The sequence below is a fragment of the Pseudactinotalea terrae genome, from assembly GCF_009733845.1.
Lineage (GTDB): Bacteria > Actinomycetota > Actinomycetes > Actinomycetales > Beutenbergiaceae > Pseudactinotalea > Pseudactinotalea terrae.
The window spans coordinates 567,189-682,531 of the sequence record NZ_WNXZ01000002.1 but is presented as its reverse complement, the minus strand read 5'-3'; the positions used below and the strand labels follow the sequence as shown (position 1 = coordinate 682,531).

The window sequence follows — 115,343 nt, the reverse complement described above, 5'->3', positions numbered from 1 at the left end:
GCTCGTTGCCCTCGGCGTCGCGGAACAGCTCGTCGAGGAACGCCCGGTCCTGGGTGAGGGCCACGTAGTCACGCACCAGCCGCGTCATCGCGTAGTGGTTGACCGAGTACCAGTAGCCCACGGGCTTCCCGGTGAGCCACTCGGTGCCGAAGTGCGAGTCGATGTCGAGGCTCACCCAGTGCGCGATCTGCTTGCGCATCTGCGCAGGATCCATCAGCGCGTGGGTCTGCGAGGACAGTGAGTAGTCCCAGATGAACGTGGTGGTCGCCCAGTACCGCGGCATCAGCGTGTCGTAGGTGCGCCCCAGCACCGATGCGGGGTTCTCGCGCATGAACCACAGCGTGCCCATCGCACCCCAGTGATAGAGCGTGCGAAGGTCGTCGTTGCTGGTCTCGATCTGCGGCACCGCACCGGACAGGTCGCCGCCCTGCGGGTCGAAGAGCCCGGCCAGCCGGCGGTCCCACGCAGCCTCCGACGCCGCCACAGCGGCGTCCACGTCAGCAGCGATGCGCTCGACGGCGCTGCTGGCCTCCTCGGTGGTGCTGGCGATCGCGTGCGTGTAGCCCAGCTCGACCGAGCCCCCGGCGGCCACGTCGACCTCGACCTCGACCACCCGAGGGCCGCCGTCGAGCACGGTCGCCCCGGCGGGCGGTACGAGCCGCTGCACGCTCGCGGCGGGCTCGTCGCCCTCTCGGAGCTGGATCCCGAACGAGGACCGGCTGACCTCGGAGTCTGCGATCGGGGTGCCGGTGACCGTGAGTCCGTCGCGGACCAGCTCGTTCGGAGCCTGCGGCAGCTCGGCGCTGGCCCAGCGCGCCCGGCGCGTCACGGTCGAGGCCAGCCACAGCCCGAAGCGCAGCGTGCGGGCCTCGCCGGTGTTGGTCACGACGACCTTGACGGCGACCGCGGGCTCCCCCGGCGGGCAGACCGTGGTGGTGGCGATGCGCCACCCGTCGATCTCGGTGCTGCGCTCGACCCGGTCCGGGCGCCAGACCACCTCGACGGGCCGGCCGTAAGAACGCGCGAGCCGGCCGCCGAGGTAGAGCTGGCCGGTGATCGTGTCGCCCTGGGCGACCGGTGGCACGTTGAGGCTGCGGATCGCGACGACATCGTGGTCGACCTGCGCGGTCGCCCAGTGGTTCGTCAGCCCGGGCGGGTTGATCATGTCGTCGAACCGGTCGACGATCCGCGCCGAGGTGAAGTCTGCGCAGGTCGGGACGGAAGTCATTCTTCTCCTCGTAGGTGGTGGTCGAGCCAGTCGGCCAACCGGGCGTCGTCGTGAGCGCCGCCGGCCTCGTGGCCGTTGTGGGGCCACACCGCCACCTCGGGCGGCGTGGTCATCGCATTGATGGCGGCGTAGATGCCCGAGGGCGGGCAGATCAGGTCTCCGAGCCCCACCGAGACCATCGTCGGGCAGGTGATCCAGCTGGTCAGGTGCGCGACGTCGACATGGTCGAGCACAGCAAGAGTCTGCTCACCGCGGTCTCGGTAGGTCGCGAGATACATGGCGAGCTCGCCGTACGGGCCCTCGGTCGTGATCGCGACCGCGCGGGAGATGGCGCACAGGAACGGCGCCCGCGCGAACGCCGCGGCCACACGGGGGTGGAGCGCGGCGGCGGCGAGCGACATCGCTCCGCCCTGGCTGTGCCCGACGACGGCGATCGGCTGGGCCGCGCCACCCGGCAGGTGCTCGACGGCGTCGACCGCGCGTACCGCATCGGTGAGCAGGCGGCGGTAGTAGAGGTTCGCGGGGGACTCGACGCCACGGGTCAGCATGCCCGGCGCCGATGGCCCGGCGCCGTGCGGGTCTGGTGTGGCTCCGGTGTTCCAGATCGAGCCCTGCCCACGGGTATCGACGACGAGGTAGGCGTAGCCGTGCGTGGCCCACAGGACCCGCTCGTGCGGCAGCCCACGGCCGCCGCCGTACCCGAGGAACTCGATGACCACGCCCTGCGGGTCCGGCGGCAGCAGCCACCAGCCCCGGACCGGGTCGCCGTCGAACCCGGGGAAGGCGACGTCATGAACGGTCAGCGTCCGCATCGGGTGATCGAGCCGTTCGGCGGTGACCGCGCCGCCGGCGGCGCGCGAGCTCGCGAGGGTCTCGTCCCAGAACTCGCGCAGACCGGCCGGTGCCTGGCGTGGGTGCCGGTAGGTGCGGAGCTGCTCGAGGGGGAGGTCGATCAGCATCGGCGCTCTACTTCTCCCAGTGCGTGTAGGCCTCCTCGAGCGCGGGCGGGATGCCGGCGATCGCGGGGTCGGCGTAGGAGGTGTTCGGAAGCATCGGGTACCAGCCGGGCCTGCCCGGATCGCGGTCGTAGGGATAGCCGCCGAGGCGCTGGAAGCGTTCGGCCGCCTCGCCGACGGCGTCTCGGTCGAGCGTGACGCCCAGGCCCGGTCCCTCGGGCACGGTCATCCGACCGTCGGCGTAGGGCACGAGCCCGCCCTCCACGACGTCGTGGCGCAGGTGGTGATAGTGCGCGTCGGCCGCGTAGACCAGATTCGGCACGACGGCACCGAGATGCCTCATCGTGGCCAGCTGGATGCCGAGCTCACCCGAGGAGTGCACGGCGACGCCGAGCGAGAACGCCTCGCAGATCCCCGCCGCCCGCACGCAGGGGCGGATGCCGCCCCAGAAGGTCGTGTCGAGGAGGATCACGTCGACGGCGGGGTCCCGCACGTTGGCCGCGAGCTGCTCGGGGTTGACCACCACGGTGTTCGTGGCGAGCGGGATCGAGGTGTTCTCCCGGACCTGGCGCATCCCGGTCAGCGAGTACACCGGGTCCTCGAGGTAGTCGTTGTTGAGGTCGGCGATGTTCTCCGCGAACCAGATCGACTCCCCCACGCTGAGCACGCCGTTCGGGTCGTAGCGGACCTTGTCGTCGGGCAGTGCCTGCGCGAGCGCGCGGAAGCACTCGAGCTCGTACGCCGGCGGGAACACGCCACCCTTCAGCTTGTGGACCCGGAAGCCGTGCTCGGCCTTGAGCCGAAGGGCCTCCTCGACCAGCTGGTCAGGCGTGCGGATCTCGCCGCTGCCGTCCGGCCCGGGGTACCGGAAGAACAGGTAGCTGGCGAACTCGACCTCGTCGCGGACCCGGCCGCCGAGCAGATCCGTGACGCTCAGCCCCGAGTGCTGGCCGACCAGGTCGAGGCACGCGAACTCCACCGCGGCGAGCAGCTGGGTGCGGTTGTTGTAGAGGCTGGCTGTCGGGTTCGCGATCATCCAGCGCAGCGCCTCGACGCGCGCAGGATCGTGACCCGCCAGGTAGGGCAGCAAGGCGCGCACACCGGCCTCGGCGCTCTCGCCACCGCCACCCAGCTCACCGAGACCGACGAGGCCGTTGTCGGCCTCGATCTCCACGATCGTCCGCACGAACCTGCCCCAGTGCGCACCGTTGGAGTGCCGCAGCGGCGCCTCCAGCGGCACCGTCACCGTCGTCGCCCTGATGTCGACGATCGTCATTCCCGAACCCACTGCTACTCCTTCTCATCCGGCAGCACGACAGCGTTGCCGGAGGTCAGTCCGCCGTCGACCTTGATGTCCGCACCGGTGACGAACGAGGCACGCGCCGAGAGCAGGAACTCGACGACCTCGGCCACCTCCGAGGGCTGCGCGACGCGGCCGAGCGGGTGCGACCTGCCCCACTCGGCGACCGTGGCGTCGACGTTCTCGGCGCCTGCGAACTCGGCCGCAGCCCAGCGCAGCATCGGGGTGTCGACCGAGCCCGGGCAGACGGCGTTGACGCGGATGTTCTCGTGCGCGTGGTCCACGGACATCGCGCGCACCATCGAGTTGAGTGCGCCCTTCGTGGCCGCGTAGGCAGCGACACCGTGCTGCGCCATGTAGGCCTGCACGGAGGAGACCACCACGATCGAGCCGCCGCCGTTCGCACGCATCATCGGCACCGCGTGGTGCGCCGCGAGGAAGACACCGCGGACATTGATGGCGAAGGTGCGGTCGAACGTCTCGAGGGCGTCAGCCGCGTCGACGGTCCCGTAGCTCTGGATCCCGGCGGCACAGACCAGACCGCCCAGCACTCCGCCGTCGCCAGCCACCTGCGCGAAGGCAGTAGCCACCGACTCGGGGTCGCCCAGGTCGGCGACGAGCGGGATCGCGTCGGGAAGGTCCGCGACCAGCGTCGTCAGTGCATCGGCGTCCCGGTCGAGCGCGTACACGCGCGCCCCGGTCGCGGCCACCCGGCGTGCCGAAGCCTCACCGATACCCGCAGCAGCGCCCGTGACCAGCACGGGCCCCAGCTTCGTGGACATGCCCTCTCACCACTCTCTCGATCTCAACCGGGAACCGCTCAGAACTGGCCGAGCGACAGCCCGCGCGTGAAGGCGCGCTGGGTCGCGAGGAACAGCACGACCGTCGGTAGCGACACCAGCAGCCCACCCGCCAGCACGGTGGACATCGCTGATCCGCCGTACGTGCTCTGCAGCGCCGACAGCGCTGCGATCACGGGGCGCACCGTTTCCGACTGCGACAGCGTGAGCCCCAGCAGCAGGTCGTTCCAGATGAAGGTCGCCTGCAGGATGAAGATCGCCACCAGCGCCGGCGCGGACATCGGCAGGTAGATCCGCCAGAAGATCCGCCACGCCGAGGCACCGTCCATCACGGCCGCTTCGAACACCTGGTGGGCGATCCCGCTGAAGAAGTTGCGCATCACGAACGCCGAGAACGGCACGGCGATCACCGTGTAGACGAGGATCATGCCGACGCGGGAGTTGTACAGACCGGTCTGCGCGTAGCCGATGAACAGTGGCATGAGGATCATCTGCAGCGGGAAGATCGTGCTGGCGAAGATCAGCACGAACCAGAAGAAGCCGTTTCGTAGCCGCAGGGCAACGATGGAGAAGCCGGCACCCGCACCGATGATGACGGCGAGCGCCGGTCCGGTGATCGCGTAAAGCGCCGTCGAGAGAGTCCCCAGCGAGAGGCGGCCACGCCCCCAGGCGTCGGCCATGTTGCTGACCATCCCGCCGAGGTCGCCGAACTGCCAGATCGAGTACTCGCCGAAGACCTCGGGGCGCTTGGAGGCGTTCGCCAGGAGCAGGTACACCGGCACGAGCCAGACCAGGCCCATCAGGCCCAGCAGCAGCTGGCGCAGCAGCACGCTCACGCTGAAGGCGCGCCGGCGTGCCGGCGGCCGGGTCGTCGAGATCGTGGTCATCACACGCTCCGTTCCGGTGCGAGCTGGCGGCGCAGGTACAGCACCGAGGCGAGCACGGTCACCACTGTCAGGAACACCGCGACCGCAGCTCCGAGGCCGTAGTCGTTGGTGATGAAGGTTTCCTTGTACATCGTCAGGGCGAGGGTCTCGGAGACGCCGCCGGGACCGCCCTTGGTCATGCCCCAGACGATGTCGAACGTCTTCAACGACCCGACGATGCTCAGCCCGACCACCACCGTGGTGAGCGGTGTCAACATCGGCCAGGTCATGGTGCGGAACATCGTGAAGCCGGACGCGCCGTCGACCTTCGCGGCCTCGATCGGCTCCTTCGGGATCGACTGCAGCCCGATGCCGAACAGCAGTGCGTTGACGCCCGCGCCCTGCCAGCTGGAGGCGACGATCATCACGAACGTGTTCAGCGGCGCATCCAGAAGCCACCGCGGCGCATCGGCACCGAAGAGCTCCACGATCTGGCTGAGCGCGCCGTCGGTCTGCAGCACGAACGACCAGATGACACCGACCGCCACGCCGGAGAGCGCGTAGGGGATGAGGAACGGCAGCCGGAACAACGTCGCACCGGGAAGGTTGTGGCTCAGCACCGCGATGAACAACCCGAGCCCCACGGGAAGCACGATCGTCCCGGCCACCCAGTACAGCGTGTTGAGGAGCGAGTTGAGCAGCCCGGGGTCGGAGAACATCCGGACGTAGTTGTCCAGCCCCACCCACTGCGGGTCGCCGAGGCCGTTGTACTTCGTGAACGAGATGTACGTCGTGTACAGGAACGGGAGATACAGCACGACGCCGGCGAGCAGCACCGCAGGTGCCACGAATCCGATCGACGGCAGCGCGAACGTGTTGCGCCGCTTGCTCGTGGGCAGCATCTCAGCGCGCCGGGCGGCCGGTGCGGTCATGGCTCTCCTTGCGGGAGTCGTGATGGAGGGTGGATGGGGTGGGTGGGCCGGGTGCACGTTCGACCCACCCACCCCGGTCTAGGGGCCGGTCGCACCCCTGCCCGGGGGCGCGACCGGGGTGGTCCTACTGCTCGGCCCAGTAGGCGTCAGCAGCTGCCTGGATGGCCTCGAGGTGTGCCATCGGGTCGCCGTTGTTCGTGACGAACGCGCCGAACTCCTCCGAGGCCACCGTGTAGATCGGGACCGGCGTGGCCTCCAGCCAGCGCTTCTGGATCTGGAAGTCGGGACCGGTCACCTGGCTGACGACCGCGGACAGGGCCGGGTCCGGGGACTCGACGTTGGGGTTGAACGAGACGTCCCCGAAGGCGTCGGTCCACGCGTTCTGCGCGTCGACACCCATCCACCAGGCGCTGTAGTCCAGCGCGGCCTGCTCGTTGGCGCTCCCGGCACCGACGCACAACGGTCCGGTCTCGACGATCGCCTGCTGCGAGTCCAGGTCGGGGTTCACGTTGGGGATCGCGAAGATCCCGTAGTCCTCGTCCGGGACCATGCCGAGCGCGTTGAGCTGGCCGGTGAAGAAGGTGCCGAAGTTCGCCATCGCGACCTCACCGGTCTGCAGCAGGGTCTGCGGGTCGGTGGTGACACCCGGGTCGATGAAGTACCCGTCGGTCTGCATCTGGTGCCAGACCTCCATCGCCTCGACGATCGCCGGGTCGGTGTAGGAGACGCTGCCGTCCTGCAGCCCGACGTAGGCCTCGGGGTCGGAACCTGCGACGACGGTCTGGAACCACACGAACTCGAAGATGAAGTTCATCTGGTGGAACGGCACCACGCCGTTGTCCACGAGGGTCTGGGCGTTGCCCATGAGCTCGTCCCAGGTGGTGGGGACCTCAAGTCCGTTGTCGGCGTAGACCTGCTTGTTGTAGTACATGACCCAGTAGACGACGTTCAACGGCACGCAGTACTGCTTGCCGTCGTAGGTGTAGTTCTCGATCAGACCCTCGGGCACGTCACCGTTCTCGGCGGCGGCCTCCCACAGGTCGGTGGTCTCGGCCACCAGGCCCGCTTCGACAAGCTCGCCCAGCTGGCCACCCGTGTGCCAGGTGAACAGGTCCGGCTTGTCGTTGGTGCGGAACGCCTGCTTGATGAACGCGTCGTAGGCGGCGGCGTCGGAGTAGCCGGTGAAGCTGAGCGTCGACTGGTCGGCTGCCTCCGAGGCGGCGTTCATCTCGTCGAACTGCGGCTCCCAGGCCGCCTTGTCGGTGAAGAAGCCGAGCTCGGTGGGCTCGACATCGCCACCGCCGTTGCCGCCGCCATCGCCGTCGCCGCTGTTGCCGCCGCCTCCGCAGGCGCCGAGCAGCAGCGCCGCCGACGCCACGGTGGCCATGAGTGCGGCCTTGGTCTTGTGTTGCTTCATTCCTCGCACCTCTTCGTGTGGTGAGTGATGGTCCGCCGGATGTCCGCCGGACCTGGGTCGTGATGTGGTCAGGGGGTCTCGCCGCGCGAGCGGATGACGTCGATGACGCTGTCCAGGTGCTCGGCCACGGCGGCATGTGCACCGGCGGAGTCACCGGCCACGATCAGGGCACGGATGTGCGTGTGCTCCTCGAAGTCCTCGGCGGCGTCACCGTGCAGGGCGAGGATCGCGCGCTGGTCCTCGGCGTGCACCAGCACGACCGAGTCCAGCACCTCGGCGAGGATCGCGTTGCCGGTCGTGGCAGCGATCGCGCGGTGGATGTCCAGGTTGGTCCGCCAGAGCTGACCGTCCTGGGCAGCGACCTGCCCGCGAGCGACCTCCAGCACGTCGTCGAGCCACGCGAGGCCCCGCTCGTCGCGGACCTCGGCGGCGAGCCTCGCCATCTCGGGCTCGAGCGCCCGACGTGCCCGGAGCAGCTCGACGAGCTGCTCCAGGTCGGAGCGCGGCAGCACCGGGTTGACGAGCACGCGACGCCCGGCGTTCGGCCCCACGTACACCCCGGATCCGTGCCGAAGCTCGACGATTCCGATGCCTTCCAGGCGTCGCAGCGCCTCCCGCATCGTCGGCACAGCGACGTTGAACCGCAGCGCGAGCTGCTTGACGCCGTCCAGCTGGTCGCCCACGACGAGTCCGCGCTCGGCGACGATGCTCATCACACCGTCGGCAAGCTGGCTCGAGAGGGTCGAGCGCGCCGGCACCGTCGTCATGCAAGTGATCTAATCACTTGCTCACTGGATCACTCAACTCCTGCTGGCAACCGTTGCCGATTCGTGACCTCCCGGCCCCCGACTACCTCGAAGGCTCGACGTCGACCTCGATCTCCACGAAGCGCGGTCGGTAGATCGAGGCATCCTCGTACAGCTCGCTCGAGTCGAAGCTGTTGACGTTGTAGGTGACCAGGATCGTGTCGCGCGTACGCAGCTCGGGGTGCTCGTGCGCGTTGTAGGCCCAGATGTTCGGGTTGCCGTAGCTGCCGAGCGCGCCGACCTCGGGCATCTCGTACACCAGGCCGGCGGGCTGGAACGGCCCGGTCGGCGAGCAGGATGTGTAGGCCACGATGTTGCGGCTGAACAGCTCGTTGGTGTCCTGCGTGATCAGCAGGTAGCCGTCGCGGAACTCGGTGACGCTGTACTCGTTCGCGACACCGGCCATGACAGCCACGGTGTCGGTCTCGGAGTCCGACCAGCCGCTGCCGGTCCAGTACTCCCAGTCGCCGGTGAGGTCGGTGCCCCGCACGCGCGCGATGTGCATCGACTTCACGAGGCCCTCGTCGTCCACGCCGTAGATGTAGGTGTACTGGCCCCAGCCGTGGCCCTGCGGCTCGGCGATGTAGCTCCCCCACTGCACACCGGACTCCGACGGCAACGGCGTCAAGCTCTCGAGCTCGAGCGTGCGGCCGTCGAAGGTGGCGAGGTGGTTGCTCTCCCAGCCGAAGTCGAACGCACCGCCACCCCCGTACCAGAACCGCAGCGCGACGAGCTGGATGTCGCCCTTCTTGGTCGCGAGGCCGTCACCCACCCAGTACCAGCCCGACGGCTCGTCGGTGGGCGGGGCGATCAACGAGGTGCCCTCGGGACCGGTGACCGTGCTGAGCCGGTCCCGGTTGTCCTGCACCACGAAGCTGTTGTTGAGGAACGGCGAGTCCAGGGGGCGCGAGCCGTCATCGGCCACCTCGCCGAGGAAGGTGTCGGAGAAGACCCAGGCGATCTTGCCACCGCGCATCGGGATCGAGTAGGTCGAGTCGCCACCGGTCCACTCCCCCGCGGTGTTGGCGTAGGTCGTGAACATCTCGGTGAGCTCGGGCTCAGGAGCGCCGTCGAACGTCAGGGTCGACTCGACCAGCCGACAGCTGTCCTCGTTCCCGCCTCCTTGTCCGTGTCCGTGGCCACCGCCGGCTGCCGCCGGGCTCGCGGCTACCAGGCCGAGACCGGCCACGAGCGCAGTCACACCGATCCCGGTTCGAAGACGTCGGGCACGCACCATCAGTACAGCTCCTTCGCTGGAGGGTGTGCACCCGCGGACGAGCATGCCCGCTCACCCGCCTCGCGGTCAACCCCGAGCACGTCCCGGGTCCGGGGCGTCACCTCGGCTAGCGTGTCGGCATGGAGTCCACCCCCGCGGCGCAGCGCCGGTACGACGACGACCTGCGCCTCGCTCATGTGGTGGCGGACCAGGTGGACGCCCAGACGATGGCGCGGTTCAAGGCTCAGGACCTCACGATCGAGACCAAGCCCGACACCACGCCCGTCACCGACGCCGACCGCACGGCCGAGGAGATCGTCCGCAGCCAGCTCTCCCGCACCCGCCCGCGCGACGCGGTGCTGGGCGAGGAGTTCGGCGTCACCGGGCACGGTGCGAGGCAGTGGGTGATCGACCCGATCGACGGCACGAAGAACTTCGTGCGCGGGGTGCCCGTGTGGGCCACCCTCATCGCCCTGGTCGACGGCGACGACCCGGTCGTCGGGGTGGTGAGCGCCCCGGCGCTCGGCCGCCGCTGGTGGGCGGGCCGCGGCTCAGGCGCCTGGACCGGGCGCTCGCTCTCCACCGCGACCCGGATCGCCGTCTCGGGCGTCACCTCCCTCGACGACGCCTCGCTGTCCTACTCGAGCCTGTCCTCGTGGACCGCCGCCGGCATCGGCGAGGAGTTCCGCGACCTCGAGTCCCGGTGCTGGCGCAGCCGCGCCTACGGCGACTTCTGGTCCTACATGCTGGTGGCGGAGGGCGCGGTCGACATCGCCTGCGAGCCCGAGCTCGAGCTGTACGACATGGCTGCGCTGGTGCCGATCGTCGTGGAGGCGGGCGGGCGGTTCTCCTCGCTCACGGGTGAGGACGGCCCGTACGGCGGCAACGCCGTGGCGACCAACGGCCATCTCCACGACGACGTCATCGCCGCGCTGGCCGCCCGCGCCCGCTGATCAGGAGCCCTGCAGCAGCGCCCCCAGCTCGTCCCGCTCGCTCACGTCGAACCACAGCAGGTCGAGCTCGCCTGCCTTCTCGATCGCCTCCTCGTCGCCTCCGACGGCGGCGCTCACCAGCGCAGCAGCCTCGCCGTCGGCCGGGTCGTCGACATGAAAGCTCACGACGGCGGACCACGGCACCTGGGGTGCACTCACCTGTGTGATGTCCTCGCCCGGGATGGCCTCTGCGGCACCGACGTCGGCGGCGATCACGAGCCGTACCGGCACGTCGGCCCCGGTCAGGAGCGCGAGCGAGGCGTCCGCGGCCGCCAGGAACGCGGGCACCTCGAGGTCCTCCTCGGACTCGGTCGGGTTCGAGCTCCGCAGCGCCGGCGTCACCGCGTGCGCCGGGCGCGCTGCGAGGAGCTCGGCCGACAGGTCCGCCGCGGTCGCAGGGAGGTAGATCCGCATGGCCCGAGCCTAGTGACCGCCGCGTGGCGGCTGGCACGAAGTCCACGCGCGGGCGCTGCGTCGCCATCTGCGGGCGGGCGGCATGGATCAGCGGCGCCGCCGGCGGCGCGGCCGCGTGGGCGCCGCGACTCCGGTGAGCCGCTCGGCGAGCGCAGCGTGGGCCTCACGAGCAGCTGACTTCGGGGCGATCTCGGTGAGGGTGGCGCCGGCGAGGCATGCCTTGTCGAGCGCCGGCCTGTCGTCGGGGATGATCAGCACGTCGTCGACGCCCGCGAACCGGTTGAGCGCCTCCCGCACCGAGTCCCCAGGTCGCGGACCGGCCGCCTCCGAGCGCACCCGGGTGACCACGACGTGTCGCCGCGCGGGCACCTCCGAGCGGCCGTCGAGGTCGAGCAGCGTCTGCACCAGCCGCTGGATCCCGATCGGCTCGGCCGCCCCCACCACGACCAACGCGTCGGCCTCAGCCATCGCCGAGGCCGTGACGGCGTTGCGGCGCGCACCGAGCACGGCGTCGAAGCCGCCCACGCGATCGTCGTCGGGCACCCAGACGCCCGCCTCGACGACCACCCAGTCGGCCAGTCGGCGCGCCGGGGCCCACACCGCGTCGATCCCCGCTCCCGAGACCTCGCGCCAGCGCGAGGACCGTGGCAGTCCTGGCAGCACGAGAAGGTTCTCGTTCACCTGCGCGCACAGGCGCAGCAGCGACGTGGGCTCGAGCGTTCCCTGGTCGGCAGCCCGCACGGCCGCGGCGATGCCCGCGGACTCCTCGAGCAGCCCGAGCGAGGGCGCGATCGCGGCGCCCCAGAGGTCCGCGTCGATGAGCAGCGCCCGCTGGCCGGCGGCCGCGATCTCGGCCGCCAGGTTGATCGCCACCGTGGTGCGACCGGGCGCACCTGCAGGACCCCAGACCACGACCAGCCCCCCGGGCGGCCGCTCCGGCTCCGTCGGCTCGGCTTCTGCAGCGATCTCCGCGATGGAGGTGGGGACAGCGGCAGCTGCGGCACCCACGGCGGCCACGATCGCAGCGACCCCCTCGTCGGCGGCGACGGCAGCGGCACCCATAGAGCCGTAGCGCTGGAGGTCGTCGCTCTCGCAGACCACGACCGTGCTGGTGCCCGCCTGCGCGAGCCGCGCGACCAGCGAACGATCCGGCTCGAACCCGGCATCGACGACGGCCACCGATCCCAGCCCGGCGAGCGCGGCGGCCACCAGCTCAGCCATGTCCGCGCACCGTCGCACGACCACCAGGTCACGGGCAGCGTCCACGCCTGCGACGGTCGCCTGCTCCAGATCGCCGGTCAGCGCGACGAGCACACCGTGACTCACGTTCAGCCGACTCCGCCGCCGAGCACCGGCACCACGGTGATCTGCCCCTCGGCGGTGAGCGCCGCGAGCACGACGGGCAGGTCGTCGGAGCTCACGAGCACCTGTACCTGCACAGTGTCCGACCCGGCGAACACCGAGGTGTCGGCGTGGACCTCGCGAACCTCCACGTCGTCCACGAGCAGCTCGGGCGGCAGCAGCGTTGCCTGCGTCGACGCACCAGGATCGGGCATCGCGACCCACAGCTCGACGAGACTGCCCGCGGTCACGATGTCCTGCATCGCGGCGGGCATAGCGATCTGCACAGGCCGCAGCTCGAGCGCGTCGGCCGAGCCCACCGAGGCGAGCGGCACGAGCTCCCCGGCGCTCACGGTGCGCGTGACCACCGCGCCGGAGAGGTCGGCGCCGGGCACGAGGTAGAGGTCCTCGACGCCGTCGAGCCGCACCTGGACCACCTGCAGGTCGTCGACATCGATCGCGTCGCCCGGTGTCAGCACGGCGTCCGTCTGGTACACCTCGACCGTGGCGTCAGCGCTCGAGACGGCCCAGGACCCGAGCGCCACCGATGCCACCACCAGCAGGATCCCGACGCCGAGGCGTGGGTCGCGCCAGCTGGGTCTGCGCATCCTGCTCGCGCCGGTATCCGTCACCGCTGTCCCCTTCAGACTGTGATCGTGCGGTCATTATGGGCCACAGCGCACGGCGGTGCACCCCGTCGTCCACAGGCGTTCACGACGCGAGGCGTCATCCACACGTCCGCGACGCGTCGGTGACGGCGACTGGCGCGAAGGTGCAAGACTTCGGCCATGGAGCCACGCTTCTTGTCGCTCGCCGATGTCTGCGAGGTGCTGCAGGTGCCGATGCCGACGGTCCGCGCACTCGTGCGCAGCGGTGAGCTGCGGGCGATCCAGGTCGGCGGCAAGGGCACCTGGCGTGTCGAGCGCAGCGCCCTCGAGGCGTACATCGAGCACAGGTACGCCGTCGAGGAGCAGCGCCTGCGCGACGAGTCCCACAGCTGAGGAGTCCTGCGTCAGCGGGATGACACGCTCAGCAGGGCGGGCCACGGGATCGTCAGGATCCCCGTGGCTGCTGCGACGTCGACGTGGTCGGCGCCCACGCGGACCAGCAGCCCGGCGTAGTCACCGCCCCGGGTGCTGACGACCACGTCCTGACCCTCGCCGGCGAGGCCGCGCAGCACGTGCCCGAGCCCGAGGCCGCGCTCGATCGGTCCTGGTGCGGGCGCCGCACCGCCCAGCGGCCACGCGAGCGCGATCGCGCTCACGGGCACCAGATGACGCCGCTCGCCCTCGGCGAGCAGCACCCACTCGTGGGCGACATCGCTGACCATCCCGACACGGTCGGAGCCGTCGGCCAACCGCACCGACAGCGGGGCGCCTCGGCGCGCCCGCAGCCGGTCGGCGAAGCGCGTGCCGGCCGCCTCGGCCTCCGCGAGGTCTCGGATCTCCGCGTCGTCATCGGCGCGCAGCTCGGCCTCCCACTGCGCCTGCAGGTCAGCAAAGAGTGAGTCCCACCGCACGCGCTCACGGTAGGGCACGCGACATGTGGCAGCCACGCGCAGGCACCCAAGATCTAGACACGAACGAGCATGAGTGATAGGAACTGACATGAACTGACACGCTCTACATGATGAAGGAGCCCAGATGCGACGCAGGTTCGCCGGCGCAGCGGCACTCGCGCTCGCCAGCGCCATCGGCCTGACACTGCTGCTCGACTCGCTGCAGCGAGCTGCTGGCTCAGCGATTCGCACCCCCGACGCAGCCGTGGCACTGGGCGTGCTGGCGATCGGCGCGCTGCTCCTGGCCTGGTACCTCGCGACAGCGGTCGTCGCACTGGGCTGCCTCGCTGCGCGCGCCGCCGGGCACGCCTGGAGCCACGGCGAGCGTCGGCTCAGCGTGCTTGGTGCCCCGCTGGCTCGCCGCCTGCTGCTCACGGGCAGCAGCGCGGCCGTGGTCGCCGCCGCTGCGCTCTCGCCAGCCGTCGCCGCACCCGAGCCCGCTCCGGCTGACCTCGGCCCCGCCGTCACGCTCGCCGACGATCTGGGCTGGGGCGCCGACGACGACACGGAGGGTGCTGCCGAGGCGCCCAGCGGGTCCCCCGACGAGCAACCTGTGCCCCCGGGACCGGCAGAGCCGGCGTCGTCCTCAACCACGACGACGAGCCACACCGTGACCACTGGCGACTCGCTGTGGCGCATCGCCGAGCAGCACCTGCCCGAGGGCGCCACGGACGCCGACATCGCGCTCTCGTGGCCGCGCTGGTACGAGCAGAACCTCGACGTCGTCGGGGACGACCCCGATCTCATCCACCCCGGTCAGGTGCTCACCGCACCGGACCCCTACCGTCAGGAGGAAGCGTGAGTCTGCTCGCCGCCGAATCGATCACCGACGCCGTCCCCGCCTCGCCCGAGCTGCGGCCGGCGCACCTGCACGAGCTACGTCCCTGGGACCGGATCGCGTTCCGGGCGCCCGGGCCGGACCGAGACGACCGCGTGCCCGATGCACCGCCGCTGGTGTGGCCGCGTCCGCTCGTCCAGGACCTGCCCGAGCCGGGATCCTGGTGCGGCACGCTGGTGCGGACCTGCGTCGAGGTCCTGCTCGGCACCCGGCCACCGGCGCAGCTGGCCCGATGGCTCACCGCCGAGCTGTACGAGATGCTCAGCCACCGTGCGGCCGCCGGGGCCGCGCTGCCGACCACGGCACACCGCGTCCGGCTGCTCCGCGTGCACACCTGCGCGATCGATGACACCCACCACGAGGCGTCGGTGGTGCTCCACGACGGTCGCCGAGTCCGGGCCGCTGCCATCCGCATCGAGGTGCACCGCGGTCGTTGGCGCGCGACCGCGCTCGAGATCGGCTGACCGCCGACCTCAGCCGCTCGTCGATCAGCGCTTGCCCTTCTTGGCCTGCTTCGCGGCGCGACGACGAGCCTCACGGTTCGCGCCTGCCCCACCACTCGAGCCGGCGGTCGCACCACCCGCAGGCTTGGCGGCGCCCCGGGCGGATCCGGTGACCTTCGTGCCGCCGTCACCGTCACCGGACGGCGCCGAGTATGTCAGCTGGCCCGGACGCTGCGGCGTCCCACCCAGACCCAGCGGGTCGGACGCCGGTGCGGCCGGCGGGATCGACTTCGCACCGGCGCGGCGGCCCTGGGGCTGCTTCGGGGCGACCCGCTTGGTCGGTGCGGCCTCGACAGGTGCGACCCCGACCGGCGCGTCCTCGACAGGTGCGTCCTCGACGTCGGCAGGCGCGTCCTCGGTGCCGTCAGCGCCGGGCACCTTGACCTCGAGGTTGAAGAGGAACCCGACGACCTCTTCCTTGATCGCCTCGTCCATCGCCTGGAAGAGCTGGAAGCCCTCACGCTGGTACTCGACCAGGGGGTCGCGCTGGGCCATGGCACGGAGCCCGATGCCCTCCTTGAGATAGTCCATCTCGTAGAGGTGCTCGCGCCACTTCCGGTCGACGACCGAGAGCACCACACGCCGCTCGAGCTGGCGCATGATCTCGGAGCCGAGCTCGGCCTCGCGGTTCTCGTAGGCGATCTTGGCGTCAGAGACGAGCTCGTCGACCAGCTGCTCCCTGCTCAACCGGGTCAGCCCGCCGACATCCTCGATGACCTCCTCGAGCGTGAGCGACACGGGGTAGATCTGCTTGAGGTCGGTCCAGAGCTGCTCGAGGTCCCACTCCTCCGGGACACCCGCGACCGTCGCCTCTTCCACGACGTTCCTGATGACGTCCTCGCGGAAGGAGGCGATCTGGTCGGCGAGGTCCTCGCCGTCGAGGACACGCCTGCGCTCGGCGTAGACGACCTCGCGCTGACGCGACAGCACGTCGTCGTACTTGAGGACGTTCTTGCGGATCTCGAAGTTGCGACCCTCGACCTGGCTCTGCGCGCTGGCGATGCCTCGCGAGACCATCTTGGACTCCAGCGGCAGGTCGTCGGGGTAGCCCGGCGCGTTCATGAACCGCTCGGCGAGCCCGGCGTTGAACAGCCGCATCAGGTCGTCCTCGAGGGAGAGGTAGAACCGCGACTCCCCCGGGTCACCCTGACGACCGGATCGACCACGCAGCTGGTTGTCGATGCGTCGCGACTCGTGCCGCTCGGTGCCCAGCACGTACAGGCCACCCAGCTCGGTCACCTCGTCGTGCTCGGCGGCCACCGACTTCTTGGCCTCCTCGAGGGCCGCGGGCCAGGCAGCCTCGTACTCCTCGGGGTTCTCGACGGCGTCGAGGCCCATCTGCGTCATCGCCTCGATCGCGATGTGCTCGGCGTTGCCGCCGAGCATGATGTCGGTGCCGCGGCCGGCCATGTTGGTGGCGACGGTGACGGCGCCCTTGCGACCGGCCATCGCCACGATCGCGGCCTCGCGCGCGTGCTGCTTGGCGTTCAGCACCTCGTGCGGGACACCCTGCTTCTTCAGCAGCTTGCTGAGCAGCTCGGACTTCTCCACGCTCGTGGTGCCCACCAGCACGGGCTGGCCGTCGGCGTGCCGCTCGACGATGTCGGCGACGACCGCGTCGAACTTCGCGGACTCGTTCTTGTAGACGAAGTCGGGCTGGTCCCGGCGCACCATCGGGCGGTTCGTCGGGATCGGCACGACGCCGACCTCGTAGGTGTTCGCGAACTCGGCGGCCTCGGTGGACGCGGTGCCGGTCATGCCCGCGAGCTTGTCGTACAGGCGGAAGTAGTTCTGCAGCGTGATCGTGGCGAACGTCTGGTTCTCCGCCTTGATCGCCACGCCCTCCTTCGCCTCGATCGCCTGGTGCATGCCCTCGTTGTACCGGCGCCCGGGCAGCACGCGGCCCGTGTGCTGGTCGACGATGAGAACCTCGCCGTTGTTGACGATGTAGTCCTTGTCGCGGGCGAACAGCTCCTTCGCCTTGATCGAGTTGTTGAGGAACCCGATCAGCGGCGTGTTCAGCGACTCGTACAGGTTCTCGATCCCGAGATGGTCCTCGACCTTCGCGATCCCCGGCTCGAGCACGCCGACGGTGCGCTTCTTCTCGTCGACCTCGTAGTCCTCGTCGCGCCGCAGCCGCTTCGCGACCCGAGCGAACTCCGCGTACCACTTGTTGATGTCGCCGGACGCAGGCCCGGAGATGATCAGCGGGGTGCGCGCCTCGTCGATGAGGATCGAGTCGACCTCGTCGACGATCGCCATGTTGTGGCCGCGTTGCACCAGCTCCTCGGCGCTCCACGCCATGTTGTCGCGCAGGAAGTCGAAGCCGAACTCGTTGTTCGTGCCGTAGGTGACGTCAGCTGCGTACTGCTCGCGCCGCACGTCGGGCTTCTGGCCGGAGACGACCGTGCCCGTGGTGAGGCCGAGGAACCGGAACACCCGGCCCATCAGGTCGCTCTGGTACGAGGCCAGGTAGTCGTTGACCGTGACGACGTGGACGCCCTTGCCCGAGAGCGCGTTCAGATACGCCGGCAGCAGCGCGGTCTGGGTCTTGCCCTCACCGGTCTTCATCTCGGCGATGTTCCCGAGGTGCAGCGCCGCGCCGCCCATGATCTGGACGTCGAAGTGCCGCTGGCCCAGGGTCCGCTTGGTCGCCTCACGCACGACGGCGAACGCCTCCGGGAGCAGGGAGTCGAGCGTGGCGCCCTCGGCGATGCGCTTCTTGAACGAGTCGGTCTCGGCGCGCAGCTCGGCGTCGGAGAGGTCGACCATGACGTCTTCGAGGGCGTTGACCTGCTGCGTGAGCCCGGTCAGGCGCTTGAGCACACGGCCCTCGCCCATGCGAAGGATGCGATCGAGAACGGACACTGAGTCTCCTGGTGCTGCTGGGCGAGATGCGACTGACTGCCGACCATCGTACGTGCGGGCCCACCCCGTGCGCTGCGCTGCCTCACAGAGCGCGAGCGAGCGCACCCACGAGAGAACCACGAGCGCCGTCGGCGATCTCGATCCTCGACAGACCCAGCCACCGGGCGCACTCACCCAGCTCCTGGGCCATCTCCGAGGCGATCGTCGACGCAGCGGGGCCTTCCTCCTCCATGAACGCGGTACGCACCACGAGGGTTCCGCGGGACCGGTCCGCCTTGAGATCGGTGCGGCCCGCGAACTCCTCGCCGAGCAGGAACGGCAGCACGTAGTAGCCGTCGGTGCGCTGCTCCGCGGGCGTGTAGATGCCGATGCGGTAGTGGATCCCGAACAGCTCGAGCAGCCGGCGGCGCTCGAACACCAGCGGGTCGAACGGTGCCAGCAGCGCGCGCGCCTGCGTGCGGCGCGGGAGCGCAGCCTCGGCGTGCAGGAACAGCGGACGCTTCCAGCCGGTCACCTCGACAGGTTCCAGCACCCCGCTCTCGACGAGCCGCGCCACCGCTGCCGCTGTCTCGGCTGTGCTCATCCGGAAGTAGTCGGCGAAGCAGCGCACCGTCCCGATCCCGTGCGCCCGCGCCGCGAGCTCCACCAGCCTGGTCTGCGCCTCCCGCTCGTCGAGCTCTGGGGCGTCCGCGAGCGCGGGAGGCAGCACCCGGGACGTGAGGTCGTAGGCGCGCTCGAACTGCGACGTGCGGTGCGCCACGGACAGGTCACCGGTGAAGAAGCAGGCCTCCAGCACCTGCTTGGCCACCGACCAGTTCCAGCCCCAGTGGTCCTTCGGGCCGCGCTCGTGCCCCAGCAGCTCGTGCATCTGGGAGGCCGTGATCGGGCCTTGCTCGGCGACGACGTCGAGCACGTGGGCGTAGACCTCCGGGTGCTTCTGGCGAACGCGAGCGGGGAAGCCGCGTTCGCCGGCGCGGCGCATCCGGAAGCGCAGCAGCTGGAACGTCTCGGGCGGCACGTAGGCCGCCACGTGCGCCCACGACTCCACCAGGCGCCGCGGCCTGGCCGGGGTGCCGCGCGAGGCGCGGTCCATCAGCTGCGGGTCGTACGGACCGAGCCGCGCGAACGCGGGCAGCAGATGGGCGCGTGCGATCACGTTGACCGAGTCGATCTGGAACAGCCCCACCCGATCGATCGTGCGTTGCAGGTGCGCCATCGTGACCGGGCCGCTGGGGCGTGCCTGTCTCCCGGTGCGCGCGAGCCCCTGCGCATGGATCGCCACCCGGCGCGCCTGGGCGAGGCTGAGCGTGCGCATCGTCGAATTTCTGCTCGTCACCACCGCCCCACTATGGCCCCGACCACCGACATCCGTGCCGCCGAGCGCCTCGGCCTGTCGTCGAGCTCGTCCGGAGCACCCGGCGAGCTCGACGACGGGGACGAGCCTTCGTCGACGCTCAGGCGGACTCGACCGCCATGGCCGGGTGGGTCGTCGCGTTGAGCCGGATGACGCCGTAGGTCCACCCCTTGCGGCGGTACACGACCGCGGGCTGGTGGGACTCCGCCTCGACGAAGAGGAAGAACGGGTGCCCCACGAGCTCCATCTCGGCCACCGCGTCATCGACCGTCATCGGCGTGGTGTCGTGAACCTTCTGCCTGATCACCACCGGCGAGTCGCCGAGCTGCCGCTCGACGGCGACGCCCGGCTCGAGCGGGCCGCTCGGCGCCTCGTCCTCCACCTCGGTGGACATCATGTCCTCCGGCATCGGTGGCGGGACGTGCTCGCCGTGCTCGCCGCGCCCGTGGTGCCGAGACTTGCGCCGGTCCTGGTGCCTGCGGAGCCGTTCCAGCAGCTTGGCCGTAGCCATGTCGAGCGCGGCGTACCTGTCGGAGGCACTGGCCTCCGCGCGCACGATCGGTCCCTTGGCGCGAAGCGTGAGCTCCACGCGCTCGGCGACCTCCGCCATGCGTGGGTTCGCCTCGTGCGTGACCTCCACGTCGACGCGCTGGGCGTAGGGCTGCAGCTGCCCTACCTTGGCGAGCTTGGCTTCCACATGCCTGCGAAAGCGCTCCGGTACCTCGGTGTGTCGGCTGACGACCACGATCTCCATGGTGATCCAGATCCTCCGTGATGCCTCGTGCCGGGGTCGGTTCCGACTCCCAGCAGGTCGTTCACCGCACGGCCCACCCGCGCGGCTCTCGTGGTGGTGGCATCACCCCCCACTCCCCCGCCTGTCCGGCTCGGGGTGCTGTGGGGACCATGTCTTGACGCTAGTCCACGCACCTGGGAGTTCGCTGGGTTTCTTTGCTCAGGGCTGACAATTCGATGACCCGGCACCCGGTGGCGCGGTGACCGCGAGCACCACGGCTCCGACCACCGAACCGCCGGCCACCCGCAGCGCCTCCGCGCAGGCCGCGAGCGTGGCTCCGGTGGTGACCACGTCGTCGATGACCATGCACACCGCCCCGCGTGGCAACCGCCCCCGGCACCGCACCGCACCCGCGCGGTCCCGGCTCCGCGCGGCGGCGCCCAGGAGGTGGTCGCCGCCGCTGCGGCGGCGCAGCGGGTCGACGACGGCGACGGGCGCCCCCGTGACTCGCGCGACCCCCTTGCCGAACGCATCGGCGAGCTCACCGACCACGAACCGACCCGCGCGGCGGCGAGCGGCACCCGAGGGTGCCGGCACCACGAGAACGGGACCGGTCGCCGTCGGGCGCTCGATCTCGGTCATCACCGAGGCCGCACGCTCCATCGCCTCCGTGAGCGGCCGCGCGAGGTCAGGTCGGCCGCCGGACTTCCAGGCGAGCACCGCGTGCCGCACCGGTCCGGCATAGACGCCGAGCGCCCAGGTGGGCAGCGGGGCGCGCTGCGGCTGCGCGGGCAACAGGTCCTGGGTGCCGAGGTGCAGCGTGAGCTCCTCGCAGCGTCGCGGCTCGCCGAGCAGTGCGGCGCAGCGGCGGCAGAGCGCATGATCAGGGCGCCCGCAGCCGGCGCACTGCTGCGGCAGCACGAGCCGACCGACGGCGCGAAGGACGGAGGGAAGGCGCGCGGACCGATGCATCACCTGGCCCAGCATCGCGATCAGTGCCGGCGCGGGCTGGCGCCGGCACAGGGTGCTGTGGACGACGCCGCATCGGCGTGCGCCTGTGGATCAACCGGCGAACGTCGGTGAGGCCGCCGGGCCGTCGATCTTGCGCCAGCCGTTGCCGCTGCGACCGTAGAGGTCACCGGCATCGGTCACGAGGAACAGCTCACGCCGGCCGTCACCGGCCGCGATCGACACCGCCCCCTGGACAGAGGGCAACGGGGCCGTCCGGCCGCCGACGCCGACCAGCAGCACCGTGAGGTCGCTGTCGCCGTCGACGCCGAGCACGCCCAGCTCCACGTCGTCCACCCACACCAGATCGCGCAGGCTCGTCAACGACGCCCCGATCGGCTGCCCCTGCGAGATGGCCACCGGCCGCCCGTCACCATCGCGCTCGATCGCCGAGACGTAGACCACGACCGAGGTGCTGCTCTGCACCGCGTAGGCGAGCCGTGCGCCTTCCCTGCTCACCCTGAGCGCCACGACGTCGACGCCGACGAGGTCGGCGGCGGCCACCGTCTCGATCGCTCCGCTCTGCGGGTCGATCACCGTGAGCTCGCCCGGGTTCGTCCCGGCGCCGGTCGGGCCGGTCCACACCCAGCCGTGCACGTCGTAGGAGGGTGCGAGCAGCCGGCCACCGGGCGCGAAGAGCGCCGTCGGCTCGGCTCCGCCCTCGTTGAGGGCGACGATCGAGGTCGACTCGACCAGTCCGACGATCGGGCCGGACTCGTACGGTAGCGCGAGCGGTCCCAGGCCCGCAGGCACGCCGTGGTCACCGCTGAGGTCGCTGATGCTGTTGCCGCTGAGCAGCCCGAGGCCCTCGGGGATGAGCAGGACCGGCCCGCGTGCGGGCACCGGCGTGATCGTGATCGGCGCGAGCGACTCCTCGATCTCGAGGATGTTCCCCTCGACGCTGATCTGCACCCGGTTCACCTGACCGAGCTGCCGGAGCGTCTCCGCCAGCTGTCGCTGGGCGTACGCGCGGTCGACCGCGCCCGCGGACAGGAACTCGGGGCTGAGCGCCACGGTCGCGACCCGGTCCGCGATCTCGATGCCCTCGATCGCGAGCTGGGTGCCGCCGGGGAACGCCGTGACGACAGCGGGTGAGCTGAGCCAGTCCGCAGGGCCGCCGAGGAGCGACCTGACCGAGCCGAGCACGGTCTGCGAACGCGGCAGCCAGCGCAGGTCCGGCACGAGGCGAGGTTCCTCGTTGCCGCTGAGGAAGTAGATCGGCACCTCGCGGTACTGGGTCCCGAACGTCACCTCGCTCATCAGCACGCCCTGCTCGAGCTGGCTGATGCGCCACTGGTCACCGGCGATCTGGATCACCTGGAACTGGAGCTCCTGCACGGTGCCGGGAAGAGCCTCGGTGTACGTGCCGTCCGGCGCCACCGTCGCGACCACGGCTGCCGTGACGGTCACGGTCCTGCCGACGGCGCCGGGGACCTGGTCGTCGAGCACCACCTCGAGCGGCTCGGCGTCGGAGTACACGGTGACACCACCGAGGGCGTTCCACTGCGCCGCACCCGCCGTCGTCATGAACTCGTGGGCTCGGCCGAAGTCGTCGCCCAGCCCGAAGCTGGCCGCGAGCAGGAAGCCCTCGACGATGTCGTCCGGTTCCGCGTCCTCGGCGGGGCCGGGAGCCACCAGCTCGAGGCCGCCGTCCACCGGCGGACCGTCGTGCCCCTGCTGGATCCCGCTCTCGGTGGGCAGCGAGAGGCACCCGCTGAGCGCAACCATGACGATCGCCGCCAGGGCAAGCAGTCGGCGTCTCATTCGCTGACCTCCACCATGAAGTCGTCGGGCAGCGCGTGCGGGCCTGCCGGGTCACGCTCCTCCACCGGGTCGGACTGCTCGCGCGGCGGCACGAGCGGCAGCGGGTGCTCGCGCACCTCGAGACCGGCACGCAGCGGCAGCGTGAGCCGGAAGGCCGCACCCTCGCCGGGCGAGCCCCACGCCTCAAGGGTGCCGCCGTGCAGATGCGCGTCCTCGAGCGAGATCGCCAGGCCCAGCCCGGTCCCGCCGAGCGTCCGGGTCCGGGCGGGGTCGGCGCGCCAGAACCGGTCGAACACCCGCGCGGCCGCGGCCGGCGTCATGCCGATGCCGTGATCGCGCACCACCACGGACACGGCGCGCGCGTTCGCAGCCATCGTCACCTCGATCGGCTTGCCCTCGCCGTGCTCGACGGCGTTGACCAGCAGGTTGCGCAGCACCCGCTCGACCCGGCGGGTGTCCATGTCGACTCGCACCGGGACCTCCGGCAACGTGCGCGCGACCGGCGACCCGCGCTGCTCGGCGAGCGGCTCGACGATGTCGATGACCCGCTCCACGGCGACCACCATGTTGGTCTCCTCGACCTCGAGAGTGGCGGCACCGGCGTCGAACCGGGAGATCTCGAGCAGGTCCGCGAGCAAGGACTCGAAGCGGTCGAGCTGGGTGGCGAGCAGCTCGGCGGACCGCGCCTCGATCGGCCCGAAGTCATCCCGTGAGGCGTTGAGCACCTCGCTCGCCATCCGGATCGTCGTCAGCGGCGTGCGGAGCTCGTGCGAGACGTCGGAGACGAACCGCTGCTGCATCTGCGAGAGGTGCGCGAGCCTCTCGATCTGGTCCTGGATGCTCTGCGCCATCTCGTTGAACGATCGGGCGAGCACCGCCAGCTCGTCGACGCCCCGCACGGTCATACGTTCGTCGAGCAGGCCGTCCGCGAGCCTGCCCGCCGTGTTGGCGGCCTGCTGCACCGGGGTGAGGACCTGCTTGGTCAGGTACCAGGTCATCACGAGCAGCAGCAGCACCAGTGCGAGCGCCCCGACCAGCAGCACCCGTTGCAGCAGGTCGAGGGTGGCCTGCTCCTCACTCAGGCTGTACACGAAGTACAGCTCGCTCGCCCCGACGAGCGGCAGCGTGACCATGGTGCCGGCGGCGATGCCTGGAACCTCGCCGTCCCCGGTCTTGATGGCGACGGCCTGCCACATCTGCCTGTCCCCACCACGGACCGCTTCGCGCAGCTCGGCGGTGATCAGCGCGCGCTGGTTGTTGTCCGAGGCCAGCTCAGGAAACTGCGTGCCCTGCCCCGGCGGGCGCAGCAGCAGCACCGACGCAGCGCCCGCGGTGGTCGCGAGCGAGTTGAGGACGTCGTACCCCAGCACCACGACGTCCTGGGAGCGTGCGGCGTTCGAGTTGTCGAACGCGCTCTGCGCCTGCTCGGCGCGCACGGCGGCGTCGGTGAGCACCTCGTCGACACGGGCGTCGTAGAGGGAGTCCCGCACCTGCCCCGACAGCGCCGCACCCAGGGTCAGCAGGGCGACGAGCCCCACCGCCACGGTGGTCACCGAGACCCGCACGCGCAGCGAGCGCTGCCACGCGCGCGCCAGCACCCGTAACCGGACGCGGGTCCGCCGCCAGGCGAGAAGAGCCCGGCGACGCAACCGGTCCTGCCAGGGCGGCGGGACGCGCCGGTCAGCCACCGCCACTCATCTCGTCGGCGGGGCTCCGGCCCGGTAGCCGACGCCGCGCACGGTCACGACGACCTCGGGGTTCTCCGGGTCCTGCTCGACCTTGGCCCGCAGCCGCTGCACGTGCACGTTCACCAACCGGGTGTCGGCCTGGTGCCGGTATCCCCAGACCTGCTCGAGCAGCACCTCGCGCGAGAACACCTGCCACGGCTTGCGCGCCAGCGCGACCATCAGGTCGAACTCCAGCGGCGTGAGGTTGATGACCTCCTCGCCCCGGGTGACGCGGTGCCCGGCGACGTCGACCACGAGGTCACCGATGAGCAGCCGCTCCGTCTCGGGCTCCTCGTGCCGGCGGAGCCGCGCCCGGATCCTGGCGACCAGCTCCTTGGGCTTGAACGGCTTGGCGATGTAGTCGTCCGCGCCCGCCTCGAGGCCGCTCACCACATCGGTGGTGTCACTCTTGGCGGTCAGCATGATGATCGGGACGCCCGACTCGGCACGGATCTGCCCGCACACCTCGATGCCGTCGATGCCCGGCAGCATCAGGTCGAGCAGCACCAGGTCCGGCTGGCTGGACCGGAACACCTCCAGAGCGCTGGTGCCGTCGTAGCTGAACACCGGTTCCAGGTTCTCCGACTGCAGGACGATGCCGATCATCTCCGACAGCGCGGCGTCGTCATCGACAACCAAGACGCGTGGACTCATGGCCCCATGTTCCCACCCGGCCGCCACTTCTGCGCACGGGCAACGCCGGAGCATCCCGCCGCGAGGTCCGCGGTGCGTGCGAGGATGGGCCCGCGTGACGAGATGGGAGCAAGGGGAACAGTGAGCACACCGACGCCGCCGCCGAGCGACCAGGGGCCCGACGGTCGCCATGCCGGCTGGGGCGATGCGCCGCAGGTGCCGAGCTATGGAGCACCGGAGCCGCAGGCCTACGGGCAGTTCGGAGCCCCGGACCCGCACCCGATGCTGTCGGTCGCGCAGCCGGGCATCATCCCCCTGCGCCCGCTCACCATGGGTGAGATCTACGACGGCGCCTTCAAGGCGATCCGCGCCAACCCGGCCGTGATGTTCGGGCTGGCGGCGGCCGTCGTCGCGCTCGTCACCATCGTGCAGGGTGCGCTCACCTGGGGGCTGACAGAGGATCTCAACCGGTTCGCGAGCCAGGTCGACCCGACGACGCAGGACCTCGACGAGCTCTACGGCACCCTGACCGCCTCGCTGCTCCCGAGCCTGGCCGCCGCCGTCGTCAGCTTCATCGTCACCACCGCGCTGAACGGTGTGCTCATCCACAGCATCAGCCAGTCGGTCCTCGGCCGCACGCTGCCGCTCGGGGAGCTCTGGACGCTCGTTCGCCCGCAGCTGCTCAAGCTGATCGCGCTCACGCTGCTGATCAGCGTCCTGGCCGCGGTCGCGATGATCGTCGCCTTCGTCCCGGCGATCGCCGTCGGGCTCGGCACCGGCGACATCGGCGCGACCCTGGGGCTGACGGTGCTGGGCATCGTCCTCATGATCCTCGCCCTGCTGTTCGTCATCGTTGCCACGGTGCTGGCCACGCCGGTGCTGGTGCTCGAGCGCTCCGGTGTGCTGACCGCGCTCAAGCGCTCCTGGCAGCTGACCCGCCACTCGTTCTGGCGGATCGCGGGGATCTACCTGCTCACGAGCATCCTCGTGGCGATCGTGGCTGGCATCGTCTCGGCACCGGTCGGGTTCCTCGGCGGCATCGTGGGGCCCACCGGCCTGACCATCGCGCAGCTCGTCGGCGCGATCATCGCCTCGTCGCTGACGACACCGTTCTTCGCCGGCGTGATCGCGCTGCTCTACATCGACATCCGCATCCGCCGCGAGGGCCTGGACGCCGAGCTCGCAGCAGCGGCAGCCCAGGGCTGACGTGCACGGTCCGGGTGCGCTCCGCCCAGCGGATGCTCTGGTCCCGCGCGAGCCTCCGCTGCTGCCGGGGGCCGACGAGGCGCGTGAGTGGGCCGAGCGTGAGCTGGCCAAGTCGATCTACGACACCTCGCCCACCTTGTGGGACAGGGTCCTCGACTGGCTGCGTGACCTCTGGAACAGGATCTTCGAGGCCAACACGACGCTCGGCCCGGTCCTGATGCCTGTGATCGTGCTGCTGGTGGTGGCGGCCGTGGTGGGGATCGCCCTGCTGATCGGTGGCCCGATCCGCCGGCGCCGGTTGCGGGAGGGCCAAGGAAGCGTCGAGGTGCTCGACGGCGACGAACGCACCTCCGCAGCCCTCAGGGCCGCTGCGGATGCCGCGGCTGCCGCGGGCGACCACGCCACCGCGGTGCTGGAGCGCTACCGCGCGATCGTCCGCTCGCTCGACGAGCGCGCGGTGCTCGAGGACCGCCGCGGTCGCACGGCGCACGAGGCAGCCGTCGCGGCCGGCGCCCGGCTCGCGCCCTGCGCAGCCGACCTGCGGCGTGCCGCCGAGATGTTCGACGGCGTCTGCTACGGGAACCTCGTCCCGGTGGCCGACGACGACGCCTGGCTCCGAGAGGTCGACCGCACGGTCGCGAAGACCCGCCCCTCGCGGACCGGCGACCTCTCCGACAGCGAGCTGGTCGCCCCCCGATGACCGCCACCCCCACGATCGTCGCTCGCGGTCACGCCGCCGGTGAGGAACCGCCTGCACCGACGTCGCCCCAGGGACGCGGCCGTCGCAAGGCGCTCATCGTCGCGATCCTGGCGCTGGTCGTCGTGGCCGTGATCATCGGCGTTGCCACGCAGCGCTCCACCTCCGACATCCCTCTCGCGCCCGACAACTCCGACCCGGGCGGAGCCCGCGCAGCTGCCCAGGTGCTCGAGCAGCAGGGTGTCGACGTCACCTTCGTGACCACCACGGCAGCGGCGGTCTCCGAGGCCGAGGCAGGCAGCACCCTGCTGGTCGTCAACCCCGGCAGGCTGCGCCCCGTCCAGCAGGAGGCGATCGCCGGGGTCGAGGCCGACATCGTGCTCGCGAACATCGGCGGTGGCACGTTCGACTCCCTCACGGACGCGGTCGAGGTCGAGGGCTATGCCACGCGAACCAACCGGGTGGCGCACTGCGCCGACGAGCATGCGCAGGCAGCCGAGAGCATCACGGCGGGCGGGGCCGTGCTCACCGGTGACGTGGAGGGTTGCTTCGAGGCCGAGGGCGGTTCCCTGTACGCCACCTGGACCGAGGGCGACCGGGCCTGGAGTGCCATCAGCGATGGCTGGATCATCTCGAACGAGGGTCTCGCCGTCGCCGGCAACGCCGCCCTGGTGTTCCGCACCCTCGGCGCGCACGATCGCCTGGTCTGGTACGTCCCGGCCTCCGACGACACCTTCGGCATCGACAGCGAGGGGCTGCTCGACCAGTTCCCGCTGCCCGGCCCGGTCGTCACGATGCTGCTGCTCGTCGGCGTGGTCCTGGTGCTCTGGCGCGGCCGCCGGCTGGGCCCGATCGTGGTCGAGCCGCTCCCGGTCGAGGTCAGGGCCAGCGAGACCACCCGCGGCCGTGGCCGCCTCTACCGACGCGCCGCTGCCCACGCGCACGCCGCCTCGGCCCTGCGGGCGGGATTCGTGGCCCGGGTCGCCGGGCGGGTGGGGCTGCCGAGCCACGCCGGACCGGATCAGGTCGTCGAGACCCTCGCCCGCGCGAGCGGGCGAGGCCCTGAGGCGATCAGCGACGTCCTCTACGGAGCACCACCGACCACCGATGAAGGCCTGAGCGCCCTCACCCAAGCCCTCGACACCCTCGAGAGAGAGGTTCAGCGCGCATGACGCAGCCGTACCAGCCCCAGCAGCCCTACCAACCGCCCCAGCAGGGTCAGCCTCAGCAGGGCAACCAGCAGCCCTACGCCTACGGCCCGCCGCAGCAGCTCTACGGCTACGGCCAGCCGCAGGACGGCGCCCAGCAGGGTCAGCCGGGCGGGCAGGCGCCGCAGGGCTACGGCGCACCACCGCAGCAGCCGGCACCGCTGGCCCAGCCGGAGCTCCCCGCCGAGGATGGCCCGGGCTCAGCGGCACGCACCCGGCTGGCGAGCCTGCGGACCGAGGTGGCGAAGGCCGTCGTCGGGCAGGATGCCGCCGTCACCGGCCTCGTGATCGCGCTGCTGTGCCGCGGTCACGTGCTGCTCGAGGGCGTGCCCGGCGTCGCCAAGACGCTGCTGGTGCGCACCCTCGGCGCATCGCTGGACCTCGAGATGAAGCGCGTGCAGTTCACGCCGGACCTGATGCCTGGTGACGTGACCGGCTCCCTGGTCTACGACGCGCGCACGTCGGAGTTCTCCTTCCGAGAGGGCCCGGTCTTCACCAACCTCATGCTCGCCGACGAGATCAACCGCACGCCCCCGAAGACCCAGGCGTCGCTGCTCGAGGCGATGGAGGAGCGTCAGGTCAGCGTCGACGGCACGCCGCGGCCGCTCCCGGACCCGTTCGTGGTGATCGCCACGCAGAACCCCGTCGAGTACGAGGGCACCTACCCGCTCCCCGAGGCCCAGCTCGACCGGTTCCTGCTCAAGCTCGTGCTCCCCCTGCCCGAGCGCGGTGACGAGATCGGCGTGCTGCAGCGCCACAGCGACGGGTTCGACCCGCGCAACCTCGCCGCTGCCGGAGTCTCCCCCGTCGCAGGGCCGGACGACCTCGCGCAGGCGCGCGAGGAGGTGCGCCAGGTCCAGGTCGGGCAAGAGGTGCTCGGCTACATCGTGGACATCTGCCGTGCGACGCGGACCTCGCCCTCGCTGTCGCTGGGCGTCTCGCCGCGTGGTGCGACGGCGCTGCTCGCGACCTCGCGTGCCTGGGCGTGGTTGAGCGGGCGCACCTTCGTGACGCCCGACGACGTCAAGTCGCTCGCGCTCCCGACGCTGCGGCACCGCGTGCAGCTGCGTGCCGAGGCCGAGCTCGAGGGCGTGAGCACCGCCTCGGTGCTCGAGGGCGTGCTCGCGACCGTGCCCGTGCCCCGCTGAGCGCTGAGGACGACGAGCTGACATGGCGATCTCGTGGCGAGCCGTCGCGCTGGCGGCACTCGGGCTGATACCCGTGATGCTGCTGCCGCAGATGGCGACGGTCGGCACCTGGGTGCTGATCTGGGTCGCGGTCGTCGTCGGCGACCTCGCGCTCGCGGCCGCACCGCGCAAGGTCGTCGTCACGCGCTCGCCGCTGCCGTCGGTGCGGCTGACCGAGTCGGCCACCTCCACGCTGACGCTCGTCAACGCCGACAGCAAGCGGCTGCGCGGGATCGTGCGCGACGCCTGGCAGCCCACGGCGGGGGCGGTGGGCAACCGGCACGACCTCGACATCCAGCCAGGTGAGGCGCGCCGGGTCAGGACCGCGCTGCAGCCGGTCCGGCGTGGTGACCTGCTGCCGCACCGCGTGACGATCCGCGCCTGGGGTCCGCTCGGGATCGCGGGCCGCCAGCGGTCGATCGCGGTTGCGGGCACGCTGCGGGTGCTGCCGGAGTTCAGGTCGCGGCGGCACCTGCCGTCCCGGCTGGCGCGCCTGCGTGAGATGGACGGCCGGAGCGCGGTCAACGTCCGCGGCCCCGGCACCGAGTTCGACTCGCTCCGCGAGTACGTCATGGGCGACGACGTCCGCGCGATCGACTGGCGCGCCACCGCTCGCCGTCAGGAGATGGTGGTCCGCACCTGGCGGCCCGAGCGCGATCGCCGCGTGCTGATCGTTCTCGACACCTCCCGGCTGTCGGCAGCGCGGCTCGGTGACGCGCCACGGCTCGACGCAGGGATCGAGGCGTCGCTGCTGCTGACGGCGCTGGCCACGCGCGCCGGCGACCGGGTCGAGCTGCTCGCCGTCGACCAGCAGGTCCGTGCCCGGGTGAGCGGCACGCACTCGTCCGCGGTGATGTCGACGATGGCGGCCGCCGTCGCCCCCGTCCATCCGCTGCTCGTCGAGCCGGACTGGACGCTGGTCGCCCAGCTCGTGCGGGACCGGCTCTCGCAGCGCGCGCTCGTGGTGCTGGTGACAGCGGTCGAGGCCAGCTCGGTCGAGACCGGCCTCGTGCAGGTGGCCGCGACGCTCGCCGCCGACCACCAGGTGGTCGTCGCCTCCGCGACCGACCCCGAGGCCGAGGCGCTGCGGACCAACCGCGAGACCACGGCCGACCTCTTCGACGCCGCGGCCGCCGAGCGCGCGAATCTCGAGCGCCGCGGCGTGACCATGGAGCTGCGCCGCGCGGGCGTGGAGGTGCTCGAACGCCTCCCCGACGACCTCGCCCCCGGCCTCGCCGACACCTACCTCGCCCTCAAGGCCGCCGGCCGCCTCTAGCTCTCAGTCGGCCATCGCGACGGTGTCGTCGAGGTGCTCGGCGCGCATGTCGCCGGTCTCGCCGTGGCGCACCGCGATGCGGCCGAGCACGAGCGTGTAGGTCCAGTAGGCCGCGAGCGCGAGCGCGCCGATGAAGATCTTGATCCCCGAGGGCAGGCTCGACGGCGTCACGTAGCCCTCGATGAGACCGCAGACCAGGAGCACCACCGCCAGCCCGATGACGAGCGTGATCAGTGCCCGGCCCTCTTCGGCCAGGGCACGCGAGCGCGTCCTCGGGCCGGGGCTGACCCAGGTCCAGAACAGCTTGAGGCCGGCACCGCAGGCGATGAAGATCGAGGTCAGCTCGAGCAGACCGTGCGGCAGGATCAGGCCGAAGAAGACCTCGAGCATGTCGAACTCGGCCAGTATCGCGCCCGCCTGCCCGACAGCCATCGCGTTGGCGACCAGCAGGTAGATCGGCCCGATCCCTGTCGGGCCGAGCGCGATGGCGCGCGCGGCGATCCAGGCGTTGTTGGTCCACACCTGGGTGGCGAAGACTCCCGGCTCGTAGGTCGAGTAGTAGGCGGCGAAGGCCTGCTCGGCGTAGGCCTGGCGCTCCGAGGGGGTGCCGAGCTGGGCCAGCAGCTCGGGGTTGCTGTAGGTCCACCAGCCGGTGGCCACGCCGATCGCGATGAACGCCACCGTCATCGCGACCGTCCACCAGCGCACGCGGTAGAACGCCGCGGGCACCGAGACCACGAAGAACCGGGCGACATCCCCCCACCCCGGCTCGTGCGCGCCCGCGATGAGGCCGCGCCCCCGGCTGAGGAGGTTCGAGAGCCGGGTGACGACCGTCGGGTCGGGCGCCGAGGTGCGGACACGCGAGTAGTCGGTGGCCGTGGCCTGGTAGAGGCTGACCAGCTCGTCGGCCTCGGGGCCGCTGAGTCGCCGGGACCGGGTGAGGTCTCGCAGCCGGTCCCAACGGGAGGAGCGCACCGCTACGAATGCGTCGACGTCCACGGCGCCAGTCTCGCACGGCGGCCGACCAACTACCCTGGGGCCGTGACCGCGTCGAGCATCTCGGGCCCGCAGGGCCTCATGGCGCCCACCCACGACCACGCCGCCGCCGGTCTGGTGATCACCGGCGAGGCCGTCGCGCTCGAGCTCAAGCCGGCGAACGTGGCCCACCGCCTGATGAGCGGTTTGCTCGACCTCGCGATCTACGGCGCCGTCAGCTTCGCGATCCTGCTCGGCCTCTCGCGGCTGGTGCAGAACGCCGCCCACGTCGGCATCCTCATCGTCGTCGTCTCCGTGATCTTGATGGTGGGGCTGCCCACGACCGTGGAGTCGCTCACCCGCGGCCTGTCGGCCGGGAAGCTCGCCGTCGGTCTCCGTGTGGTGAGGGACGACGGCGGTCCGATCCGATTCCGGCACGCGCTCGTTCGCGCGATGCTCGGTGCCGTCGAGATCTGGGTGACCTTCGGCACCCTGGCCGTGATCGTGGCGATCATCAACAAGCGCGGCAAACGACTGGGCGACCTGCTGGCCGGCACGTATGCGATCCGGGTGCGCGGCTCCGAGGAGGCTCACGCGCCGCTGCTGATGCCGCCCGACCTCGCGGCGTGGGCCGAGCTGGCCGACATCCGCCGCCTGCCGGACGAGCTCGGTCTCTACGCCCGCCTGTTCCTCACCCGCACCTCAGCGATGACCCCGCAGGTCCGCGAGCAACGGGCGCGGATGTTCGCGGCGTCGATCGAGCCCTACGTGTCGCCGCCCCCGCCCTGGGGCACGAACCCGGAGCGGTTCGTCGCGGCGGTGCTGGTGGCCCGGCGGGACCGTGAGTACCGCGCCGCCGTGGCCGAGGAGGCTCGGGCGTCCGCGCGAGCGGACCGCACCCACCGGCTCCCCTACGGGATCCCGGACATGTTCTAGGCAGCATCCCCGGCAGGGTCGGCGCTCCTGCGGCGTTCCTCGTGCCGCCGACCGCGCCACGCCAGCAGCACGCCGCCCACGAGCGCGGCGAGCAAGGAGGCGACGAGCACACCGATGATCGCGTGCTCGGCGTGCGGGCTCCCCTCGCCGTAGGCGAGACCGGCGACCAGCAGCGAGACCGTGAACCCGATCCCCGCCAGGAACCCGACGGCCGTGATGTCGGCCCACCGCAGCCCCGGCGCCAGCGAGACGTGCTGGAAGCGGCAGACCAGCCACGTGGTGAGCGTGATGCCGATCGGCTTGCCCAGCACGAGGCCGAGCACCACGCCCTGCGCGACCGGGTCCGCGACCGCAGCCCGCAGCGCCTCGGGAGCCACGGTCACCCCGGCGGCGAACAGCGCGAACACGGGCACGGCGAAGCCCGCGGAGATCGGTCGCCATCGGTGCTCGAGGCGCCCTGCGTGCGCGATCGGGACCACGAGCCCGAGCGCCACGCCCGCGATCGTGGCGTGCACCCCGGAGGAGTGCAGCAGCGCCCATGCGAGGACCCCGAGCGGGACCAGCACCACCCAGTGCGTCACGCCCCTGCGGAGCAGCAGCCAGAACACGAGCACCACGGCTCCGGCACCCAGCACCCAGAGCAGCTGGATGCCGTCGGAGTAGCCGATCGCGATCACGAGGATCGCGAGCAGGTCGTCGACGACGGCGAGGGTGAGCAGGAAGGCGCGCAACGCCGTCGGGAGCTTCTTGCCCACGATGCCGAGCACGGCGACCGCGAAGGCGATGTCGGTCGCCGTCGGGATCGCCCAGCCGTGCGGGGCCCCCGACTCGGCGGTGAGGTTGACGGCCAGGAACATCAGCGCCGGCACCGCCATGCCGCCGACCGCGGCCACCATCGGCACGATCGCGGTACCCAGCCGCCGGAGCTCACCCTCGACGATCTCGCGCTTGAGCTCGAGGCCGACGACGAAGAAGAAGATCGCGAGCAAGCCGTCGGAGGCCCACTGGCCGATGCTCAGGTCCAGGTGGAGCGACTCGTTCCCCACCCGGAGGTCACGCAGCGCGGTGTAGCTCTCCTGCCAGGGCGAGTTCGCCCACACCAGCGCGACCACCGCCGCGATCACGAGCAGCACGCCGCCCACCGACTCCCCGCGCAGGGTGTCGAGATAGTTCTGCAGGCCGCCTGGGGTCAGACGGCTGAACAAGGGCTGGCGGTTGCTCACGGCACCTCCGAGGTCGACGACGTCACGCCGACCAGACCTGCCGGCACACCTCCGCCGCGTCGTGCGGCCGCCTCGAGAGTAACGCTGCGCGCTCAGAGCGCGAGCGGTGTCCGAGTCGTGATCAGCCCCTCGTCGGCGAGGTACCGCTCGAGGGCGAGGGTCGCGACGCCGGTCGCGACCGAGTTGCCCCGCACGGTCGACATGGCGAGCTCGAGATCGCTCCCGGACAGCCCTGGTGCCTGCTCCCGCACGTGCTGGCGGACGGCCGGCAGCAGGTGCTCTCCCAGCGCCCACGCCGTCCACCCCGTCAGCGTCACCGCCTCGGGATTGATGATGGCGACGAGGTCCGCCAGCGCGGCTCCGAGGAAGTACGAGGTGCGGGCGATCGTCTCGCTCACGGCAGGGTCCGGCTCGTCGGCCTCGGCGGCAGCCGCCATGGCGCCGATGAAGTCGCGCTGGAGATCGATGTCGAGCAGGGCGTGCTCGGGGTCGATCTCGCGGAGCGTCTGCTGGATGCCAGGCACGCCGACGTACGCCTCCACGCACCCCGCCCGACCGCAGCGGCAGGGCCGGCCGTCGAGCACCAGCAGCGAGTGCCCCCACTCCCCCGCCGAGTTGGTGGCACCACGGGCGATCCGCGCCTCGAGCAGGATCGCGGCGCCCACCCCGGTACCGAGGTTCACGGTCACGAGGTTCGAGCAGAACCGCCCGCGTCCGAGCCACAGCTCCGCGGTGGCGATCGCCTTCAGGGGGTTGTCGATGACCAGCGGCAGTGCCACGCGCTCCCGTAGGTGCTCGAGGTCGACCGTTCGCCAGGCCCAGTGCGGCACCAGCACCGAGGGGCCGGCCGAGCTGTGCACCAGCCCCGGCAGCGACACCCCGACGCCGCGGACCTGGTCGCGGTCGACCTGCTCCTGCTCCAGCAGGCGATCGAGCGCCTCGCCGATCATGTCCACCATGAGGTCGGGAGCGAGCAGGTGCTCGTCACGCTCGATCTCCACGAAACCGACCTGGTTCAGGGCGGTGTCGAACAGGAACGCACGCACGTAGGTCTCGGCGACGTCGATACCCACCACGCTGCCGCCGGCGGGATTCATGGCGAGCGTCGCGGTCGGTCTGCCGACGAGCCCGAGACTCACCTTCGTCTCGACGAGGATGCCGACGGCGAGCAGCTCACCGACGACGGTCGCGACGGTGGCGGCGCTCAGACCCGTGACCTGCGCGATCTCGTTCCGCGTGATCTCGGACGATGACAGCACCACGTGCAGGACGTCGAGCCGCGAGTCGCTGCGGATGTCGCGGGCGGTTCGTCGGACGACAGCCATCTAGTCCCTCACCGCTCGCCCGCTCATGCCGTGCACTCGAGTGTCGCCGGCGGCAGCCCTGGAGCGCTGAGGCTGACGATAGTCCGTGCGGAGCACCGTACGAACACGACGAGGCGGCCGTCAAGGGTGGACCGGCTGGTCGAGCTGTACGGGGTGTTGTCCGCGAGGTCGCCGCTCTCGAGGCCCAGCAGCTCACCGCCCTCGACCTGCGCCGTGACGACGACGTCACCGCCGGCGACGTTCCCGTGCTCGTCGCGCAGCAGGCACTCCACCTGCACGACCGTGTCGCCACCGAGACCGATGGCCTCGACGGCGCGCGCGACCTCGGGTGGCGCCACCCACGGTGCCGCCTCGATCCGGACGGCCGGCCCCGGGGGTGACAGCTCGTCACGAGCGACGACGGCGCCGTCGCGCCAGGTCTGCAGCTCCAGCGGCGCGTCCTGGGCCGGGACGATGGCGACCCAGTACCCGTGCTCGTCGTCGCGGCGGAGCGGGATCTCCTCGCCCGCGCACGTGAGCGTGACCTGCTCGCCGTTGGCGAAGCAGAGGACCTCGAGGCGCTCACCGGCGCCGGTGCCCCACTCGCGGCGCAGCGGGTGGGTCCAGAAGGGTCTCGTGGCGCCGGCGTCCTCGCCCTGAGCGATCGGGCGGGTGGCGATGTACGCGACCGGCTCCTCGGACCACCAGCTCCGCCGCAGGTGCCAGGCGTGCTTCTCGAACCCGGCGACCGTGAGCAGGCCCGCCGGTGAGCCGTGCACCGGCCAGCCGTGCGCCTCACCCAGGTAGTCGATCCCCGTCCACAGGAACTGGCCCGAGATGTAGTCGTTGTCGGCGACGTACCGCCACGCCTCGTAGGTGTGCGAGTTCTCGCTGCCCAGCAGCGGCTTGTCGGGGAACCTCACGTGGTCCTCGGCGTACAGGTGCTCCTTGTAGTTGTAGCCGACGAGGTCGAGCGTGTCGATCAGCCCGGTGCGGCTGGACGCCTCCGGAAACGCCGCCCCGACCGTGACCGGCCGGGACGGGTCGCGGCGTCGCACGATGTCACCGAGGCGGTTCGAGATGCCGGTGAGCCGCCTCATGTCCGGGCGGCGCGGGTCGTAGACGCGCTCGGCCACGGGCTTGTTGGCATCGTTGTTGCCGGTCATCTCGTCGAACAACCGGCTGGCGTAGGGGTCGTTCGGGTAGTCGATCTCGTTGCCGATGCTCCAGGCGATCACGCTGGGGTGGTTGCGGTGGGCGTCGATCATCGCGACGAGGTCGCGCTCGTGCCACTCCGGGAAGTCCTTGGCGTAGCCCTGGTGCCGCGGCGGGTAGACGTTGTGCCCCTGCCACCACTTGTTCTTGGGGTTCTCCCACTCGTCGAAGGCCTCGTCGATCACGAACAGGCCGAGCGCGTCGCACAGCAGGTACAGCTCGGGCGCGTGCGGGTTGTGCGCCATCCGCACGGCGTTGCAGCCCATCGCCTTCAGCTTGAGCAACCGCCGCAGCCACACGCCCGGGGGCACCGCGTTGCCGAGGCAGCCGGCATCCTCGTGCAGGCACACGCCCTGGAGGAGGCGCGGCTCGCCGTTGATCGAGAACCCCACCTCGGGGTCGAAGACGAAGGTGCGGATCCCGACGACGTCGCGATAGCCCGCCTCACCGGTCCCGTTCTCCTGGGGCCAGGCCAGCGTCGTCGTGAGCCGGTAGAGGCCGGGCTCGGTGTCGGACCACAGGTCCGGGGAGGCGACCGCGGTGCGCACGTCGAGGTCCGCGGTGCCCCCGCCGGGCACGTGCACCTCGGTCTCGACCACGTGCGAACCGCCCGAGGTGAGCGCCACCAGCTCGTGGCGCACCTGCACGTGGACGTCACCGGCCAGATCGTTGGCCACGACCTGCTGGATCCGTACCGCGGCCTCGGTGGGATCGGCGGTCTCGGTCGTGAACGCCGTGCCCTCGGCGAGGCGGACCGGTTCGTGCACCTGGATCTCGACGTGCCGCGTGATGCCGGAGCCGTTGTACCAGCGCGAGTCGGAGAGATCGGTGTGCTCGACGCGGACGGCGACGACGAGGTCGTCGTCGGGTGCGTAGGACAGGATCTCGGTGAGGTCGAACGAGAACCGGGCGTATCCGGACGGCCGGCTGCCGAGGTGGTACCCGTTCACCCACACCGAGGCGTTCTTGTAGACCCCGTGGAAGACGATCTGCGCGTGCCTGCCGTCGAGGGTACCGAGGTCGCTGAGAGCGACGTGGGCCCGGTACCACCCGATGCCGCCCGGGAGGTAGCCGGTTCCGCTGGAGCACTCCGGCGAGAACTCCTGCTCCACGCTCCAGTCATGGGGGACGACGACCGAGCGCCAGGCGGAGTCGTCGTAGCCCTTGGCCCATGCGTCGGCGTCGTCGCCCAGGGTGAAGGCCCAGCGGCCGATGTCATGAGAGCGCACGCGCAGTTCCATCCTTCATGGCGGGATCGGGTGTGGATGTCGGGGTGTAGGTGTCGAAGATGCGGACGAAGAGCATGCCGGTGAGAGTCGCGATCGCACCGAATCCGAAGGCGAACCACAGCAGCCCGTAGACCGTCAGGTGCGGGTAGAAGATGGTGATCACGACCGGCAGCCCGAGGAGCGCGATCGCGCCGAGCGCGGTCAGGGGGTGCCGCCACGCCATCAGCCGCGCGTTGCGCAGCACCCGCGCCGTCGGGTCGTCGAACGCCGCCAGGTACGGGAAGGCGAACAGGGCCACCAGCACCAGCTGCAGCGCCAGCACGAACCAGGCGGCGAGCAGCACAAGCTGGCCGATCGGGCTGGTCACGAATGTCGTCACCACCACGTACCAGGCCGCCAGCACGCCCGCCAGCGCGAGGATCACGAGCGCGAGCACGCTGCCCTGTCTCGCGTTCTGCCGGAACGCGCGGAGGTAGTCCCCGGTCACCGAGTCACAGCGGCCGCGAACGATCTTCATCGCCGTCGAGCACAGCGCGGTCAGCGAGGCGCCCAGGGTGATGATCGGCAAGGACGTGGCGACGAAGAGCAGGTTGAGGAGCATCACGTCGGCGACGCGCGAGAGCACGCGCATGAGCGCCGAGTCGGCGGAGAAGACGCGAGTGCTCATGACGTCCTTTCGGGATCGCGACCTGCGGTGTCACGGGAGGGTCCAGGTGCGGGCGGGCGCGTGTGCCCGCCCGCACCTCGAGGGCGGGCCCTAGGCCTCCAGGGCCTCGATGTCGGCCTGGATGGACGCGCGGGCGTCCTCGTAGCCAGCATCAGTGAGCTTCTGGCGCATCTCGGCGATCGCGGCGGCGGGGTCGCTGAACTTGCCGTACTGCAGCTGGGGGATGTACTCGGACAGCACGGCACCCATCGCCGCGAGCGTCGACTCGATCATGGTCTTGTCGACCACCAGTCGCTCGTAGGGGTAGTCCTTGGCGTTGGCGTCGAGCGCGTCGAACATCTCCTGCTTGTTGTCCGGATCGGTCGCACTGGGGATCTCCAGCTCGTCCATGCGGCCGTACCAGAAGTTCGATCCGAGGGAATCGGTCGCAGGGTCGAAGCCCTCAGGCTGCGAACGCCTACCCTCGGCGTCGATGACGTAGTCCGTGCCCTCGATGCCGTAGTTGAAGAGGTGGTAGCACTCCTCGTCGTTGCGGAGGATGTCGTACACCGCCAGGGCCCGCTCCGGGTTGCGCGAGTTCGCACTGACCGCCATGGCGCCGTGCGTCTTGATGTCGCGGTAGTAGTTGTTGTTCTCCTTGCCCCAGTAGAAGAACTTGGGGTCGGATCCGGGCTGGTCGGTCGGCATCCTGTGCAGGATCCCGAGGAACGTCTGCATGTGGTGCTGGTCCGCGCCCGAGAGGCCGGCGTAGAACTGCTCCCGCGTGTCGCCGTCATAGTTGACGGCGTCCTCACGCCAGACACCGATGTCGTTCCACTCGCGGGCGAGCTCGGCCGCGGCGAGCAGATCGTCACCCTCCATGTAGTACGACGTCACCGCGGTCGGGTCGGAGGTGGTCGTGTGGAACGGGAAGTAGATGCCCGCCGTGACCTGCTGGATGACCTGGTACTCCGTGCGTCCCTGTACGAAACCGGTGAGGGCAGCCTCGTTCGTGCCCGCCACGTCCCAGGGGTAGGCCTCGGGCTGGTTGTCCTTGACCCATTGGAAGTAGGTCGTGAACTGCTCGAACTCCGTGATCTCGCCGTCGGGGATACCGGCCTCGGTGGCCCAGTCACCACGGTAGAAGAAGCCGTGGTTCGTCCACTGCGTGAAGTTGTCCTCCGGCATGAAGTAGATCATCCCGTCGTCCAGCTTGCACAGCTCCCAGTGACCCTCGCTGTCCACCTGCTCCCATGTCTGGGGCGCGTAGGAGCTGAGCATGGCCTCGTCCATCGGCAAGAACGCGCCCTTCTGCGCATTCTCCCAGGCGAAGAGCCAGTCGGTCGCGGTACCGATGAGGTCCACGTTGCTGTCACCGGAGAGCAGCTGCACGTTGTACTGCGTCTGCCAGTCTGCCCACTCGATGTAGAACAGCTCCAGCGAGGCGTTCACCTTCTCGGTCAGCTTGGCGTTGAGCTGCTCCAGCATGGCCTCGAGGCGACCATTGGTCGGCTTGTCGCCGAGCACCAGCATGGTCACCGTGACCGCCTCGCTGGTGTCGAGCTCGCCACCGCCGCCCCCGCCGGTGCCGCCCCCGTTGTTGCTGTTGCAGGCAGCGAGCGTCACGCCCGTACCGATGCCGAACGCGGCGAGTGCTCCGCCCTTCAGCAGGGTCCTTCTCTTGATGCTGGACATGTGGACTCCTTTGTCGATCTCTGAGACGAGGTCTCGGGGGACTGCCTCGGTCGAGGCAGGGGTGGGCTGTGCTCAGCCCTTGACGGCACCGACGGTGATACCGCTGACGAAGTACTTCTGGACGAACGGGTACATGAGCAGCACCGGGGCTGTCGCGACGACCGCGCTTGCCATCTTCAACGTGTTGCTCGGCAGGTTCGTGATCGTGACGTTGTCCCCGGCCACGGAGTTTCGGAGCGCGTTGGCCGTGTTGATGATGTTGTAGAGGTGGTACTGCAGCGGGCGGAACTCCACCTGGCTGCCGAGGTAGAGCGAGGACAGGTACCACTCGTTCCAGTAGCCCATCGCCAGGAACAAGCCCACGGTGGCCAACGCCGGCTTCATCATCGGCAGGGCCAGCTGCGCGAAGATCCTGAAGTCGCCGGCGCCATCGACCTTCCCGGACTCGATCACCTCGTAGGGGACCGTGCGCATGAAGTTCTTCATGAGGATGATCAGCCACGGCGTCATCAGCAGCTGCAGGAACACCGCGAGGTAGCTGCCGCGGAGGCCGAGGGTGCTACCGACCCAGATGAACGTCGGCGCCAGTCCCGCGGAGAACAGCGTCGTGAAGTAGATGAAGAACGAGATCTGGTTGCGAAACCGGAAGTCCTTGCGGTACAGCGCGAACCCGGTCATCGAGATCACGAAGAGCCCGATCGCCGTGCCGAGCACGGTCATCGTCACCGTCACTGCGTAGGAGCCGAGGATCTGGCGGGGTGACTTGAAGATGTACTCGTACGCCGTCATGGTGAAGCCACGTGGGAACAGCCCGAAGCCGTGGCGCAGGATCTCGGACTCGGCGGAGAAGGAGGCCGACACGATCATGACGAAGGGAAGCAGGCAGAACACCGCGAACAGCGACACGAAGACGTACGAGATGCCGCGGAGCGCGTAGTCGCTGGCGCCCAGCTTGACGGCCCGTGGCTTCGCCTGCTTGTTTCGCTTCGCACGGCGCTTCTTGCCCTCGACCACCGTCACCACGTCGACGACGCCGGGCGCCGTCGTCTCAGAAGAGTGCATAGTCCTTGTTCATCCTTCGCACGATCCAGTTGGCGGTCATCACGAGTGCGAAACCGAAGATCGACTGGTACAGCCCGACAGCGGTTGACGTCGTGAAGTTGTTTTGGGTCATCACCATCCGGTACACAGCGGTCTCGATGATGTCCGTGGTCGCGAACAGCTGCGCGTTGTTGCCGACCAGGTTCCAGAACAGCCCGAAGTTGCCGTGCATGATCCCGCCCATCGAGAACAGCAGCAGGATGATGAAGGTCGGCTTGAGGCTGGGCAGGATCACGTACCGGATCCGCTGCCACGCGGAGGCCCCGTCGATCGCGGCAGCCTCGAAGAGAGTCTTGTCGATCCCCATGATCGCGGCGAAGTACACGATCGAGCCGTATCCGGTGCTCTGCCACATCTGGACGGCCACGATGATGAACGGCCACAGCCCGGCGGTGCTGTAGATCTTGACCGGGTCCCCGCCGGTGGCGACGATCAGGGAGTTGATCGCTCCGGTGTCGTAGTTGAACAGATTGAAGGCGATCACGCCGATCAGCACGACCGAGATGAAGTAGGGCAAGAACATCACAGTCTGGGAGATCTTCTTGAAGTACCTCAAGCGGATCTCGTTGAGCATGATGGCCAGCGCGATCTGCAGGATGTTGCCCAGGACGATGAAGGCGACGTTGTAGAGGATCGTGTTCCGCGTCAGCAGCCACAGCTGCCCCGATTTGATGAGGAACTCGAAGTTCCTCAGTCCCACGAACGGGCTGCCGAAGATCCCGTCGCGGTAGTTGAAGTTGGTGAACGCGATCCAGGCTCCCGGCATCGGCGCGTACGCGAACACCACGAAGAACGCGACCGCCGGGAGGCACATGAGCAGCAAGACCTTGCTGTCCCACGCGCTCTTGAGCAGCGAGCGCGGTCGCCGCGTCGTAGCCACACCTGCCATCCGGCTGCCTCCTCGCAGTCACGGGAACCGGCAGCGTCCTCGCCGCCGGCCATATCATCAGGAGTAAATCTAACCCTCGATGAAACTGGGGAGACAGTAGCCCCATGCCGACCGGCTGCGCAAGTGGCAGCGGCGAGCTCCTCGGCCGGAGCGATCAGTAGCGGTAGTGCTCCGGCTTGAACGGGCCGGCGACGTCGACGTCGATGTACTCGGCCTGCTCCTTGGTGAGCTCGGTCAGGTCGACGCCGAGCGCCTCCAGGTGCAGCCGCGCGACCTTCTCGTCGAGGATCTTCGGGAGGCGCTCCACACCTGCGCTCTCCCCCTCCTCGAGCTCCTCGGCCTGGGCGAGCGCGATCTGCGCGAGCACCTGGTTGGTGAAGGAGGCAGACATGACGAACGACGGGTGCCCGGTCGCGTTGCCGAGGTTGAGCAGACGACCCTCGGAGAGCACGACGATCGAGCGCTCTGCCCCCTCCTGCGTGGCGGGGAGCCGCCACTCGTGGACCTGCGGCTTGATCTCGATCTTCTCGACCCCGGGCACGCGAGCGAGGGCCGCCAGGTCGATCTCGTCATCGAAGTGACCGATGTTGCCGACCACGGCCTTGTTCTTCATCGCCAGCAGGTGCTCGACGCCCACGATGCGGGTGTTGCCCGTGGTGGTGATGACGAAGTCGGCCTGGCCGACGACGTCGTCGAGCCGCGCCACCTGGTAGCCGTCCATCGCTGCCTGGAGCGCACAGATCGGGTCGATCTCGGTCACGATCACGCGGGCGCCCTGGCCACGCAAGGCCTCGGCCGCCCCCTTGCCGACATCCCCGTAGCCGCACACCACGGCGACCTTGCCGCCGATCAGCACGTCGGTGGCGCGGTTGAGCCCGTCCGGCAGCGAGTGCCGGATGCCGTAACGGTTGTCGAACTTCGACTTGGTCACCGAGTCGTTGACATTGATCGCCGGGAACAGCAGCTCACCTGCGGCGGCGAGCTGAGCGAGGCGGTTCACGCCCGTGGTGGTCTCCTCGGAGACTCCCTTGATGCCCCGGGCCACCCGGGTCCACCGGTTTGGGTCCTGCGCGAACGTGCGGCGAAGCAGGTCGAGGAAGACGACCTTCTCCTCGGAGTAGCCGGCATCCCCGGGCTCGGGGGCCGGCGGGACTGCGCCGGCGGCCTCGAAGCGGACGCCCTCGTGCACGAGCATGCTGGCATCGCCGCCGTCGTCGAGGATGAGGGTGGGGCCACCGGTCGGTGAGTCCGCCCAGTCGAAGATCCGCTCGGTGCAGTCCCAGTACTCGGTGAGGGTCTCACCCTTCCACGCGAACACGGGAACGCCGCGAGGGTCCTCGGGGGTGCCGGACCCCACCACCACGGCGGCCGCCGCCTCGTCCTGCGTCGAGAAGATGTTGCACGAGGCCCAGCGGACCTGCGCGCCGAGTGCCACCAGGGTCTCGATCAGCACCGCTGTCTGGACCGTCATGTGCAGCGACCCGGCGATGCGGGAGCCCGCGAGCGGCTGGCTGTCCGCGTACTCCTCGCGAAGCGCCATCAGCCCCGGCATCTCGTGCTCGGCCAGGCGGATCTGGTGTCGCCCGGCCTCGTGCAGGCCGAGGTCAGCCACCATGTGCTCGATCGTCATGCCGTCAGGTTATCCGCGCTCTCGAGCCCGGATGAGCGCCGCACGCCCGAGACCACACCGAACAGCACCGCAGGCAGCAGCAAGGTGGCGCCGATCACGTTGATCGCAGGGAATCCACCCCACGCGAGCACCGGACCGGCGATCACCGCGGCGAGCGCACCCGCGTAGTTCATCCCGGCGTCGGTCACCCCCTGCAGCGGCACCGTGACGTGATCGGGCGTGACCGCCACGAGGTGCGCCGAGCCCGCGATGATGCAGGCGCTCCAGCCGAGCCCCAGCACGGTGAGCGCCACCGCCGTCAGCACCGAGTCGCCCCTCCCCAGCCCGGCGAGCACCCCCAGGCTGACCGCCAGCAGCAGCACGCCGATACCGATCCACGCGACCGTCCGCGCGCCCCACCGGTCGACCAGCCCGCCGAGCACAGGGCTCATCGCGTACATGCCGAGCACGTGCAGGCTGATAACGATCCCCACGAGCTCGAGCGTCATGCCGTGGTGCTGCATGTGAACCGGGGTCATCACCATCACCAGGACCATCACCGCATGCCCGCACCCGATGAGCACGACGGCGAAGCGCGCCTGGGCATGGCCCATCGCCCAGGCGAGGGCTGCTCGGGCCCCGACGACCGCCGTCGGGCCGGACCCCGCGGTGGCGGGATCCTCGGGGCGCGCGGGGTCCACCCGGCGCGCCGGGAAGAACAGCGCGACGACGACGGCGCCCAGAGCGAACGCGAGCACCGAGAACAGGTACGGGCCGGCGAGCGAGGGCAGCCCGAGCGCGAGCCCCGCGCGGTCGCCCGGCGCGGTGAGGTTGGGCCCGGCGACCGCGCCTATCGTGGTCGCCCAGATGACGATCGACATCGAGCGTCCTCGCGCCGCGGCGCTCACGCCGTCGGTCGCCGCGTAGCGCGACTGGAGGTTCGCGGCGCTCGCGACCCCGAAGAGGCCGAGACCCACGAGGAGCAGCCAGAGCTGGCCGAGTGCCAGCGCGCCGATCACCACGACGGCACCAGCGGTAGCGAGCGCGTAGCCGAGGGCGAGCGCACGCCGTCGACCGTGCGCGGTGGCGATACCTGCGAGCGGGATGGCCGCGAGGGCAGCGCCGAGAACTCCGGCAGCCTGCCCGAGCCCCGCCATGGCCGTACCGCCGAGCGCCTCGGCAGCCAGACCGCCCACCGCGATGCCCGCGGCGACACCGACACCGCCCAGGAGGTTGCTCAACACGAGGACGGTCAGCGGCCGGGTCAGCCGGAGCGAAGACACGCTGCGAGACTAGCGGTGACAGCGATGCGGGAAGGGCAGTGATGATGCACGCGTTCGACCAGATCACCGCGGAGAGCCTGCGGGCCGGCGGGTGGAAGAAGTGGCTCGAGTTCGGCTCGGCGACAGGCGCCTGGGTCGCCGAGATGGACTTCGGCACCGCTCCCGCCGTGCGCGAGGCGGTGCGGCGGGCCGCCGAGGACGGCACGGGCCTCGGCTACCTGCCGAAGCGGTCGCTGCTCGCGCTGCAAGAGGCCTTCGCGGGGTTCGTCGACGCCAGGTACGGCTGGCGCGTGGAGGCGCCCGATGTGCGACCGGTGGTCGACGTGCTCACGGCGATGCAGGCAGTGGTGCGGCTGACCTCGCGACCGGGTTCGCCGATCATCCTGCCCACGCCCGCCTACATGCCGTTCCTCACGCTCCCCGGGGCGCTGGACCGCGAGGTCATCCAGGTGCCCCTGACACGCGTGGACGGCCGCTACGCCTACGACCTAGAGGCGCTCGATGCCGCGTTCGCCGCAGGCGGTCACATGCTGGTGCTGTGCAACCCGCACAACCCCGTGGGGAGGGTGCTCGAGCGCACCGAGCTCGAGGCGATCAGCGAGGTCGTGGAGCGCCACGGCGGCCGGGTGTTCGCGGACGAGATACACGCGCCGCTGACCTACCCGGGGCACCGGCATGTGCCGTACGCGAGCATCTCCCCCGCCGCAGCGGCGCACACCGTGACGGCGATGTCGGCGTCGAAGGCGTTCAACATCCCCGGCCTCAAGAGCGCCCAGCTCGTGCTGAGCTCCGACGGCGATCGGAGCGTGTGGGAGCGCGACGGGCACATCTACGAGGACCAGGCCTCGACCCTGGGCGCGCTGGCCTCGACCGCGGCGTACGCCGAGGGCGGCGAGTGGCTGGGCGACGTGATCGAGTACCTCGACGGCAACCGGCAGGCGCTGGGGACGCTGGTGGCGGAGCACCTGCCGGGGGTCGGTTGCCGCGAGCCGGAGGGCACCTACCTGGCCTGGCTCGACCTCACCGATCTCGGGATCGAGGACCCTGCACGGTTCTTCCGTGAGAACGCCGACGTGGCCGCGACCTCGGGCGCGCTGTGCGGCGACGCAGGGCGTGGGTGCCTGCGGTTCAACATCGCGCTGGCCAGGCCGCTGCTCACCGAGGCGATCACCCGCATGGGCGCTGCGCTGCGCTGAGCTACTCGGGCTGCTCGGGCTGCTCGGTGGCTGCCTTCGACACCGCTCGCCGGAGGTCGGGCTCGAGATAGATCTGCGCTCGCAGCGGGATCGCCCGCCGGATGCGGATCTCGGCGGCGTCGATCGCGCGCGAGACGTGAGCGGCGTCGTCGACCTTCTCGACCTCGACCTTGGCGGCGACGAGGACCTCGTCGGGGCCGAGGTGCAGGGTGCGGAGGTGGATGACCGAGACGATCCCGTCACCGGGGATCGCACCCTCGATCGCCCTCTGGTGCTCGGGGTCCGCGGACTCACCGAGCAGCATCAGGGACATCTCCTTGGCGAGGAAGATCGCGATGACCACGAGCAGCACGCCGATGGCGGCCGAGCCGATCGCGTCCCAGCGGCCGTCGCCGGTGATCAGGGTCATCGACACACCGAAGAGGGCGAGCACTAGGCCCACGAGGGCGCCGAGATCCTCCAGCAGGATCACCGGGAGCTCGGGTGCGCGGGACTCCTTGACGAACCGGGCGTAGGACTTCGTGCCACGGACGTGGTTGGTCTCCACGATCGCCGTCCGGAACGAGAAGCTCTCCATGACGATGGCCGCGACGAGGACGGCGAGCGGCACCCACCACCACCGCCCCTCGATCGGGTGCGGCTCGGAGAACTTGTGCCACGCCTCGTACAGGGCGAAGCAGCCACCGAGGGTGAACAGCACGATCGAGACGATGAACGCGTACAGGTAGCGGGCGCGCCCGTAGCCGAACTGGTGGGTCGCGGAGGCCTGCCGCTTGGCGCGCCGCCCGCCGATCAGCAGCAGCGCCTGGTTGCCGGAGTCGGCGACCGAGTGCACGCCCTCGGCGAGCATAGAGGACGAGCCCGTCAGCGCGTAGGCGATGAACTTCGTGACCGCGATGCCCATGTTCGCTGCGAGTGCAGCGACGACGGCCTTCGTGCCTCCGCTCGATGCCATGGTCCGCAGAGTATCGCTGCGGCCAGGGTCAGGCGGTGCCCTCGCGCACGATCGCGAGCACGGCCTCGCGGAGCTTCTCCATAATGTCCTCGTCCTCGGCCTCGACGTTCAGCCGCAGCAGCGGCTCGGTGTTCGAGCTACGGAGGTTGAGCCACCACTTCGGCGTCGAGTGCCAGTGGTCGAGGGTGAGCCCGTCGAGCTCGTCGACCAGCACCTCACCGGAGGAGATGTCGTCGGCAAAGGCATCGAGCACGCGCTGCCGGGCGGCGTCGGGGTCCTCGACGCGCGAGTTGATCTCGCCCGAGGCCGAGTACGGCGTGTACATCTCGGACAGGGCCGAGAGCGGCACGTCGGAGTCGCGCAGCGCCCGCAGCACGTGCAGCGCCGCGAGCATGCCGGTGTCCGCGAACCAGAAGTCGCGGAAGTAGAAGTGCGCGGAGTGCTCGCCGCCGAAGACGGCGTCCTCCTGCGCCATCTGCGCCTTGATGAAGGAGTGCCCCACGCGGGTGCGGACGGTGCGCGCACCCGCTGCACCGAGGAGGTCGGGGACCGAGCGCGAGGTGATCAGGTTGTGGATGACCGTCGCATCGCGCCCGGCGGACTTCTCCTTCTCGATCTCGCGCAGCCCCACCAGCGCGGTGATCGCGCTCGGGCTCATGGGAACCCCGCGCTCGTCGACGACGAAGCACCTGTCCGCGTCGCCGTCGAAGGCGAGACCGATGTCAGCGGCCTCGGCGACGACCGTCGCCTCCAGGTCGATGAGATTCGCGGGATCGAGGGGGTTGGCCTCGTGATGGGGGAAGGTGCCGTCGAGCTCGAAGTACATCGGGATGATCTCGAGCCCGAGGTCCTCCAGGCCTGCCGCCGTCGAGAGCACCGCAGGTGCGGTGTGACCCGCCATGCCGTTGCCGGCGTCGATGGCGACCTTGAGGGGGCGCCCGCCGCTGATGTCGACGAGACCGCGCAGGAAGCGCGCGTAGTCGGTGAGCGTGTCGCGCGTGGTGGTCTCGCCGGTCTCGCCGCCGGCGGGGATGCCCTCGTCGAGGTACTGCTCCGCGAGCCGCTGGACATCCGCCAGCCCCGTGTCCTGCCCCACGGGCCGCGCGAGCGCGTGGCACATCTTGATGCCGTTGTACTGCGAGGGGTTGTGGCTGGCCGTGAACATGGCACCGGGCAGGTTGAGCGCGCCCGAGGCGTGGTAGAGCCCGTCGGTGGAGCACAGCCCGATGTGCACGACGGCGATGCCGCGCCAGGCGGCGCCCTCACCAAAGGCCGTGGCCAGCTCGGGCGAGGACTCCCGCATGTCGTGACCGATGACGATCTGAGTCGCACCGCCGGGGGTGGCGACGACGTCGGCGAAGGCTGCGCCGATCGCCCGGGCCACGTCGGCGTCCCAGTCGTCGGGGACGACACCCCGGACGTCGTACGCCTTGACGATGCTGCTGAGATCAGTGGGTTCAGACACGCGCACGAGACTACGCAGTCAACGACCGATCAGTCGGCTTCGCCACGGATGACTCTGAGGTGGCCACGGCGCCCGACCTCGGGCGGCGGCCGGCGTTCCGTGACCGGGGCGGGGCCGCCCACCGGCCGCGCCGCGGGCAGGTGCTGGGGCGGAGGTGTGCGGGAGGCCTCCCGCACGGCGTCGGCGAGGGCGAGCAGGTCGTCCGTGCTCGGCGGTGCCGGCTCGAAGTGCCCGGCGAGCCGCACCACGTCCCAGCCGCGCGGCACGGTCAGCCGCTCGGCGTGGTCGGTGCACAGGTCGTAGCTGTGCGGCTCGGCATGCGTGGCCAGCGGCCCGAGCACAGCGGTGGAGTCCGCGTAGACATAGGTGAGCGTCGCCACGGCCGGGGCCGTACAGGTCGCGCGGGTGCACTGGCGGGCTCTCACGGGGCGAGGCTACCTGGGTGAGCCGCCGCGAGGCCGCAGCCCACGCCGCTGCGTGGCAGAGTGGGATCGTGGCGGACAGAGCGGGCAGCGAGATCGCGCGGGCGCGGATCCCCTCTCGGCGCGGCGGGCGGCGCCGAGATCGGCACGGCCGTGGCTTGCGCGGCCCGCTGCTGCCGCCGCTGATGCCGGCGGCGCGCACGCGCGCGGAGCAGTTCGACGACGTCGTGCTGACCGTCGTCGATGTGCTCGAACGACGCCTGGGGCGCGAGCTGGAAGGGGTCGAGTTCGCCGTCGAGGAGGTACCGCCGTCGGCCCCTGCCCCGTGGGAGAGCGGCTCGGTGCCCCTGGGGAGGTATTTCCCCGCCGATGCGGCGGCCGGGCTCACGCACCGGATCGTGGTGTACCGCCGGCCGGTGGTCGGGCGGGCCGACGGGTCCGAGGACCTGGCCGCGCTGGTGCGCGACGTGCTGGTCGAGCAGATCGCGCACATGCTCGGGCGCGCGCCCGAGGACATCGACTCCGACTACGAGTCCTGAGCCGGCCGCTGCTGCAGGTCGGGGTTGACGACGGCGAACACGCGGGCACGCCGAGCGTCTGCCGGCCGGCCCTCGGGCTTGCGGTCGGCTAGCTCGGCGATCCGCGCGGCGAGATCGGTGGCGAGGGCGTCGAGCTCCTGGGGGGTGGCCCAGACCGTGTTGGTGACCATCGATGCGGCGCCGCGCCAGCGCGATGGGTCCCCGTGGGCGTGGGAGTAGTACTCCTGGATCCGCCGCGACTCGCGCTCGAGCGTGAGCAGGGCGAGCTGGTCCGAGGCACGCAGGGCGTCGTTCTGCTCGGTGTCGGGCCGCAGGTCGTAACCACCCGGCACGAGGCGCCAGGGGCGTTCGCGACCGCGACGCTCCGCCGGCTCGATGAAGCCGTACTTGCCGAGCGTGCGGAGGTGGAAGGAGCAGTTGGCCACGGTCTGGGCCGTGGCCTCGGCGCACTCGGTCGCGGTGGCCTCGCCCAGCTGTTCGAGCAGCTCGAGGATCTCGAGCCGAACAGGGTGGGCGAGCGCGCGGATCCGTTCCGGACCGCCACGCGGCGCGGCTGCGCCGCTGGGGCCGGCCATGTCAGTGACGCAGGAGGTTGAGGCTGCCCTGGGCGTGGACGGCGTCGAGACGACGCTCGGCGAGCTCGGCCGCCCGGACCTCGGCGTACGAGGGGCGAACGACAACCTTGGGGGTGGTGGCTGAGAAGGTCATGCGGGTGCTGCTTTCTGCTGACGCTGTGCTCGTGTGGTGGTCCCGCGCGGCGCGTCGAGCGCGCGAGATGTCGGCGTTCCGACAGGTGTGATGCTATAGCAACACATGTTGCGCAACGGTCATTCCGCGTTGACGTGTGCGCAGGGTCACCATGCGCGGTGTCGGGACCCTGGTCATCGCCGAGCGCGGTTCCGTGGCGGTTCGCGCGCCACCCGGCCGCCATGGCCTCGAATGTTTGGCCTCGCACCCAGCTCAGCCTCGGGCCCATCCAGCCCGTCGCCCGTCACGGCAGCAGGCGCAGGGGCGCGCGTCGGAGGTCTCACCTAGCTTGGGGTCTGGATGGGAGTGCAGCGATGCCCCGAGGGGCCGATTTTCGTTCGAATCTCGCCAAAAGTCTTGCCGTTGTCGGACACGTCACATACACTGTACGCATGTTCGAAGCGGATGCGAGACTGCAGCAGGGCGGTGAGACCGAGGGGCCTGCGACCGCCCTGCTCGAGGGTGCGCTTCCCGAGGGCGCGCCGGTGGACGCCACGTCCGATGCCGCCGCCTCGACCGACCGCAACTTGTTCGACATCTCTGCCGCTCCCGGTCCGTCAGCCGAGTCCGCATCGACCCAGTCCGACCTGCCCAGGACATCTTCTGCTGCGGCTCCCACCACGCCGGAGGATGCCTCTCCTGCTGGGCCCTGCTCGCCGGCAGCCAGCCCGAGCGAGCCCCTCCCTACCGAGTCTGATGTGCCGGCTGAGATCGCTGGGCGGGAGTGGGTCGAGGTCGACGGTGTGATGGTGGAGGCGGGGAACGCGGTCTGGGACGAGCGTGACTGGTCGGGGGTGCCGGTGCGGGCTTGGAGTGATGAGCCGCCAGCGGGCTGGGTGGAACAGCTCGAGGCCGAGTGGGCTGCCCAGCCCAGCCATCCCGAGCTCGGACCGATCGCGTGGCTGGAGGAGGTGCCCGCGTCGGGGTATCTGATGAACGAGCTGGAGCACCTGCCCGTCGGCCTGGTGCAAAACGACTACGACGCCCTGGAGCTGGTGGCGCACTGGTCCCGGCTGGCCTCCTACGCGGCCGCGAAGATGCGGGAAGCGGTCGCCGAGCTGGCCAACAGCGAAGGCCTGGACCAAGGCCTGGCGAACCTGGACCACCTCGGGATCCGGGTCAACCAGCCCAGCATCGCCTCCGACGACATCGCCCTACGCCTGGGTATGGGTAAACGGGCCGCGAGCCGGCTGGTGCGCTCGGCCCGCATGCTCGCCGGCCCGGCCGGTCCGACCGCGGAAGCGCTCGAGACCGGGCAGATCGACCCGGCCAAGGCCGACATCATCGCCCTGGGCATCGAGGACCTGGGCATGCTGGAAGCCTTACAGGTGCAGGACATCGTGCTGGCCAAAGCACCGCACGCCACCGCGACCGCGGTACGCCGCGATGTCGCCGCCGCGAGGGCCAGCGTGCAACCCGAACGATTCGAAGACCGCTGCCAACGAGCAGCAACCCAGCGGCGGGTGGACCGGCCCCGGGTGCTGCCCGATGGCATGGCCAGCATCTACGCGTTCATGCCCGCGGTGGAGGCCAACCAGCTCTACCGCGCCCTGGACGCCGCCGCCCGCTCCGCCAAGACCAGCGGCGACCCCCGCACCCTGGACCAGCTCCGCGCCGACGCCCTCGCCCTGATGGGTGGGACCGCCATCGTGACCGGCATCATCGGCCCCTGCCCCCACCCCACCCACGACGCCACCCCACAGGCCCACGACGCCACCGTGGTGGCCCGCGGCGCCGGTGGTGGGTCCGCTGGCGGTTCATCGGGGGATCGTGATCCCGGATCCGGGCACGGCGATATCGACCAGAGCGGCTCGCCACCGACCGCCACCGGCGTCGCAGAGCTGCCCGACCCCAGAGTCACCCACGACGATCGCTCGCGAGCTGGCATCGATCCCGCGGCAGGAACGACACAGGATGCCGCAGCACGCCCCACAGCAGGAACGACACAGGATGCCGCAGCACGCTCCGCGGCAGGTGCGGCCACCGGGGCATGCCCCACACCCGGCCAGAGCATGCGGGTCGGAGTGATCGGAGGTAAGTCCGCGCACGTGCGGGTCGTGATCCCGCTGACCACCCTCATGGGCGGCCAGACCGGCCCCGGTGCCGACCTACCCGGATCCGAGGACCCCGCCCACCTCGAAGGCTACGGACCCATCCCCGCCTCCGTGGCCCGCGCCCTCGCCGCGGGCGGGCCGTGGGCGCGCATGGTCACCGACCCCCTGGACCGCACCATCCTGGAACTCAGCCGCGAACAGTACGAACCCACCCCGGCGATGGCCGAGCTCATCCGCGCCAGACAACCCGAGTGCGCCAACCCCTCCTGCACCGCCGCAGCCGACGGCTGCGACCTGCACCACCGCATCCCCTGGCCCCTGGGAACCACCTCCGTCAAAGACATCGACCCCAACTGCCGCCGCGACCACCTGCTCCTGACCCACGGCGGCTGGTGGTACACCCAGCACGACGACGGCTCCCGCACCTGGATCACCGCCACCAACCACACCTACCTCCAACACCCCGACGGCCAGATCACCATGATCCGACCCACCCACGGACCCGGATCCCCACCCGAGGGCACCGACCCGGCCACTCCCGCTTGGGCATCCATCACCGACCGCACCAGCGCGCTCCAGTACACCGTGGACGACGAGCCGCCGCCCTTCTGATCCGTCGCGGCGGAGTCGTGGTCACGCGATCGTCTGCGCCGGGTCTAGAGACCAGCGGTCAGCCGGGCGATGATCGTCGCGGCGGGCACGACGTCGACGATGGAACCGACGCCTGTGCCGGCATCGACCGGTGCGATCGACGGGTCGTCATCAGCGACCGCACGGTGCAAACGCGCCAGTCCTGCTGCGTCGAGAGTGAAGGCGGGATCCAACGCACCGCCAACGACGTCCGCCCCGTCGGCGTCGACCCACGCGGCCGTGAAGGTGTTACGCAGCACCCTGGCTGGATATCGCTCGGGCCAGGGCCAACCGAAGGCGCGATCGTAGGCACGGGTGGTGACGGTGTCGTCGCACCCTGCACCGAGCATCGCCTGCTTCGCGCCGGCAGGCGTGAGCGCCTCCGCTGCCGCTGCGAACGTGGTGCCGACCCACACCCCGTCTGCGCCGGCTGCGAGCGCGGCCCGCACGTCCGCGGCCGTCGCGATCCCGCCCGCCGCCAGCACGGGCCGCTCCACCGCAGCCACCACCGGAGCGAGCAGCTCTGCGAGCGGGGCCTCGGGCGCGCCGTGCCCACCGCCTTCCAGCCCGCGCGCGACGATCACGTCGACGCCGGCGTCCTCAGCGCGGCGAGCACCGTCGACGTCGGGAACCTGGACAGCCGTGAGGATGCCGCGCTCCTGAGCCCGCTCCACCCAGTCTAGCTCGGCACCGAAGCTGACGGACAGGAGCACCGGCAACGCATCGAGAGCAGCGTCCAGAAGCCCTGCCTCCTGTCGCACCACCCAGTCGACCAGGCCGACCCCGAACCGCTGGCACCCGTCGAGATCGCCCAGCGCGCGCACGAGGCCGTCCCTCGTGGCGGTGCTGCCCATGCCGATCATGCCGAGCCCTCCGGCCGCGGTCACGGCCGCTGCGAGCCGCCCGCCCGCCACGCCGCCCATCGGCGCGTTCAGCACGGGCACCCGCAGCTCCAACGACTCCGCCCATGCGCCCATGTCGTGCTCCTCGCTCCGGTTCACGGCTGCCTTGAGCCTGCCACGGCGCCACGCACCCAGCCCGTGCTCCTCCCAGCCGTCTCAGCCCACCGACTCGGCCTCGGCCCGCGCCGTCACCGAGACCACGAACCCGTCCTGCCAGGGCGAGATCGCCCAGCTCACCAACGGCGGCCGCACGACGGCGGCCAGGCTCACCTCCGCCGTCGTGCCATCGGGGGTTCCCGTGGGATCCGCCACAGCCAGACCCTCGAAGTCGACGACGCCCTGCGGCGCCTCGGCCAGGTAGTGCTCCACCGCCTGCGCCACCGACGCGTCCGTGAGCGGCAACGCCGGATCCGCCGGCCGATCGGAGCCGAAGTAGGCATCCTCGTCGATCGAGTCGGCGGCGTCAGCGGCCACCGCGTCCGCCAGCGCCAGCAGCTGCTTGCGCTCGAGGTAGATCGCCGAGACCGACACGATCACCAGCACGAGCGCCAGCGCGATCAGCCCGTAGAAGATCGACAACAGCATGATCTGCCCGTCGTCCTCGCGGGCACGCGCACGCCACCGGACCAGTGGCGCACCGTCAGTCATCGCGGAACCCGCTCACAGCGGTCATCGCATCGGCACCGATCGCCACCGAGGTGGGCACGGCGCCGGCCAGGAAGTCGGGGGCGAGCGGCAGCGACACCACGGTGCGCACCTCGATCAGCACGTACTCGCCGGCGGTCAGGCACTCAGGCACCGAGCACGTCACCTGCAGCACGCTGGCGGGGTCGACGTCGAGCCCCTGATCCGCGAACGCCAGCTCCACCCCGAGCTGCGCGGCTGCGATGCCCTCCTCCATCGTCTCGGCCTGGGCGATCAGCCGACCCGCCTCCCGCGCGGCACCCTCGGCCGCGAAGCTCGCCGCCTGGATCCGCGACATCGTGACGATCAGGTACACCAACGGCACCAGCAGCACGAGCGAGACCCCGAGGAACTCGACGACGGCGCTCCCCCGTTCCCGATCCCCGAGCCTGGCCCGTGCCCAGGTGAGCAGGTGCGCGAGACGCGCGAACCGCCGTCGGGGCATCATTCGTCGACCGCCCGGCCGGTCACGACCACGGTCCCGGACGGCCCGAACAGCCCCAGCACCGGCAGCGGTGCGCTCACCGTGACGGTCACGAGCGTGACGTCGCCGTAGGTGTCGTACCCGGTCTCGATCTCCTGCGCGTAGCGGTCGGGGAGCGTCATCGCGATCAGCTCAGCGGTCCGCGCCTCACCGGCTGCGAGGTCGCTGCCGTGCAACGCGGCGTAGCGGGCGCCCTCAGCCGCGGCGTCGGTGAGCATGGTCCGCACGTGAAGCGCCAGCGCGAGCTGGACCACGCCCAGCACCAGCACGGTCAGCAGCAGCGAGACGAGGAGGAAGTCGACCACCGCCGATCCCCGCTCGGTCAGGGACCGCCGAGGATCCGGTCGATCGCCGTCTGGAACACCTGCGTGAGCGCATCGCCGGCCAGCGCCCAGATCAGCACGACCAGGCCAGCCGTCATCAGCGTGATCATGACCCAGCCGGGGACATCGCCACGCTCCGGGTCGCCGAGCAAGGCGACCCAGCGCCGTCGGAGGGTTCTCATGTGTGTGTCCTTCCATCGGGAGTCAAAGGGTGATCGCGAGCACGGACAGGCCCGGGAACACGGCGAACAGGATCGTGACGGGCAGCATCAGGAAGACGACCGGGATCATCATCAGGACCTCCCGACGGCCGCCTTCCTCCATGAGAGCGCGGTGACCGACCTCACGTGCGTCCTGGGCCTGCGCGCGGAGCACGTCGGCCAGCGGGGTGCCGCGCTCGACGGCGGTCGAGATGCCGTCGGTGAAGCGGGCGATGCTCGCGAGCTCGGTGCGGCGGGCCATGCCGTCGAGGGCCACGGCCATGGCGACGCCGGAGCGGACGTCCGCGAGCGTGGTGCGGATCTCGCCGGCGAGCTCGCCCCGCGTGCTCCGGCTGACCCGCTCGAGCGCTGCGAGCGGTGACTCGCCCGCACCGACCGACAGCGCGAGCAGCTCCGCGACCGTGGGGAACTCCGCGATCATGCGGCGCTCGCGCTGGGTGACCTTCTGGCTGAGCATGTGGTCGCGCAGCAGCGCACCGCCAACCGCGCACAGCACCACGAGCACGATCAGAGGCAGCAACGAGACGCCGCGCGCCACCCCGATCACGAGAGCCAGCACCAAGCCGGTGGCGAGCCCGATCGTCGCCCAGATCACCTGCTCGGTGCGGAACGCCTCGAGCGTCGTGCTGCTGCCCGCCCGCAGCAGGCGGCTGCGGATCGAGGTCGCACCGCTGCCCAGTCGCTCCAGCATCCGAGCGACGTCACGGACCACGGGCCGCACGATTCGCTCCAGGGTGGGGAACGGCGTGATGACGTGCGCGTCCACGAGGAGTCGGGACGTCGTCGGGCGTTCCTGCAGGTAGGGAGCGACGCGGTCGACCAGCCTGACCCGGCGCGCCGAGAGCCGCCAGATGATCAGCACGACCCCGACGCCGAGCACCAGCCCGAGCCCCGCCCCTGTCAGGCCCGCCGGCGTGAAGAAAGCGCTCATCGGAGCACCCGCACATCCTCGGGCAGCCGCCCGAGCCGGACCATCGCCTGATACGCGATCACCGAGGCGACCGCTCCCACCAGCAGCACGAGCACGCCGGTCGCGGAGTTGTACGCCTGGATCGTGGTGGCCTGCGTGCTCAGCATCGCGAGCACGAGCCAGGGCGCGGCGGCCGCGAGGCGTGCGCCGTTGACCGTCCAGGACTGCCGCGCCTCGAGCTCGCCGCGAGCGCGCAGGTCGTCGCGGAGGAACTGGGACAGCGTCCGCAGGAGCCGGCCGAGGTCGGTCCCGCCGACGTCGCGGGTCAGACGCAGCGCCTCGACCAGTCGGTCCGCGACCGGGTCGGCGAGCCTGGCCTTGAGGAGGTCGAGGGAGTCGGTGAACCGGCCGGAGGCGCGGTAGTCACGAGCGAACTGCATGAACTCGGGCCGCAGCTGATCGGGCCCGCGCTCGGCCAGCGCGATCAGCGACTCGGGCAGCGACAGCCCGGCGCGCACTCCCGAGGCGAGGTCATCGACGACGTCGGGCCACAGCGCCCGCAGCTCGGTGCGCCGCTTGCGGGCCTTCGACCGCACGTACACGGTGGGTGCGAACCCGGCCATGACGGCGAAGCACACCGCGATCGGCGGTGTCGCGGTGATCGCGAGCGCCACCACCAGCATCGCGATTCCCACCCCGATCGACGTGCTCACGAAGGCGCGGGCCGAGACGCCGGGCATACCGGCTTGGGTCAGCATGTCGCGAGCCCGTGCGCCCCAGGCCGACGGCTTCGGCTCGCCCCGCGGCCAGAACGACCACCACACGCAGAGCAGTCCGGCCCCCAGCAGCAGACCTGCAGCGGTCCCCATCAGTCGCTCACTCCGCGTGCGCCAGGAGAGCGTGCAGGTCGTGCCCTGCGCGTCGGAAGCGGTCCTCGTGCGGCGGATAGCCATCGGTCCGCACGAGCTGGTCGTCGCGGCGCTCGAACAGGGACGAGGTCTCGATCATGCCGCCCTCGACACGCCCTGTGAGGGCGACGATCTCGCGCGTGCGGCGGGCGCCGTCGCGGTCGAGATCGAGGTGCACCACGAGGTCGACGGCGGCCGCGACCGTCGGGACCACGAACCGGTCCGAGACGTTCTCACCGGCGAGCAGCGGCAACGTACACATCTTCGTCACGGCCTCGCGCGCGGAGTTCGCGTGGATCGTGGCAAGCCCGGGGTTGCCCGCGTTGAGGGCGATCAGCAGGTCGAGCGCCTCTGCCTCCCGGACCTCGCCGATGATGATCCGGTCCGGGCGCATCCGCAGCGCTTCCTTGACCAGCCGCCGCAGCGGGATCTCGCCCGTGCCCTCGAGGTTGGGCTGGCGGCATTGCATCGCCACCACGTCGCGGCCCGCGAGCCGGAGCTCGAAGACCTCCTCGCACGTGATCACGTGCTCGTGGCTCGGGATGCTGCCAGCGAGGGCGTTGACCATGGTGGTCTTGCCGGCCTGGGTGGCCCCGCTGACCAGGACGTTGAGCCCGGCGGCCACCGCAGCGTCGAGGAACGCCGCGGCCTGCGGGCTCAGCGACCCCAGCGCCACCAGGTCCTGGAGCCTGTTCGCCCGGGCCACGTACTTGCGGATGTTCACCGCCAAGTGCGCCCGCGTCACATCCGGGATGACGGCGTGCAGCCGCTCCCCCGTGGGCAGCGAGGCATCCACGAACGGCGTGCTCAGATCCAGCCGCCGGCCGCTGCTCCGCAGCATCCTCTCGACCAGGTCACGTACCTGCGCGGAGGTGAGGATCGTCGTCGTGAGCTCGGACCGACCCGAGCGCGCGATGAAGACTTTCCCGGGCTCGTTGATCCAGATCTCCTCGATCTGAGGATCATCCAGGTACTTCTGCAGCGGGCCGAGCCCCACCACGGCGTCGTGCAACGCCTTCGTCGCCTCATCCGGGTCCGGCAGCCGCGGCACACGGCCGAGGAGCGCACGCTCGTCGTAGTCCGCGACCGCATCCGCGATCAGCACCCGGGTGGCCTCGCCATCGACGCTGGGATCCAGCCCGCGCCGGCGGATCAGCTCCCGCACCTCTGTCTCGAGGATCGCCACCCCTTCGGCCATCCGCCCTCCCCTATAGGGGGCACAAATTACCGGCGTCCTCAACGGGGCGCTACCCCGGGTAGCAGATCTTGTGGACAGGGGTGCCGGCGAGCCGGTGAACGTCAGCGCCGCGCGACTACGTCAGATTCGCGCGAACACCCGGGCACTGCCCCGATCACGACCTCTCCGCAGCGGACACCTCGCCCACCAGCCGCTCCACGACGGCGCGGAACCGGTCGAGGTACAGCGGCCAGCCACTGCCGGTCTCCAGGTCCCTGAAGCCCTCCCAACCCTGCCCGTGGCGGTCGAGGTTCCGATGCTCGAGACGCACCCGAGTGCGCTCCGGGCCCTCGGTGACGAAACGGATCTCGACCTCGCTGGTACGGCTCGGGTCGGGCTCGATCCGCCACTGCGGGCTGATGTCCCAGCTGATCACCAGCCGGTGCGGGGGCTCGTAGGCGAGCACTCTCGCCCAGGTGCAGGTGCTGCCGTCGACCCCGACGTCGTAGACGCTCCCACCCTCGCGCCGCTCCAGGACCGTGCGCTCGATCGGGACGTCCAACAGGTTGTGCTCGCGCGGCTTGATCTCGTCGAAGCGTTCGGTGAACACGGCGAACGCATGGTCGAGCGGGATCTCGACGGTGACGTCGACGTGCAGCGCGGTGCTGTCCTGCGGGGTGGTGCTCATGGCACGTGGCCTCCTCGTGTTGTCGTGGCGGTTGCCTGGTAGTCGCGCTCGGCCAGCTCCTTGAAGGTGGTCAGCGTCTGCGTCCAGTACGACTCGAGCTCGTCCCGCAGCCGTTCCAGACCCTCGGAACGAACCTGGTAGAGCCGCTGGCGCCCCTCCTGGCGGACATCCACCAAGCGGGCCTCGAGCAGCACACGCAGGTGCTGCGACACCGCGGGGCGGCTGACCGGAAGCTCCTGGGCGATCTCGGTCACCGAGCGCGGGCCTCGAGCCACGTGGGCGAAGACGCGACGCCGCGTCGGATCGCCCAGCGCGTACCAGGGGTCGACAGTCGTCACAGACACAACGCGTAAGTTACCACTTACGCGTTCGTGGCGCGAGCGGTCGTTCGTCCTACTCGAACCATGCTGGGCATCGGCGTCGAGGCGGCGCTGCTCGCCCGCTGGTACCCACTCCTGCGGCGGTCGCGGCACACTGGTCGAGACGGTTCCCCGTTGACAGCCATGACCCCGCCGGAAGACGCACGTGACCACTGAGAACCGCACGACCCCTCCCCCGCCGCTGCGGTACCGCCTCATGCGAGGCGCTCTGGCGACCCTCGACGGCGTGGCACCACCACTGGCCGCGGGCATCGGCACCCGGCTGTGGTTCCGCGTGCCGCCCGCCCCTCCGGCGGAACGCCGCCACTCACGCCAGCCCGAGGGCGGCGAGCCGTTCGAGATCACCTCCGACGGCCTCACCATCCGCGGCCACGTCTACGGCGAGGACCCGGATGCGCCGACCGCCTACCTCGTCCACGGCTGGGGCGGCCACTGGCAGCAGCTCGCCGCCATGGTGGAACCGCTGCGCGCCGCCGGCTACCGCGTCGTCGGCCACGACGCACCCAGCCACGGCGACTCCCCCGCCGGCCGGCACGGCCCCGGCGCGAGCAGCGTCATGGAGCTGGCCCAGGCCCGCGCCCACGTGGTCGCGCATCACGGCGAACCCGCGCTCACGGTGGCGCACTCGCTCGGCGCGATGGCCGTGCTGTGGGCTGCCCGGCACCACGACGTCCCCCTCGGTGCACTCGTCACGATCGCAGCGGCCACCGAGGCCGAGGAGCTCCTCATCGCCTTCCGCCGCATGACCGGCCTCGGACGCCGCTCCGGTCAGCGCCTGCTGCAGCGCATCGAGCGCAGCATCGGATACCCCGTGGCCACCTTCCACGGCCCCACGCTCGCCGCCGAGCTGCTCGACGGCGGTCGCCCGGTTCCCTTGCTCGCCATCCACGACCGCTCCGACGCCGATTCCCCCACCCGGGTCTCGGAACGCCTGGTGCGGGCCTGGCCGGGCGCGCAGCTGGTGCTCACTGACGGCCTGGGCCACCGCCGCATCCTCCGAGCGCCCGAGGTGGTGGGCCACCTGACCGAGTTCGTCGCGCGGAGATCCACCAGCTGAGCCCAGCGCTCACGGCGTCCGCGTGACCACCGTCAGCCAGGCCAGCACATCCTGCGCGAGCGCCTCGGTGGCCTCCAGCGGCACGAGATGCCCGGCGCCGGGGAACATGGACACCTCGACCGCTCCTGGAAGTCGGTCCGCGAGCTCAGCGGCCTGGGCAGCTGGGATCCACGGGTCACGCTCGCCCCACCCGATGCGCACCTGGCAGCGGGTCTGGTCGAGACGAGCGACGAGCCCGCTGGTGTGCTCGGGGCGCAGCTGCGCGATCTGGCGGTAGAAGGCGCGCTGCCCGGCGGCTGAGCACCACGGTCGCGCAAGCCCGTCGACCCACGCGGCGTCGAGACCGGCACCCGCCGCTCCGGCGATGTACTCCCGGACGAGGGCCGTGTGCAGGTTGGCGGGAAGCGCTGCGAAGACCGCCTCGTGGTCGGCGACCAGCCGGAAGAAGGGCGAGCCCCACGGGTCGAGCGTCACGACGTCGAGCAGGTAGAGCGAGGCGAGCTCACGAGCACCCAGCAGGTGGGCTCCGAGGGCAACAGCACCGCCGATGTCGTGGGCCAGCACATGGGGCCGGTCGAGGCCCCAGTGGTCCAGGAGGGCGGCGAGCCGCTGCTGCTGGTGAGGGAGGTCGACCGGTGGCGGGTCGCCGTCGTCGATCGATGCCCCATACCCCGGCATGTCCCACAGGAACACGCGGTACCGGGTGGCGAGCGCACGAGCGAGGGGCATCAAGGTTGCGGCAGACCATGGCGTCCCGTGGCAGAGCACGACGTCCGCCGCAGCGTCCCCGCGCCGGGGCTCGATCACGTAGGTCGCGATGTCGGTGCCGTCCACGCGGACGGTCACGGGCTGCGGCAGGGTGTTCGACTCCGTCATGCCCGCCACGCTAGAACGTCAGGTCGACCACGAGTCAGTACGTGCTGACGTGCACGTGGTCGTAGTGGTTCGCCGTCGGGCTGCCGCGGTCGGCCATGTACTCCCAGGCGCCGTGGGAGTCGCCCGCCATCCACATCTGCTGCTCGTAGATCAGGTACGTGATCCCCAGCTCGCCCGCGTGCGCCTGCAGGTAGCGTGCGATCTCCCAGCCCGCGGCGCCGCTGACCATGATGTCGAGGGCGCGTCCCGAGCCGTGGTCGCCGCCGTCGCCGGCGCGGTAGCCGCCGTAGGCCGAGGCCACACCGGGGAACGCTGCGCACACCGCACGATAGGTGGCCGCGGCGTTGGCCGCGAGCGAGCCCTCGATCCCCGGGCTGGTGGAGCAGGAAGCGCTCGAGACGCCGCTGCCCTCGGACGTCTCCGCCGGCTGCTCGGCGGCCGGCTCCTCGGCGAGCGGCTCCTCCTCGGCGAGATAGCTCGAGCTCACCCAGGCGACACGCTCGTCCCAGATCACCTGCGTCCAGCCGTCGGCGCTCTCACCGGTGACGTCCACCGGGTCCGCCCACCCGAGCGTGGTCAGCTGCTCGTGATCGACGGAGGGACCCGAGCGCACGTTGACGGCGGAGGTCGCCCAGAGCTGGCCAGTCACCTCGGGCAGGGGTTCCTCGGTCGTGGGCTCCTCCACCGGAGGCTCCTCGACCGCGGCTGGCTCGGGCTCCTCGACGGCGGTCGGCTCGGGCTCGGTCGCCCCCTCGCGCACCGCGGACCGCCCGGCAGCGGCGGCGTCGCGACCCTCGAGCAAGGTCTCGCCGGCGCCCTCAGCGCCCTCGGTGGGCCCGAAGACCACGGTGGGCTCCGCCGTCGAGCCGGAGGAGTGCGCGCCCAGCGGGAGCGCAGCGCCCAGGGTGGCGAGGGACAGCGCCGCCACGCAGGCGACGCCGAAGGCGCGGGAGAGCGGCTGGCGCCGGGTCTCAGCGCTGCGGTGACGGCCTTGAGGCACAGGGGATCCCAACGGTGGATGAGCGGGAAGGACATGGCATCGTAACCAAACCGTTATCAACCACCGAATCGCGTGAGGTGGGTCACAAGTCCCCGCTGCCCCTCATGCATCACCCGTGCGTGGGCCCAGCGGGCCGGAGCGCCGACGAGCGGACCGAGCGCATGGAGCAGGCCACGGGCAGGCGTGACCTCCCAGCGGATCGTCGCGATGCAGCCGTCGGCTGCCGGATCCACCCTCCAGGACCCCAACCCGACCAGGTCGCCCACCACCCGGGCGCGCGCGTACCGCGGCGGCGCGGCTGCCACGATCTCGACGCCGAAGCGCAGCCGGTACCCGAACGGGCTCCGGACCACGAGGTGAACCCGCTGCCCGAGGCCGTCGGAGCCGGCGTGACGCACCATGGCGGCCGCGTCAATGCCGGGCCACCAGTGCGGCCATGCCGCCACCTGCTCGACCGCGCCCCAGACCGGCTCCGGCGCTGCCGGGAGGTGCCAGGTCGTGGTGAGTCGGTACATGCGGCCAGTGTGCCCCGTACCCCCTCGCGCGAGTGTCGGTACCCGGTGCGAGGATGGACGTATGTGCGGCAGATACGCCTCGTTCAAGGAGTCCCAGGACCTGGCTGACGCGTTCGACGTCGAGGACATGACCGAGGCGGCCCGGGAGGTCATGGCCAGCTGGAACGTGGCACCCACGGACGGCGCGCGGATCGTCGTCGACCGGGCGCCCCAGCTCGATGGTGATGCCGCCGAGGCGGAGCCGGCGAAAGTCCGCCGCGAGATGCACCTGGCTCGGTGGGGCCTGGTGCCGCCGTGGGCGAAGGACATCTCGATCGGCGCGCGCATGATCAACGCGCGCAGCGAGACCCTCACCGAGAAGCCCGCCTTCAAGAAGCCGGCAGCGACCAAGCGCTGCCTGGTGCTCGCCGACGGCTACTACGAGTGGCAGAAGATCACCCCGCCGGGCGAGTCCAAGCCGATCAAGGTGCCCCACTACATCCACCCGACCGATGGCTCGCCGATCGCGTTCGCCGGCCTCTACTCCTGGTGGCGCGACCCGAGCAAGGATGACGACGATCCGGATCGCTGGCTGCTGTCCACCACGATCGTGACCGCCGAGGCACGGGACGGCCTCGAGGCCATCCACGATCGCGAGCCGGCGATGCTGACGCGCGAGGTCGCCGAGTCCTGGCTCGATCCCTCGATCACGGATCTCGACGCGGTACTGGCGATGCTCGCCGAGCCCCCACCCGAGCTGTCCTGGTACGAGGTGGGCCGCGCCGTCGGCAATGTCCGCAACAACGGTCCCGAGCTGCTGCAGCCGGCCTGAGCGGCGTCCACCGCAGGTCGCAGGCGTGACTCGTCCCGCAGCACGACGCCCACGAGCGCGCGGGTCCCTAGGCTGAACGGCGTGACCGCCCCGCCCACCGAGACCTCGCCGCAGCCCAGCGGCGGCGCTGCGCCGACGCCGGGAGAGATCTGGTTCGCGGTCATCCTGACGGTCGCATTCGCCCTCGTCCCGATCGCCTACGGCGGGGTCGGCGGTGCCGCCAGGCCCGTGCTGGCGATCTCGACGCTGATCGGGATCGCGCAGCTGATCGCCCTGATCTGGCGGCGCTCGCACCCGGAACGGACCGCGACCGTCGTCGCGGCGCTGGCCGTCGCCCACTTCGCGCTCGGCCAGTTCCTGCAGCCCTCGGACGTCGCGGTGCTGGTGGCGCTCTACTCCGTGACGGCGTTCCGACCCGGTGGCTCCAGCCGTACCTGGCTGCTCATCGCCATGGGCGGCGCCGTCATGGTCGGGGTTGGGTTCGCGCTGAGCGACTGGGCTGGGATGGGGCAGGCCCTCGCGATCGCCACGTTCCTCTTCGTGGGCTGCGCTGCCCTCGCGCTGACCGCCTGGGCACTCGGGCTGGTGCGACGCGCCCGCTACCTCCAGCAGGAGTCGCTCGCCGAGCGTGCCGCCCGCCTCGAGCGCGAGCGCGACCAGCTCGAGCAGATCGCCACCCAGGCCGAGCGCACACGCATCGCACGGGAGATGCACGACATCGTGGCCCACTCGCTGTCGGTGGTCATCGCCCAGGCCGACGGCGGTCGGTACGCCGCCAAGACCAGTCCCGAGGCAGCGGAGCGTGCGCTGCTGACGATCTCCGAGACGGGCCGTGCCGCGCTCGCCGACATGCGGCGCATCCTCGGTGTGCTGCGCACCGACGGGCATGACGCCAACGATCTCGTCCCGCAACCCGGGGACACGGACGTCGCGACCCTGGTCACGTCCATGAAGGACACGCTCCCGGTCTCCCTCATCGAGATGGGTACGCCGCGCGCGCTGCCGCCGGGCACGGGCGCCACCATCTACCGGATCGCGCAGGAGTCCCTCACGAACATCCTCAAGCACGGCGGCCCCGAGGTGAAGGCGACCGTGCTGATGCAGTGGGCGCCCCAGCACGTGGTGCTGCAGGTCGACGACGACGGCCGCGGTGCCGCCGCGGTCTCCGACGGCGCCGGCCACGGCGTCCTCGGGATGCGCGAGCGCGCTGCGATGCTCGGTGGCACGCTGAGTGCCGGCCCGCGCGCCGGGGGCGGCTACCGTGTCCGCGCGGAGATCCCGGTCCCGGGCGGAGCCTCCGGCCCGCGCCCAGAGCCACCGACCACACCAGCACCGCCGATCGATCAGAGGACACCATGACCGAGCCCCTGCCTGACAGCCCGATCCGTGTCGCCCTGGTCGACGACCAGCAGCTCGTGCGGGCCGGGTTCGCGCTGGTGATCAACTCCCAGCCCGACATGGAGGTCGTGGTCGAGGCGGGCGACGGCGCCCAGGCACTCCGACTGCTGGGCAGTCACCCGGTCGACGTGGTGCTGATGGACGTGCGCATGCCGAACATGGACGGCCTCGCCGCGACGGCCGCGCTCACAGACCCGGCCGGCGGGGACGGCCCCAAAGTCATCATCCTGACCACCTTCGATCTCGACGAGTACGTGCTGCGGGCGATCAAGGCAGGCGCCTCCGGGTTCCTGCTCAAGGACACCCCGCCCGAGGACATGCTGGCGGCGATCCGCACCGTGCACCACGGCGAGGCCGTGATCGCGCCGTCCTCCACCAAGAGGCTGATCGGGCACCTCGCGAGCGTGCTCCCCGACGCCGAGCGCACTCCCCCGGCGGTGCTCGACTCGCTGACCGATCGTGAGCGTGAGGTGCTGGTGCTGATGGCCCGCGGCCGCAGCAACACCGAGATCGCGAGCGATCTGTTCGTGGCCGAGGCCACCGTGAAGACCCATGTGGGGCGTGTCCTCGCGAAGCTGAGCGCCCGCGATCGCGTGCAGGCGGTCGTGGTCGCGTACGAGACCGGACTGGTCAGCCCCGGCAGCTGAGCGCGCCGGGTGTACGCCGTGACCTGCGGGTCCACCCACGGGATGACCCGAGAAACCGACCCCGGCTCGACGCGGCTGCACCGCTGCCGTCCGTAGCGTCTTCACCATGACGCAGACACTGCCCACACCGCCCACCGACCAGTCCGCCCGCAGCGCCGTGCGCGCCGTCGGGCTCACCAAGATCTACGGCCGTGGCGACGTCGCCGTCCACGCGCTCGACGGCGTGGACGTCACGTTCGCCTCCGGCGAGTTCACCGCGATCATGGGGCCCTCGGGCTCGGGCAAGTCGACGCTGATGCACCTGCTCGCGGGCCTCGACACCGCGACCGCCGGCCAGGCATGGCTCGGCGGCACCGAGCTGACCGCGCTCAACGACGACCAGCTCACCATCCTGCGCCGCGAGCGCGTCGGGTTCGTGTTCCAGTCCTTCAACCTGCTCCCGATGTTCACGGCCGAGCAGAACATGGCCCTGCCCTCGCAGCTCTCGGGCGCGAAGCTCGACAAGGAGTGGACCGACGTCCTCGTGAGCACGCTCGGGCTCGGCGACCGGCTCACGCACAAGCCCCACGAGCTCTCGGGCGGCCAGCAGCAGCGTGTGGCGATCGCACGGGCGCTGTCCACCAAGCCCGACGTGGTGTTCGCCGACGAACCCACCGGCAACCTCGACTCCCGCTCGGGCACCGAGGTGCTCTCCTTCCTGCGCCGCTCCGTGCGCGAGCTGGGCCAGACGATCGTCATGGTCACGCACGACCCCGCCGCGGCGGCCTACGCCGACCGCGTGGTCCTGCTCGCCGACGGCCAGATCGCCGGTTCGATCTCCGACCCCACGCCCGAGAGCGTGCTCGCGGGTCTCGACGCACTGCGCCAGCCCGCTGCGACGGTGGTCCGCTGATGCTGCGCGCCACGCTCGACCAGATGCGGGCCTCGGCGGGGCGACTCGCCGCCGCCGGCATCGCGATCCTGTTGGGCACCGCGTTCGTCGCGGCCAGCCTGCTGGCCTCCGCCACCATGGAGCAGGCCACGCACGATGCCTTCACGGCTTCCTACGCCGACGCCGACCTGGTGGTCACCGCCCGGTCCGCGCCGCTCACCTCGAGCACGTTGGCGGACATCCGAGCGGTCGACGGCGTGAAGGGCGCCGACATCGAGTCGTACTTCGGTCTGGAGATCGCGGGCGCCGATGCGGCTGAGTACGTCGCGCTCGCCCCGACGCCGAGCGACCCCGCCCTCGCGGTCGGGACGCTCGCCGAGGGCGTGGAGGCGACCGCTCCTGGGCAGCTCGTGCTGTCTGCGGATGTCGCTGAGCGCCTGGGCGTCGACATCGGCGACACGGTCAGCACCTCGTTCGACGTCTGGGAGAACAACCAGATCACCGACAGCCGCACCGAGCAGCTGAGGGTCGTCGGTCTCCTCGAGGCGACCGGCAACTACTTCTCCACAGGATCCGGCGGCCGGCTCGAGGCGGGCCAGTACGACGAGTGGCGCATCGCGGCGAGCGGGACCGACGACGTCTGGGGCGCGCTGATCGCGTTCGAGGACGGCGCCGATGCGGCAGCGGTCCGCGCCTCGATCGAGGCGCTGCCCAGCATCGCTGACGCCTCGGTGCAGACTCTCCCAGAGCTCGCCGAGGAGCGCACGGCCGCCGAGACCGGCTCCAACGTGACCTTCCTCGTGGTGATGCTCGCATTCGCCTCGGTCGCGCTCGCCGTCGCCGGCCTCGTGATCACCAACACCTTCCAGGTGCTGGTCGCGCAGCGCACCCGGACGCTGGCCCTGCTGCGCTGCGTCGGCGCGAGCCGCGCTCAGATCCGCGCCTCGGTGCTCGGCGAGGCCGCGCTGCTCGGGGTCATCGCCTCGGTCGTGGGGCTCGCGCTCGGCACGGGGATCGTGCTCGGCGGCGTGAAGGTCCTCGAGAACCTCTTCCCCGGTGCCCTGCTCGGCACCACGGTGCCGTTCAGCTGGTACGTCCCGGTCGTGACGCTGATCGTCGGGATCCTCGTGACCGTGCTTGCCGCGCTCGTCCCGGCCCGGATGGCCACGCAGGTCGCTCCGGTCGCCGCGCTGCGCCCGATCGAGGGTGCCGTGGACGAGCGCTCGGGTCGCGGCCGCCTGGTGCTCGCGATCACGGCCAGCGTGCTGGGCGCGCTGATGCTGGCCGGGGGTGTGGCCCTGGCTCTCGCGCTCTCGGAGACCGACTCCTCCGACGTCGGCATGCTCGGTGGTCTCGCGCTCGGCGTGCTGGGTGGGCTGATCTCGCTGTGCGGCCTGCTCATCGGCTCGGTCTTCCTCATCCCGAAGCTGTTGCCGGTGCTCGGTCGACTCGCGGGCAAGGGCACTCCGGCCCGGATCGCCACGGCCAACGCCGTGCGCAACCCCCGCCGCACGGCCGCGACCACGAACGCGCTGGTCATCGGCGTCGCACTCGTGGTGATGATGTCCACCGGCGCCTACTCAGCACGGCAGACCCTGCTCACCGAGCTCGACTCGTCGTTCCCGGTCGACCTCGCGGCAGGAGTGAGCGACACCTCCCAGGAGGTCACACAGGCGCAGATCGACGCCGTGAGGCAGACCGACGGCGTCGCGGCCGTGGCCACCCTGCGCACCTCGAGCGCGGACCTGACGCTGGCGGACGGGTACCGGACCGGCGTGACCGTCAACAGCGTCGCCGAGGGTGACCCTGACGCCGTGATGCGCTCGGACGTGCTCGCGGACCTCGACGACGACACCATCCTCCTCGGCTCGCTGTTCGATGTCACCCTCGAGGACGGTGACACGGTCACCCTGACCTCCGCGGACGGCACCGAGCGCGACCTCACGCTGGTCCAGGCGGACGTGGGTCGCTACGCCGCCTTCGTCACACCGGAGGTCTTCGCGGCACTTGCCCCGGACGCCCCGGTCACGACCATCTGGGCACAGATGGAGGACGACGCCGATGCGATCGCGGTCAGCGACGCACTGCAGTCCGCGCTCAACGAGCTCACCGCAGCCGACCCCGAGGCCCCGGTGCTGCAGGTGGGCGGCAGCGCGATCGAGCGTGCAGCGTACGGACAGGTGATCGACACGCTGCTGGCTGTCGTGCTGGGCCTGCTGGGCGTGGCCGTGGTCATCGCGCTGGTCGGTGTCGCGAACACGTTGTCGCTGTCGGTGCTGGAGCGCCGCCGCGAGAACGCGACCCTCCGGGCGATGGGCCTGACCCGTGGTCAGCTGCGCGGCATGCTCGCTGTCGAGGGGGTGCTGATCGCGACGGTCGGTGCCGCCGTCGGCGCCATCGCCGGGCTCCTCTACGGATGGGCCGGTGCGGCGATCGTGCTCGGGGGGCTCGGTTCGCTCGAGCTCGGCGTGCCGTGGCTGCAGCTGGGCGCCGTCGCGGTGATCGCGGTGACGGCGGGGCTGCTCGCCTCGGTGCTGCCCGCGCGCAGCGCCGTCCGTCAGTCCCCGGTGGCAGCCCTCGCCACCGACTGACCGTGGTTGTCCACAGGGGCTGAGCGGGGCGGGGGTCTCTCGGGGCAGGCTGGCGGTGTGAGCCGTGTGGGGACGAGGTACCACCTGGCTGTCGTCGGCGGACCCGACGTCGGCTGGGTGGCCCCGCTGCCCGAGGACACCGAGGTCGTCGTCGGAAGGGGCGACGACGCCGATCTCGCCCTCGCCGACCCCCGCCTCTCGCGCCGGCACCTGCGGGTCAGGCACCGGCGCGGCCGCCTGGTCGCGCACGTCCGCCGGGGCAGCGACGCCACCGCGCGGCCGGGCCGCCGCACCCGCAGCGGCCGCACCCGGCTCGGCCGCAGCCGCCGCCTGCGGAGCCGTGGCCTCACGCTGACGCCCGGGTCCCGCCTCACGCTCGGCAGCAGCGTCATCGAGGTCCGCGACCATCCCGCGCTGGCGCCCGAGCCCCGCTCGGTCGAGCTGTCCGAGGGGCTGGGCATGCGCCTGCTGGTGCCGCTCGCGATGTCGGCCACCATGCTCCCGCTGGCGCTCAGCACGAACTCCGGCAGCCCGTGGCGCACCGTCACCTGGCTGATCCTCCCGCTGGTCCTCGTGGTCTCGGCGCTGTGGCCGTGGCTCCGCGAGCGAGCAAGGAAGCGGCAGGCGGACCCGCGACACGCCCCGAGCGACGACGTCCCTCCCCCACCGCCTGACCCATCGGCTCTGCTCGTGGTCGCCGACCGACCCGGCTCGGGCCCGCCCCCTGAGTGGGACGTCGGCACCGAGCAGCACCATGGACGACGGCGGTCCCGCACGATCGCACCGCCCCCGCCTGGGCGTGGGGTCGCGCTCGTCGGGGCTCCCGAGGCGTGCCGCGCGATGGCCCGGTGGCTCGTGTGCCAGGCCGTCCACCACGCCGCTCCGGACGACCTCCGGCTCGACGTGCCGCCGAGCTGGGACTGGACAGCACCGCTGCCGCACACCGGCCCGCACCCGGACGCCACCGCGACCCTCCGGGTGATCGAGACCCGACCGGGCGCACACCCGGCCCCGGCGAGAGACGCCGTCGGTATCCTCGTGGCGACCTCCCTCGCCGAGGTGCCGACCTGGTGCACCGCCGTGATCGAGGTCGATCCCCAGCACGATCGGCGGGTCTCGGTCGCCTGGGCTCACGAGGTGGCGACCGCGATCGCGCAGGCGGCCGCGGGCACCGGGGGGCTCCCGAGCCTCGTGCCGCTGCAGGACCTCCTGCGCTGCCCCAGCCCCGAGCAGGTGCTGCGACGCTGGCAGCGCCGCCCGCCGGGCCTGACAGCACCGCTGGGCATGGGCCCGGAGGGCCCGCTGTGGCTCGATCTCGCCGAGGCCGGCCCGCATGCGCTGGTGGCGGGCACCACCGGATCCGGCAAGTCCGAGCTGTTGACCACGTGGGTGCTCGGGCTCACGGTCGCCTACGCCCCGCGGGACGTGCAGGTGCTGCTCATCGACTACAAGGGTGGTGCCACGTTCGGTGCGCTGGCGGAGCTGCCGCACGTGGTCGACGTCCTCACCGACCTCGACGCCGGCACCACCGCGCGAGCGCTGGCTAGCCTCCGCGCCGAGCTCGCACGCCGCGAGCGCGTGCTCTCCGACGCCGGGGTGCGGTCCCTGCGCGAGCTGCCCGGCGGGATGCCTCGACTGCTCGTCATCGTCGACGAGTTCCGCACGCTGGCCGATGCGCACCCCGACCTGCTCGACTCCCTGGTCCGGCTCGCGGCCCAGGGCCGCTCGCTCGGCATCCATCTCGTGCTCGCGACCCAGCGACCGGGCGGCGCCGTGACAGCCGACATGCGCGCCAACATCTCGGTGCGGGTCTGCCTACGCGTCCTCGAGCAGACCGACTCGCACGACGTCCTCGGCGAGGACTCCGCAGCCCGGCTGCCCGCGGTGCCGGGGCGTGCGGTGGTTCGGACCGACGGCTCCACGACCGTCCAGATCGCCTGGCCCGGCAGTCTCGACGACGGTGTCGCGCGCCTGCTCGCCACGCTGCGGACCGCGCGGGACCTGGCAGCGCAGACCGATCCCACCCTCGTCCGTGTGCGCGCCCCGTGGGCGCCCCCGCTCCCCGCCTCGATCTCGACGGCGGAGCTTCCCGAGGTTCGCGATGACGCCGTTCCGTTCCTGCTCCTCGACCTTCCCGAGGAGCAACGGCTCGGCGCCGCCCACCTCGACCTCGGCGACACGCTGCTCATCAGCGGGCCACCGCGCAGCGGCCGTACGGCTGCCGCGCGCACGCTCGCGGTCGAGGCCGTCCGGCGCGGGATCACCACCCATGTGGTGGCCTCCGAGCCGCTGCTGCCCCCGGAGGCGCCCACGCGTGGCACCACGTGCGCCACGGACGACGTGCGCCGGGTGCAGCTGCTGCTGCAGGCACTCGAGCGACCGCACCCCGCCCGCGAGCTGCTGGTCATCGACGACGTCGAGGCCATGTGTCGCGCCCTGGACTCCGTGCTCCCGTTCGGCACCGCGCTCGAGACGATGATCGACCTGCTGCGTGCCGCGCGGCGGCGTCGCCTCGGCGTGGTGCTCACCGCCTCGCCGCCGGCCGCGCGGTGGGCGGCGGCCACGCATGCGCACCTGGTCCTCGCGCCGCGCGACCTCTCCGACGCCCTCGTGGCCGGGGTGCCGCGCGAGCTGATCCAGCTCGGCGCTCCAGCGGGCCGCGGGGTGCTGCTCGACGGCGCCACCGCGCTGGTCGGGCACGTCGCGCTGGCGCCGCTGACGGGGCCCTGGCCGCGGCCCGCGAGGACCCCGTTGCGCATCGAGCCCCTGCCGGATTTGGTCGCCTTGCCGCCCGGGCTCGGTGCCGTTCCTACCGGCGAGCGGGTGCTGCTGGGCCTCGGCGGCCCCGACAACGGTCCGGTACACGCGCCGCTGCGCGCGGGCGACACCCTGCTGGTGCTGGGCGCTCCCCGCACCGGGCGCACCACCACGCTGCGGATGCTCGCCGCGCGCCTGCGCGCCGCCGGCTGGCAGGTCTGGACCGATCCCGCCGCCGTCACGCCACGCACACCGGGCGTGCTCCTGCTCGATGACGTCGACCGCCTCTCGGCTGCCGCCGCCGGTGTGGCCGCCGATGCAGCCGGCTCGGCCACGCTCATCGCCACCGCCCGGCCCGAACCGCTCGGCGCGTCCTTCCACGAGCTCGCCAGAAGACTGCGCGAGCCCGACGCCGTGCTCGTCCTCGGTCAGACCGCGGGCACCACCGCGTGGACCGGGATCGACGTGCGACCCCTGGTGGACGCGCACCAGCACCCCGGCCGCGGTGTCCTGGTGGCGCAGGGTCGCGCCGTCGCGCTCCAGGTCGACCGTGGCGCGCCTCAGAGCACGGTGCCGGAGGAGGACCCGGAGGAACGGCTGGTCGCGGCGACCGACGCCGGCAGCAGCAGCCCCACCCCCACGACGATCGACGCCACGATCATCGGGTAGAGCGCCCAGCCCGGCGCCTTGCCGATCACGCTGAACGCGATCGCTGCCTGGATCAGCTGCCACGTGAGCACGGGACCGCGGCCCCAGCGCCGCCCGAGCCACAGCGCGTGGATGCCGAGCACCAGCAGCCCCACGAAGAGGAGCATGAAGACCGAGAGCGCGATGGCGACCGCGGCGTTGTCGAAGCCGGCTCGCACGGTCGACGCGATCGACCACACGGCCGCCGCGACCAGCACCAGTCCCTCGAGCCCGGCGACCACGAGGGCGATCAGCAGCGGCAGGTTGCGCCACGGGTCCTCGACGGGAGCCGGCGCCGGAACGTGCGCCGGCCCTTCGGCGGAGCTGCGATCACTCACCCCGCCAGCCTACGACCCCGGATCGGTCGCTCCGCCGTCGGAGATCAGAACGTGCGTGGGAATGCAACGTGAGAGAAGTCTCATCATCAATCCGACACCCGTCTGAAACAACCCCTTGTGCGCGAACGGGGTGCGTGTGACACTGGATATCGGTCAATTTCGGGGCAACGGGGACGCCAGCGCCCATCCGGTATCACCGGGATCGCGCTACTCATTGTTCGCCGTACACCCACGCTCGCTAGGAGGACACACGTATGGATTGGCGCCACAAGGCAGCCTGCCTGACCGAGGACCCTGAGCTGTTCTTCCCGATCGGGAACACCGGCCCGGCCCTCGTGCAGATCGAGGAGGCGAAGGCCGTCTGCCGTCGCTGTGACGTCGTCGACGCCTGCTTGCGCTGGGCGATCGAGTCCGGCCAGGACTCGGGCGTCTGGGGCGGAATGTCCGAGGACGAGCGCCGAGCGCTCAAGCGCCGCACGGCTCGTGCGCGTCGCGCCGGCTGACTTCCGCATTCAGCATTCGCCGCCCTGTGCGCCCTTCTCGGGTGCGCAGGGCGGTTTGTTTTTTCTGCCGGATCCAGCGGGCACCGACGAGCAGGCGGACCTGCTGCCTACTCGTTGATCTCACCGATGCGGGTCTCGAGCTTGACCTCGGTGCCACCCGTGCTGCGGCTCGCCCACTCGATCGAGCCGTTGAGGACCGTGTCCACGAGCGTGGTCACGATCTGCGTGCCGAGCCCGTCCATCGAGGCGGCGTCCACGCCGACGCCGTCGTCGATCACCTGGACCGAGAGCCTGCGCCCATCCCGCTGGGAGCGCACGGTCACCGTTCCGCCGGTCTTGCTCAACCCGTGCTCGACGGCGTTGGTCACCAGCTCCGTGAGGATCACCGCGAGCGGGGTGGCATCGCTGGCCGAGATGCGGCCGAACGCGCCCTCGCGCACGAACGTCACCGGCGGGCTGTCCACGGCGGCGACGTCCGCCGCCAGGCGCAGCGCACGGCCGAACACGTCGTCGAAGTCGACGACCTCGTCGATCGTCTGGGAGAGCGCCTCGTGCACGGTGGCGATGGTCGCGACCCTGCGCATGGCGCCGTCGAGCGCCTCCCGGACCTCGGGCGAGGTGCTGCGGCGCGCCTGCAGCCGCAGCAGCGCCGCGACCGTCTGGAGGTTGTTCTTGACACGGTGGTGGATCTCCCGGATCGTCGCGTCCTTGGTCATGAGCTCGCGCTCACGCCGCCGGAGCTCGGAGACGTCGCGCACGAGCAGCACCGCGCCCATCCGGGTACCGTGCTCGGTCACCGGCAGGGCACGCAACGAGAGCGACACCCCACGCGACTCCACGTCGGTGCGCCACGCCGCGCGCCCCATCAGGACCAGCGGCATCGACTCGTCCACCGGCGAGGAGTCCTCGATCAGGGGCGTGATCACCTCGGCCAGCGAGCGGCCCACGATCTCGTCGGAGACACCCAGCCGGTTGAACGCCGAGAGCGCGTTGGGGCTGGCGTAGAGCACCTCGCCCTCGCTGTTGAGGCGGATCAGGCCATCACCCACGCGCGGCGCGCCGCGCCGCGGTCCGGTGGCGGCGTTGGGCGCGGGGAACTCGCCTCGCGCGATCATCGCGCACAGCTCGTCGGCGGACTCGACGTAGTTGATCTCCAGCCGGCTCGGCGTGCGGCTCGCGCCCAGGTGGGTCTCGCGTGCGATGACGGCGATCGTGCGGCCCGCACGCACCACCGGGATCGCCTCCTCGCGGATCGCGTACGCACCGGTCCAGCGCGCCTCGCCCACGCGGACGATCTCGCGAGCGGCGGCTGCCGCCCGCAGCGTCGAGACGAACCCGCGGGGTGCGGCACGCCCCACGATGTCCTCGTGGTGCACGGTCGCCGCGGTCGACGGCCGGCACTGCGCGATCGCGACGAAGTCGTCGTCGTCGGTCGGCAGCCACAGCACCATGTCGGCAAAGGCAAGGTCGGAGATGACCTGCCAGTCGCCCACGAGCAAGTGCAGCCACTCGCTGTCGGCGCCTGAGAGATTTCCCCGCGAGTCGATCAGGTCGCTCATCGTGGACACGGTGGATAGCGTAAGTGGGCTGCCGATCATTGGAGAACTCGATGACCCCTTTCAACGCTCGTATCACCTATGCCGCGCCGGCTGCCGAGGTGGCCGAGATGCTCGCCGACCCGGCCTACGTGGAGCGCAAGGTCGCGGCCAGCAAGCCGGTCAGCTCCGCCGTCGAGCTGCAAGGAACGGCCGCAGAGGGCTTCACCGTGACCACGCAGCGCGCGCTGCCCACCGACGATCTGGCCCCGGCGGTCCAGAACCTCATCGGACGCACCATCGAGCTGCGGCTGATCGAGCGCTGGGACGCTGCTGCACCCGACGGGTCGCGGCAGGGTTCCGTGGATCTCGACGTCCTCGGCAAGCCCGCGAGCGCCCGGGGCACCGTGACGCTGGTGCCGGCCGGGGCCGACCAGACCGTGCTGACCTACGAGGGCAGCGTCGAGGCGCGGATCCCGCTGCTCGGCCGCAAGATCGAGCAGCAGGCGGTCCAGCAGGTGCAGACGGTGCTGAACCTCGAGCAGGCGGTCGGATCCGCCTGGCTCGCTCAGCACTGACCTCGACCCCTTCCACGCCTCTGGCGAGACGCCAGCTCCCGGGTACCTCTGCGAGCAGAGGCACCCGGGAGTGCCCGGGATGGGTCGTCAGGCGGTTGGGCTCCGCCTGCTGGCGCTTGCGACGAGCGATGCCCAGGAGCAGGGCCGCACCCAGCAGGGTGAGGATGCCGCCACCCACGGCGAGCGTCAGCATTCCGTCGGCTCCGGTGTTGGGCAGGGCAGCGCTCGCCGCCGAAGCCGTGGTGTGCTCGGTCTCGCAGTCCGGGTTGCCATCTGCGGCCGGGACGCACACGCCCCGGGGATCGGGGCTGGCGACCCGGTTGTAGATGGTGGCATCGGGCTCATCGCCCACGGTCACCGAATAGGTGATCGTCACGACCTGGTCCACCTCGAGGTCATCGGGGGTCCGTCGGTAAGTCGCCGACCAATCGCAAATCCTCCCAGCTCTTAGGGTGAATTTCAGGGTGAGTGGAGTATGAAAGGCGTGCTGTGCAGCTCCCCGGCCCGTCTGGCCCAACGCGTCGCGGAGTCGCCTGACCAGCACTAATGTTGCCGCTGGGCCGACGAGAGGGCAGTGGCGTGAGCAAGCGTGGAAGCGCACCGACCCTCGAGGACGTCGCTGCCGAGGCCGGCGTCTCCCGGGCGACCGTCTCGCGGGTCGTCAACGCCGATCCCCGGGTCTCCGAGAGCGCCCGCGAGCGCGTGCTGGCCGCGATCGACGAGCTCGGGTACGCACCGAACCGGGCCGCACGTTCGCTGGTGACACGACAGGCCGACTCGATCGCCGTCGTCATCCCCGAGACCGACGCCAGGGTCTTCTCCGACCCGTTCTTCGCCGGCACCCTGCACGGCATCGCCACCGCGCTGTCCCGCACGGAGCTGCAGATGATCCTGGTGATGGGCCAGCCCGACGACGGCGACGGCCGCCTGAGCAAGTACCTGCGCGGCGGCCACACCGACGGCGCGATCATCACCTCGCACCACCGGCGGGACGAGTTCTGGCGCACCGCGCAGGCTGCCGGGCTGCCTGTGGTGTTCCTGGGCCGCCCGTTCGCACCGGTGCCGGGCATGCCGTACATCGATGTCGACAACGCTCACGGCGCGGCGCTCGCCGTCCGTCATCTGCTCGAGCAGCGCCGCACCAGGATCGCCACGATCGCCGGGCCGGTCGATATGGTCGCCGGCGCCGACCGGTTGGCGGGCTGGCGCGGCGAGCTGCGTGGCGCCGGGCTGCGCGACGACGCCGTGGCGCATGGTGACTTCACCGCCGCCGGCGGGCGCGCCGCGATGGAGGCGCTGCTCGCGAGTCACCCTGACCTCGACGGCGTCTTCGTCGCCTCCGACGTCATGGCCGTGGCAGCGATGGAGGTCCTGTCAGCGCACGGCAGGTCGGTACCCGACGACGTCTCCGTGGTCGGCTTCGACAACATCGACACCGCGGCCGAGGCGACGCCCGCGCTGACGACCATCGTCAACCCGATCGCCGCGATGGCACGCCAGGCGGTCGGCCTGCTGCTCGGCCTCATGAACGGCGACGTGGTGCCCGCCGCCGTCACCCTCTCCACCGAGCTGGTCGTCCGCGACTCCAGCATCCCGACCAGCCGGCGCTGAGCGGCCTCGGGCGCGCGCGTACGCTGCCACGATGGGGTCCGCGACGGTACGCAGGTGGCGACCGGGCTGGCCCTGCCCACCTGGCCTGGTGCTCGCACAGCTACGCCACGGCCCCGGCGACCCGAGCTTCCGTACCGCTCCTGACGGCACCATCTGGCGCGCCGTGCCCACCCCCGCAGGTGGGGCCACGATCGCGATCTCCCCGCTCCTCGACGGCGAGATCCTCGCCCGGGCATGGGGCGACGGCGCTGCCTGGGCCCTCGAGGCGCTCCCACGCATGCTGGGGGCCGACGACGACCCCTCCGGCTTCGTTCCCCGGCACCCGGTCATCGCCCGGCTCTGGCGGCAGTTCTCGAGCTGGCGGCTCGGCGCCACCGGGCTGCTCATGGAGTCGCTGGTCCCGGTGATCATCGAGCAGAAGGTCACCGGTGCCGAGGCGTTCAGCGGCTACCGGAGGCTGGTGCAGCGCTACGGCGAACCGGCGCCGGGCGCGCCACCGGAGCTGCGGCTGCAGCTGCCTCCTAGCCCGGCGCAGCTGCTCGCGATCCCCTCGTGGGAGTGGCTGCGGCTCGGGATCGACCACGGTCGCTCGGCGCCGCTGCTACGGGCCGCGCAGGTGGCACCTGCGCTGGAACGGGCTGCCGGCCGCGGTCCGGCCGAGCTCGATCGGTGCCTGCGCACCATCCGCGGCATCGGGATCTGGACCAGCGCCGAGGTCCGCGCCCGCGTGCTCGGCGACGCCGACGCCGTCAGCTTCGGCGACTTCCACATCGCGGGGAACGTCGGGTACGCACTGACCGGCACCCCCACCGACGACGCGGGCATGGCCGAGCTGCTCGCGCCCTATGCGCCGCACCGGCACCGGGTCCAGCGGCTGATCGAGCTCGGCGGCGTGCACCGGCCGCGCCGCGGCGCCCGGATGGCGCCACGCACGCACCTCCCCGTGCCGCGCTGACGGCCCACCGGGGGCTATCCCCCGGAAACGATCCGGCCCGCCCCGTGTCCGCGAGCGGCGCCACGCTTCTACCGTGGTCCCATGAGGAAACGCCTCGGCCAGCTGCTGGCCATCGCCGCGCACCTGGCCGCCATGGGACTGATCGGTACCGTGGCGATCGCGCTGCTGATCACCGCAGTCGTGGTCGGCATCGGCGGCTTGTTCGCCCTCGGCATCGGGGTGCTCGCCCTGGCGCTGGCTGCGCTCGGCGTCTGGTGGATCGCCTGGTTCGAGGAGCAGCGGGTCGCCTCGCTGCTCGACCTCGGCGTCCCGGAGCGGCCGATGCCGCGCTCGCAACGGACCGACTGGCTGCGGATCCCCCACACGCTCCTGATCCAGGTGACCGACCGCGCCAACCTGCGCAGCCTGCTGCACTTCACGATCATCGGTGTGCTCGGCATCGTCACGCTGTGGCTGATCCAGCTCATGGTCACCGGTGCCGCCTACGGCATCGCGAGCGCCGTCATGTCGGCGGAGACGTACGTGGCTCCCTGGTTCGGGCTCGAGACCGGCCGAGGCACCGCCGTCGGCATCGGGTTCGCGGCGATGCTGATCGGAGCGGCCGGCGTCTACGTGATGACGCTCGCGCACCGCTCGATCTCGCCGTCGCTGATGGTGCCCTCCCGGGAGGCGGAGCTGACCCAGCGGGCCGAGAGCGCCACCCAGCGGCGCAACGAGGCCATGCGCGCCGCCGAGGTGGAGCGCACCCGCATCGAGCGCGACCTGCACGACGGCGTCCAGCCTCGCCTGGTCTCGGTCGGCATGACCCTCGGCATGGCTCGGTCCAAGCTGGCCTCAGACCCGGAGGCCGCCGCAGCCCTCATCGACGAGGCCCACACCTCGACCAAGGCGGCGATCACCGAGCTGCGCCAGCTCGCCCGCGGCATCCACCCCGCGGTGCTGTCCGACCGTGGGCTCGACGCCGCGCTGTCGGCGCTCGCGGCCCGCTCCCACATCCCCGTGCACCTCGACGTGCGTCTCGAGGGTCGCTGTACCCCCGAGACCGAGGCCGCCATGTACTTCGCCGTCGCCGAGGCCCTCACCAACGCGGCCAAGCACTCCGAGGCGCAGAGCTGCCGCGTGACGATCATGCGGCGCCCGGGCGGCAACATCTGGGCCCGCATCGAGGACGACGGCTCCGGTGGCGCGCGAAGGATCCCCGGCGGCGGGATCGACGGCGTCGCCAACCGCGTCGCCGCCGCCGGCGGCACCCTGTCCTTGACCAGCCCACTCGGCGGGCCGACGACCATCGAAGTGAGCCTCCCGTGCGCATCCTGATCTGCGAAGACTCGGTCCTTCTCCGCGAGGGGATCGTGCGGCTGCTCGCGGACAGCGAGCACGAGGTGGTCGCTGCGCTTCCCGACGCCTCGCGCCTGGACGCCGAGGTGGCGGCCACGCAGCCGGACCTGGCGATCCTCGACGTGCGGCTCCCCCCGACGTTCACCGACGAGGGCATCCGCGCGGCGCTGCGGCTGCGCGCTGCACACCCCGACCTCGCGGTGCTGGTGCTCAGCCAGTACGTCGAGGAGCGGTACGCCACCGAGCTGATCGCGGCCAACACCGGCGGCCTCGGGTATCTGCTCAAGGATCGCGTCGCCGATGTGGAGGAGTTCCTCGCCAGCGTGGCCACCGTCGGGGCGGGCGGCACCGCCCTGGACCCGGAGGTCGTCGCCCAGCTGCTGACCCGGCGGCACCGCGACACGAAGCTGTCTCGGCTCACCGACCGTGAGTCCCAGGTGCTGGGGCTGATGGCCGAGGGACGCTCCAACCAGGCGATCGCGGCGTCGCTCTTCATCTCCGAGGGCAGCGTGGAGAAGCACATCTCCTCGCTGTTCACCAAGCTCGATCTCGAGCCCGGCACCTCCGGCAACCGCCGGGTGCTGGCTGTGCTCGCCCATCTCGACTCACACCCCGGAACGGAACCCCGATGACCACGGACATGCTCCCCACCGACGACGCACCGAACGATGCCCCCGTCGGCCCTCGCCAGCCCCGGCGACACAGCTGGGTCGCGATCCTGGTGGCGCTCATCGGCGGCGTCGTCATCATCGGCATGGTCGTGCAGGCCATCGCCGTCGGTGTGAACGCCGGCAGCGGCAGGCACAGCGCTACCTACACGGCCGCCGTCGACGGCGTCACGCACCTGGACATCACGGTCGAGGCGGGCGATCTCACACTGACGTTCGCGGACGTCGAGGAGGCCAGCCTCGACGTGGTGGCCTCCGGTCGTCGGAGCAACGCCGACTGGGTGCTCGAGAACGATGGGAACCGGCTGGTCGTCCGCGAGGACAACGACTGGTGGCGCTTCTGGCCGGACTTCGGCACCACCTCCCGCACCACGGCCACGCTCGTGCTGCCCGACGAGCTCGAAGGGGCCGTCTCCGCCGACCTCGAGGTCAGCGCCGGCGGCATGGACGTCATCGGCGACCTCACGGACGTCGTCATCGATGTCTCTGCAGGCTCGCTCACGTTCGACGGCGCGAGCACATCGGTCTCGAGCCAGGTCAGCGCGGGCGAGGCCAACGTGACCACCGAGGGCGCCGAGACGATCGACGTGCAGGTCAGCGCCGGGCGCTTCACCGGCACCTTCACGGGTCCACAGCCAGACAGCACCTACGTGGACGTCAGCGCCGGTGACGCGATCGTCAACCTGCCCGACGGCGCCTACGCCGAGAGCGGCGAGGTCTCCGCAGGCGACCGCACGATCGAGGTCCGCACCGACCCCGCCTCGCCGCACACGCTCGACGTCCACGTCAGCGCCGGTGACGCCACCGTCGGCTACAGCGACTGACCTCGCTCCCCACGCTGGGGCCGAACAGGGAGTTCTGCCCGCGTGGCACGGCCGAACAGGGGGTTCTGCCCGGAATGCGCCTGCTATCCGGGCAGAACCACCTGCTCGGCGGGTGCGACTGGGGGTATGACTCGGGGTGTGAGTTGGGGTGTGACCGGGGCAGAACCGCCTGGAATCGTAGGCTGGGTCTGTGACCTCGCCAGCGGAACCCGCCCACCCGGGGCGTGCGGCGCTGCAGGACCTGATCGAGCAGGCCGTGGCGGCCGGGATCCGGCCCCTCGGCGGCATCCACTCCTACGACGCCACGCTGGCCGCGCAGTACCGCAGCTCCGCGGTGCTCGCGCTGTTCACCCCGACCGACAGGCGCGCCCGGGCGACGAACGGCGTGAGCGACGCGCTGGACCTGTTCCTGGTCCAGCGCTCCCCCGCACTGCGGCACCACCCGGGTCAGATCGCGTTGCCCGGCGGGCGGCTCGAGAAGGGTGAGACCGAGGTCGAGGCGGCGCTGCGGGAGACCGAGGAGGAGATCGGGCTGCCGGCGCGCTACATCGAGGTGCTCGCCGAGCTCGACCCGGTGCTGGTGCCGATCAGCGGCTTCGTGGTGCACCCGGTGCTGGGCTGGACCGACGCACCCGAGGAGGTCAGCGCGATCACCCCCGGCGAGGTGCTGCACACCCTGCGGGTCTCGGTGGCGCACCTGCTCGACCCCGCGAACCGCGCGACCGTGACGATCGCCGGTCACGGCAGCGCCGGTTTCCGGCTCGACTCCGGCTGGGTGTGGGGTTTCACCGGCAACCTGCTCGACCACCTGTTCACCGAGCTCGGCTGGACCCGGGCCTGGGCCCGGGAGCGGACCCACGCCATGAGCATGGACGAGGCGCGTGGAGGGCACCTGCGCGGGCCGTGATCGTGCCGTGGCGAACCGAGGCCGTTCGGCTAGCTTTTCGGCCATGTCCACCCCGAAATATGGCCGGGCCGGCTACACTGGGCGCATGCGAACGATGAACGTGAGCGAGGCCAAGGACAAGCTGTCGCAACTCGTCGAGGCGGTGGGGTCCACCCACGACGCCATCACCATCACCCGCCACGGTAAGGCCGCCGCCGTGCTGGTGTCGGCCGACGACCTGCAACAGCTGACCGACACGGTCGAATGGCTGAACGATCCGCTCACGGCTCCGGAGGTCGCCGAGGCGACCGCGGACATCGCTGATGGCCGCACCTTGAGCGTCGACGATGCTCGGACAGCCCTACGGCGCGGCCGCCAGTGACGGATGACCCCTATGACGTCCAGCTGACTGGCCCTGCGATCCGCGCGCTCGGCCGCCTCCCCGAGAAGCTTGCCGACGCCGTCCTCGAGCTGTGCGGTGGCGCTCTCGCCGAGAACCCGCTACGGGTCACGAAGCCACTGACCGGCCGCCTGAGCGACTATCGCAGCGCCTACGTCGGCATCGCCTACCGAATTCTCGTCCGCATCGACCGCGACGACCGCATCGTCTACGTGGTGCGGATCGCTCACCGCGCGGATGTGTATCGGCCGCTCTAGCCGACTACCGGGCGCTCAGGTGACCGAACCGGTGCATCGTGCGGCTGATCGCCTGCTCCCGCAGCACCGTGAGCAGCTCCCGGCGCCCCGAGGCGAGCACCGGGCCCTGCAGGATCGTCACGTCGGCGTCGGCCTGAAGCGCGGCGGGCCAGATCCCGGCAGCGTTGCCGACCACGCGGACCCGGCCCCGGATCTCGCCGCGGGCGATCCGCTCGCCGAGCTCGTCGTCGGACTCGATCACCCACTCCTGCGCCCTCGCCCACGCAGCCATCTGCTCGGGCAGGGCCAGCTCGGGCGAGATGCTCACCTGCGTCGGCACGCCCGCGCACTCGGCCGCGAGCAGCACGCGGAGCAGGGGCGCGATCCCCGCGTCGGCGCTGCCACGCACCTGCAGGTTCGGCATCGGCCGGTAGCGGAAGATGTTCGCCTCGGCGCGCAGCCCGCTGCGGTCGATCTCGACCGAGTACAGGCCGCGCGCGTGAGCGTCCGAGCCCGCCGCCTCGCGCAGCCACGAGTGCTCGGCGCGGGTTACCCAGCGATGAGCGGCGTCGAGGATCGCTGCCACGCGCGGACCGATCTCGCCGACCGTGGTGGGTGAGCCCACCTGGCTCCAGGACCCGAGCTGGGCCACGTAGTTCGGCCCGCCGGCCTTGGCACCCGGCCCGACGGCGGAGCGCTTCCAGCCGCCGAAGGACTGCCGCTGCACGATCGCGCCCGTCGTGTGCCGGTTGACGTAGGCGTTACCCACCTCGACGGCGCTCAGCCAGTGGGCGATCTCGCGCTCGTCGAGGCTGTGGAGACCGCCCGTGAGCCCATAGGCTCCGGCGTTCTGCCAGGCGATCGCCTCATCGAGGTCCGCCGCGACCATGATCCCGAGCACGGGGCCGAAGTACTCCGTCAGGTGGAACGGCGAGCCGGGCTGCACTCCTGCGCGCAGGCCCGGCGACCACAGCCGCCCCGTCTCGTCCAGCCGGCGTGGCTCGACCGCCCATACCTCCCCTGGCCCGAGCGTGGTGAGCGCCTCGGCGAGCTTGCCCTGGGGCTGCTCGATCACGGGGCCCATGCCGGAACCGAGGTCGCTCGGCCAGCCCACGCGCAGCGAGCTCACGGCGTCGGTGAGCTGGCGGCGGAAGCGTTCCGAGCTCCCCACCGAGCCGACCAGGATCAGCAAGGAGGCGGCCGAGCACTTCTGCCCGGCGTGCCCGAACGCCGACCGCACCGCGTCGGCGACGGCGAGGTCGTAGTCAGCGCTCGGCGTCACGATCAGCGCGTTCTTGCCGCTGGTCTCGCCGTACACGCGCGGCCCGTGCGGCCGGTCGGCGCGCCACCGGGTGAACATCCGGGCGGTCTCGTAGGCGCCGGTGAGGATCACGGTGTCCACGTGCTCGTGCGCCACGAGAGCGCGGCCGACCTCGCCCTCGTCGGTGCGCACCACCTGCACCAGATCGGCCTCGGCACCGGTCTCGGTCAGTGCCTCCCGGACGGCCTCGACGGCGATCTCGGTGCACCTGGGCGTGGCGGGCGCGGGCTTGATGACGACGGCGGAGCCTGCCGCGAGCGCGGCCAGCACCCCGCCGGTGGGGATGGCGACCGGGAAGTTCCAGGGCGGGGTCACCAGCACGACGCGGTCCGGCTGGTGCTCGAGGCCGTCCGCGAGCGCGACGTCGTCGAGCCGCTCGGCCGCGTCGGCGTAGTAGCGGGCGAAGTCGACCGCCTCGCTGACCTCGGGATCGGCCTCGCCGATCGTCTTGCCGCCCTCGGCGGCCATCGCGGTCACGAGGTCGCCGCGAGCCCGCTCGAGCGCGGCGGCAGCCGCGCGGAGGGTGCGGGCACGGTCGCGCCCGGAACGGATGGACCACCCGGGCTGGACCACGAGGGCACGCGAGACCACGCCGTCGACCGCTGCCTCATCGGCGAGCACGGGAGAGGTCGGTGCCCCCGGATAGGCGACCACGAGGTCGGCGGCCCGGTCCCGGACCTCCGCGACGGCGGGATCGGAGTCGGGGGTGTTGGCGAACGACTCGGTGATCGCGGGGCGGTGCGCGGTGCGGCGGGGGCCGCGCGCGGTCGTGGCGTAGGCGGCGACGCTGCGCCGGAAGCGGCGTTCCTGATCGGCCATGCGATCGCCGTCGCCGCCGGCGAAGAGCGCGTGCAGGAAGTTCTCGGGCGCGGCGTTCTCCTCGAGGCGGCGCACGAGGTAGGAGACGGCGACGTCGAAGTCGGCCCGCGCCACCACCGGCGTGTAGAGGATCACGGGGCTGGTGTGACCGACGTCGGCACGCACGGCCCGCGCCTGCGAGGGCGCCATGCCCTGCAGCATCTCGACGTCCATCGCGGCGGCGACCCCGCGGCGGGTGGCGAGCAGGGAGGCGAACGCGACGTCGAACAGGTTGTGCGAGGCCACGCCGAGCCGGACCGACTCGCACACCTCGGGGCGCAGGGCGCGCTCGAGGAGTCGGAGGTAGTTGGCGTCGACCTCGTCCTTGGTGGGGTAGGGCGCCTGCGGCCAGCCGTGAAGCTCGGCCTCGACGCGCTCCATCGCGAGGTTGGCGCCCTTGACGAGGCGGATCTTGATGCGGCCCCCGCCCTGCTCGTGACGCTGCTGCGCGAACGCGATCAGGCGCTCGAGCGCGGCCGGGGTGTCGGGCAGATAGGCCTGCAGCACGATGCCGGCCTCGAGCTCGGCGAACTCGGGCTCGCTCAGCATCGCCTCGAACACGTCGAGCGTGAGCTCGAGGTCGCGATACTCCTCCATGTCGAGGTTGACGAACTTCTGCGGGTTCGCCGCCGCCGCGGTGCGATAGATCGGCCGGAGCCGGTCGAGCACCCGCGCGGTGGTGCCGACGGTGTCCCACGTGCTGATCTGGGAGACCAGCGAGGAGACCTTGATCGAGACGTAGTCGACGTCGTCGCGCTCGAGCAGTCGGCGGGTGCGCTCGGCACGAGCGGCCGCCTCGTTCTCGCCGAGCACGGCCTCGCCGAGGAGGTTGAGGTTGAGCCGGAACCCCTCGGCGCGCGCCGCCGCGAGGTGCTTGGCGAGCGCGGGGTCCTCGGCATCGACCACGAGGTGCCCCACGAGCTGACGCAACCGCGCCAGGGCGAGCGGCACCACGATCGTGGGGGCGCGGGTGGCGATGCGCGAGCCGACGCCCAGCAGCACCTTGTCCGCGGGCGAGAGGAAGCTGGCCGAGCCGGCGGCGCCGGCGAGCGCGGCGAGCTCACGGGCGGCGACCTCCTGGTCCTCGGGGCGGGCCACGCGGTCGACGAACCGGACCGCGAGATCGAGCCCGGCAGGGTTGGCGACCAGGCGTGCGAGCCGTCCCGAGGTCCGGCGCTCGGCCGGCGTCTGCTGCGAGGTGGTGCTCTCCGCCCAGCGGCGGGCGAGCACGACCGCCTCCTCGACTACCTCTTCCGCGGGCGTCATGACCATGGACCCATCCTGACTCATCGGTGGGCATCTGAGGCCCCATGCGACGGCCGACGCGGCCGCTGCGTCCCGGGCAGCGGATTCCTTGCGGTGGTCCGTCAGGCGTGGAAGGGTGGACGGTTCCACGCGGTGCTTCGAGACCGAGTCGGAGCTCGGTCCTTCCCCGCTCGTCGAGCAAGGAGGTCGCCTGTGAAACTGCCATGGCTCAAGTCCGCCGTCGAGAAGTCCGGACCGTTCACCACGGTCTACCTGGACACCACCCGGATCGACCCGAACGCTGCCGCCGAGCTCGAGACGCGCTGGTCGAACTTGCGCTCGTCCCTCGCTGCCGAGGGCACTCCCGACGGCCTGCTCGCGGAGATCGAGGACTCGCTGCTCGAGCCGTCGTCGCTCGGGGGCCGGCACGGCCGGGCGATCATCGCCACGGATCGGCAGATCCTCGTGGACCGGGTGCTGCCGGTGCCTCCGCTGCTGGAGTCCGCACAGCGCGGTGACCTCCCCCGGTTGCTGCCGCTGCTGCAACTGACGCCGTTCGCCGTGAGCCAGCTGCTGATCGTGGTGGACCGCGCCGGGGCGGACCTTCACCTCCGTGCGCCGGAGAACCCCTCGATCGCCCAGGGGCCCAATGCCCTGGGAGAGGATGCGTCGGTCGACGGTGGCCATGACGAGCTGCACAAGGCGAACATCGGTGGCGGCAGCCATCACGGTTGGCGCGCGAACAACTACGAAGCGCGGGTCGAGGACTCCTGGGAACGCAACGCCGACACGGTTGCCGACACCGTTGAGCGGATCCTGCGCGAACGTGACCCGGACATGGTGATGCTCTCGGGTGACGTGCGGGCCATGGGGCTGTTCAAGGACGCGCTGGGCCGCGAGCCGCGCGAACGGCTGATCGAGGTCCAGGGCGGTACCCGCGGCGTCGGGCTCGAGCGGGCCTCGTTCCGCGACGAGATCGCCCGCGTCACCGACGAGTTCATCGCAGCGCGACAGCAGGAGCTCGCCGACCGGTTCCAGGAGAGCCAGGCGCGCGACGCCGCCTCGGTCGGTGGCGCTGCGGAGGTCGCCCAGGCCCTCGAGCGAGGCCAGGTCGACGAGCTGATCTTCCTCTCCGGCCACGAGCCGGAGAACATCGAGCAGCTCCTGCGCGACGCCCTGCTGACCGATGCGGCCATCTCCGCGCTCGACCTGGAGACTGTCGACCTTCCCGAGGGTGTCGGCGCGCTGCTGCGCTGGAAGGACGACGCCACGCCCTCGAACCGGATCGGCAGCATGTCGGGCGACTCCCGGCGGGAGGACGCCGTCGACCCCCAGCGGGACGAGCCGTCGCCGCGTGCGCAGGAGGAGGACGCCCTCGGCGCCTGATCCGGTCGCTCGCGGACTTGAGCGGTCTTTTCTCTTCGACGTCGTGATGTCGCGCCAGGCCGATCCGCCGCGCTGATTGTCGTGGTGTCGGCGGGTACGATCCCGTGTCGACCCGTCGCGGCTCATCGCCGCCAGCGATCGCGATGACGCTCGTTCGGAGAACACCACTTGAGCACAGAGGACTTGGCCGTGACCGACCCCGCGGGCGCAGCCATCGGGGCCAGGCACACGGGTCTCCGACCGGACATCCAAGGCCTGCGCGCCGTTGCGGTCGGTCTCGTGCTCGTCTCGCACGCGGGCGTGAGCCAGCTGCCCGGCGGCGGCGTGGGGATCGATGTCTTCTTCGTGATCTCCGGTTTCCTGGTCACTGGTCTCCTAACTCACGAGGTGGAGAGCCGCGGCCGGCTGTCGCTGCGCCGGTTCTATCGCCGACGGGCGGCGCGCCGTCTCCCTGCCGCTGGTGTCGTGCTGCTGGCGGCCGCGGCCCTGACGTGGTGGACCGCGACCGACACCGGGCGGCGGGTCTTCGGTGCGGACATCGTCGCCGCCGCGTTCTCGGTCGTGAACTGGCGGCTGGCGAGTCGTTCCGTGGACCCGTTCGTCATCGACGTCGACGTATCACCGGTGCAGCACCTCTGGGCAGTGGCCGTCGGGGGTCAGTTCTCCCTCCTCTGGCCGTTGCTGATCCTGGCTGCCGCATGGTGGTGGCGCCGACGGCGGCACGCGCGGCTTCGGCCCGTGCTGGCGCTCGCCATCGGGCTGATCGTCGTGCTGTCGTTCGTGTGGTCGATCATCCTCGTCCCGAACGACCCCTCGACGGCGTTCTTCGCTACGACGACCCGGCTGTGGGAGCTCGGCGTCGGAGCGTTGGTGGCCGTGGGCGCGACCGCATGGCGCCGACTCCCCCGTGCCGGCTCGATCGTCCTGGGCTGGCTGGGGCTGGGTGCCATCCTCGCCTCGGCGCTCGTGCTCAGCTCGGCGATGCCGTGGCCCGGCCACCGTGCGCTGCTGCCGACGCTCGGGACCGCGGCCGTGATCGTCGGTGGGGTCGCGAGCAGCGCTGGTGGCGCGTCGAGGCTGCTCGCGTGGCGACCGGCCGTCTGGATCGGGGGGCTGTCGTACTCGCTGTATCTCTGGCACTGGCCGTTGTTGGTCGCCGCGATGTCGGTCTGGGGGGAGCTAGGTGCCAAGCGTGGCCTGCTCGTGGTGGCTGCGTCGTTCATCCCCGCGTACCTCACTCACAGGTTCGTGGAGAACCCGATCCGCCGTGTGGCGCGCAACCGCCGGCAGTCGATAGCGCCCGGCGTCGGCGTCGCTCTGGCCGGTGCCGTCGCCGGCCTCGTGGTCGCCCTCAGCGTGGTGCCGGGGCTCGGAAAGGTCGTCGCAGCGCTCGAGGGTGCCGGCGGCACGGTCCTGGCGCAGGGCAGCGACACGGGTACGACGGGCGGTGACGGCACCATCGAGAGCCTGGTGAGCGTCGAGTGGTTCGTGCCCAGCCCGACGGCGGCACCCAAAGACCTTCCGGATGCCTACGCCGATGGTTGCCAGGTGGGGGCAGACTCCCCCGACCCCGTGCGGTGCGAGTACGGGGACCCGGCGAGCGATGTGGTGGTCGCCGTCGTCGGCGACTCCAAGATCCTCCAGTGGCAGTCGACCTTGGAGGCGATCGCCGACGCCGAGGGCTGGCGGGTGATCTCGTACACGAAGTCGTCGTGCGGCTTCCACGGCGCGGTGCAGGAGCTGCAAGGTGCCGCGTACACGGCTTGCACGGCCTGGAACGATGCTGTTCGCGCCGAGCTCGATGCGCTCTCACCTGATGTCGTGGTGACCTCCCAGGGCGAGCCCTACGCGTTGTCGAATCCCGCGGACCCGACGTCGAGGATCGCGGCGGCGATGGTGGACGGGCTGACGACCTCCTGGACGGCGCTGGTCGAGCAGGGTGTCGAGGTGATCGTGATCCTCGACAACCCTGGGCCCGCGACGGACGGTTACCAGTGCGTGGCCGAGAACCCCGGTGCGCTGGCCGCGTGCGCGTTCGACCGTGAGGAAGCAGTGGCGGCCAGCAGTGCGCCCACCCAGGTGGCTGCGGCGAAGCGCGTGCCCGAGGTTCAGCTCATCGACCTCGAGCAGAGCATCTGCCCGTTCGCCGAGTGCGTTCCCGTGATCGGCAACGTTCTCCTCTGGCGGCAGGGCACGCACCTCACCGACACCTACGCCCGCACGCTCACGGGGGCACTCTCGGAGCAGCTGGTGCCGCTCGTCGAGCGGGCCGCCTAAGAGGCGTGAACTCACTTATGCTGGCTCGGTGGCGGACGGCGGACTGGTATCGATCATCATGCCCGTCCACAACAGCGCTGGCACCGTGGGTCAAGCCGTGCGGTCCGTCCTCGCGCAGGGCCACCAGGACTGGGAGCTGCTGATCACCGACGACGGGTCCGCGGACTCCTCGTGGGAGCGGCTGAGCGCGTTCGCGGCGCAGGACGATCGGATCAAGCCGCAGCGCTCGGAGAGCGCCGGCGGTCCAGCGGTAGCCAGGAACAAGGCGATCGCGCGTGCGAGCGGATCCTGGGTGGCCTTCCTCGACAGCGACGACCTCTGGCTCCCCGAGAAGCTGGAGCGACAGCTGCAGTTCGCACGCGATACCAGCGCGGTGCTGAGCTACAGCGCCTACTACAAGGTCGCCGCAGATTTCGCAGACGAGGCCAAGGACTTCCAACCGAACGAACGGATCATCCACACTCGCGACCACCTCACGTACCGGCGGATGCTCGACGCGAACTTCATCGGGTGCCTGACGGCGATGTACGACCGCGACGCCCTGGGCACGCGCCTCATGCCCGAGCTCCGCAAACGGCAGGATTACGCGCTGTGGCTGTCGATCCTGCGCGACGGCCATGTCGCACACGGCATCCAGGAGCCGCTCGCGCTCTACCGCGAGGCGGGCGCAGGATCGGTCTCGGGCGACAAGCTCTCGCTCGTGACGTACAACTGGCAGCTGTATCGGGAGGTCGAGGGGCTGTCGCTGCCCCGGTCGGCGCTCGCGCTCACCACGTCGACGGTGCGGTCGTTCAGGAACCGAAGGGTCTGAGACCCACCGCGCGGCGGCCATCGATTGGTGACCTCTAGCGGGGCCCTGGATGGTGGCCGTCTGTCCACGCGAGTGCGCGACTACGCCGCGCCAGCCCCGAGTATCCGGAGCCCGTTCCAGCCGTGCCCGACCTGGCCGCCCGAGCGCCAGCTACCGGATGCCGTGCTCGTGTAGAGCATGAGATCCCCGCTGCTGGTCCTCGCCAAGAGGTCCGGTCGACCATCACCGGAGAAGTCCCCTGGCGCAACGATGCTGCTGAAGACCTGCCACCCATGACCAACCTGCTGGCGAGCACCGAGGCTGCCACCACCGCGCCCGGGGTACAACCAGAGCCTCCCCTGACTGTCTCGCGCGACGATGTCCGGGCGCCCGTCCGACGTGACGTCACCGGTCCCGAGGATCGCGGTCATGCCGGACCAGCCGTGACCGATCTGCACGCCACCGGCGATCCGCCCATTGGAGGTTCCCGCGTAGAGCCACAGTCGACCGTCATCGTCACGGGCGAGGAGATCGGGTCGACCGTCACCCGACATGTCGCCGGCTCCGACCAAGAGATCTATCCGCCCCCACCCTGGTCCGAGCACGATCGGCCCCGTGTACCCGCCGGAGGCCGTGCCGGTGTAGATCCGCAGGCGACCACTCGTGTCACGCGCGACTACATCACGGTAGGTGTCGTTGGTCAGATACCCGACGCCGGTGACCAGACTCATCGATGACCACCCCCACCCGACCACCCGGGATGGGCCGAAGCCGCCCGTCCCGGTGCCGGGGTACCTCACGAGATTGGCGTTCGGCCTGATAGCAAGCACTCCCGGGTCATCGGCACCGGGCCCGGTGTCGGCACGAGGTCCTGCCGGTCTCTTGCTGTCGTACCAGACGTTGGTGGATGTCCAGACGCTGTTGTCGAGATTCCCGGCAACGCCATACCGGAAGTCACGGCCGAACATGTTGCCGGCATACCGGGCGCTGTCGACCTCGTTGCGACCCCCACCGTTGATGGTGAAGTTGCCGCCGTTCATCAGGTTGCCGCTCACGAGCAGATTGGAGATGCGGTCTCTGCCCAGGAGGGATCCGATCTGGAGGGCAGCGTTCATCGGATCATCGGTCGATGCGACGAAGGCCTGCAGGTTGTTGTCTCGCAGCATGACGTTGTCGCCCGAGCGGATCTGGATGCAGTCGTGATGACCTCCGGACTGACGCGTCAGGTCGTGGATGTACGACCGTTCGACCCTGACGTTGTCGGCCTCGATGCGGATCCCGTCCTCCGCGGAGTGGATGTCGGCGTAGCGGATGACGGTACCGGGGCCGCCGCCGACGAGGATCCCGATGCCGGTGCTGCGCTCGTTGTCGATCTCGACGTGTTCGATCAAGGTGTTGGCCGCATCACCGGCGATCCGGATGGGGTAACCGTTCCCACCGCCCTGGACCAAAGTGTTGCGGATGGTCACGTTGTCGGCCCTGACCGTGATCGTGCCGTTGACGCGGAGACCGCTCACGACCGTCCCGTCGCGGGTGATCACCAGACTGCCCGACGTGCGTAGCGTCACGCCTGCTGGTACGCCGGTGTTGCTCGCGTTGGGGAACCCGGGCGGAGTCATGGGCGCAGCGCTCGCTGGTTCGGGCGCGACGATCGCTGCAGACAGCAGGAGCGCGATCGTCGCGACGAGGATGGAGATCGTGTGTCGGGCGCGGGAACGCGAGCGCAGCTGAGGCTCGCCCTCGCGTCGCTGATCGTGGGCAGAGTGGAGCACGTCTGATCTCCTTGGACCTTGGTGGGATGTGCCAACGTTGGCCTTCAATCCGGCTACTCACCGACTGCCCAAGCCAGAACAAGCGGACTCGCCCAGGCCTTGCGGTCGTGCGGCGCGAGCCGCCCCCCGACCCAGAGCTGCCGACTCATGGGAGTCGGCACCTCCGACCGTCACAGCACATGCTCTCCCAGCATCTGTCAGATGTGTTCGGGCCGCGCCGTGAGGCAACGAAACGATAACAGCAGCCGCATGCCGTCGCTCACGACGGGCTCTCCAGGTCACGACATCGGCGGCCCGGTACCGGGCGCAATCACCGCATCTGAGATCGACGACACGCCGTTTCCTTCCTGTTCTCACCTCGTTCTCACGCTGGACAACTACGTTCGGCACCATGCCCGCGCAACAGACCTTGCCCTTGAAGTCGATGGGGATCGTTCTCGGAGGGGTCACCTTGCTCCTCATCGCGCTGGATCAGCTCCTGTTCAACATCCGGCCCGGCGAGAAGCTCGACGCGTTGCTCTACATCTACTTCGATGTCACGCGAGAGGGGAACGTGCCGACGTTCTGGAACGCTGCGTTGCTGCTCTGGGTGGGTGCCGCAGCAGCGCTCGTCGCCTATCTCAGTCCCGGCCGTGCCGTGGGCTGGTGGGTCACGGCGGGTGTCGCCACGTTGATGAGTCTCGACGAGACAGTCCAGATCCACGAGCATCTCCGAGGGCTCGGCAATGCGATCCAGACCTGGCTGGGTGTCACCTTTCCCACCTTCACCTGGCTGATTCCCGGCGTCCTGATTGCCCTGGCCGGAGCCGTGATGCTCTGGATCTGGTCGGGTCGGCAGCCCACCACCACTCGGCGCGGTCTGCGGTTGGCAGTGGTGCTCTACGGCAGCGGAGTTGTCGTCGTCGAAGCTGTCGGAGGCATGGTGTGGCGTGTCACCGCCGGTGGCAGCGCCTATCAGGCCATGGCTGGCCTCGAGGAACTCCTCGAGATGGCGGGAGCCATCGTCGCTCTACTGGCAGTTCTTGGAATGCTCGGGGTCACCCAGATGGGTCAAACCCGCTCGATCAGCGCGATGACCGCTGCCAGTTTCTGATCGTAGATCGACGGTCAGTCAGCGCCGGGCCCGACGACGCGAAAACCGGTCCAGCCGCTCCCGACCTGCGGACCTGACCGCCAGCTGCCCGAACTCGTGCTTGTATAGAGAAGCAGCGCGCCGCTCGCTGTGCGCGCGAGCAGGTCTGGCAGGCCGTCGCCGGAAAAATCGCCAGGAGCCACGATGGCATCGAAGATCTGCCAACCGTGGCCCACCTGCTGGGAACCCTGGAACCTGCCATTGCCGCGACCCGGATACAGCCACAATCGGCCTCCGGCGTCCCGTGCGACGACGTCCGGCCGACCGTCCGAGTTGACATCTCCCGGCGCTGCCACAGCCGTCATCACCCCCCAACCCACGCCGATCTGCACTCCTCCTGCAAGCTGACCACTACCCCGGCCGGCGTACAGCCACAGACGGCCGACCGTGTCCCTCGCCAGGAGGTCGGCCCGTCCGTCTCCGGTGAAGTCGCCGACGCCGAGCAGGAGGTTCATCTGGCCCCAGCCGGGCCCCATCACGGCGCCGCGCACCAACCCACCCGTCGCCGTGCCTGCGTAGAGAACGAGGCGCCCCATGCTGTCGCGCGCCACGACGTCACCGTTTCCGTCACCCGTGATGTCACCGACGCCTGTCACCAGGCTCATCCCACCCCAACCGACGCCGATCTGCTGCCGAGTACCGAAGAGACCCGCACCGTTTCCTGGATACCGGTAGAGCACGCCGTCCGGAGAGATCGCTAGCACGGACGAGCCGCTGGCAGTGCCATCGCCGGGCAACGAGCCCGGATAGCGAGCAAACACCTGCGTGTAGTAGCGGTCGCCGTTCAATTCGCAATACCCGATGCCCACATGGGTGTAGTTGCCCAGCAGGTTGGCGTTGTGCCCGGGAGAACCGATCCAGGCCGCGACCACGCGGTCATAGGAGTAGCCGCGAGCGACATTCTCCGCTGCTGCCGACCAGCCTGGTGGGATCTGCTGGGCGAGACGCGGGTTGTGCCCCATCTCACCGCGACTGCATTGCACATCCGACCACGAGGCGGCGACGGCGTCGAGCTGAGCGTTGCGCACCAGGAGCGTACGCCCGTTGCTACTGCGGTGCGTATTGGTATCGGCGTAGATCCGGGCAGTGGCCGTGCTCTCGGTGACCGCATGCGCGGGAGCCGCTGGCGCGACGCTGAGACCCAAGGTGACCAGCGCTACGGCCGCGAGGGCAAGAACCGAAGATCGTCGACGCTCTACACGATTCGACCGATGGTCGGCATCGGACGGATGGTCGGCATCCGGGTCGTCAACCATGTTCGCAGCCTAGCCAGGACCTCGGCGCGGTGTCGGCGAAACCACCCCAAGCCCGCGACGGGCGATCCGCCGACGGAGCGGTCATGACTTGACACTCACTGCGGGTCCTCACCCCTCTGAAAGAACCCTATACAACGACGCCAGCTTCGCCTCTTGGCTCTCCCACGAGTACGTCTCCTGCAGGTTGCCTTGCGCGATGCGTGCCCGATACTGCGGCAGCGCCGTCAACGCCATGGCTAGAGCCTTCGCGCAGGCATCCACATCTCCGTGGGGAAAGACCTCTCCGACGCCGGTGCGGCGCACGAAATCTCCCATCTCTGCCAGGTCGCTCGTGACAATGGGCAGCCCGGCAAAGACATAGTCGAACAACTTGTTGGGCAGAGCCATCTCGTGATTTCTTATCCCACCGATCATGGGGTGGACGCCGAGGTCAGCTGTCCGCAGGTAGTCGAGCACGGCTTCGGGCTCCACGGGCTCCAGCAGGTGCATCCGATCAGCTACACCCATCTCTGCGCCACGACGCGCGAGCTCCGGGGCGAAGGGAGCTGTAGGGCTCGGAACACAGATGAGAGCCAGGTGTACGCCTGGGAGCTGCGCGAGAGCGTCGACCACGGTGGCGACTCCGCGCTTGGGCGCCGTCACACCGGAATAGACGATCAACGGTGTCTCCGGCCCGAGCTGGCAGTCACGGCGGACGTCGGACGTCGCCTCGACGCGATTGGTGACGACTGGCGCGTTCAGGACGACGGTCGGCCGGACAGCCAGGTGATAGTTGCGATGGAGCGCCTCGGCAATGGGCTCACTGACGGTGATCACCGCGTCCACGCTCTTGATGTAATGCGACTCCATCTGCTGCCACGCACGTCGCAGCCGCTCATTCGGCCGGACGGCACCGGCCACGAACTCGTGCGCGTCGTAGATCAGGCGTCGACGGCCGCCCTGAGCACGGAGGTGGTTGGTCGCGTTGACAGCGGCCTCCAGAACTGCGGCATCGTGTGCGTGGATGATCGTGGGATCGTGGCGCCATATCTCCCGAGTCAATGCAATGCTGATGTCAGAAAAGGCCGGCACTTCGTAGTTCCAGTCCAGCCGTCGGACTGGGCGGTCCTTGTCGTCGATCGCGGCCCAGCGTCGCTCGAGCCGAGCCTCCCGGCCATCGTGGTAATGCAGACGCAAGGCAGTCAGGAAGCGGTACAGACGGAGTATCGCGCGCACTGGCCGTGAGTGCCGCGAGGCGCGCAGGCCGGCGATGACGTTCTGCTGCCGCACCCACTCGGCTTCGGCCTTGGAACGATACCCAGGGAATCCTCGGCGGCGCGCCCGGCGAGCGCGTTCCCTCTCCGCCTTGAGCGCGGTCGTCGGGAAGGGGACCGGAAGTCCGATGGTAGGGATACCGTCGAGGCACCCCTCGACCCGCTCGGTCGCTCCTCGCGGAAGTCCATGGATGAGGGTCACGTCGTAGCCGAGCTTGTGGACCGTCTGGGCGGACTTGCGGACCCGCGCGTCGGCGACGATGTCAGTGTGAACGACCATGACGACCTTGAGGGGGCTCACGGCTCGATCTTCAGGTGGTTCAGGAACCACGTCGTCCACAATTATTCCCCAGGTGTGCTTCACTGCGAGAGCGTCAGGCTACTGGACGGCGAACACTCTCCTGCACGATCCGAGCCGACTTGGTCCGTGCGCGGCGCAGGCGCCCCCGCTACCTCAAAGCCGGGGTAGCGCTCGGCCCTCACCCTGACCAACGACGATCCGCTTCACACCTTCCCAGCCCTCGTCCGTCGTCATGTTGCGGCCGTCGACGAGAACCTGCACACCCGGCAGCATCGCAGCACCGAGCCCGGAGTACTCCGGGTGGTCAGCCTGGATGATTGCCCCATCGATCGGCGTGCCCAGCTCGTACGCGTCGAATCCGTAGGCGCCAAGCTCTTCTGCTGTGTACATCGGGTCGTGGACAACGACCTCGGCACCAGCGTCACGCAGCGTAGCCACGATCGGGAAGACTCCTGAGAACGCCGTCTCCTTCACGCGACCCCGGTAGGAAGCGCCCAGCACCGCGATTCGGCGACCTGCGAGGCCCCCCAGGGCGCCCTCAAGCAGGCCGACGGTGTAGCCCGGCATCGCCATGTTCGCCTCGCGTGCCGCGCGCACGACCGTCGCGTCCGGGTCGGTCCAGAGGTAGAGCCGCGGATACACCGGGATGCAGTGTCCGCCCACAGCGACACCTGGACGGTGGATGTGGCTGTAGGGCTGCGAGTTGGACGCATCGATGACCTGGAAGACGTCGATGCCCTTGCTCGCGGCGAACTTCCCGAACTGGTTCGCCAGCCCGATGTTGACGTCACGATAAGTGGTCTCGGCCAGCTTCGCCATCTCGGCGGCCTCGGCGCTTCCGAGGTCCCAGACCCCGTTGCCCCGCTCGAGGTCGGGCCGCTCGTCGAAGTCGAGCACGGCCTCGTAGAACTTGGTCGCGAGCAGAGCCCCGGCATCGCTGAGGCCCCCGACCAGCTTCGGGTACTTCCTCAGGTCGGCAAAAACGCGACCAGTGAGCACGCGCTCGGGGGAGAACACCAGGTGGAAGTCGGTGCCTTCCGCGAGGCCGGAGATCTCCTCGATGAGCGGCTTCCAGCGGGTACGCGTGGTACCGACCGGGAGCGTCGTCTCGTAGGAGATCAGCGTGCCCGGCGTGAGGTGCTCCGCAAACGATCGCGTCGCGCTGTCCATCCAACCGAAATCCGGTTCCCATGTCTCGTCGTTGACGAAGAGCGGTACCACGATGACGATCGCGTCGGCGCCAGGGATGGCGTCGCCGTAGTCGGTCGTTGCGCGGAGGGTGCCCGCGGCCACCGTCTCGGCGATCTTCTCCTGGAGGTGCGCCTCACCCGGGAACGGCTCTCGGCCCGCGTTGACCACCTCCACGAGCTTCTGGTTGACGTCGACACCGACGACCTGGTGACCCTTGGATGCGAACTGAACTGCGAGGGGCAGCCCGATCTTGCCCAGCGCCACGACAGCGATCTTCACTCGCGGTTCCTTCCTTCAGGACGATCGATCTCAATGCGGCGGCGCCGCGTTGCCGGCCTCGGAGCCAGACCGGCGGCCATGACGGTTTGTCAGACCTTGATGGGAACAGTAGTTCCGTCAGCGGCCGACGCGAGCACAGCCTCGGCCACAGCCACCGTCGCGTAGCCCTGCCGCATGGTCACGATGTCACTTTCCTTGCCGAGGACCGCATCGCGGAACGACTCGTGCTCGACGAGCAGGGGCTCGCGCTTGGAGATGGCGTAGCGGACCACGTCCCCCTCGGAGACGCCACGGAACTGCGCGACGTCCTCCCAGACGGTCTTGATCAGGCCGTTGGCGTAGAACGTAAGGTCGGCCAGCAGCGTGTCAGCGATGAACGTGCCCTTCTCACCGGTGACGACGGTGAGTCGCTCCTTCATGGGCGAGAGCCAGTTGACGAGGTGGTTGCTGACCGTGCCGCCAGACAGCATGCCGGTGATCGCGACCAGGTCCTCGTGCTCGCGTCCGCTCTTGTAGGCGGTGCGGGCCGACACCGCGGTGAACTGCTGCTGCGTGACCCACGCCGTCAGATCGATGTCGTGCGTCGCCAGGTCCTTGACGACGCCCACGTCGGCGATCCGGGCCGGGAACGGACCCTGCCGGCGCGTGGCGATCTGGTAGACCTCGCCCAGCTCGCCGCCGTCGAGTCGCTCGCGAAGCGACTGCAGCGCGGGGTTGTAACGCTCGATGTGCCCGACGGCGCCGACCAGGCCCTTGGCCTCGAACGCATCGGCAAGCGCGCGCGCACCCTCGGTGTCCTTGGCGAGCGGCTTCTCCACCATCGCGTGCACGCCGGCCTCCGCCAGCGCGAGCCCCGCCTCGGTGTGGAACTGCGTGGGGGCCGCGACCATCGCGTAGTCGATGCCTGCCTCGATCAGGGCGTGGACATCCGGCAGCACCGGAAGGCCGCCCGCCACCCCGTGCGGGTCCCCGCCGGGGTCAGCGACGGCGACGAGGTCGACGCCCTCGAGGGAGCGCAGCACGCGCGCGTGGTGGCGACCCATCATGCCCAAGCCGATGAGGCCGGCGCGGAGGTTGGCCATCAGGCACCTGCCTTCACGACGGTGTTGACCGCCGTCACGATCCGGTCGAGGTGCTCCTGCGTCAACGAGGGGTGGACCGGGAGCGAGATCACCTCTCGCGCCGCCCGCTCCGTCTCGGGCAGGTCCAGCCCGGGTGCGAACGGTGCGAGCGACTCCAGGCGGTGGTTCGGGATCGGGTAGTACACACCGCTCCCGACGCCGTGCTCCTCGCGCAAGGCCGTCACGACCCGGTCGCGATCCTCGGCGACCCGGATCGTGTACTGGTGGTAGACGTGCGTCGCGCCCTCGGCGACCGGCGGGACGACGACGCCCTCGAGGTTCGCGTCGAGGAACGCGGCATTGCGCTGCCGGTCCGCGGTCCAGCCGCCCACCTTGGTGAGCTGGACGCGACCGATGGCGGCGTGGATGTCGGTCATGCGGGCGTTGAATCCGATGACCTCGTTCGCGTACTGCCGCTCCATCCCCTGGTTGCGCAGGAGGCGCACCTGGCGCGCGATGTCACCGTTCGCGCAGGAGACCATCCCGCCCTCACCGGAGGTCATGTTCTTGGTGGGGTACAGCGAGAACATGGCGAAGGAGCCGAACGTCCCGACCTGCTGTCCGTTGAGCGAAGCTCCGTGCGCCTGTGCCGCGTCCTCGAAGATCTGCAGCCCGTGCTCGTCCGCCAGCGCCGTGAGGGCGGCCATGTCGGCCGGGTGGCCGTAGAGGTGGACCGGCATGATCGCCTTGGTGCGATCGGTGATCGAGGCGCGCACCGACTCGACGTCGAGGCAGAACTGATCGGGCTCGATGTCGGCGAAGACCGGCGTGGCACCCGCGAGCGCGACCGAGTTACCCGTCGCGGCGAAGGTGAAGGACGGCACGATCACCTCGTCGCCGGCGCCGATGCCCGCTGCGAGCAGGCCGAGGTGGAGCCCCGCGGTCCCCGAGTTGACGGCGACCGACTCGCGCCCGCCCGCCAGCTGCTCGCCGAACTCTTTCTCGAAGGCGGCAACCTCGGGACCCTGGGCGATCATGCCGCTGCGCATCACGCGGTCGACCGCGGCGCGCTCGTCGTCGCCGATGATCGGCTTCGCGGCCGGGATCAGGTCGTTCACGCTTGCTCCTCGTCCTGCGGCGTCAAGGTCTCGCCGCTCTCGATATAGATCTCCGACGTGCGTGGACACTGCCAACGCCCGTCACCGACTGACACTAGAGGAAGGCCCGCACGACCGACCCACTTGAGGCGACGCGCCGGAACGCCCGCAACGAGGGCGAAGTCTGGCACGTCCTTCGTGACCACGGCACCCGCGGCGACGGTGGCGAAACGCCCGATCGTGACAGGTGCCACGCACACGGCACGGGCACCCACCGACGCGCCGCGCCGCAGGGTGACGCCGACCGCCTCCCAGTCGTGACCGCTCTTGAGCGAGCCATCCGGGTTGATCGCGCGAGGGAAGGTGTCGTTGGTCAGCACCACTGCCGGCCCGATGAAGACACCATCCTCCAGAACCGCCGGCTCGTAGACCAGCGCGTAGTTCTGGATCTTGCAGTTGGCGCCCATGGTCACACCGCTGCCCACGTAGGCGCCGCGACCAATCACACAACTCTCGCCGAGCACGGCATCTTCACGAACTTGAGCCAGGTGCCATACGGAAGTTCCATCGCCGATCGTGGCGCGAGCATCGACGTCTGCAGACTCAGCGATCCTGATACTCATTGTGACCCTCCCTGGCAAAGCCGTGTCCGGATGGACGCCGCCGCAAGCGTAGCCGGGCGGCCTGCCAGCACAGTGGGCGACAGCCTGTGAGTCGCACCACGCCTGGCAGCGATGGACGCCACCACCCGCCCCGCGGCAGAGATGGTGGGTATCCTGACCGACGTCCATTGGCCGCCCGGTCGGGGACGAGGAGGGTGAGAGTTGGCAAGGTTGGCCACGGATACCGCGGACGAGGTGCATGTCTATGAACCTCATCGCGCAGGCATCCCTCCACTCGTTCCCTATTTCCGCGGTCTGTGGACGCGGCGAGAGTTCGCTGCTGAGTTCTCGAAGTCCGGCATCCGGGCAGCCAACACGCAGACAGTCTTCGGGCAGCTCTGGCTGGTACTGAACCCCCTCCTGCTCGCGCTCGTCTACTACTTCCTGATCGCGGTGCTGCGTGGGGGCGACTCAGGGGGACTCCCACGCCTGGCCAATCTGACAGGCGGTCTGTTCCTCTTTACATTCGTGTCAGGAAGCATGTCCTCGGGAGCAAGTTCAGTCACGGGTGGCGGGCGCCTGATCATGAACATGAACTTCCCACGACTCCTGATGCCCTTCGCTGCGGTCAGGACCGCTTGGTTCAGGTTCCTGCCTACCCTCCCGGTGTACGTCCTGCTCCATCTGCTCTCCGGAGCAGGCTGGTCGTGGACGATGCTGCTGTCGGTCGTCTTTCTCGGATATGCCGTGATCTTCGCCATGGGGATCGCCGCCCTCCTGGCGACGCTCCAGGTCTACTTCCGGGACACATCGAGCTTCTTGCCCTACTTCAGCAGGATCTGGCTGTATGTCTCTCCGATCCTCTGGGCCGTGCATGACACGGCCGGACAGTTCGGGACTTTGATGGCCGTCAACCGCATCGTCAATCCTCTCTACTCCATCGTCGGTGGCTGGGTTGAGCTCAGCCTCAACGGCGTCATGCCGAGCCCGACGACCTGGGTGATGGGCGCCGTCTGGGCAGTCGTCATGTTCGTCGTCGGTTCGCTGCTGTTCATGTCCCGGGAGCGTGATTTCACTGTCCGTCTCTGATAGCACCTACGACGACGCTGAGATGGACATCGCTCACTCAGCTCAGAAACCGAGCCCTGGCGAGCCCCCGGTCGTCAGCGTCCAGGATGTCTCGATCACGTATCGCACCACGTTCGAGAAGGTCCCGACTCTCAAGTCCGCGATCGTCCGTTTCGGACGAGGGGAGCGTGCCGTGCATGTCGTCGAGGCGCTTCGCGGCGTCAGCTTCGACGTCACACGAGGCTCGTCAGTCGGGATCATCGGCGCGAACGGAGCCGGCAAGTCCACGTTGATGAGGGCGATCGCGGGGGTCCTGCCACCGTCATCCGGTCGGGTCGAGGTGCGAGGACGTATCAGCGCCTTGCTCGCGCTCGGCGTGGGATTCAACTCCGCGCTGACCGGTCGCGAGAACGTCATCCTGGGAGGTCTTGCGTCGGGCCTGAGTCGCAAGGAAGTCGTGGCGCGCGCCGAAGAGGTTGCTGCGTTCGCAGAGATCGGTGAGTTCATCGATGTGCCGGTGCGGACATACTCATCCGGCATGTACCAGCGGCTGGCGTTCTCCGTCTCCGTGCACATGGACCCCGATATCCTGTTGATCGACGAGGCCCTCTCTGCCGGCGACGCCAGCTTCAAGGTCAAGGCCAACGCGAAGATGGCCGAGCTGATGAAGTCGGCCCGCGCCATGTTCCTCGTGTCGCACTCGCTGAACGCCGTCCGCGAGATGTGTGACGACGCGCTATGGATCCACAAGGGCAAGTTGATGATGCACGACACGCCCGATGCCTGCATCAAGGCGTACACGAAGTTCCTCGAGGTCGGAGAGAACGCCTTCACGCTCGAAGATCTATGAGTGGGCGAGCCGACGTCGCCGTGCTCACCTCGGGGCACGACGCAGCCGATGCTCGCCTCCACCGAGAGACAGCGGCTCTGCAACGGCGCGGGCTCGCCGTCGAGGTGCTGGCACTGGGCTCGAGCTCGGACGGGCCGGACGGCGCCACCGTGCGCACCTGGAATCGCGGCAATCCCGTGCAGAGAGCTATCCACGCCGCGTCCCTGCCGTGGCGCACTCGCGCACGCATCGTAATCACGCTCGACCCAGACATGGCGTTCGTGACCGTTCTACATCGCCTGCTCGGTCCCGGGCGAGGTCGCCGGATCGTTGCCGACGTCCATGAGGACTACGCGGCACTGCTCCGCGACCGCGCGTGGGCTCGCGGCATCGCCGGCCTGCTCGGTCGGGCATGGGCGCGGCTGGGATCCTGGGCGGCCGCTCACGCCGACCTGACGGTCGTCGCGGACAGCCATCTGCTGCCCGAGGCACCACGCCGGATCGTGCTCAGCAACAATGCTGACCTCAGCTTCCTCCCCGCGCCTGCCGACCCTGAGCCGCAACCTCGCGCCATCTACATCGGGGACATCCGCTCCAGCCGCGGCCTCGACGCGATGATCGAGGCGATCCGCAGGGCCCCGGGCTGGACGCTCGATCTCGTCGGGCGGGTCGGCACCGCGGCCGGCCGAGAGCTGCTGGACCGTGTCCAGGCCGATCGCGACCTCGGCGGCCGGGTGCGCGTGCACGGTCAGCTGCCACCGCGACAGGCATGGCAGCTGGCGCAGGGTGCGTGGGCAGGCATGCTCCTTCTCGAGGACACACCGGCGTTTCGGGAGGCGGTGCCCAGCAAGTTGTACGAGTACACGGCGGTAGGGCTCGCTGTCGTCGCGACACCGCTCCCCCGGGTCGTGGATCTCCTGCACACCTGGGGCAACGGTGTGGTCTCCGGTTCGGCGGCCGACGTCGCTGAGCAGCTGCGCGCATGGTCGAGCAGACCTGCCGATCTCGCGTCATTGCATCGGGCAGCACGCAACTGGCGCGCCGGGACGCCTGATGAACCGACGGATCTCGCGGCGTTCGCAACCGCCGTGAAGGCACTGAGCGGGAAGGCGTCATCATGACGACGAGGCCTCATCTGCTGCTGATCGCGATGTACTTTCCCCCCTCGCGCGCCTCCGGCGTGTACCGCGCGCTTGCGCTCGCCAACTACCTGGCCACGCACGGCTGGCGGGTGACTGTGATCACCGTCGACAATGCGTACTTCGACGAGGTCACTGGCTCTGCCGACCCCGATCTGCTCGAGCGGATCCACCCCGAGGTCAGGATCCGTCGTGTGCGGATGCCGCGCGGCCACCTACAATCCGACCTCCGAAAGGTGGGCTGGTGGCGAGCCAACTTCCCCAAGCCAGCGGCCCACATCGACGGGCTGGTGGGCAAGTTCTTCCCCGACAAGTACACACGCTGGATCCCCGGCGTCGTGGCCGACGCGCTCCGGCTGCATCGTCGTGAGCGCATCGATCTCGTGCTCGCGACTGGGAACCCGTGGAGCGGCTTCGAGGCAGCCCGCCTGATCCACCGTGCCACACGGGTGCCCTACGTGCTCGACTACCGCGACTCCTGGACGCTGAGCCAGTTCACGGAGTCGGACGCGTTCCCGCCCGGCCACCCTGCACGCGCCGCCGAGGCCACCGTGATGGCGAGCGCTGCGGCCGCCGTGTTCGTCAACGAGCCGATGCGCCAGTGGCACGCCGAACGTTACCCAGACAAAGCTGACCGGATGCTGGTCCTCGAGAACGGGTACGACCCGGACCTGTTCGATGCTCCACCGTTCCGACGCCCGGATCCTGACCAACCGTTACGGTTCGGCAGCGTCGGCACGATCACGGAGGTCTGGCCGCACACGCAGGCATGGCGAGGGTGGGAGCGCGCACGCACGGCACCCGAGCTCCAGGGGGCGGCGTTCGACCTGTACGGGCACCTCGGTTTCTTCCCGCATGCCGTCCCGATCATCCGCAAGCTGCTGCCCTCCTCGGCGTCGGGGGTGGTCTGGCGCGGCGCCGTCAGCAAGACTGACCTACGCCGCGTGTACGACGAGATGGACGTCGTGGTCATAGCGATCCCGTCGTCGCGGTACGTGACTGCGGGCAAGGTCTACGAGGCGATGGCGACCGGCAAACCCATCGTCGCGATCCACACCCCCGAGACAGCCGCGAGCGGCCCGCTCCGTGGCTATCCGCTCTGGTTCCCGGTCGCCGAGCTCTCGATCGAAGCTGCCGCGGAGGCATATGTCGCCGCCGCGCGCGCGGCCCGAACCGTCACGCTTGCAGACCATGCCGCCGCGCTCGAGCACGCCGAGCTGTATCGTCGCGCGAACCTTTTGGCACCCTTCGAGCTCGAGCTGCGGAGGCTCGCCCATGGTTGAGTCAGTCCTGCAACGGGAGGGCGCGCCGCTGGTCGTCGTCACACCGTGGTTCCCAAGCGTTGACCACCCCTTCGCGGGGGTGTTCGTGGCGGACACTGTTCGCTCCCTCGGCCACGCGCTCGGCGGCACGCTTCCGCCGGTCGTTCACGTCGACAACCGCCTTCCTGAAGACTGCACGCCCCCAGCCTGGGAGCGCTACGGCGACATCGACGTGCTTCGCATCCCTGTGTCGACGCCGCCCCGTACGAGCCGGCAGCAGATGGGCCGAAACCAGCAGAGCGCGCTGCTGGAGCACGCACGCGAGCTGATCCAGGGTGCGGACGTCGTGCACGCGCACGTCGGGATTCCCGCAGGCTGGGCTGTGGCTGGCGTCGTCCGGCCCGAAACGCGCCTTATCGTGACCGAGCACGCCACCTATCTGGCACGGGAGCTCACCCACCCTGCTGGTCGTCAGATGTATCGCGAGGTCCTGGCGCGTTCCGCGCACGTCCTTGCGGTCGGCGATGCGGAGGCGCGCCGCATCCGCCGGACGTTCCCTGAGCACCGCACCAAGGTGGCGGCGTTCGGCAATCCCGTGCGATCGCGGACGCTGCCGCTGCGCGCATCGGAACCTGGCTCCCTCGACCGCTGGCTCTTCGTCGGCAACCTGATCGAGCGCAAGGGCGTCATGAGGACTCTGGAGTCCTTCGCGCGTTGGAGCGAGGAACACCCCGACCGCGCGACGAGCCTCACGTTCGTGGGTGGTGGAGAGCTGGACACGAAGCTGCGGGAGCGCGCAGTTGAGCTCGGCGTCGCTGACTCGGTCACGTTCAAGGGTCCGGTAGCCCCCGCGGACCTCCCCCCGCACTTCCTGACGGCCGACGTCCTGGTTCACCTGTCGACGTTGGAGACCTTCGGGCTCACACTGGTCGAGGCTGCGTTGACCGGCCTCCCGGTCATCACGACGACATCCGGCGGTCCGGAAGAGACTCTCGCCGAGGCAGCGTCGGCCGGCCTGGCCAGGTTCGTGGGAATCCGACCGAGCGTCGCCGATGTCGTGGCCGCCGCACGCGTCCTGGAGTCGTCTGCCCCAGGGGCCGATTCGTCGCGGATCAGGGCAGACCTGCTCGAGCGATACGGCGAGGAGGCGTTCGGGGCTCGGCTGCTCGCCGTCCTCAAAGGGGGCCCGGCGGCGCCGAATCTTCCTGACGACGCCCCCACGCTCGTGGCGCTGGCCAATTCTCCGCGCGCGTACCGCCGGATGCACCAGCTCGTCCTCATGGCGACTCATGCCGGAATCCGACTGATTCAGGTGACGGACGAGCCGGGCGAGCGCGACGCCTGTGACCCTCGCGTCGACGTTCTCGACTTCAGCGGCACGACGAGCAACGCGCCCTGGCACCTGCCCGAGCGTGCGCTCATCAGCGAGCTCCCCGCGTGGCTGCTGCGCCGGGCCACCGACGTCGGTGCCTTCGCCGCGAAGGTGACGGGCGGCGGCTCACGCGAGGAGACTTGGCGGCGGCGCGCGGAACGGGTCCAGGGCCGCCACGCCCGCGTGGCCCGAGCAATCCACGACCGCGGCTTGTACCGGTTCGGGTACTCCTACGTCGACCCCTGGTACTCCGGCTGGCGCTGGACTGACCACATCATCGAGCGGGTGCGCGAGCATCCCGTGGTGGCGGTGGCCATGCTCGACACGACGACACGCCCCGTTGCCTGGCGGCTGGCGCGCGAGTTCCCTGACCTCCAGATCCTGGGTGTGCCGAACGTCCAGGACCTGTGGTCGTTAGCTCAGGAGAGCCCGGCCAACCAACCGCCGAGCGCCTGAGCCGACGCACGACCGTCGTGCACCTCTGAGACATAGCGCTGGCCCCTTCGTCCAATGCGAGCGCGACGCTCAGGATCTGCAGCAAGACCGTTGATGACATCCTCAAGATCATCTGGAGTCGCTTCGACTATGGGTAACTCGATGCCCGTGGTTGCCCTGACCCTTTCACGTACATCTTCACGCACGTGCCCGACGACGACGCGCCCGGCCCCCATCGCTTCACACGCTGCCACGCCGTAGCTCCCGATCCGGAACTGGTCGAGCACGATATCCGCCGCCTGGACTACCTCAGGCACCTTGTGCGATGCCACTTGGCGTGCACGGAGGTACCGGATCAAACCCGCCTCGCCCATGCGTCGCATCACCGGGTCGACCAGGTCCGACCCCTTCATCGGTCCCCGGCTGGGCAGATGAAGCACGCTCGGGACCGCATCCAGGGCCGGTGCCGGCATCTCCATCCACCGAGCGTGATCGACAACAACCGGACACCAGGTCGCACCTCTCACGTCGTCGAGAAGGTCGGGCGTCGAGACGAACGTCGGACCGTCGAACGCCGCGAAAACCGCAGCGACCGTTCGAGCCCGGTGCTCTCGGAGCGGCAGATCCGCGAGCACCTCCCCCCTGAAGGGTGACCATGCGTCGCGCACGGCGTGCTGCGAAGGCAACCTCACGTCCGTTCCATGCGCGATCAGCGCGACAGCAAGCCCTGACTCTCGAAGCGCCGCGATCTCTGCCTGGACGTCTCGATGAAAGAGCGCGCCGAACAGCGGTCTCCCAGCCTCTAGGAGTACATGCGAGAAGTTCGCCCTGACCCACGCCAGTTGCTGCCGGGCCCACTCGCGATCGCCGTCAGCCACAACCGATGGAATGCGCTGGTCGCTGGGCATCGCCAAGGCACCGGCGCCGATCTCTACACAGACGGCGCTCGCGCCAGAGAGATTCGACGTCACTGCGTGTGACCAGGCATACCCCTGACCGGCAAAGTTCGCCGGCGCCACGAGCAGCCTCGGTTCACCCGGCGCCACAACTGGCCGGGCCGTCTCGACCCTCGGAGCGCCCTTGAGCCACCACCGGATCCGGAGCGCCGCCGATCGAACGGCGGGAGGCACCTGGTGGGCGAGCAACCTCGCGCGCACCGACAGCGATGTCATCACCCTGGAAATCCTGGTCAAGGCCTGGCGCAAGCGTGTGCTCCACGGAGAAGATGGGTTGGTCTCCTAGACTAGTGGGGATGTCGAAGCCCGGGGATTCCACCCGTCCTCACATGCTCTACATCGTGTGGGGGTTCCCACCGAGCCGAGGGGGCGGTGTCTACCGCGCACTGGCCACCGCCAACGAAGCGGTGCGTGCCGGCTTTCGGGTGACGGTTCTGACTGCCGAGGCGCAGGCGTTTCGGCGATACACGGGCTCGGACGATAGTCTGCTCGAACTGCTGGATCCTGACGTCAACGTGAGGCGCATTCCGTTCCGCTGGCCCGTGCGGGAGGTTCCTGTCACTGGTGATGGCTCGTTCCGAGATACCTTGCGCCGGCTACGACGCAAAGCCATAGCGCTCTGGGGTCGACTCCCCTTCCCGGAGACCAACTACGGTCACTGGCTCCGGCCGCTCACCCACGCGGCACTAGCGATCCATGCGGAGGAACCCGTCGATCTCGTCGTGGCCACGGCCAACCCGAACGTCACGTTCGCCGCAGCACACGCCCTCTCCCAAAGTGCATCGATCCCGTCAGTTCTCGACCACCGCGATGCCTGGCTTCTTGACGTCTTCTCCGGTGCCACCGTGAAACCGAGCAGATCGCGGGAGGCTCGCTGGGAGCGACGGATGGTGACCGGCGCCACAGAGCTGTGGTTCGTGAACGAGCCGATCCGCGAATGGCATCAGCAGCGTTACCCGGAGGCAGCCGCGAAGATGCACGTCGTCCTCAATGGCTGGGATCGCGAGGCAGTCGGGCATGTCGCGCCACCACGGCCGGCGGATCACCCACCCACCTTCGGCTATCTCGGCACAATCAGCGCCAAGGTACCGGTAGCGCAGCTCGCTCAGGGATGGGAGCTCGCGCGTGCGATCCTGCCCGAGGGATCGCGGCTGGTGCTGGCAGGTCACGCCGGATACTTCTCCGACCCAGACGCCCGGGTGACATCAGCGCTCGAGGACGCCGCGGCGCGCGGAATCGAGATTCGTGGCCCGGTCCCCAAGCGGGAGGTCTCGTCTTTCTACGACGAGATCGACATCCTGGTGCTCGCGCTGGGTGACGGACGTTACGTCACGAGCGGCAAGGTGTACGAGTACATCGCCACCAGCCGTCCGATCGTTGCAGTGTTCTCACCCACGAGCGCGGCGACAGCCGTGCTGGCTGGGTATCCCGGTGCGGTCCAGTCAAAGTCCGCTGAACCGCAGGACATCGCGGACGCACTGGCGGCTGCGGTTCGCACCTGGCGAGAGACCGGCGCGGGTGATCTCGCAGAGCGCCAGCGGATCGCCCACCGCTATCGTCGCGATCAAGTTCTCGCACCCGCGCTGCAGCGCCTGCGAGCGGCCATATGAGCTGACACGGACACGTGCAACGAGCGGTTACTTACCCTCGAGGCGCAGCAGCAACTTGCGCAGTCGCCACACCAGTGCGGCCTTCGCGCGCTGACGAGGCTGCTTGCGCCATGAGTATCGAGGCTTGCGCCGCGCCGCCTTCGTCCCGGCGGTCACCACTGGGCTAGCCAGGCGCGGACCACGCGCAGCTCGCAGGGGCGGCACCTGAGCCGCGGCGTACTCGGCAGCGACGAGCTCCAGCAATCGTGGCTCCGTGGCAGCCCAAACGGCCGACTCGGCGCTGCTCGCTGCGTTCTCGCGGATACGTTCGTCGCTCAGGACGGCACGGATCGCGCCCGCGAGCGATCCTGCGTCGCCGTTCACGAACGCCTTGCCCAATCCCTCCCGTTCGAGGTACTCAGCAGCTGCGGTCCCCGCCGTCGCGACCCCCGGCAGTCCGGCCGACAACGCGTCGAAGAGCTTGTTGGGCATAGCGAGTCGGAGATTCTCCGACGTGTCCGGACTGTAGAGAATCGTCGCGACGTCAGCGGTCGTGAGGAAATGTTGTAGCTGGCCTCGTCCCACGTTCCCGGTGAAATGGAGACGATCACGGACGCCTTGCTCGACCGCAGCCTCGTCGAGCAGGTCATGCAGGTTGCCGCGCACTGTGCCGACGAAAGCGAAATGCAGCTCGGGCATGGAGACCAGCAGCTCTACGGCTAGCAAGGGGTTCCGATTGGGCGACACGTTCCCGATGTGAATGGCCAGTGGAACGTCGGCAGCCAGGCCCACGTTCGACCTGACGTCCTCACCCGGGAATCGGGTTGGTACCGCCAGGCTCTCGATGACCTCGATCCGCTTGGCGCCGTAGCGCCGGCGGAGCTCTTCTGCGATGCCATCACCGACAGTGATGACCAGATCGACCTCGGGGATGAAGGTCCGCGCGATTTCCTCCCACTCCTCGACCTGGGTCGGATCGAGGTAGTCGACCAAGCTGAAGAGCTCGTGCGCGTCGAAGATGACGCGCGTTCCCGGCAGCGCGTGCTTGGCCCAGATCACCGGCGGCAGAGCATCGAGGTCGGCTGCCCAGAGGATCGGCGTGGGCTTCTCCACCATCAGCCGCGCCGCGTCGTACCAGTCCTGGGAGAGGATGTTGGTGTCATTCCAGATGGGCCGCGTCGCCGGAACCGGGATCTCCAACATCGCCCGGTGCACGTCGCGCATCCGCCCGTCAGCGGTCCCCGGCTCGGCAAGTGCGAGCGTCTTCGCCGCCGCGTTGATCTTCGAGTACAAGGCAAACCGGCGGTTCCTGAACGGCGTGCTGACGAAGCCCAACCCGCGGACGATGTCCTCGTCGGCGTTGTGAACCGACCGCAGCTCGACGCCGGCGGCGCGCAAGGTGTCCGCCATCCGCACCGTTCGTGTACTCGGCACCGGCATCTCATAGACGTTGATCGCCGGACGCTCGGCGGGTGCCGAAGGCAAGAGTCGTTCGAACGCCCGCGCGCTGTGCACCAGCGCAGGCAGCTCAGTCAGGGCATCCTTCAGGACCCCGCGCCGCTCATACCTGTGGGCATGGAAGAGGGCACGCTCGACCATCGCGGAATCGGAGGCAGCGCCCGAGCGTACGGCAGCAGCGGCGCGCGCAAATGCGTCTGCCACGTCCTCGGGCTCGAGGCTCGCCGCCGCGAACCACAGCGGATAGCCAGCGAGCACGTCGCGGACTGCGTTCTCGGGCGCGTGCACCGAGACGATCGGCCGACCCGTAGCCATATACTCGAACACCTTGCCTGAGGTGATGTACTTCGACCCGCCGAAGGTCAGGACGAGGGCATCCGCCTGTTCGTAGACCGCTCCGACATCGGCCTTCGGCACAGGCCCGTGATAGCTGACACCGGAGCCGGATGCTCGCGAGATCTCTGCTGCCAGGTGTCGATCTGGCGTCGGGTAGAACCCCAGGTAGCCATGGAACTCCAGGACGGAGTCACACATCGCAGGATCGCTCTCGCGTGCGGCGACATAGCCGTCGAGACACTCGCGCAGGGGTACGGACGGCGTGCAGGTCCCGAGAAAGACGAAGCGGATCTGATCGACTCGCTTCGGAGCGCTCAGACCTTTCAGAACCTCCCGGTCGTAGCCGTTGGTCACGACCCTCGTGCGTCCGGTGATCGCGGGATAGACGTCTTCGTGCCACACCCTCATCGCATCGTTGACGAACCACACCTCGCTCGCATGAGCGACGAGGTCGGCCTCGACCCTGGTGACGGCCGAGCCACGGTCAAAGATGCGCTCGTCGGTGAACTGCTGCAAAGACCAGGAGTCGCGGTAATCGAGGATATACGGCACTCCGTGCAAGCGCTGCAGCCGCCGGCCCACCGAGTAGGTGACGAAGGGGCCTCCAGACGCCAACGTCACATCGATCGGATGTTTGGCGTGGATAGCCTCTGCCGCCTCCCACAACGGCCGCTCCCACAATCCGTAGGTGCTGTTGGGGAACGCAGCAGCGATCCGGGCGTGGAACTGCTTGCGCCAGGCAGCGGGATCGATCGCGCGAAGCTCATCCCATCGGTGGAGATCCGTCTCGGCGGCGCCAAGCTCGAACGGTACCCGGACGACCTCGACCGCAGGGTTCACACCCTGCAAGGTGGTCATGTCGACGCCGGCGTAGCGACGGAGATCGTCGATGTCGCAGGCAAGCACCGTGACACGCCATCCGAGCTCGACCAGAGCGTTCGCCGTCTCCATCATCCGGAAGACGCCGCCGCTCTTGGCCGGCGGAAATCCCCAGGCCACGTACAGCGCGTGTCCGGTAGTGAGTTCGGTGGTGTGCTGGGCAGTCATCAGTTCTCCATCGGCACCGACACACGGTGCAGCGTCAGCTGTGGGTAGGTGACACGCGAAGGCTGCTCCAGCGGCATCCCCAGCACGTCCTCGTACAAGTCACGAAGCTTCGCCTCTGCACCTTGCCACGAGAACCGTTCCTCGTCGCGTAGGGTCCGGATCCGCTCGCGGTAGTAAACCAATCGGCGAAGCACCTCACCCACCGCCAGTGCGGCGTCGGTCGCATCCTCACTGAGGTGCACTGCGCCGATGTCGTGCTCCCGGACGAACTGCTGCTGCGCGGGACAGTCGCTGACGACCACAGGCAACCCTGCGTGGATGTACTCGAAGAGCTTGTTTGTGAGCGCAACGTCGTGGGACGGGAACCGCTTGAGCGGGATGAGGCCTATATCGGCCGACCTCAGGTAAGAGATCACGCGGTCGGGCTCCACCGGGGGCAGCAGATGCACCCTGTCGCCGACCTCGAGCGCAGCGGCGCGCTCTCCAAGCGAGGTGGTCACGCGGGATGCAAACGTTGTCGACACGACTGCGACATGAACATCGTTCATGGCGGGAAGGGCGTCGATGATCGTCTCGACTCCTCGGGCAGGTGTGACCACGCCACTGTAGACAAGCAGCGGCACCGCATCGTCCAGACCGCAGGCCGACCGCACGCCGCCATCCACCTCCGTGGTTCCCTCGCTCTGCCAAGGCGCGTTGAGCGTGACGACGCTGGTAGGCACCTCGCCGTAGCGCTCACGCAACTCATCCTCAAGCACCGGACTGACTGTGATGATCGCATCGGCTAGCGGCGCTATCTCGCGCTCGAGGTCGAGCCAACCGGCTCGTTCGGTGGCGTCACGAGTGCCGTACAGAGACAGGCCCGCGATGAACTCGTGCGCGTCGTATACCCATCTCACCGCCGTTCTTCCACGTTCCCGACATGCTTCCACGGCTGCGGCTGCGACCGGAATCATGTGGACGTCGTGAGCGTGGATGACGTCCGGATCGAGGGCGACCACCTCATCGACGAAAGCCTCGAGATAGTCGAGCGCGATCGGCACGGTCTCGCGCCAAGGAAGAACAGCTTCGACGTCAGGTTGAGGGGGGACGGCTGGCTCGATGCGCCCCTCATCCCTGTGACGCCACTGCATCGGGATCCGGATGACGGTGACCCCGGCCATCATGTCGACTGTCCGCACGTTGTCGGGTGCTGTGCCGAGGAGGGTGACGTCGAGTCCTAGCCGTGCGACCGACACCGCCGTCTTGCGCACTCGGGTGTCGACGGTGATCTGGTTCCCGACGAGCATGACGACCCGTGGTCGCGCAGGTGCCGCAGCACGATCCCCCGAGTCCACTACACATCCTTCCATCACGAACACAGCAACGAGAGGTCCAGCAGCCTCTCCGCCCAGGCACCGCCGAACGATGCCATTACTCTAGGCGCAGAACATTGTCTGCGAGAGTTGGGAGCATCACGTGCCACGGGTCGTGATCATCGCCGCCGAGGTCGACGACGACGCACTGAGCAACGCGTGCGGCCACTTCGCCGAACCACAGTTCTCTGTCACGATCGTCGCGCCCAAGGCCTGGAGGGCGAGAGGTCTGTCACCTGTGCCGACGACCATCGTGCTCAGCGGTGTGGGCCGTGATCACCTCAGCGATCAGCGGCCGCATGCACTCGCTTCGGAGAGCTGGAAGCTCTGGTTACGGTTCCGCGACGACCCCGCTGCCAAGGGGGCGGTGGAGCAGGCGGACGTCATCATCGCTCTCGACGAGACCGCCATCTACACCGGATGGCGGCTTGCAAAGCGGCTTCCGACCTGCATCGTCTCGACGTCCGCGGCAACAGCGCGGGGTGAGTTCGACGCGCATGCGGGTGCTGCATAGGGACCGGTCGGAGGTGATCGCCGCGTTAGGGAGGCAGAGGATGCGCGCTCTCGCCGCCAGCGTGGCCGTGCTCTTGGTGGCCGTCATGCTCACCATGGCGCACCCGCCCTCCGCTACTGCCGCCGCACAGATCACCCTGACAGGAAGTGGCTACGGCCACGGGATCGGGATGAGTCAATATGGCGCGCTGGGCCGCGCGCAGGCTGGCCACGGATACGCCCAGATCGTGGCTGCGTACTACCCGGGTACCTCCCTCGCGACGGGAAGCGACTCGCAGACGCTCCGCGTCTTGGTGACGAGCGACACAGATGGTCAGGCGAGCGTTCGCGCTGAGACCGGCATGACCGTGACGACCACGAGCGGCACCGCCGCACTGCCCGGGTCGGTGTCGGGCGGCGTCCCGGCGCAGTGGCGTCTGCGTACCGTCGCGGGTACGTTGACGCTCGAGGCCCTGGTAGGTACCACCTGGCGTCCCCATGGGACGCCAGGTATCAGCAGCCTGTTGGCGGGTGCCGCGAGTGCGGATCTGGCCACAACCGATGGCACCATCCAGCTCCAGCTCGGCAGCACTTTCCGTGAGTACCGGGGGGCGGTACGGGCCGTGGTAGGTGCACCACAGCGCACCGTTGTCGTGACGACCTACGCGTCCTACCTGCCTGCGGTGGTGGCCTCCGAGATGCCCACCTCGTGGCACGCGCAGGCGCTCGCAGCTCAGGCGGTCGCAGCACGCTCATACGCGCTGTTCGACCAGAGTTCCAAGACGGCCGGTGCAACGTACGACACCTGCGACAGCGTCCAGTGCCAGGTGTTCAACGGCGAAGCGGACTATTCCGCAGCGGGGTCGCTGGTGCGCACGTGGCCGACCGCGTCGACCCGGGCGGCCGTGACGGCGACGGCTGGCCGCTACGTTCGCGACACCGCTGGACCTGCCTTCACGCAGTTCTCCGCGAGCAACGGTGGATACTCAGTCGCCGGATCTCGGCCCTACTTGGCAGCGGCGCCGGACCCCTTTGACAAGTATCCGACGTGGACCGTCGAGCTGACGAGTTCCCGCCTGGAGACCGCCTACCCTGCGATCGGCAGCTTCCGGACCCTCAGCGTCACCAGAGACGGACGTGGGAGCTACGGTGGCCGGGCACAGACAGTAAGGGTCTCTGGCACGGACGGAAGTGTCAGCGTGAGCGGTGCCGCGTTCCGCACCGCCTTCGGCCTCCGTTCGACACTGTTCGCTGTGACCATCAACGAGCTACCTTCGCTCCCGCGAGACCTCGACGGGAACGGAACCGCTGATCTGCTGGCCACCACACCTTCCGGTGCGCTCTACCGCTGGATGGGCCGCGGCGACGCTACCTTCCTCCCCCGCACGCTCATCGGTCCGGGCTGGCAGCGGATGGGGGCCCGCACCGTGACTGCGGGGCTCGGCGGTACGGCGAGCACCGAGCTGGTGGCCGTCGATGCTAGT

The 115,343-nt window shown here is 70.2% G+C and carries 103 protein-coding genes and 1 pseudogene (2 of these 104 cut by a window edge); 42 read left to right on the top strand and 62 right to left on the bottom strand.

What is annotated here, in order from left to right; genetic code table 11:
- The 9 genes from GPA03_RS10620 to GPA03_RS10580 form a co-directional block, all read right to left on the bottom strand.
- Positions 1–1,228 carry the 5' portion of a glucosidase family protein gene (locus GPA03_RS10620; protein ID WP_156251939.1) on the bottom strand. Its footprint begins 908 nt before the window's first position, so the window shows 1,228 of its 2,136 coding nt (coding positions 1–1,228); it begins with the start codon at positions 1,226–1,228; the stop codon falls past the left edge of the window.
- Complete coding sequence (locus tag GPA03_RS10615) at positions 1,225–2,187, bottom strand: acetylxylan esterase (protein ID WP_156251938.1); 963 nt, start codon at positions 2,185–2,187, stop codon at positions 1,225–1,227. The genes GPA03_RS10620 and GPA03_RS10615 overlap by 4 nt, the downstream gene beginning before the upstream one ends.
- Before the next feature lie 7 nt (positions 2,188–2,194).
- Positions 2,195–3,460 carry an enolase C-terminal domain-like protein gene (locus GPA03_RS10610; RefSeq protein WP_156251937.1) on the bottom strand — a complete coding sequence of 422 codons (1,266 nt, stop codon included), beginning with the start codon at positions 3,458–3,460 and terminating at the stop codon, positions 2,195–2,197.
- Positions 3,461–3,474: 14 nt separating this feature from the next.
- Positions 3,475–4,266, bottom strand: coding sequence for an SDR family NAD(P)-dependent oxidoreductase (locus tag GPA03_RS10605; RefSeq protein WP_156251936.1), 792 nt, complete (start codon positions 4,264–4,266; stop codon positions 3,475–3,477).
- A gap of 38 nt (positions 4,267–4,304) precedes the next feature.
- A complete protein-coding gene (locus GPA03_RS10600) occupies positions 4,305–5,171 on the bottom strand; it encodes a carbohydrate ABC transporter permease (protein WP_206673509.1) in 867 nt (288 codons plus the stop codon).
- Positions 5,171–6,082 (bottom strand): carbohydrate ABC transporter permease, encoded by a 912-nt coding sequence (locus GPA03_RS10595; protein WP_156251935.1) that lies wholly within the window; start codon positions 6,080–6,082, stop codon positions 5,171–5,173. The genes GPA03_RS10600 and GPA03_RS10595 overlap by 1 nt, the downstream gene beginning before the upstream one ends.
- A gap of 124 nt (positions 6,083–6,206) precedes the next feature.
- Positions 6,207–7,499 (bottom strand): ABC transporter substrate-binding protein, encoded by a 1,293-nt coding sequence (locus GPA03_RS10590; RefSeq protein ID WP_156251934.1) that lies wholly within the window; start codon positions 7,497–7,499, stop codon positions 6,207–6,209.
- 68 nt (positions 7,500–7,567) lie between these two features.
- Positions 7,568–8,266: a FadR/GntR family transcriptional regulator gene (locus GPA03_RS10585; protein ID WP_156251933.1), complete on the bottom strand. Its 699-nt coding sequence runs from the start codon at positions 8,264–8,266 to the stop codon at positions 7,568–7,570.
- Positions 8,267–8,348: 82 nt separating this feature from the next.
- On the bottom strand, positions 8,349–9,542 hold the full coding sequence (locus GPA03_RS10580) for a DUF4185 domain-containing protein (protein WP_156251932.1): 1,194 nt from the start codon (positions 9,540–9,542) through the stop codon (positions 8,349–8,351).
- A gap of 119 nt (positions 9,543–9,661) precedes the next feature.
- Between GPA03_RS10580 and hisN the strand changes: the two genes are divergently transcribed.
- The gene (gene hisN, locus GPA03_RS10575; RefSeq protein ID WP_156251931.1) at positions 9,662–10,474 is read left to right on the top strand and encodes a histidinol-phosphatase; all 813 of its coding nucleotides are present in this window, start codon (positions 9,662–9,664) and stop codon (positions 10,472–10,474) included.
- Here the strand turns inward: hisN and GPA03_RS10570 are convergent, their stop codons facing one another.
- The 3 genes from GPA03_RS10570 to GPA03_RS10560 all read right to left on the bottom strand — a co-directional run bounded on the left by GPA03_RS10570 (position 10,475) and on the right by GPA03_RS10560 (position 12,876).
- Entirely contained in the window at positions 10,475–10,927 is a 453-nt protein-coding gene (locus tag GPA03_RS10570; protein WP_156251930.1) for a DUF6912 family protein, read from the bottom strand.
- An 87-nt stretch (positions 10,928–11,014) separates the two neighbouring features.
- Positions 11,015–12,253, bottom strand: coding sequence for a CpaE/TadZ family protein (locus GPA03_RS10565; RefSeq protein WP_156251929.1), 1,239 nt, complete (start codon positions 12,251–12,253; stop codon positions 11,015–11,017).
- A gap of 2 nt (positions 12,254–12,255) precedes the next feature.
- A complete protein-coding gene (locus GPA03_RS10560) occupies positions 12,256–12,876 on the bottom strand; it encodes a CpaB family protein (RefSeq protein ID WP_156251928.1) in 621 nt (206 codons plus the stop codon).
- A gap of 180 nt (positions 12,877–13,056) precedes the next feature.
- Between GPA03_RS10560 and GPA03_RS10555 the strand changes: the two genes are divergently transcribed.
- Positions 13,057–13,269: a helix-turn-helix domain-containing protein gene (locus tag GPA03_RS10555; RefSeq protein WP_156251927.1), complete on the top strand. Its 213-nt coding sequence runs from the start codon at positions 13,057–13,059 to the stop codon at positions 13,267–13,269.
- Between the two features lie 11 nt (positions 13,270–13,280).
- On the opposite strand, the gene GPA03_RS10550 is transcribed toward GPA03_RS10555, so the two are convergent.
- Positions 13,281–13,787: a hypothetical protein gene (locus tag GPA03_RS10550; RefSeq protein WP_156251926.1), complete on the bottom strand. Its 507-nt coding sequence runs from the start codon at positions 13,785–13,787 to the stop codon at positions 13,281–13,283.
- 124 nt (positions 13,788–13,911) lie between these two features.
- Here GPA03_RS10550 and GPA03_RS10545 point away from each other — a divergent pair, with 124 nt between their 5' ends.
- Positions 13,912–14,628 (top strand): LysM peptidoglycan-binding domain-containing protein, encoded by a 717-nt coding sequence (locus GPA03_RS10545; protein WP_156251925.1) that lies wholly within the window; start codon positions 13,912–13,914, stop codon positions 14,626–14,628.
- Complete coding sequence (locus GPA03_RS10540) at positions 14,625–15,128, top strand: Rv3235 family protein (protein WP_156251924.1); 504 nt, start codon at positions 14,625–14,627, stop codon at positions 15,126–15,128. The genes GPA03_RS10545 and GPA03_RS10540 overlap by 4 nt, the downstream gene beginning before the upstream one ends.
- 24 nt (positions 15,129–15,152) lie before the next feature.
- Here GPA03_RS10540 and secA read toward each other — a convergent pair whose 3' ends face one another.
- The 7 genes from secA to mtrA all read right to left on the bottom strand — a co-directional run bounded on the left by secA (position 15,153) and on the right by mtrA (position 25,275).
- Positions 15,153–18,008: a preprotein translocase subunit SecA gene (gene secA, locus GPA03_RS10535; RefSeq protein WP_156252026.1), complete on the bottom strand. Its 2,856-nt coding sequence runs from the start codon at positions 18,006–18,008 to the stop codon at positions 15,153–15,155.
- Positions 18,009–18,117: 109 nt separating this feature from the next.
- Positions 18,118–19,350 (bottom strand): winged helix-turn-helix domain-containing protein, encoded by a 1,233-nt coding sequence (locus tag GPA03_RS10530; protein ID WP_156251923.1) that lies wholly within the window; start codon positions 19,348–19,350, stop codon positions 18,118–18,120.
- Positions 19,351–19,489: 139 nt separating this feature from the next.
- The gene (gene hpf, locus GPA03_RS10525) at positions 19,490–20,143 is read right to left on the bottom strand and encodes a ribosome hibernation-promoting factor, HPF/YfiA family (protein WP_156251922.1); all 654 of its coding nucleotides are present in this window, start codon (positions 20,141–20,143) and stop codon (positions 19,490–19,492) included.
- 198 nt (positions 20,144–20,341) lie between these two features.
- Positions 20,342–21,094 (bottom strand): ComF family protein, encoded by a 753-nt coding sequence (locus tag GPA03_RS10520; protein WP_156252025.1) that lies wholly within the window; start codon positions 21,092–21,094, stop codon positions 20,342–20,344.
- Between the two features lie 90 nt (positions 21,095–21,184).
- Complete coding sequence (locus tag GPA03_RS10515; RefSeq protein ID WP_156251921.1) at positions 21,185–22,894, bottom strand: LpqB family beta-propeller domain-containing protein; 1,710 nt, start codon at positions 22,892–22,894, stop codon at positions 21,185–21,187.
- Positions 22,891–24,582 (bottom strand): MtrAB system histidine kinase MtrB, encoded by a 1,692-nt coding sequence (mtrB, locus tag GPA03_RS10510; protein WP_241681229.1) that lies wholly within the window; start codon positions 24,580–24,582, stop codon positions 22,891–22,893. The genes GPA03_RS10515 and mtrB overlap by 4 nt, the downstream gene beginning before the upstream one ends.
- A 6-nt stretch (positions 24,583–24,588) precedes the next feature.
- The gene (gene mtrA, locus GPA03_RS10505) at positions 24,589–25,275 is read right to left on the bottom strand and encodes an MtrAB system response regulator MtrA (RefSeq protein ID WP_156251919.1); all 687 of its coding nucleotides are present in this window, start codon (positions 25,273–25,275) and stop codon (positions 24,589–24,591) included.
- Between the two features lie 120 nt (positions 25,276–25,395).
- Here mtrA and GPA03_RS10500 point away from each other — a divergent pair, with 120 nt between their 5' ends.
- Genes GPA03_RS10500 through GPA03_RS10480 form a run of 5 tightly spaced genes read left to right on the top strand, consistent with a single transcriptional unit; the run spans position 25,396 to position 30,828 of the window.
- The gene (locus tag GPA03_RS10500) at positions 25,396–26,460 is read left to right on the top strand and encodes a DUF7847 domain-containing protein (RefSeq protein ID WP_162458334.1); all 1,065 of its coding nucleotides are present in this window, start codon (positions 25,396–25,398) and stop codon (positions 26,458–26,460) included.
- 1 nt (position 26,461) lies between these two features.
- Complete coding sequence (locus GPA03_RS10495; RefSeq protein ID WP_156251917.1) at positions 26,462–27,160, top strand: DUF4129 domain-containing protein; 699 nt, start codon at positions 26,462–26,464, stop codon at positions 27,158–27,160.
- Positions 27,157–28,329, top strand: a complete 1,173-nt coding sequence (locus GPA03_RS10490) for a DUF4350 domain-containing protein (protein WP_156251916.1) — start codon at positions 27,157–27,159, stop codon at positions 28,327–28,329. Before GPA03_RS10495 ends, GPA03_RS10490 begins: the two co-directional genes overlap by 4 nt.
- On the top strand, positions 28,326–29,513 hold the full coding sequence (locus tag GPA03_RS10485) for an AAA family ATPase (protein WP_241681227.1): 1,188 nt from the start codon (positions 28,326–28,328) through the stop codon (positions 29,511–29,513). Before GPA03_RS10490 ends, GPA03_RS10485 begins: the two co-directional genes overlap by 4 nt.
- Before the next feature lie 22 nt (positions 29,514–29,535).
- On the top strand, positions 29,536–30,828 hold the full coding sequence (locus GPA03_RS10480) for a DUF58 domain-containing protein (RefSeq protein WP_156251915.1): 1,293 nt from the start codon (positions 29,536–29,538) through the stop codon (positions 30,826–30,828).
- 3 nt (positions 30,829–30,831) lie between these two features.
- Here GPA03_RS10480 and GPA03_RS10475 read toward each other — a convergent pair whose 3' ends face one another.
- Positions 30,832–31,827, bottom strand: coding sequence for a stage II sporulation protein M (locus GPA03_RS10475; protein WP_156251914.1), 996 nt, complete (start codon positions 31,825–31,827; stop codon positions 30,832–30,834).
- Between the two features lie 42 nt (positions 31,828–31,869).
- Between GPA03_RS10475 and GPA03_RS10470 the strand changes: the two genes are divergently transcribed.
- The gene (locus tag GPA03_RS10470) at positions 31,870–32,739 is read left to right on the top strand and encodes an RDD family protein (RefSeq protein ID WP_241681225.1); all 870 of its coding nucleotides are present in this window, start codon (positions 31,870–31,872) and stop codon (positions 32,737–32,739) included.
- Here the strand turns inward: GPA03_RS10470 and nhaA are convergent.
- The 9 genes from nhaA to GPA03_RS10425 form a co-directional block, all read right to left on the bottom strand.
- Complete coding sequence (gene nhaA, locus GPA03_RS10465) at positions 32,736–33,962, bottom strand: Na+/H+ antiporter NhaA (RefSeq protein ID WP_156251913.1); 1,227 nt, start codon at positions 33,960–33,962, stop codon at positions 32,736–32,738. The two genes, GPA03_RS10470 and nhaA, sit on opposite strands and share 4 nt — an antisense overlap.
- A 92-nt stretch (positions 33,963–34,054) precedes the next feature.
- Entirely contained in the window at positions 34,055–35,287 is a 1,233-nt protein-coding gene (locus GPA03_RS10460; RefSeq protein WP_156251912.1) for an ROK family protein, read from the bottom strand.
- 23 nt (positions 35,288–35,310) lie between these two features.
- Positions 35,311–37,710 (bottom strand): glycoside hydrolase family 2 TIM barrel-domain containing protein, encoded by a 2,400-nt coding sequence (locus tag GPA03_RS10455; protein ID WP_206673508.1) that lies wholly within the window; start codon positions 37,708–37,710, stop codon positions 35,311–35,313.
- Positions 37,697–38,377 (bottom strand): YesL family protein, encoded by a 681-nt coding sequence (locus GPA03_RS10450; RefSeq protein ID WP_156251910.1) that lies wholly within the window; start codon positions 38,375–38,377, stop codon positions 37,697–37,699. Before GPA03_RS10450 ends, GPA03_RS10455 begins: the two co-directional genes overlap by 14 nt.
- A 90-nt stretch (positions 38,378–38,467) precedes the next feature.
- Positions 38,468–40,051, bottom strand: a complete 1,584-nt coding sequence (locus GPA03_RS10445) for a DUF3502 domain-containing protein (protein WP_156251909.1) — start codon at positions 40,049–40,051, stop codon at positions 38,468–38,470.
- 72 nt (positions 40,052–40,123) lie between these two features.
- Positions 40,124–41,113, bottom strand: coding sequence for a carbohydrate ABC transporter permease (locus tag GPA03_RS10440; RefSeq protein WP_156251908.1), 990 nt, complete (start codon positions 41,111–41,113; stop codon positions 40,124–40,126).
- Positions 41,100–42,041: an ABC transporter permease gene (locus tag GPA03_RS10435; protein ID WP_156251907.1), complete on the bottom strand. Its 942-nt coding sequence runs from the start codon at positions 42,039–42,041 to the stop codon at positions 41,100–41,102. The genes GPA03_RS10440 and GPA03_RS10435 overlap by 14 nt, the downstream gene beginning before the upstream one ends.
- Positions 42,042–42,195: 154 nt before the next feature.
- Positions 42,196–43,671, bottom strand: coding sequence for an adenosylhomocysteinase (gene ahcY, locus GPA03_RS10430; protein ID WP_156251906.1), 1,476 nt, complete (start codon positions 43,669–43,671; stop codon positions 42,196–42,198).
- The gene (locus tag GPA03_RS10425; protein ID WP_156251905.1) at positions 43,668–44,933 is read right to left on the bottom strand and encodes an MFS transporter; all 1,266 of its coding nucleotides are present in this window, start codon (positions 44,931–44,933) and stop codon (positions 43,668–43,670) included. Before GPA03_RS10425 ends, ahcY begins: the two co-directional genes overlap by 4 nt.
- Before the next feature lie 41 nt (positions 44,934–44,974).
- Between GPA03_RS10425 and GPA03_RS10420 the strand changes: the two genes are divergently transcribed.
- Positions 44,975–46,129 carry a MalY/PatB family protein gene (locus tag GPA03_RS10420; RefSeq protein ID WP_156251904.1) on the top strand — a complete coding sequence of 385 codons (1,155 nt, stop codon included), beginning with the start codon at positions 44,975–44,977 and terminating at the stop codon, positions 46,127–46,129.
- A gap of 1 nt (position 46,130) precedes the next feature.
- On the opposite strand, the gene GPA03_RS10415 is transcribed toward GPA03_RS10420, so the two are convergent.
- The 3 genes from GPA03_RS10415 to GPA03_RS10405 are packed head-to-tail and all read right to left on the bottom strand — an operon-like array spanning position 46,131 to position 48,974.
- Positions 46,131–47,084, bottom strand: a complete 954-nt coding sequence (locus GPA03_RS10415; protein WP_156251903.1) for a cation diffusion facilitator family transporter — start codon at positions 47,082–47,084, stop codon at positions 46,131–46,133.
- A 28-nt stretch (positions 47,085–47,112) separates the two neighbouring features.
- A complete protein-coding gene (locus GPA03_RS10410) occupies positions 47,113–48,555 on the bottom strand; it encodes a phosphomannomutase/phosphoglucomutase (protein ID WP_156251902.1) in 1,443 nt (480 codons plus the stop codon).
- Positions 48,556–48,578: 23 nt separating this feature from the next.
- Positions 48,579–48,974: a DUF3499 domain-containing protein gene (locus GPA03_RS10405; protein ID WP_156251901.1), complete on the bottom strand. Its 396-nt coding sequence runs from the start codon at positions 48,972–48,974 to the stop codon at positions 48,579–48,581.
- A 68-nt stretch (positions 48,975–49,042) separates the two neighbouring features.
- Here GPA03_RS10405 and GPA03_RS10400 point away from each other — a divergent pair, with 68 nt between their 5' ends.
- The gene (locus GPA03_RS10400; RefSeq protein WP_338325729.1) at positions 49,043–49,510 is read left to right on the top strand and encodes a metallopeptidase family protein; all 468 of its coding nucleotides are present in this window, start codon (positions 49,043–49,045) and stop codon (positions 49,508–49,510) included.
- Here GPA03_RS10400 and GPA03_RS10395 read toward each other — a convergent pair.
- Positions 49,498–50,085 (bottom strand): helix-turn-helix domain-containing protein, encoded by a 588-nt coding sequence (locus tag GPA03_RS10395; RefSeq protein WP_156251900.1) that lies wholly within the window; start codon positions 50,083–50,085, stop codon positions 49,498–49,500. The genes GPA03_RS10400 and GPA03_RS10395 overlap by 13 nt on opposite strands.
- A 1-nt stretch (position 50,086) precedes the next feature.
- The gene (locus tag GPA03_RS23030; protein WP_277755074.1) at positions 50,087–50,218 is read right to left on the bottom strand and encodes a hypothetical protein; all 132 of its coding nucleotides are present in this window, start codon (positions 50,216–50,218) and stop codon (positions 50,087–50,089) included.
- A gap of 431 nt (positions 50,219–50,649) precedes the next feature.
- Between GPA03_RS23030 and GPA03_RS10390 the strand changes: the two genes are divergently transcribed.
- Positions 50,650–52,923, top strand: coding sequence for a DUF222 domain-containing protein (locus GPA03_RS10390; RefSeq protein ID WP_156251899.1), 2,274 nt, complete (start codon positions 50,650–50,652; stop codon positions 52,921–52,923).
- Positions 52,924–52,967: 44 nt separating this feature from the next.
- On the opposite strand, the gene GPA03_RS10385 is transcribed toward GPA03_RS10390, so the two are convergent.
- The 10 genes from GPA03_RS10385 to GPA03_RS22850 all read right to left on the bottom strand — a co-directional run bounded on the left by GPA03_RS10385 (position 52,968) and on the right by GPA03_RS22850 (position 59,582).
- On the bottom strand, positions 52,968–53,918 hold the full coding sequence (locus tag GPA03_RS10385) for an NAD(P)H-dependent flavin oxidoreductase (RefSeq protein WP_156251898.1): 951 nt from the start codon (positions 53,916–53,918) through the stop codon (positions 52,968–52,970).
- 81 nt (positions 53,919–53,999) lie between these two features.
- A complete protein-coding gene (locus GPA03_RS10380; protein ID WP_156251897.1) occupies positions 54,000–54,491 on the bottom strand; it encodes a pilus assembly protein TadG-related protein in 492 nt (163 codons plus the stop codon).
- The gene (locus GPA03_RS10375; RefSeq protein WP_241681223.1) at positions 54,484–54,975 is read right to left on the bottom strand and encodes a pilus assembly protein; all 492 of its coding nucleotides are present in this window, start codon (positions 54,973–54,975) and stop codon (positions 54,484–54,486) included. The genes GPA03_RS10380 and GPA03_RS10375 overlap by 8 nt, the downstream gene beginning before the upstream one ends.
- The gene (locus GPA03_RS22860; RefSeq protein ID WP_241681222.1) at positions 54,972–55,316 is read right to left on the bottom strand and encodes a TadE/TadG family type IV pilus assembly protein; all 345 of its coding nucleotides are present in this window, start codon (positions 55,314–55,316) and stop codon (positions 54,972–54,974) included. The genes GPA03_RS10375 and GPA03_RS22860 overlap by 4 nt, the downstream gene beginning before the upstream one ends.
- 17 nt (positions 55,317–55,333) lie before the next feature.
- Positions 55,334–55,516 (bottom strand): hypothetical protein, encoded by a 183-nt coding sequence (locus GPA03_RS22855; protein ID WP_241681221.1) that lies wholly within the window; start codon positions 55,514–55,516, stop codon positions 55,334–55,336.
- A gap of 22 nt (positions 55,517–55,538) precedes the next feature.
- Positions 55,539–56,486 (bottom strand): type II secretion system F family protein, encoded by a 948-nt coding sequence (locus GPA03_RS10365; protein WP_156251895.1) that lies wholly within the window; start codon positions 56,484–56,486, stop codon positions 55,539–55,541.
- Entirely contained in the window at positions 56,483–57,334 is an 852-nt protein-coding gene (locus tag GPA03_RS10360) for a type II secretion system F family protein (protein ID WP_156251894.1), read from the bottom strand. Before GPA03_RS10360 ends, GPA03_RS10365 begins: the two co-directional genes overlap by 4 nt.
- 7 nt (positions 57,335–57,341) lie before the next feature.
- Positions 57,342–58,571: a TadA family conjugal transfer-associated ATPase gene (locus tag GPA03_RS10355; RefSeq protein ID WP_156251893.1), complete on the bottom strand. Its 1,230-nt coding sequence runs from the start codon at positions 58,569–58,571 to the stop codon at positions 57,342–57,344.
- 154 nt (positions 58,572–58,725) lie between these two features.
- Positions 58,726–59,238, bottom strand: a complete 513-nt coding sequence (locus tag GPA03_RS10350; protein ID WP_156251892.1) for an SRPBCC family protein — start codon at positions 59,236–59,238, stop codon at positions 58,726–58,728.
- Positions 59,235–59,582, bottom strand: coding sequence for an ArsR/SmtB family transcription factor (locus GPA03_RS22850; protein WP_241681220.1), 348 nt, complete (start codon positions 59,580–59,582; stop codon positions 59,235–59,237). Before GPA03_RS22850 ends, GPA03_RS10350 begins: the two co-directional genes overlap by 4 nt.
- Positions 59,583–59,763: 181 nt before the next feature.
- Here GPA03_RS22850 and GPA03_RS10340 point away from each other — a divergent pair, with 181 nt between their 5' ends.
- Positions 59,764–60,675, top strand: a complete 912-nt coding sequence (locus GPA03_RS10340; RefSeq protein WP_241681219.1) for an alpha/beta hydrolase — start codon at positions 59,764–59,766, stop codon at positions 60,673–60,675.
- Between the two features lie 9 nt (positions 60,676–60,684).
- Here the strand turns inward: GPA03_RS10340 and GPA03_RS10335 are convergent, their stop codons facing one another.
- The 3 genes from GPA03_RS10335 to GPA03_RS10325 are packed head-to-tail and all read right to left on the bottom strand — an operon-like array spanning position 60,685 to position 63,066.
- The gene (locus GPA03_RS10335) at positions 60,685–61,551 is read right to left on the bottom strand and encodes an alpha/beta fold hydrolase (protein WP_156251889.1); all 867 of its coding nucleotides are present in this window, start codon (positions 61,549–61,551) and stop codon (positions 60,685–60,687) included.
- A gap of 34 nt (positions 61,552–61,585) precedes the next feature.
- Complete coding sequence (locus GPA03_RS10330; RefSeq protein ID WP_156251888.1) at positions 61,586–62,551, bottom strand: SH3 domain-containing protein; 966 nt, start codon at positions 62,549–62,551, stop codon at positions 61,586–61,588.
- A gap of 56 nt (positions 62,552–62,607) precedes the next feature.
- On the bottom strand, positions 62,608–63,066 hold the full coding sequence (locus GPA03_RS10325; RefSeq protein ID WP_162458333.1) for an SRPBCC family protein: 459 nt from the start codon (positions 63,064–63,066) through the stop codon (positions 62,608–62,610).
- 61 nt (positions 63,067–63,127) lie between these two features.
- Here GPA03_RS10325 and GPA03_RS10320 point away from each other — a divergent pair, with 61 nt between their 5' ends.
- The 6 genes from GPA03_RS10320 (at position 63,128) to GPA03_RS10295 (ending at position 72,810) form a co-directional block, all read left to right on the top strand.
- A complete protein-coding gene (locus GPA03_RS10320) occupies positions 63,128–63,877 on the top strand; it encodes an SOS response-associated peptidase (protein WP_156251886.1) in 750 nt (249 codons plus the stop codon).
- An 81-nt stretch (positions 63,878–63,958) separates the two neighbouring features.
- Complete coding sequence (locus tag GPA03_RS10315; protein WP_241681217.1) at positions 63,959–65,236, top strand: sensor histidine kinase; 1,278 nt, start codon at positions 63,959–63,961, stop codon at positions 65,234–65,236.
- A complete protein-coding gene (locus GPA03_RS10310) occupies positions 65,233–65,922 on the top strand; it encodes a response regulator (protein ID WP_156251885.1) in 690 nt (229 codons plus the stop codon). The genes GPA03_RS10315 and GPA03_RS10310 overlap by 4 nt, the downstream gene beginning before the upstream one ends.
- 106 nt (positions 65,923–66,028) lie before the next feature.
- Positions 66,029–66,814 (top strand): ABC transporter ATP-binding protein, encoded by a 786-nt coding sequence (locus tag GPA03_RS10305; protein ID WP_156251884.1) that lies wholly within the window; start codon positions 66,029–66,031, stop codon positions 66,812–66,814.
- On the top strand, positions 66,814–69,384 hold the full coding sequence (locus GPA03_RS10300; RefSeq protein WP_156251883.1) for an ABC transporter permease: 2,571 nt from the start codon (positions 66,814–66,816) through the stop codon (positions 69,382–69,384). Before GPA03_RS10305 ends, GPA03_RS10300 begins: the two co-directional genes overlap by 1 nt.
- A gap of 57 nt (positions 69,385–69,441) precedes the next feature.
- The gene (locus tag GPA03_RS10295; protein ID WP_156251882.1) at positions 69,442–72,810 is read left to right on the top strand and encodes an FtsK/SpoIIIE domain-containing protein; all 3,369 of its coding nucleotides are present in this window, start codon (positions 69,442–69,444) and stop codon (positions 72,808–72,810) included.
- Here the strand turns inward: GPA03_RS10295 and GPA03_RS10290 are convergent.
- Complete coding sequence (locus GPA03_RS10290) at positions 72,702–73,166, bottom strand: hypothetical protein (protein ID WP_156251881.1); 465 nt, start codon at positions 73,164–73,166, stop codon at positions 72,702–72,704. The genes GPA03_RS10295 and GPA03_RS10290 overlap by 109 nt on opposite strands.
- Before the next feature lie 254 nt (positions 73,167–73,420).
- On the opposite strand from GPA03_RS10290, the gene GPA03_RS10285 reads away from it, so the two are divergent.
- The gene (locus GPA03_RS10285; protein ID WP_156251880.1) at positions 73,421–73,669 is read left to right on the top strand and encodes a WhiB family transcriptional regulator; all 249 of its coding nucleotides are present in this window, start codon (positions 73,421–73,423) and stop codon (positions 73,667–73,669) included.
- A gap of 107 nt (positions 73,670–73,776) precedes the next feature.
- Here GPA03_RS10285 and GPA03_RS10280 read toward each other — a convergent pair whose 3' ends face one another.
- Entirely contained in the window at positions 73,777–75,228 is a 1,452-nt protein-coding gene (locus tag GPA03_RS10280) for a sensor histidine kinase (protein WP_156251879.1), read from the bottom strand.
- Between the two features lie 50 nt (positions 75,229–75,278).
- On the opposite strand from GPA03_RS10280, the gene GPA03_RS10275 reads away from it, so the two are divergent.
- On the top strand, positions 75,279–75,782 hold the full coding sequence (locus tag GPA03_RS10275; protein WP_156251878.1) for a DUF2505 domain-containing protein: 504 nt from the start codon (positions 75,279–75,281) through the stop codon (positions 75,780–75,782).
- 124 nt (positions 75,783–75,906) lie between these two features.
- Here the strand turns inward: GPA03_RS10275 and GPA03_RS23145 are convergent.
- Positions 75,907–76,074 (bottom strand): annotated as a pseudogene (locus GPA03_RS23145) (LPXTG cell wall anchor domain-containing protein); the annotation flags it as partial.
- Positions 76,075–76,361: 287 nt separating this feature from the next.
- On the opposite strand from GPA03_RS23145, the gene GPA03_RS10265 reads away from it, so the two are divergent.
- The 8 genes from GPA03_RS10265 to GPA03_RS10230 all read left to right on the top strand — a co-directional run bounded on the left by GPA03_RS10265 (position 76,362) and on the right by GPA03_RS10230 (position 82,721).
- Positions 76,362–77,393 carry a LacI family DNA-binding transcriptional regulator gene (locus GPA03_RS10265; RefSeq protein WP_241681215.1) on the top strand — a complete coding sequence of 344 codons (1,032 nt, stop codon included), beginning with the start codon at positions 76,362–76,364 and terminating at the stop codon, positions 77,391–77,393.
- 31 nt (positions 77,394–77,424) lie between these two features.
- Positions 77,425–78,348, top strand: a complete 924-nt coding sequence (locus GPA03_RS10260; protein ID WP_156251876.1) for a DNA-3-methyladenine glycosylase family protein — start codon at positions 77,425–77,427, stop codon at positions 78,346–78,348.
- Between the two features lie 81 nt (positions 78,349–78,429).
- Positions 78,430–79,665, top strand: a complete 1,236-nt coding sequence (locus GPA03_RS10255) for a sensor histidine kinase (RefSeq protein WP_156251875.1) — start codon at positions 78,430–78,432, stop codon at positions 79,663–79,665.
- Positions 79,653–80,318: a LuxR C-terminal-related transcriptional regulator gene (locus tag GPA03_RS10250; protein ID WP_156251874.1), complete on the top strand. Its 666-nt coding sequence runs from the start codon at positions 79,653–79,655 to the stop codon at positions 80,316–80,318. Before GPA03_RS10255 ends, GPA03_RS10250 begins: the two co-directional genes overlap by 13 nt.
- Positions 80,315–81,178 carry a DUF4097 family beta strand repeat-containing protein gene (locus tag GPA03_RS10245; RefSeq protein ID WP_156251873.1) on the top strand — a complete coding sequence of 288 codons (864 nt, stop codon included), beginning with the start codon at positions 80,315–80,317 and terminating at the stop codon, positions 81,176–81,178. The genes GPA03_RS10250 and GPA03_RS10245 overlap by 4 nt, the downstream gene beginning before the upstream one ends.
- 190 nt (positions 81,179–81,368) lie before the next feature.
- The gene (locus GPA03_RS10240) at positions 81,369–82,085 is read left to right on the top strand and encodes an NUDIX hydrolase (RefSeq protein ID WP_156251872.1); all 717 of its coding nucleotides are present in this window, start codon (positions 81,369–81,371) and stop codon (positions 82,083–82,085) included.
- 85 nt (positions 82,086–82,170) lie between these two features.
- A complete protein-coding gene (locus GPA03_RS10235) occupies positions 82,171–82,446 on the top strand; it encodes a type II toxin-antitoxin system Phd/YefM family antitoxin (protein ID WP_156251871.1) in 276 nt (91 codons plus the stop codon).
- Positions 82,443–82,721, top strand: coding sequence for a type II toxin-antitoxin system RelE family toxin (locus tag GPA03_RS10230; RefSeq protein WP_156251870.1), 279 nt, complete (start codon positions 82,443–82,445; stop codon positions 82,719–82,721). Before GPA03_RS10235 ends, GPA03_RS10230 begins: the two co-directional genes overlap by 4 nt.
- A gap of 4 nt (positions 82,722–82,725) precedes the next feature.
- Here the strand turns inward: GPA03_RS10230 and GPA03_RS10225 are convergent, their stop codons facing one another.
- Positions 82,726–86,151 carry a bifunctional proline dehydrogenase/L-glutamate gamma-semialdehyde dehydrogenase gene (locus tag GPA03_RS10225; protein WP_156251869.1) on the bottom strand — a complete coding sequence of 1,142 codons (3,426 nt, stop codon included), beginning with the start codon at positions 86,149–86,151 and terminating at the stop codon, positions 82,726–82,728.
- 186 nt (positions 86,152–86,337) lie between these two features.
- Here GPA03_RS10225 and GPA03_RS10220 point away from each other — a divergent pair, with 186 nt between their 5' ends.
- The 3 genes from GPA03_RS10220 to GPA03_RS10210 all read left to right on the top strand — a co-directional run bounded on the left by GPA03_RS10220 (position 86,338) and on the right by GPA03_RS10210 (position 90,598).
- Complete coding sequence (locus GPA03_RS10220) at positions 86,338–87,510, top strand: baeRF2 domain-containing protein (protein WP_156251868.1); 1,173 nt, start codon at positions 86,338–86,340, stop codon at positions 87,508–87,510.
- Between the two features lie 189 nt (positions 87,511–87,699).
- Positions 87,700–89,787 (top strand): acyltransferase family protein, encoded by a 2,088-nt coding sequence (locus GPA03_RS10215; protein ID WP_162458332.1) that lies wholly within the window; start codon positions 87,700–87,702, stop codon positions 89,785–89,787.
- 58 nt (positions 89,788–89,845) lie between these two features.
- The gene (locus GPA03_RS10210) at positions 89,846–90,598 is read left to right on the top strand and encodes a glycosyltransferase family 2 protein (protein ID WP_156252019.1); all 753 of its coding nucleotides are present in this window, start codon (positions 89,846–89,848) and stop codon (positions 90,596–90,598) included.
- 80 nt (positions 90,599–90,678) lie between these two features.
- Here the strand turns inward: GPA03_RS10210 and GPA03_RS10205 are convergent, their stop codons facing one another.
- A complete protein-coding gene (locus GPA03_RS10205; protein ID WP_156251866.1) occupies positions 90,679–92,349 on the bottom strand; it encodes an FG-GAP-like repeat-containing protein in 1,671 nt (556 codons plus the stop codon).
- A gap of 391 nt (positions 92,350–92,740) precedes the next feature.
- Between GPA03_RS10205 and GPA03_RS10200 the strand changes: the two genes are divergently transcribed.
- Positions 92,741–93,442 (top strand): hypothetical protein, encoded by a 702-nt coding sequence (locus tag GPA03_RS10200; protein ID WP_156251865.1) that lies wholly within the window; start codon positions 92,741–92,743, stop codon positions 93,440–93,442.
- A 14-nt stretch (positions 93,443–93,456) separates the two neighbouring features.
- Here the strand turns inward: GPA03_RS10200 and GPA03_RS10195 are convergent, their stop codons facing one another.
- From GPA03_RS10195 to GPA03_RS10170, 6 genes are all read right to left on the bottom strand, one after another.
- Positions 93,457–94,737: an FG-GAP-like repeat-containing protein gene (locus GPA03_RS10195; protein WP_156251864.1), complete on the bottom strand. Its 1,281-nt coding sequence runs from the start codon at positions 94,735–94,737 to the stop codon at positions 93,457–93,459.
- Between the two features lie 108 nt (positions 94,738–94,845).
- Complete coding sequence (locus tag GPA03_RS10190) at positions 94,846–96,354, bottom strand: glycosyltransferase family 4 protein (RefSeq protein ID WP_162458331.1); 1,509 nt, start codon at positions 96,352–96,354, stop codon at positions 94,846–94,848.
- A 90-nt stretch (positions 96,355–96,444) separates the two neighbouring features.
- Entirely contained in the window at positions 96,445–97,761 is a 1,317-nt protein-coding gene (locus GPA03_RS10185; protein ID WP_156251862.1) for a nucleotide sugar dehydrogenase, read from the bottom strand.
- 89 nt (positions 97,762–97,850) lie between these two features.
- Complete coding sequence (locus tag GPA03_RS10180) at positions 97,851–98,843, bottom strand: Gfo/Idh/MocA family protein (protein ID WP_156251861.1); 993 nt, start codon at positions 98,841–98,843, stop codon at positions 97,851–97,853.
- Entirely contained in the window at positions 98,843–99,940 is a 1,098-nt protein-coding gene (locus tag GPA03_RS10175; RefSeq protein ID WP_156251860.1) for a DegT/DnrJ/EryC1/StrS family aminotransferase, read from the bottom strand. The genes GPA03_RS10180 and GPA03_RS10175 overlap by 1 nt, the downstream gene beginning before the upstream one ends.
- Positions 99,937–100,542 carry an acyltransferase gene (locus GPA03_RS10170; protein WP_156251859.1) on the bottom strand — a complete coding sequence of 202 codons (606 nt, stop codon included), beginning with the start codon at positions 100,540–100,542 and terminating at the stop codon, positions 99,937–99,939. The genes GPA03_RS10175 and GPA03_RS10170 overlap by 4 nt, the downstream gene beginning before the upstream one ends.
- 210 nt (positions 100,543–100,752) lie before the next feature.
- Here GPA03_RS10170 and GPA03_RS10165 point away from each other — a divergent pair, with 210 nt between their 5' ends.
- From GPA03_RS10165 to GPA03_RS10145, 5 genes are all read left to right on the top strand, one after another.
- Complete coding sequence (locus tag GPA03_RS10165) at positions 100,753–101,610, top strand: ABC transporter permease (RefSeq protein WP_241681213.1); 858 nt, start codon at positions 100,753–100,755, stop codon at positions 101,608–101,610.
- 172 nt (positions 101,611–101,782) lie between these two features.
- Positions 101,783–102,439, top strand: coding sequence for an ABC transporter ATP-binding protein (locus tag GPA03_RS10160; RefSeq protein ID WP_241681212.1), 657 nt, complete (start codon positions 101,783–101,785; stop codon positions 102,437–102,439).
- Positions 102,436–103,539 carry a glycosyltransferase gene (locus GPA03_RS10155; protein WP_162458330.1) on the top strand — a complete coding sequence of 368 codons (1,104 nt, stop codon included), beginning with the start codon at positions 102,436–102,438 and terminating at the stop codon, positions 103,537–103,539. Before GPA03_RS10160 ends, GPA03_RS10155 begins: the two co-directional genes overlap by 4 nt.
- Entirely contained in the window at positions 103,536–104,840 is a 1,305-nt protein-coding gene (locus tag GPA03_RS10150; protein WP_156251855.1) for a glycosyltransferase, read from the top strand. Before GPA03_RS10155 ends, GPA03_RS10150 begins: the two co-directional genes overlap by 4 nt.
- Positions 104,833–106,647, top strand: a complete 1,815-nt coding sequence (locus GPA03_RS10145; protein ID WP_162458329.1) for a glycosyltransferase — start codon at positions 104,833–104,835, stop codon at positions 106,645–106,647. Before GPA03_RS10150 ends, GPA03_RS10145 begins: the two co-directional genes overlap by 8 nt.
- Here the strand turns inward: GPA03_RS10145 and GPA03_RS10140 are convergent.
- On the bottom strand, positions 106,611–107,798 hold the full coding sequence (locus GPA03_RS10140; RefSeq protein ID WP_241681248.1) for a glycosyltransferase: 1,188 nt from the start codon (positions 107,796–107,798) through the stop codon (positions 106,611–106,613). The two genes, GPA03_RS10145 and GPA03_RS10140, sit on opposite strands and share 37 nt — an antisense overlap.
- A gap of 80 nt (positions 107,799–107,878) precedes the next feature.
- Here GPA03_RS10140 and GPA03_RS10135 point away from each other — a divergent pair, with 80 nt between their 5' ends.
- Entirely contained in the window at positions 107,879–109,192 is a 1,314-nt protein-coding gene (locus tag GPA03_RS10135) for a glycosyltransferase family protein (RefSeq protein WP_162458328.1), read from the top strand.
- Positions 109,193–109,219: 27 nt separating this feature from the next.
- Here GPA03_RS10135 and GPA03_RS10130 read toward each other — a convergent pair whose 3' ends face one another.
- Positions 109,220–112,012 (bottom strand): glycosyltransferase, encoded by a 2,793-nt coding sequence (locus GPA03_RS10130; RefSeq protein WP_156251851.1) that lies wholly within the window; start codon positions 112,010–112,012, stop codon positions 109,220–109,222.
- Positions 112,012–113,301 carry a glycosyltransferase gene (locus GPA03_RS10125; RefSeq protein ID WP_162458327.1) on the bottom strand — a complete coding sequence of 430 codons (1,290 nt, stop codon included), beginning with the start codon at positions 113,299–113,301 and terminating at the stop codon, positions 112,012–112,014. The genes GPA03_RS10130 and GPA03_RS10125 overlap by 1 nt, the downstream gene beginning before the upstream one ends.
- A gap of 181 nt (positions 113,302–113,482) precedes the next feature.
- Here GPA03_RS10125 and GPA03_RS22450 point away from each other — a divergent pair, with 181 nt between their 5' ends.
- Positions 113,483–113,881, top strand: a complete 399-nt coding sequence (locus GPA03_RS22450) for a hypothetical protein (RefSeq protein WP_162458326.1) — start codon at positions 113,483–113,485, stop codon at positions 113,879–113,881.
- A gap of 40 nt (positions 113,882–113,921) precedes the next feature.
- Positions 113,922–115,343, top strand: the 5' portion of a protein-coding gene (locus tag GPA03_RS10120; RefSeq protein ID WP_206673506.1) for a SpoIID/LytB domain-containing protein. It continues 555 nt past the right edge of the window; only the first 1,422 of its 1,977 coding nucleotides appear in the window; its start codon is at positions 113,922–113,924; its stop codon lies off the right edge, out of view.

Excerpts from the sequence above, each read along its gene's own strand:
- GPA03_RS10615 (WP_156251938.1), bottom strand. The coding sequence starts at position 2,187 with ATGCTGATCGACCTCCCCCTCGAGCAGCTCCGCACCTACCGGCACCCA.
- GPA03_RS10610 (WP_156251937.1), bottom strand. The coding sequence starts at position 3,460 with ATGACGATCGTCGACATCAGGGCGACGACGGTGACGGTGCCGCTGGAG.
- GPA03_RS10605 (WP_156251936.1), bottom strand. The coding sequence starts at position 4,266 with ATGTCCACGAAGCTGGGGCCCGTGCTGGTCACGGGCGCTGCTGCGGGT.
- GPA03_RS10600 (WP_206673509.1), bottom strand. The coding sequence starts at position 5,171 with ATGACCACGATCTCGACGACCCGGCCGCCGGCACGCCGGCGCGCCTTC.
- GPA03_RS10595 (WP_156251935.1), bottom strand. The coding sequence starts at position 6,082 with ATGACCGCACCGGCCGCCCGGCGCGCTGAGATGCTGCCCACGAGCAAG.
- GPA03_RS10590 (WP_156251934.1), bottom strand. The coding sequence starts at position 7,499 with ATGAAGCAACACAAGACCAAGGCCGCACTCATGGCCACCGTGGCGTCG.
- GPA03_RS10585 (WP_156251933.1), bottom strand. The coding sequence starts at position 8,266 with ATGACGACGGTGCCGGCGCGCTCGACCCTCTCGAGCCAGCTTGCCGAC.
- GPA03_RS10580 (WP_156251932.1), bottom strand. The coding sequence starts at position 9,542 with ATGGTGCGTGCCCGACGTCTTCGAACCGGGATCGGTGTGACTGCGCTC.
- hisN (WP_156251931.1), top strand. The coding sequence starts at position 9,662 with ATGGAGTCCACCCCCGCGGCGCAGCGCCGGTACGACGACGACCTGCGC.
- GPA03_RS10570 (WP_156251930.1), bottom strand. The coding sequence starts at position 10,927 with ATGCGGATCTACCTCCCTGCGACCGCGGCGGACCTGTCGGCCGAGCTC.
- GPA03_RS10560 (WP_156251928.1), bottom strand. The coding sequence starts at position 12,876 with ATGCGCAGACCCAGCTGGCGCGACCCACGCCTCGGCGTCGGGATCCTG.
- GPA03_RS10555 (WP_156251927.1), top strand. The coding sequence starts at position 13,057 with ATGGAGCCACGCTTCTTGTCGCTCGCCGATGTCTGCGAGGTGCTGCAG.
- GPA03_RS10545 (WP_156251925.1), top strand. The coding sequence starts at position 13,912 with ATGCGACGCAGGTTCGCCGGCGCAGCGGCACTCGCGCTCGCCAGCGCC.
- secA (WP_156252026.1), bottom strand. The coding sequence starts at position 18,008 with ATGGGCGAGGGCCGTGTGCTCAAGCGCCTGACCGGGCTCACGCAGCAG.
- GPA03_RS10530 (WP_156251923.1), bottom strand. The coding sequence starts at position 19,350 with ATGCGCACGCTCAGCCTCGCCCAGGCGCGCCGGGTGGCGATCCATGCG.
- hpf (WP_156251922.1), bottom strand. The coding sequence starts at position 20,143 with ATGGAGATCGTGGTCGTCAGCCGACACACCGAGGTACCGGAGCGCTTT.
- GPA03_RS10520 (WP_156252025.1), bottom strand. The coding sequence starts at position 21,094 with ATGCATCGGTCCGCGCGCCTTCCCTCCGTCCTTCGCGCCGTCGGTCGG.
- GPA03_RS10515 (WP_156251921.1), bottom strand. The coding sequence starts at position 22,894 with ATGAGACGCCGACTGCTTGCCCTGGCGGCGATCGTCATGGTTGCGCTC.
- mtrA (WP_156251919.1), bottom strand. The coding sequence starts at position 25,275 with ATGAGTCCACGCGTCTTGGTTGTCGATGACGACGCCGCGCTGTCGGAG.
- GPA03_RS10490 (WP_156251916.1), top strand. The coding sequence starts at position 27,157 with ATGACCGCCACCCCCACGATCGTCGCTCGCGGTCACGCCGCCGGTGAG.
- GPA03_RS10485 (WP_241681227.1), top strand. The coding sequence starts at position 28,326 with ATGACGCAGCCGTACCAGCCCCAGCAGCCCTACCAACCGCCCCAGCAG.
- GPA03_RS10480 (WP_156251915.1), top strand. The coding sequence starts at position 29,536 with ATGGCGATCTCGTGGCGAGCCGTCGCGCTGGCGGCACTCGGGCTGATA.
- GPA03_RS10460 (WP_156251912.1), bottom strand. The coding sequence starts at position 35,287 with ATGGCTGTCGTCCGACGAACCGCCCGCGACATCCGCAGCGACTCGCGG.
- GPA03_RS10450 (WP_156251910.1), bottom strand. The coding sequence starts at position 38,377 with ATGAGCACTCGCGTCTTCTCCGCCGACTCGGCGCTCATGCGCGTGCTC.
- GPA03_RS10445 (WP_156251909.1), bottom strand. The coding sequence starts at position 40,051 with ATGTCCAGCATCAAGAGAAGGACCCTGCTGAAGGGCGGAGCACTCGCC.
- GPA03_RS10440 (WP_156251908.1), bottom strand. The coding sequence starts at position 41,113 with ATGCACTCTTCTGAGACGACGGCGCCCGGCGTCGTCGACGTGGTGACG.
- GPA03_RS10435 (WP_156251907.1), bottom strand. The coding sequence starts at position 42,041 with ATGGCAGGTGTGGCTACGACGCGGCGACCGCGCTCGCTGCTCAAGAGC.
- ahcY (WP_156251906.1), bottom strand. The coding sequence starts at position 43,671 with ATGACGATCGAGCACATGGTGGCTGACCTCGGCCTGCACGAGGCCGGG.
- GPA03_RS10420 (WP_156251904.1), top strand. The coding sequence starts at position 44,975 with ATGATGCACGCGTTCGACCAGATCACCGCGGAGAGCCTGCGGGCCGGC.
- GPA03_RS10415 (WP_156251903.1), bottom strand. The coding sequence starts at position 47,084 with ATGGCATCGAGCGGAGGCACGAAGGCCGTCGTCGCTGCACTCGCAGCG.
- GPA03_RS10395 (WP_156251900.1), bottom strand. The coding sequence starts at position 50,085 with ATGGCCGGCCCCAGCGGCGCAGCCGCGCCGCGTGGCGGTCCGGAACGG.
- GPA03_RS23030 (WP_277755074.1), bottom strand. The coding sequence starts at position 50,218 with ATGACCTTCTCAGCCACCACCCCCAAGGTTGTCGTTCGCCCCTCGTAC.
- GPA03_RS10390 (WP_156251899.1), top strand. The coding sequence starts at position 50,650 with ATGTTCGAAGCGGATGCGAGACTGCAGCAGGGCGGTGAGACCGAGGGG.
- GPA03_RS10385 (WP_156251898.1), bottom strand. The coding sequence starts at position 53,918 with ATGGGCGCATGGGCGGAGTCGTTGGAGCTGCGGGTGCCCGTGCTGAAC.
- GPA03_RS10380 (WP_156251897.1), bottom strand. The coding sequence starts at position 54,491 with ATGACTGACGGTGCGCCACTGGTCCGGTGGCGTGCGCGTGCCCGCGAG.
- GPA03_RS10375 (WP_241681223.1), bottom strand. The coding sequence starts at position 54,975 with ATGATGCCCCGACGGCGGTTCGCGCGTCTCGCGCACCTGCTCACCTGG.
- GPA03_RS22855 (WP_241681221.1), bottom strand. The coding sequence starts at position 55,516 with ATGAGAACCCTCCGACGGCGCTGGGTCGCCTTGCTCGGCGACCCGGAG.
- GPA03_RS10365 (WP_156251895.1), bottom strand. The coding sequence starts at position 56,486 with ATGAGCGCTTTCTTCACGCCGGCGGGCCTGACAGGGGCGGGGCTCGGG.
- GPA03_RS10360 (WP_156251894.1), bottom strand. The coding sequence starts at position 57,334 with ATGGGGACCGCTGCAGGTCTGCTGCTGGGGGCCGGACTGCTCTGCGTG.
- GPA03_RS10355 (WP_156251893.1), bottom strand. The coding sequence starts at position 58,571 with ATGGCCGAAGGGGTGGCGATCCTCGAGACAGAGGTGCGGGAGCTGATC.
- GPA03_RS10350 (WP_156251892.1), bottom strand. The coding sequence starts at position 59,238 with ATGAGCACCACCCCGCAGGACAGCACCGCGCTGCACGTCGACGTCACC.
- GPA03_RS10335 (WP_156251889.1), bottom strand. The coding sequence starts at position 61,551 with ATGACGGAGTCGAACACCCTGCCGCAGCCCGTGACCGTCCGCGTGGAC.
- GPA03_RS10325 (WP_162458333.1), bottom strand. The coding sequence starts at position 63,066 with ATGTACCGACTCACCACGACCTGGCACCTCCCGGCAGCGCCGGAGCCG.
- GPA03_RS10320 (WP_156251886.1), top strand. The coding sequence starts at position 63,128 with ATGTGCGGCAGATACGCCTCGTTCAAGGAGTCCCAGGACCTGGCTGAC.
- GPA03_RS10310 (WP_156251885.1), top strand. The coding sequence starts at position 65,233 with ATGACCGAGCCCCTGCCTGACAGCCCGATCCGTGTCGCCCTGGTCGAC.
- GPA03_RS10305 (WP_156251884.1), top strand. The coding sequence starts at position 66,029 with ATGACGCAGACACTGCCCACACCGCCCACCGACCAGTCCGCCCGCAGC.
- GPA03_RS10300 (WP_156251883.1), top strand. The coding sequence starts at position 66,814 with ATGCTGCGCGCCACGCTCGACCAGATGCGGGCCTCGGCGGGGCGACTC.
- GPA03_RS10285 (WP_156251880.1), top strand. The coding sequence starts at position 73,421 with ATGGATTGGCGCCACAAGGCAGCCTGCCTGACCGAGGACCCTGAGCTG.
- GPA03_RS10280 (WP_156251879.1), bottom strand. The coding sequence starts at position 75,228 with ATGAGCGACCTGATCGACTCGCGGGGAAATCTCTCAGGCGCCGACAGC.
- GPA03_RS10275 (WP_156251878.1), top strand. The coding sequence starts at position 75,279 with ATGACCCCTTTCAACGCTCGTATCACCTATGCCGCGCCGGCTGCCGAG.
- GPA03_RS10260 (WP_156251876.1), top strand. The coding sequence starts at position 77,425 with ATGGGGTCCGCGACGGTACGCAGGTGGCGACCGGGCTGGCCCTGCCCA.
- GPA03_RS10255 (WP_156251875.1), top strand. The coding sequence starts at position 78,430 with ATGAGGAAACGCCTCGGCCAGCTGCTGGCCATCGCCGCGCACCTGGCC.
- GPA03_RS10245 (WP_156251873.1), top strand. The coding sequence starts at position 80,315 with ATGACCACGGACATGCTCCCCACCGACGACGCACCGAACGATGCCCCC.
- GPA03_RS10235 (WP_156251871.1), top strand. The coding sequence starts at position 82,171 with ATGCGAACGATGAACGTGAGCGAGGCCAAGGACAAGCTGTCGCAACTC.
- GPA03_RS10225 (WP_156251869.1), bottom strand. The coding sequence starts at position 86,151 with ATGGTCATGACGCCCGCGGAAGAGGTAGTCGAGGAGGCGGTCGTGCTC.
- GPA03_RS10210 (WP_156252019.1), top strand. The coding sequence starts at position 89,846 with ATGCCCGTCCACAACAGCGCTGGCACCGTGGGTCAAGCCGTGCGGTCC.
- GPA03_RS10200 (WP_156251865.1), top strand. The coding sequence starts at position 92,741 with ATGCCCGCGCAACAGACCTTGCCCTTGAAGTCGATGGGGATCGTTCTC.
- GPA03_RS10195 (WP_156251864.1), bottom strand. The coding sequence starts at position 94,737 with ATGGTTGACGACCCGGATGCCGACCATCCGTCCGATGCCGACCATCGG.
- GPA03_RS10180 (WP_156251861.1), bottom strand. The coding sequence starts at position 98,843 with ATGGCCAACCTCCGCGCCGGCCTCATCGGCTTGGGCATGATGGGTCGC.
- GPA03_RS10170 (WP_156251859.1), bottom strand. The coding sequence starts at position 100,542 with ATGAGTATCAGGATCGCTGAGTCTGCAGACGTCGATGCTCGCGCCACG.
- GPA03_RS10155 (WP_162458330.1), top strand. The coding sequence starts at position 102,436 with ATGAGTGGGCGAGCCGACGTCGCCGTGCTCACCTCGGGGCACGACGCA.
- GPA03_RS10150 (WP_156251855.1), top strand. The coding sequence starts at position 103,536 with ATGACGACGAGGCCTCATCTGCTGCTGATCGCGATGTACTTTCCCCCC.
- GPA03_RS10145 (WP_162458329.1), top strand. The coding sequence starts at position 104,833 with ATGGTTGAGTCAGTCCTGCAACGGGAGGGCGCGCCGCTGGTCGTCGTC.
- GPA03_RS10140 (WP_241681248.1), bottom strand. The coding sequence starts at position 107,798 with ATGACATCGCTGTCGGTGCGCGCGAGGTTGCTCGCCCACCAGGTGCCT.
- GPA03_RS10135 (WP_162458328.1), top strand. The coding sequence starts at position 107,879 with ATGTCGAAGCCCGGGGATTCCACCCGTCCTCACATGCTCTACATCGTG.
- GPA03_RS10130 (WP_156251851.1), bottom strand. The coding sequence starts at position 112,012 with ATGACTGCCCAGCACACCACCGAACTCACTACCGGACACGCGCTGTAC.
- GPA03_RS10125 (WP_162458327.1), bottom strand. The coding sequence starts at position 113,301 with ATGCTCGTCGGGAACCAGATCACCGTCGACACCCGAGTGCGCAAGACG.